Source organism: Microbacterium wangyouchuni, from assembly GCF_051546305.1.
Lineage (GTDB): Bacteria > Actinomycetota > Actinomycetes > Actinomycetales > Microbacteriaceae > Microbacterium.
This window is the reverse complement of sequence record NZ_JBPTMA010000007.1, coordinates 1-86,307: the sequence shown is the minus strand read 5'-3', so window position 1 is coordinate 86,307 and position 86,307 is coordinate 1. Positions and strand designations below refer to the sequence as shown.

Here is an 86,307-nt window from a genome sequence, read left to right as displayed (position 1 = left end):
CCGCGATCCTGAATCGCCGCCCCCGCCCGACCCTCGAGCTTCAGACCCCAGCCAACCGGCTCAACCAGCTGCTCCTCGCAGCATAACTACCAACGTTGCCCAGACCATTTGACTTTGCCCGCGATTTTTGAGCCACAAATGGCCACTCGCAAGCGGCGGGGGAGGGGGAGCGGGGCGTCTCGGGGCGTAATGGGAGGGGCGGCAGCGGAGCCGCGGTCGTAGGCTGAGGGCATGTCCGACCACGCTTTCGCCACCCGAGCCATCCACGCCGGTCAATCGGCCGACCCGCGCACCGGCGCGATCATCCCGCCGATCTACCAGGCCTCCACGCATGTGCAGGACGGCATCGGCGGCTTCCGCGAAGGCTACGAGTACAACCGTGCCGGAAACCCGACGCGCTCCTCCCTCGAGACGCAGTTGGCCGCGCTCGAAGGCGGCTCGCACGCACTGTCCTTCGCCTCCGGCCTCGCCGCCGAAGACGCTCTGCTGCGCGGGATCCTCCGCCCGGGAGACCATGTACTGCTCGGCAACGACGTCTACGGCGGAACCTACCGGCTGCTGACCAAGGTGCTCGCGCCCTGGGGCATCGAGACCACGACGGTCGAACTCGGCGATGCTGCAGCGATTCAGCAGGCGCTGCGACCCGAGACGAAGATCGTCTGGCTCGAGACGCCGAGTAACCCGCTGCTGAAGATCGTCGACATCGCGGCGATTGCAGAAATCGCGCACGCAGCCGGTGCCCTGGTGGTCGTCGACAACACCTTCGCATCGCCTGCCCTGCAGCAGCCGCTCGCGCTCGGCGCAGACCTCGTCGTGCACTCGACCACCAAATACCTCGGCGGACACTCCGATGTGCTCGGCGGCGCGGTCGTCTTTGCCGATGATCGTTTCTACGAGCAGATCAAGTTCCAGCAGTTCGCCGTCGGGGCGGTCTCCGCTCCGCTGGACGGATGGCTCACCACGCGCGGCATCAAGACGCTCGCCGTGCGGATGCGTCAGCACACCGCCAACGCGCAGGCGATTGCCGAATGGGCCGAGGCCCGCCCTGAGTTCGAGACGGTCTTCTACCCGGGACTTGCCTCGCATCCCGGCCACGAGATCGCGGCGCGGCAGATGAGCGGGTTCGGGGGGATGCTGTCACTCGCGCTGACTGCAGGACCCGCCGCCGCACGGGCATTCGCTGAGTCGACCGAGCTGTTCCAGCTGGCAGAGTCTCTCGGCGGTGTGGAATCACTGATCGGCTACCCGCCCGAGATGACCCACGCCTCCGTACGCGGCACCGAGCTCGCCGTGCCGGAAAACGTCGTACGACTGTCCGTGGGCATCGAAGACATCGCCGACCTCATCGCCGACCTCGAGCAGGGGCTCGCGCGCATCTCGGTCTGAGTTCCGTCGCGGGTCAGATCGCGCGCGTAGGATTGGGGAATCTTGAACGATTCAACACCCTCCCCGTCATCCACTCCTGATCCTCAGCGAACTCCGACCGGCAGCATCCGGGCCATCACCGGAACAATCCGCACCAGCACGCCCACGAGCGCCATTCGCACTCTCGGGGCGGATCCGGCGACCGCGCCGATCATGCTGCACCCGGGAGATGCGATCTCCAACGCGCGCCGGGTGCTATACATCATCGTGCTCGGGGCACTCACGGCGCTGGGCCCGTTCACGATCGATCTGTACCTGCCGGCATTCCCCGTGCTCGAGCAGGACTTCAACACCACATCGGCTGCGATCCAGCTGACACTCACCGGCACGATGATCGGCTTCGCCGTCGGTCAGCTGGTCGTGGGGCCGCTGTCCGACAAGGTCGGTCGGCGTATCCCGCTGATCGTCGTGACAGCATTGCACGTGCTGGCAAGCATCGCCGCAGCCGTCGCCCCGGATCTGCTGCTGTTGGGCGGCACGCGCGTGCTGATGGGTGTCGGTGCTGCTGCCGGTGGTGTTGTCGCGATGGCGATCGTCCGCGACCTGTTCGGCGGGCGCCGACTCGTCGTGATGCTCTCGCGGCTGGCGCTGGTGTCCGGTGTCGCGCCGGTCGTTGCACCCCTGATCGGCTCATGGCTGCTGGGAATCATGCCGTGGCGCGGTATCTTCGTCGTGCTCGCCGGTTACGGCGCGGTCATGCTGCTGTGCGCGATGCTGTTCATTCCGGAGACCCTGCCGAAGGAGCGCCGCAATGACCGCGGCAGCACCACGATCTGGCAGCGCTACCGCAGCGTCTTCAGCGACCGTGTGTTCGTCGGTGTGCTCATCATCGGCGCGATGACCTTCTCTGGACTGTTCTCCTACCTCTCCGCATCCCCGTTCCTGTTCCAGGAAACCCACGGTCTGAACGCGCAGGAGTACGGCTGGCTGTTCGCGGCCAACTCGGTCGGAGTCGTCGTCGGCGTGCAGGTCGCATCACGGCTGGCGGCCCGGTTCGGACCGCAGTGGGTGCTCGCATTCTCGACCGCCGTACTGTTGGTCAGCGGAGCCGCGATCGTGCTCGACGACCAGCTCGGCCTCGGATTCTGGGGAACGGTCATCCCGCTGTTCGTGTTCATGACGGCCTGCGGGTTCTCGTTCCCATGCGTGCAGGTGTTGGCGCTGGACCGCCACGGCAAGGCAGCGGGCACCGCTGCGTCAGTGCTCGGCGCGAGCAACAACGGCGTCGCCGCGATCATCTCTCCGGTTGTGGGGCTCATCTCGGCCGGCGCAGGAATCACCGCGACGACGATGGCCTCGGTGATGGTCGGATGCGCGGTCATCGGCATCCTCGCTCTCTGGCTGATCGTGCGTCCGCGTACGGTCGGAATGCTGAATCCGTAGCCTTTGCGCACGGTTCTGCGACAGAATGGGCGGATGACTCGTCCGGCACTGCTCTGGTGGGGCGTCGGCGCGATTCTTGCCGCGATCGCCCTGGGGTCCTCGCTCACTGCGGCAGGACCGGATGCTCCGATCGCGATCGACACTGGCTGGAACGCGGTGATGGTCAGCATCCGGTCCGAGTTTCTCGTTGGCCTTGCCGATGTGTTCAACCATGTCGGTGGCGGGTGGATCGCAACCTATCTGATCCCGTTGCTCATCGTCGCGGCGCTGCTGCTGGTGAAGCGCTGGCAGGCGGCGGTCTTTGTCGCTGTGACGCTGCTGGTCAGTGTCGGTGCGGTTCAGCTGCTTAAGAGTCTCTTCGGTCGTGCGCGGCCGGTGGACATGCTCGTCGCGAGCGATTTCGGTTCATTCCCCTCGGGGCATACAGCGAATGCGGCGACACTCGCGATGCTGGCGGTGCTGCTTTTTCCGCGGTTGTGGGTGGTGCTGATCGCGGTGTTCTGGACATTGGCGATGGCACTGTCGCGCACCGCGCTGTCGGTGCACTGGCTGACCGACACGATCGGGGGGATGCTCGTGGGCGCCGGGGTGACGCTGATCGTCGGCAGCATCATGGTGGTGTGGGCACAGGGTTCCCCGCCTCTGTCCGAGACGGAAGCGCCCCGGTGACGATCCGCCGGTATCGCGCGAGCGACCGCCCGGCGCTGTTCGAGATCTGCGTGAGGACAGCGGATGCCGGTGCTGATGCAACGGGGATCTTGAGCGACGACGAGCTCTGGGGGCTGCTGTTCGCGGTGCCCTATGCCGAACGGCATCCGGATCTTGCCTGGGTTGTCGAATCCGATGACGCGCGGACGATCGGATACATCGTCGCGACTGACGACACGGATGCTTTTGAGCAGTGGTTTCGCGATGAGTGGTGGCGGCAGTTTGCCGCGCGTTTTCCTCGTCCGGTCGAGGCGGTGACGCGCGAGGAGAAGCTGATCACCTACGGCTATCAGCGCGGACCCGGGCGCGAGCGGAATGCGGCGGCGTACCCCGCGCACCTGCACATCGATCTGTTGGCCGAGACCCAGGGGCTGGGGCTCGGACGGCAGCTCATCGAGACCCTGTTCGCAGAGTTGCGCCGCCGCGGCGTGGCCGGGTTGCACCTGGGAATGGACCCGGCGAACGCCGGTGCTGCCGCGTTCTATGAGCGGCTCGGCCTGGAGTCGCTGCCTGCCGAACCCGGCGGCCAGGCCTACGGCATCCGCTTCTGACCCGTCGCGTCCGTGCCCCCGTCCGCGTCCCGCGCCGCGTCCGTCACGTGTGCCGTGCGTGCAGTACGACTCATGCTCCGGTCGCAATTGCTGCTGCTATTCCGGTGTTTTAGCAGCACGAACTGCGACGGGAGTGGGTAGTAGTTGCGACCGAGGGGCGCGTACGAACGTACGGCGGAAACGAAAAAGTGGGCCTCGCGATGCGAGGCCCACTGATTTCTGGCGGTGACGGAGGGATTCGAACCCTCGGTTGCTTGCACAACACACGCTTTCCAAGCGTGCTCCTTCGGCCGCTCGGACACGTCACCAGGGAACAACCTGAACAGTCTATCCGATCCTTTGTGGTCTCCGTGCCAGCTCACAACACGGCGTCGTTATGCTGTGCGGATGGGACGACAGCCACAGCGATCGACGATCGCCCAGCACGGGCAGCAGCACACGCCGTCGGCAGGCGGGCAGTTGCTGAAGATGGTCGGGGTCGCGCTGGCGACGGTGCTCGTCGCCGCCGTCGGCATCACCGGCTGGGTCGTCGGCGACCTCGGTGCGACCTACACGGCCGACGCTGTCGACCTCGGCGGCGACCCGCCACCCGGATTCTCCGAACTCACCACCGGTGCGAACATCCTCGTCGCGGGCACGGACAATTGCGAGCCCGAATACGCTGATCTTTTCGGCGACCGTTGCGCGAATCCGGAAGATGGTGTGCGCAGTGATGTGCTCATGCTGGTGAACATCTCCGACGAACCGCGCCGGGTCACCGTGGTCAGCTTCCCCCGGGACCTGCTCGTCGACATCCCCTCGTGCGACACCGACGGCGGCGAGAGCGCGCCGCAGTACCGTCAGATGATCAACTCCGCGTTCAGCATCGGCGGGCTCGCCTGCTCCGCCCGGACGATCGAGGATCTCACCGGCGTCGATGTGCAGTATGCGGCATCCATCAACTGGGGTGGCGTGATCGAGGTGACCAACGCGGTCGGCGGCGTCGATATCTGCGTGGCGACCGCGATGAAGGATGCCGACTCCGGCATTGATCTGCAGCCGGGCACGCACAACCTCGTCGGGCAGGATGCGCTTGCGTTCCTGCGCGCGCGGTACTCGACCGAGGACGGCAGCGATCTGAACCGCATCGGCAACCAGCAGCTGTACATGTCGAGTCTGGTGCGAAAGATCACCAGCGAACAGGTGCTCACTAATCCCGGGCTGCTGCTTAAACTGGCACGCACGACGCTGTCGGCGATCGACCCGAGCACCACGCTGACCAATCCGGTGACGCTCGTGGAGATGGGGCTGGCTCTGAAGGACATCCCCGTCTCGGATTACGCCTTCGTCCGGTATCCGGTAGCCGACGCTCCGGATGACCCGAACCGGCTCATTCCGATCAGGGATGCTGCGGACCAGCTGTTCGAAGCGCTCGAGCGCAACGAGCCGCTGCTGCTCGCCGACGCCGCGGGGCAAGCGCCGGAGGCCCCGGTCGAGCCTGAGGCTCCCGTCGATGTCGAGGTCCCGGTCGAGGGGGAGGCTCCCTCACCGGCGCCGGGTGAGACCGCCGTCGCGCTGCCGCCGAGCATCACCGGCACCACCGGTGAGACCGAGGGCTGCGTCTCCGGTCGAGTGGTGCGCTGAGTCCGCACAGGCGACCCGCGTAAAATCGGCACCGTGGCAACTCCCAAGATCGTTCTCTTCTACGCCTTCACCCCGCTCGCCGACCCGGATGCTATCCGGTTGTGGCAGCGTGACTTCGGTGAGGCGCTGGGTCTGCGCGGACGCCTGATCATCTCGAAGGACGGCGTCAACGGCACCCTCGGCGGAGACCTCGCGGCGCTGAAGAAGTGGGCGCGCTCGTTCCGCTCCTTCCCGGCCTTCCGCGACGCTGACATCAAATGGAGTGAGGGCACGGGACTGGATGCCGACGGCCGCAGCCTCGACTTCCCCAAGCTCAGCGTCAAGGTGCGAGATGAGATTGTCTCGTTCGGCGCCCCCGGGGAACTCCAAGTCGATGAGGCTGGAGTCGTCGGCGGCGGCACCAGGCTGAGCCCGGACGACCTGCACGCGCTACTCGCTGAGCGCGACGACGTCGTCTTCTTCGATGGGCGCAACTCGCTGGAGGCGGAGATCGGGCGATTCAAGGATGCTGTCGTGCCCGATACCGAAACCACCCGTGACTTCGTCGAGCTGCTTGATTCCGGAGCTTATGACGATCTGAAGGGCAAGCCCGTCGTCACCTATTGCACGGGCGGAATCCGTTGCGAAGTTCTCTCCAGCCTGATGGCCGCTCGCGGTTTCGGCGAGGTCTACCAGCTCGACGGCGGCATCGTCCGCTACGGCGAGAAGTTCGGTGACGATGGCCTGTGGGAGGGGTCGCTCTACGTCTTTGACAAGCGCGGCTCGATCGACTTCAGCGATCACGCCGCCGTGATCGGCACCTGCGTCGGCTGCGGCACTGCCAGCAAACGCACCGCCAACTGCCCGGATGCTTCGTGCCGCCGCCAGTTCGTCGTCTGCGAGTCGTGCGTGACCGTGCCCTGCGAGGAGCACGCCGCAGTCAGCTGACCCGCAGCCGGCACAGACGCGTCAGCGGGCCCCAGAGATCGCCGTGCCAGCCGCCGTCCGCGAGACGAACAGCGACCGGGGTACCAGCGCTGCAGCCGCCCGTGCGCGGAAATCGACGCTGCGTCGCAGTTCACCGGTGATCTGTGCGACGGCGGGGGAGAGGTCTCCGGCATCGCCGGCCGTGCGGGCGAAGCTCGCGCGCTCGACAGCATCCACCAGCACCCGCACCATCGCCGGATCCGCACCGCTCTTCACCAACGCGGCCCCCCGCACGCGCGGGCTGTCGGCCTCGGAGGCAGGCAACCGCAGATCGATCAGCGTGTCCTGCACCTCCCGCCAGGCTGTCATCGCATCGCCGTCACGAGCGCGACCGCGCCGCACGAGGTAAAGCACGAACCGGACCAGCGCGGGCAGCAACAGCACGAGAACTGCGCCCAGCACGCCCAGCATCACCGGTGTCGGATTCAGCTGGCGCAGCGGCTGTCCGTCAGCGGTTGAGGTCCCGCCCTGATCCCGATCGATCTCCGGACCGTTCGTGGGAGCGGCCGATGGTGCGGCGCTCGGCGCGGGTGCAGCCGGACCGGTAGCTGAGCCGCCACCGGTCGAGGCAGCCTGGAAGCTCGTCGGCACACCCAGCGACGCCGTCGGCTCGAACGACACCCAGCCGATCCCCTCGAAGTGCACTTCCGGCCAGGCGTGCAGCTGCTCGCTGCTGACGGCGTAGATCGATTCGGTGCCGCGCTTCTCATCGGTCATTCGGCCCGGCAGGTAACCGACCACGATGCGCACCTGCATATCCATCGACTGCGCCATCAGCGCGAAGGCGCCGGCGAAGTGGATGCAGTAGCCCGAGCGGGCTTCGAGGAACTCTGCGACCGCCTCCGCTCCTGTCCCATCAAAACCTCCGTCGACCGGGGCGTCCAATGAGTAGCTGAACTGCGACCGGAACCAGTTCTGCAGCGCGATGAGCTTGTCATAGGCGGTGCCAGCATCCGCCGTCACCTCGCGAGCCATCTCGCCGATCACAGCCGGCAACTCCTCGACGGGCTCGGCCGACGCGCTCGTGACGGGCGCTGCCTGAATCTGCTCTTTCGTCGGCAGCACGTTCTCGGTTGTGACGGTGTAATCCTCGCCCTCGGCATCCCGTGTCGACGAGATGACCGTGCGATTGTCCGGCATCACCTGCCAGCCTGAGGAGACCCCGACGATCTTCGTCGCGGGGAACGGCACCGGCAGCATCGAACTCGCGATACCACTGACCCGGATCGAGGTGCGCTGCTCGATCGACTCCAGGTCTTCGGCCCAGTCCGGGGCCCCGAATCCCGCACGAAGCGGTTGCCGGTCGGTTTCGTCCGGAGTCCACGTCTCACCGTCGAACTGCGACAGGCTCGCAATGCGCAGATACGGGGCGGAGGTGGACTTCGTCGCCAACGTCATCACGGTGAACGGCGTGGGGCGGCGCAGATCGTCGCCCAGTCGCAGCGAGGGGTTCAGCTGCACGCTGGTGCCGGCACCGATCCACGTGGCCGACACCGGCAGCACCGGTGTGATGACGAGGGCGGCGACGATCACGGCAGCCCCGACGCTGACCATGACACCGACCGACGCCTGCCGCGGCGCGGTGCGGTCATGCCGGGTGCTGTGCCGGAACAGGAACAGCGCTACAAGCGCCAGCCCGACGAACCACACCACATCGGCGTCGCCGCGGGTGATGATCGTCGGCATCGCCCCAGCAGTCGCCACCAGGATGACCGCCAGCAGAGCGAGGCGGGCGGCGATCAGCTGATCGAGCAGGATCGCGATGACGCAGAACCCGATCACGAGCATGGCGTTCAAACCGCGGGTGCTCTCCAGCGGTGCCGTGCCGAACCGCACCTGCTGGAACGCCTCGGATGCCAGCACCCCGACCGAGCGCAGCGTCACCTCGGTGGGGACGACACCGAAGAACGCACCGAACGGTTCGATCATCGCGGTGAGGGCCAACACTGACACGAGCAACTGCGCACCCAGCGTCGACCACGGCCGATCAGCGTGCCCGGAGCGCACCTGCCGCACGATGAACCCGGTCACAGCGATCAGCATGATCACGGCGATGCACATCAGTGACCAGACACCCGCCGCGATCACCGAGGTATAGGGCCAAAGGACGAGGAAGCTCGAAATCGACGTCAGAACCGCAACGGCAAATGTGCGTTCGGTCTGCCGGGTGCTTTCGCGTCGCTCTGCACGAACGGGCACCACCGGCGGATTCTCAGCGCGGAACATGGCCGCTTCCCGTGGTCACGCGCGCCGGCAGTGCGTCTTCCCAGGCGGATGCCACGTCGTCGCCCAGCGTTGCGGACGACCAGCCCAAGGCGGCTGCGGCATCGAGCGTGCCGGGCAGCGGATCGGACGCCAGCAGAATCGGCGCCGATGCTCCGCCATGGCGTAGGAGCGCGGCGTCCTCTTCGTCGATTCGCCCGGTGATCATCACTACCGGCCCCGGCGGTGCACCGTCGTAGAGGGAGATGAGGTCGCGCCCTTCGCCGCGAGGGGTGACCATCGCCAGGGCGACGAGCAGCGAGTCTCGATCATCCTCATGTCCGCGCAGAGATCCGAGCACAGCTCCCGCGGAATCGAGCACGTCGACGCTGTAGCCTTCGTGCACCAGATGCAGCGCGACGGATGCTGCAGCAGAAACGGCCGCCTCGAACGCCGGGTCGGAACCGGTACCAGCGCGTTCCCAGCGCCGGGCGGTGCGATCGAGAACGACGAGGGCATCAGGGCTTGCTTCCTCTTCCTCCTGACGCACCATCAGGTCCCCGCGGTGCGCGGTGGCCCGCCAGTGGATGCGCCGCATGGAGTCGCCCGAGACGTAGTGCCGGGGCGAGAGGTTGTCGCTGCCCTGACCGAGCCTGGTCGATGCGGTGTGCGCGGTGCCGCCGCTGGCGCCGACATTGCTGTTGATCGGGGCCAGCGGCACGATCTCCGGCACGATGGTGACGGTGCGGGTATCGCCGAACTCCTGCTCACGCTGGGAGAATCCGAACGGATCGATGGTGCGCAGCAGCAGTGGTCCGACCGGCCAGACGCCCCGGTGCACCCCCGTGATCGCGTAGCGGATATTGGTGCCGTTGTCGGTGGGGAATTCGCCTGCAGCGTCGCCGACGACAGCCGAGGGAAGCGCATCGCGCCAGGTACCGTTCGGCACCCGCAGGGCGCGGAGGTCGAAGCGCACGGCGACCTGGGACTGCTCTCCCACGGTGAGCAGATCCGTGGAGATGCGTCGGGAGACCCCGCCGCTGCGCCGCGGCACGTGGACGACGAAGACCGCGATGATCACCAGCAGGAACAGCAGCATCGCGATGTACAGCAGAATCGGCGCGGCCAGCAGATTCGCTGCGATCATGCACAGGAGCCCGGCAATGATCGCGGCGACACCGCGGCGGGTGAGAGGGCGACGGCGACGCATGATCGGATCAGACTCGAGCGGCGAGGGGGACGCGCACGCGCTCCACGATCTGGCCGAGGGCCGCTTCGATCGGCTGCGCGCCGGCCCGGTGAACGCCGCGTGCGGGTAGCAAGCGGTGCGCGAAAACCGGCACGATGAGGGTCGTCAGATCATCCGGGATCACGAAGTCTCGACCGTCCAGCGCTGCCCACACCTTCGACGCGCGCACGAGCTGCAGCGTCGCCCGCGGGCTCGCACCCAGATGCAGACTGGGGTCGTTGCGTGTGGCCTGCGCCAGTGCGACCGCGTACTCCTCTACGGCGGGGGAGACGTGCACGGCCCGAGACCAGCCGATCATCTGCTTGATCGCCGCGGCCTCGGCGACGGGCGTGATCGTCGACAGCGGATTCGCGCTGTCACGCTGACGGAGCATGAGGGCTTCGGCCGCGGCATCCGGATATCCCATCGACACGCGCATCATAAAACGGTCGCGCTGTGCCTCGGGCAGAGCATAGGTGCCCTCCATCTCGAGCGGATTCTGCGTGGCCACCACGAGGAACGGATCGGGAAGCGGGTGCGTTTGCCCATCGACGGTGACCTGCCCCTCCTCCATCGCCTCCAGCAGCGCGGACTGGGTCTTCGGCGAGGAGCGGTTGATCTCGTCGGCGATCACGATCTGGGCGAAAACCGCGCCGTGTTTGAACTCGAACTCCCGATCGACCGGGTTGTACACCGAGACGCCGGTGACATCTCCGGGCAGCAGGTCGGGGGTGAACTGGATGCGACGGACCGTGGCATCCACGCTCGCCGCCAGCGCACGCGCCAGCATCGTCTTGCCGACGCCGGGGACGTCCTCGATGAGCAGGTGCCCCTCGGCCAGCAGGCAGACCAGCGCGCTGCGCACCGCATCCGCTTTGCCATCGATCACCCGCGAGACGGATGCCAGGATCGCCGAAGTCTGCGCCTCGAACTGCTCGGCGGTGATCGAGTTCTGAGTGCCGTGCATGTGGTCCCTCTCGTGCGGCGCTGCGATGTCATTGATCGTACGTGGTCGGGGCACGCTTCGACAGGCTCAGCGAGCGGATGGGGCGGCTCAGCGAGCGGGCAGTGCACCATGGCGCACCGCACTCTGCGCAGCAGGTAGACTTATTGGCGGCTCTCCGCGTGGCAGCATCCAGGCCAATTCCCCCAGGACGGAAACGTAGCAAGGGTAACCGGGCTCTGCTGGGTGCGCGGAGGGTCTTTTCTTTGCCCGGAATCCTGTCCCGATGATCCGGGCGTCGCCCAGCTGGGCCTGCGAGGATTATCACGTGAGCACAACTCCCGCCGCCGAGAAACCGAACGCCGTCGCGCGCTTCGCTTCGCCCGTGGCGCTGCTCGCATTGATGTGGCTGATCCAGATTGCGGATGCCGTGCTCCCTGGCTCTTTCACGGGCTTCGGGTTGCGTTCTTGGGACTTCGCGAGCCTCCCCGGCATCGTGCTGGGACCGCTGCTGCATTCGGGCTGGCCGCATCTGATCGCGAACACGTTCCCGTTCCTCGTGCTCGGGTGTCTGGTCGCGATCGAGGGCGCTCGCCGATTCTGGTTCGTCACACTGATCGTTGTTCTCATCGGCGGCGCCGGCACTTGGCTGGTGAACGCGCCCGGCGCGCTGACGGTCGGTGCGTCCGGTCTCGTTTTCGGCTACTTCGCGTACGTCGTCGTGCGGGTGCTGTCACCTCGTCCGATCGCACACCGCATCGCCTACGCGCTCATCGCCCTGATCGTCATCGTGCTCTACGGTGGGTCGATGATCGCCGGCATCGTGGGCGTTGGGCCGGGAATCTCCTGGCAGGCGCACCTGTTCGGCGGCATCGGCGGAGGGATCGCCGCGCTCGCGGGAGCACAGCGCCGATGACGAAAGCGCCGCCGAAGAAAGCGCCGACGAAGAAAGCGCCGACGAAGAAAGCGCCGACGAAGAAGGCCAGAAAGAAGCCGTCATCTCGGCGGCGGCGCTCCCGGCGCCCCGGCCTCGTCGTCGGTGCTGCATTGACGCTGTCCGCTCTGCTCATCGTGCTCATCCCGGTAGCGACCGCCCATGATCCGGTCGTGCTGTGCGCTGAGGATCCGGCGAGCTTTCCCGAGTCCGGCATCGCCGGGTGGAACGGGGAGCAGCTGGAGAATGCGGCGGTGATCATCCGCACAGCCTCCGGGCACGGGTTCCCCCGCGACGGACAGATCCTTGGCGTGATGACAGCGATGGGCGAGAGCAGTCTGCGCAACATCGACTACGGCGACTGGGAGACATCCGGGGTCACCAACCCGGATGGCCAGCGCACCAGCAGCATCGGACTGTTCCAGCAGCAGGAGTGGTGGGGGAGCGTGGAGACACGAATGGACCCGGCTGGAGCCGCATCCCTCTTCTACACGCGCCTTGCGCGCCTGCCCGACTGGCAGAGCATGGAGCCGACGCTGGCCATCCACCGTGTGCAGATCAACACCGACCCGCAGCACTACGCACGCTTCCAGACGGATGCCACCGCCATCGTCGAAGCGCTTTCCGGTCCGTGCCAGGCGTAGGCTTACCGCGTGGCTCGTAGCATTTACATCACCTCGGCCGAAGGCCATTCCGGAAAATCGACCGTTGCGCTGGGAGTTCTTGATGCGCTCATGCGGGTGACCCCGCGGGTGGGCGTTTTTCGTCCGATCGCGCGCTCGTCGGCGGAGCGCGACTACGTGCTCGAGCTCATGCTCGCTCACGACGGCGTGCATCTTGAATACGACGACTGCGTCGGCGTCAGCTACGACGAGGTGCGCGACAACCCGGACCGTGCGCTTGCCACGATCGTCTCGCGGTTCAAAGCCGTCGAGGCGCAGTGCGACAGCGTCGTGATCATCGGCAGCGACTACACCGATGTCGCCAGCCCCGCCGAACTCGGCTACAACGCCCGCATCGCCGCCAACCTCGGCGCCCCGGTGCTGCTTGTTCTCGGCGGTCGCGATCAGCAGGCCCATGCCGAGCAGCTCGGCACCTCGACCGCGCGCACCGCCGCCGCCGTCGGACAGATCGCCTCGCTTGCGCTGTCGGAACTCGAGGAGGAACGCGCCGAACTCTTCGCCGTGATCGTCAACCGGGCCGACCCTGATGCCATGCAGCCGGCCATCGATGCGGTTCGCGCAGCACACGCTCCGACCACCCCGGTCTGGGCGATCCCGGAGGACCGGACGCTGGTTGCTCCATCCATCCGCGGCATCCTCGCCGCCGTTGACGGACGCCTGGTCAAGGGCGACCCCGATCTGCTCACGCGCGAAGCGCTGAGTGTGGTGGTCGCCGGCATGTCGATGGTCAATGTGCTTCCGCGCCTGACCGAGGACGCCGTCGTCGTCATTCCCGCCGACCGCACCGAGGTGCTGCTGGCGATTCTCCTGGCGGATGCCGCGGGCACATTCCCCTCGATCGCCGGTGTGATCTTGAACGGGCCGTTCCCCCTGCCGGCGCCGATCGAGCAACTGCTGGACGGGCTCGCCTCGTCGGTGCCGATCATCGCTACCGACCACGGCACCTACGACACGGCGGTACGGGTGATGGGTGCGCGCGGGCGTCTCGCCGCGGACTCGCGGCATCGGTACGACCGGGCGCTCGGGCTGTTCCAGACCCATGTCGACATCACGGAACTCACCACGCAGTTGGGCCTGGCCGAATCGCGCGTGGTCACACCGCTCATGTTCGAGTACGGGCTCATCGAGCGTGCTCGCGCTGACCGCAAGCGCATCGTGCTGCCCGAGGGTGAGGACGACCGCATCCTGCGCGCAGCGGCGACGCTGATCGCTCGCGATGTCGCAGACCTGACGATCCTCGGCGATGCGGCCAGCATTCACGTCCGCGCCACCGAGCTGGGCATCGACATCTCCGCTGCCCAGATCCTCAGCCCGACCGATCCGGAGTATGTCGCGCGCTTCGCGGAGGAGTACGCGCGACTGCGCGCGCACAAGGGCATCACACTCCAGCAGGCCGCAGACACCGTCACCGACGTCTCCTACTTTGGGACGCTGATGGTGCACCTCGGACTCGCCGACGGCATGGTCTCCGGTGCCACGCACACCACGGCGCACACGATCCGGCCCTCGTTCGAGATCATCAAGACCCGCCCCGGTGTGGACGTCGTCTCCAGCGTGTTCCTGATGGCGCTCGCCGACCGAGTCCTGGTCTACGGCGACTGCGCAGTGATTCCCGACCCCACGAGCACCCAGCTCGCCGACATCGCGATCTCATCGGCCGCAACCGCACAGCAGTTCGGAATCGACCCGCGCGTGGCGATGCTGTCGTATTCGACGGGTGAATCAGGATCCGGCGCCGAGGTCGACAAAGTTCGCGAGGCGACCGCCCTCGTACGCGAGCGGTCACCCAAGCTTCCGGTCGAGGGGCCGATCCAATACGACGCCGCAGCCGACGCTGCGGTCGCCAAAGCAAAGCTGCCCGATTCGGCTGTCGCCGGCCGAGCAACGGTGTTCGTCTTCCCCGACCTCAACACCGGCAACAACACGTACAAAGCCGTGCAGCGTTCGGCCGGAGCCGTCGCGATCGGCCCGGTGCTGCAGGGCTTGAACAAACCCATCAACGATCTGTCACGCGGAGCGCTTGTCGACGACATCGTCAACACCGTCGCGATCACTGCGATTCAGGCGCAGACAGGAGCAGTATGAGCGTCGTCCTCGTCATCAACAGCGGTTCGTCCTCGCTGAAGTACAGCCTCATGGACATGGAGCGCGAGGTGCCGCTCGGCGAGGGGCTCATCGAGCGGATCGGCCAGGAGTCCGGTGAGATCACGCACACCGTGCGGCGCATCACGAGCCCCGGCGAACCTGCCCCGACGCTGCTGGACATCGATCACCGCAGCGAGCGCCGCATCGCCGATCATGACGAGGCGATGTCGGTGATGCTCGAGCAGTTCGCCGAGCACGGCCCGCAGCTTTCCGAGCATCCGCCCGTCGCTGTCGGCCACCGCGTCGTCCACGGCGGAGCGCGCTTCTTCGCGCCCACGGTTATCGACGACCTCATCGAGATCAACATCGAAGACCTCTCGGTGCTCGCGCCGCTGCACAACCCGGGCGCCGTCGCCGGCATCCGCGCCGGGCGCCGCAGTTTTGCCGACGTGCCCCACGTCGCGATCTTCGATACGGCATTCCATCAGACGCTGCCACCGGCCGCTTACACCTATGCGATCGACACCAGGGTCGCCGCCCGGCACCGGGTGCGCCGCTACGGCTTTCACGGCACGAGCCACAAGTATGTCTCTGAGCAGGCGGCGGCTTTCGTGGGCCGCCCGCTCGCAGAGCTCAAGCAGATCGTCTTCCACCTCGGCAATGGTGCTTCGGTCACTGCTGTCGACGGTGGCCTGTCGGTGGAGACGTCGATGGGAATGACACCGCTGGAGGGGCTGGTGATGGGCACCCGCTCGGGCGACATCGACCCGGCGGTGGTGCTGCACCTCAGCAGGGTCGCGCAGATGAGCACCCGAGAGATCGATGAGTTGCTCAACAAGAAGAGCGGCCTGCTGGGGCTTGCCGGTCGCGCCGACATGCGCGACATCCTCGCGGGCGTCGAAGCGGGGGAGCAAGCTGCTTCGCTCGCCTTCGACGTCTACATTCACCGGCTGCGCGCCTACGCCGGCGCATACATCGCCCAGCTCGGCGGGGTGGATGTCATCTCCTTCACCGCCGGTGTCGGCGAAAACGCCGCCCGCGTTCGCGCAGAGGCCCTCGCTACGCTCGGCTTCCTCGGCGTCGAGATCGATGCTGAGCGCAACGCCACGCGCGCGCCAGGCATCCGCCGCATCTCGACGGATGCTTCGACGGTCGATGTTCTCGTTGTGCCGACGGATGAAGAGCTCGAGATCGCTCGCCAGGCGCTGAGCGCAGCATGAGGATCATCATCTTCGGCGCCACCGGCGGCGTCGGTCAGCACGCCGTGCGGCGCGCGCTCGCGGCAGGTCACGACGTCACCGCCTTCGTGCGAACCCCCGAAAAACTCGAACAGCAGGACGGCGTCACTATCCGGCAGGGTGACGCTTTCGATGCGGCCGCGGTCATTGATGCCGTCTCGGGGCACGATGCCGTGATCTCGGCGCTGTCATCGTCGCAGGCTCTGAAGAGATCCAACGAACTCGAGCGGATGACGCAGAACATCATCCGCGGGATGCAACAGGCGGGTGTGAGCCGCATCGCGTACTGCGCCTCGGCCGGTGTCGATGGCGAGCTGACCGGTGTGATCGGAAAGGGCATCGCCTGGGTGCTGCGCAACGCGCTCGCCGATCACCGCGCTGCGCTCGATCACATCAATGCGGCCGGACTCAACGTCACCGTTGCCCGGCCCACCTCACTGAACGATGCCGCGTTCATCGCGGATTATGTCGAGACATTCGAGGGGATGCCACCGATGTCCCGCCCGATCCCGCGCGCCTCAGTGGCAGATTTTTTGGTGAAGTCGCTCGAGCAGCCCGACATCTACAGCAACACATCCGTGGGGCTGAGTCTGTAAGAGGCGTGTGCGTTCGGCGCTGGTCTTCTCCCGGACCCCGGGGCCCCGATACGCTGGCCTGATGGCACCGAGGTGCCGGACCATTCTTTCTCGCTGTTTGGAGGACTGCGTGCCCGAAACCGTGCCCGACCTGCGCCGCGCCGAAGGCGTGCTGTTCGATCTTGATGGAGTGCTCACTCCCACCGCCGAGGTGCACATGCGCGCCTGGACAGCGGTCTTCGCGGAGGTGTTCGAGCTCTGGGGGGTCGCGCCGGCCTACACCGATGCCGACTATTACGCGTACGTCGACGGCAAGCGCCGCTACGACGGCGTCGCGAGTCTGCTGCGCAGCCGAAATGTGGAGATTCCCTGGGGAGATCCCGGTGATGGGCCCGATATGCAGACCATCTGCGGCATCGGCAACCGTAAGAACGCCGCGTTCGCTGCCGCGCTGCGCGCTGGTGGTGTCGCACCGTTCCCCGGCTCGCTCGCACTGCTCGAGGTGTTGGCCGCAGCAGGCGTGCCGATGGGGGTCGTGTCCAGCTCGTCGAACGCCGAGGAGGTTCTGGAGACCGCCGGCATCCGCGATTTCTTCACCGTCGTCATCGACGGCAAAGTCGCCGCACGCGACGGGCTCGCGTCTAAGCCCGCGCCGGACATGTTCCGCGCCGGAGCCGTCTCGCTGGGTGTGAACCCGGGCGCGAGCGTGGCCGTGGAGGATGCTGTGGCCGGCGTCGCTTCGGCTGCCGCTGCCGGTTACGCGACTGTCATCGGCGTCGATCGAGGTGCCGGTGCCGTCGTGCTCCGGGAAGTCGGCGCCACCACTGTCATCGACGACCTTGCCCGACTGCTCCCGCCCGACACCGATGCCCCGGAGACCGCATGATCGATCGCGACCGCTTTCCCGTCGACCCGTGGCGTCTCACCGAGACGCGGTACACCGAGGACGGCGTCTCCGAGACGATCTTTGCGGTGGCCAATGGCTATCTCGGCCTGCGCGGAAACCACATCGAAGGCCGCGGAGCGCATGAGCATGGCACCTTCGTCAATGGACTGCACGAGACCTGGCCGATCCGCCACGCTGAGCAGGCATACGGCTTCGCCGAGGTCGGACAGACCATCGTCAACGCTCCGGATGCCAAGGTCATGCGCGTCTACGTCGATGACGAGCCGCTCTCCTTCGACGAGGCCGATGTGCGCGAGTATTCGCGCACGCTGGATATGCGCACCGGAGTTCTGGAGCGGATCACCGTGTGGGAAACCCCCAGTGGCAAGCGGATCCGCATGCGCGATGAGCGTCTGGTCAGCTTCGAAGAGCGCCACCTCGCGATCCTGCGTCTGGACATCACGGTGGAGAACTCGGATGCCCCAGTCACGATCAGCTGCCAGCTGCTGAACCGTCAGGACGGCGGCAACGTCTACACCGGTGATCCGATGGGGAAGAAGCAGCAGGCCGGCTTCGACCCGCGCAAGAGCGAGCGGATCACGGAGCGAGTGCTGGAGCCGGGCGAGTACTGGCAGGACGGCTTGCGCTCTGCGCTGTCGTACCGGGTCGCCGATTCCGGTATGACGGTCGCCGTCGTCGCCGATCACGTGATCGAAACCGACAACGACTACAGCGCACGTCAGTACATCGAACCCGACATCGCGAAGAATGTGATCCGGGTGCAGGCCAAGGCCGGCATCCCGATTCGGATCACCAAACTCGTCAGCTATCACACCTCTCGCGGAGTCCCACCGCGTGAGCTCATCGACCGATGCCGCCGCTCGCTCGATCGAGCCGCCATCGAGGGTGTCGACGAGCAATACCGCAAGCAGACTGAGTGGCTTACCGGCTTCTGGGATCGCTCCGATGTGCGGATCGAAGGGCGCGACGACCTGCAGCAGGCCACCCGCTGGTGCCTGTTCCAGCTCGCACAGGCCTCTGCGCGCGCTGACGGGACCGGCGTGCCGGCCAAGGGCCTCACCGGGTCTGGCTACAGCGGCCACTACTTCTGGGACACCGAGATCTACGTGCTGCCGTTCTTGACCTATACGACACCGCAGTGGGCACGCAACGCGCTGCGCGCCCGGGTGCTCATGCTGCCGGCCGCCCGGCGCCGGGCATCCCAGCTGAACGAAGCGGGCGCCCTGTTTCCCTGGCGGACCATCAACGGTGAAGAGGCATCGGCGTACTATGCCGCCGGTACCGCGCAGTACCACATCAACGCCGACATCAACTTCGCACTCGGAAAATACGTACGGGCGACCGGCGACGACGACTTCCTTCATCGCGAGGGCGCAGATGTTGCCGTTGAGACGGCCCGGCTGTGGGCGACGCTCGGGTTCTGGCGCACGTCGAACGGTGCGTCGACTGGCGTCGGTCGCCATCCAGAGACCGACACCTTCCACATCCACGGTGTCACCGGGCCCGACGAGTACACCACCGTCGTCAACGACAACCTGTTCACCAACGTGATGGCCAGGCACAACCTGCGTTATGCCGCCCGTGTTGTGCGTGAGATCGCCGAGGATGACCCGGCCGCGTACGAGGCGCTCGTCGAGCGCGTGGGGCTGGGAGAAGGCGAACCGGATGCCTGGGATCAGGCCGCCGAGGCGATCAACATCCCGTACAGCGAGCGACTGGGCATCCACCCGCAGGACGCCATGTTCCTCGAACGCGAGATCTGGGATCTCGAGCACACGCCTAAAGAGCAGCATCCGCTATTGCTGCACTTCCACCCGCTGGTGATCTACCGCTTCCAGGTGCTCAAGCAGGCGGATGTCGTGCTCGCACTCTTCCTGCAGGGGAACCATTTCACCGCCGAGGAGAAGCTCGCAGATTTCCAGTACTACGACCCGCTGACCACCGGGGATTCGACGCTGTCGGCCGTGGTGCAGGCGATTCTTGCCGCCGAGGTCGGGTATCAGGATCTCGCGCTGGAGTACTTTCAGCAGTCGCTGTTCGTCGATCTCGGCGACCTGCACCACAACTCGTCAGACGGTGTGCATGTCGCATCGGCCGGTGGCGTCTGGACGGCGCTCGTGTGCGGATTCGGTGGCATGCGCGACCACGCCGGGGAGTTGAGCTTCGACCCGCGGCTGCCCGCGGAGTGGCCGTCGCTGTCGTATCCGCTGCAGTGGCAGGGTACGACACTGGATGTGACGCTGACGCGGGAAGAACTGAGGGTGGCTGTGCGAGACGGTGACCCCGTGTCGTTCACTGTTCGCGGGGAGGAATGCACCGTGACTGCAGAGCAGGATGTCGTGGTCGCGCTGGCAGATCAGGGGCCGGTCATTCCCGGACGCCCGACCCTGCGCGCGTTCCAGGACGCCCGACGTGAGGACGGCACACGGCTGTCGGCATCCGTTCCGGTCATGACGAACGCCCTCCCGATCATCAGCGTGTTCGAAGACTGATCGGTGAGCCCCGTCCTTCTCCTCATCACCATCGTGATCATCGTCGTGCCTGTGCTGATTCTGCTTGCACTCGCCATCGTGGCTCGGGTGCAGTCGCATCGGCTGCCGAAATCTCCTGGGCCGCGCTTCGCGCCGGAAACTGAGGGGACGGTCATCCGCGACGCACTGCTGCTGAATCAGGACCGCAGAGCGATGGCCGCGGCTCTGGTCGACCTTGCAATCAGGCGGAAAGTGCGCCTGTTGCGCCCGGCCGCAGAAGACGGCAAGCGCGCTGCGATCTCGGTGGAGACGGTTGAAGGTGCGTCCTTCACAGCATCCGAAGTCGCGGTGCTGGAGGCGCTGTTCGGCAGGGAGAGCGCGTCAGAGCGAGTGCGCCGGTTCAGCTCGGACTCCCGGTTGCTCGGCCGTCGGGTGCGTGCGGTGTTGGATACCGAAGAGCACCGCGGCGTCAGCGCCGGGCTGATCGCGCAAGGCCGATGCACCTGGCCGGTTGTGCTGCTGCGGATCTTCGCTGCGGCAGGGGTGCTGTGCTCCCTTATCTGGATGCTCGGAACGATGTCTTCGGACACCGGGACGGACTGGCTCGCATTCAGCGCTGCGCTGGTGGGCTTTCTGGTGGTCCTCGCCGTGTTCTTCGTCATCCCCCGACCATGGCGACGGTTCACTCGCGAGGCTGAGCCGCTGCGTGCGCACCTGGCCGGGATGCGGGAGTACATCGATCTCGCGGAGAAAGAGCCGCTGCGGTTTCTGCAGTCGGTGCAGGGCGCTCTGCCGAGTGCGGATGTGTCAGCCGCAGCGCGGCATGAAGGTCTGGAACGGTTTCTGCTGAACGAACGGATGCTGCCCTACGCGGTGCTGTTCGGCATGGAGAAGTCGTGGCTGGCTGCGCTGGGGGAGCACGCCGGCGAGTTGCGCTCGACCGGCGATCTCGGAGACATCGGCGACATCGCCGAGGCAGCATTCGAGGTTCTCGCCGTGATCGAACTCGTGGGCGGAGTGCTCCAGCTGGTGCGCTCGGTGGGGGAGTTGGCGGATGCCGCAGGCTCTGCGGCCGAGTTCGTCGGCGGCGTTTTCGACGCACTGCCCTGATCGAGATGGCAGTTAACCCACGACGAATGCGCCTGCGGGGCTGCGCAGTGCTTCTTGCTGCGTTGCTGGGTCTCACTGCCTGTGCTCCGCCGTTTCCGGAGCCACCGAACACGATCGGCGCAGATTATCCCGGCGCGATCCCAGTGTCTGTCGCCTGGCCATCGGATTGGCTGGAAGGAGTCCCCGGCGAATCCCACGCGGCCGGCTGGCCCATCGTGGGGCTGCAGCTGGAGTATGTCAACAGGCGATGGATGTGGCGCGTGCGCAACCCCGACCCCGGTCGCGATATTTTCGGCGAATCGATTGCAGAACCCGATCGGGCGAGAGAAGCTCTCATCGATGCCAGCACATTGACGCTGGTCGACGAGCGCCACGTCGTGCTGACAGAGGCAGAACTCGCCGGCGTCGAGATGAGTGCCTACGAGGCCGCACAGCTTTCTGGTGAGGTCTATCCGGGTCCGCGGTTGATCGGGCTGACGCAGAAGAGCGAAGGCGGGCGTACGGTCTGGGAGATCACCACCTACGACACGGAGACCGGCGTGGTGTCGGTAACCACAGCGGGCTGACTGCACAGGACAGATCCGGATGTCAGCGGTACGCCGTAGGCTGTTGAGGTGACCACAGCCCTGTACCGCCGATACCGGCCTGAGAACTTCGGCGAGATGATCGGGCAGTCCCAGGTGACTGACCCGCTGATGACGGCGCTACGTAGCGACCGGGTCGGGCACGCGTATCTTTTCTCCGGTCCCCGCGGATGCGGAAAGACCACGTCAGCTCGAATTCTCGCGCGCTGTCTGAACTGTGCAGAGGGCCCCACGGACACCCCGTGCGGCACCTGCCCGAGCTGTGTCGAACTGTCCCGTGCTGGCGGCGGATCGCTGGACGTCGTCGAGATTGACGCGGCCAGCCATAACGGTGTCGATGATGCGCGCGACCTTCGGGAGCGGGCGACTTTCGCCCCCAGCCGCGATCGGTTCAAGATCTTCATCCTCGATGAGGCGCACATGGTGACCCCACAGGGGTTCAACGCGCTGCTGAAGCTCGTCGAGGAGCCGCCGGCGCACGTGAAGTTCATCTTCGCGACGACCGAACCCGACAAGGTTCTCGGCACCATCCGCTCACGCACGCACCACTACCCGTTCCGTCTGGTTCCACCGGCCGCAATGCTCGACTACGTCGAAAAGCTTTGCGTCGAAGAGGGCGTGCAGGTCGCGCAGGGCGTACTGCCGCTGGTCGTGCGCGCCGGCGGCGGCTCGCCTCGTGACACGCTGTCGCTGCTTGACCAGCTGATCGCCGGTTCTGACGGCGACTCGGTCGCCTATGAACGCGCGGTCTCGCTGCTGGGCTACACGCATGGTGCGCTTCTCGATGAGATCGTCGACGCGCTCGCATCGGGAGATGCCGCCGGAGCCTTCACCGGTATCGACCGGGTCGTGCAGACCGGACAGGATCCGCGCCGGTTCGTCGATGACCTGCTCGAGCGGCTGCGAGATCTGATCGTGATCGCCGCGGTCGGCGACGGCGCCTCGGCAGTGCTGCGCGGGCTCGCCGAAGACGAGCTGGCGCGCATGCGCGCGCAGGCTGCGGCCTATGGCACTGCGCGGCTTTCCCGGACGGCCGATGTCGTCAGTGCGGCACTGGATGACATGGCCGGCGCCACGTCTCCCCGCCTGCACCTGGAGCTTATGATCGCCCGCGTGCTCAGCGCCGTCGGTACAGGTTCGGCGGTGGATGCTGCGCCCGCTGTGGCTGCGGCTGTGCCCGCTGCCGCCGCTGCTCCGGTCGCGGCTGTGCCTGCGGCTGTGCCTGCGGCTGCTCCGGTCGCGCCCGCCATTCCGAAAGCTGCACCCGAACAGCCGACCCCGGACGCTGCGCCCGCCATTCCGAAAGCTGCACCCGCGCCGGTAACCCCGGACGCCGCATCGCCGACTCCGAAAGCTGCGCCCGCACCCGCACCTTCGCGCCCGGACGCTGCCCCTGCGCCCACGCCAGCTGAACCAGCCGCTGCTCCGGTCGCACAGTCGGCCCCGGAGTCCGCGCCCGCGGCATCCGGCCCGGTCGACTTCGCTCGTATCCGCGCGGCGTGGCCAGCCATCCTCACCCGACTCGAGGGCCTCAGCCGGATGTCGTGGCTGCTGGTCACGACGGTACAGCCGCTCGATTTTGATTCCGACTCCGATGTGCTGACGGTCGGCTTTGTCAACCAGCAGGACGTCGCCCAGTTCAAGGGCACGAAACCCGGTGACGGGGCATCCGATCACCTGCGCACGGCGATCGAACAGGAGCTCGGCGTGCGGGTGAAGTACCGCCCCGCGCCGCTGCCTCCGACGACGTCGGCGCACGCGGCTGCGCCCGCACCTGTGCATACGGCTCCAAAGCAGGCGCAGCAGTCCGCACCGCAGAAGGCAGCGCCATCGACGCCCGTGACTGAGTGGGCGGTTGCCGCGATCCCCAGTGCGGACCCCGTGGCGGTACCGCAGCAGTTCCCGGTCGATGAAGAGCCCGCTGAGGTGGAAGCATCCGCGCCGCTGCCTCCGCGTGATGGTGTGCCGGATCGTGACGAGCCGCCGCTGCCCGGCGACGATGACGCTCCGTACCCCGATGACGAGCCACCGTACGAGCCGCCGAGTTCGTATCAGGCTTCCGCTGCGAAACCTGCCGCACCCGCCCCGCAGGCCGCGGCACCGGACGCCGCACCCGCCCCGCAGCGCGCCGCGCCCACCATCACGACCCGCACGCCGGGCAACGGGGGAGTGCAACGCTACGGCGAGGCCGTCATTCGACAGGTCCTCGACGCCACTTTTGTGCGCGAAGAGCCCTATGAGCCCCCGACGAGGTTCGCCTGATGTACGACGGCATCGTTCAGGAACTGATCGACGAGTTCGGTCGGCTGCCCGGCATCGGTCCGAAATCCGCGCAGCGCATCACCTTCCATATTCTGCAGACGCCGTCATTCGACGTGGCGCGGCTGTCTGAGCTGCTCTCCGAGGTACGTGCGCGCGTGCGCTTCTGCGAGGTCTGCGGAAACGTCTCCGAGCAGGATCGCTGCACGATCTGCCGTGATCCGCGCCGCAACCCCGCGTTGATCTGCGTTGTCGAAGACGCCAAGGATGTGTCGGCGATCGAACGCACCCGTGAGTTCCGCGGGCTGTACCACGTACTGGGCGGTGCGATCAGTCCGATCGCGGGCGTCGGCCCCGACGACCTGCGCATCACACAGTTGATGACGCGCCTCGCCGATGGCACCGTGCAAGAGGTCATCCTCGCCACGAACCCCAACCTCGAGGGCGAAGCAACCGCCAGCTACCTCAGCCGATTGCTCACCACGATGCAGATCACGGTCTCGCGTCTGGCATCCGGTCTGCCTGTCGGCGGTGACCTCGAATACGCAGACGAGGTCACTCTCGGCCGCGCGTTCGAAGGACGTCGCACGTTGTGAACAGCAGTCAGCGCGGCAGCCTTCGGACGATGCGATGAACGCTCACGGCGGCTTCACCCGAAAGGGCTGGCTGCTGTTCGGCGCCATGGGATTCCTGTGGGGCATCCCCTACCTATTCATCAGCATCGCCGTCGAGTCTTACTCTCCGCCGGCGATCGTCGCCGGCCGCGCGATCATCGGCGCTCTCGTGCTGCTGCCGTTCGCTCTGCGCAGCGGTGCGTTGAAGCCGGCGCTGCGTAAATGGCCGTGGGTGCTGGCCTTCGCCGCCGTCGAGATCGCCGGGCCCTTCGTGCTGCTCGGCCATGCGGAGATGAGCCTGCCGTCCGGTCTCACCGGACTCCTGGTCGCCACCGTTCCGCTGTTCGCCGCACTCATCGCACTCGGCGGAGGCGATCGCGGCGTACTCCGCCCCGCGCGCGCGATCGGTCTCATCATCGGATTCGCCGGCGTCACAGTCGTGGTCGCGGGCCCCGCACTCGCGCACGGCAATCTGCTCGCCGCTGGTGAGGTGCTGCTGGTGGCGGTGCTGTATGCAATCGCCCCATTCATCGTGGCGAAGAAGCTGGGAGATGTGCCATCGATCGGCGTCATTACGCTGGCACTGATCGCCAACGGCATCTTCTACCTGCCGATCGCGCTGGCTACGCAGCATCAGGTGCCCACCATCGCCGCCACGGCATCGCTGGTGATCCTGGCAATCGTGTGCACGGCGGTGGCATTCCTGGTGTTCTTCGCACTCATCCGCGAAGTCGGCCCGGTGCGCGCACCGCTGTTCACCTACGTCAACCCGGTCGTCGCGATCATCCTGGGAGCGATCGTTCTCTCCGAACCGCTGACCCCGGGGCTGCTGATCGGCTTCCCGCTCATCATCATCGGATGCTGGTTCGCTGGAACAGGTGGGCGCCTGCGTCCCCGCGAGCGCGTACTCGCGCCGCCGCAGACGCCCTGAACCCGATCCTCAGAGCTGCGATTCGACGGGCGCGCCTTCGCGCGCACCCGTTTCGCGGGCTGGTGGCTGGGCATGCTCAGCATCCTCTGGCTCGGGATGCTGTTCGTCTCAGCCGAATTCGTCTGGCCTGCCTTCCCGCTTCTGCTGCTGGCGGGGCACCTGCTTCACACCTGGGCATCGGTCAGATTCGCTGGGTCTGCTCTGAAGCGGCGTCACATGCATTTGGCAGCATACGCAGCGAAAGTACAATGGCCCGTGGGCGGAACTGCCCGAAATCCCTGGGAGTGAACGTGGCCCTCATTGTGCAGAAGTATGGCGGCTCGTCCGTCGCGAATGCCGAAAGCATCAAACGCGTAGCCAAGCGCATCGTCGACACCAGACGCGCCGGGCACGACGTCGTCGTGGCGGTAAGCGCCATGGGCGACACCACCGACGAACTGCTCGAACTCGCCGACCAGGTGGCGCCGATCCCCGCGCCGCGTGAACTCGACATGTTGCTTTCCAGCGGCGAGCGGATCTCGATGGCGCTGCTGGCCATGGCGATCCACTCGATGGGCTTCGAGGCTCGATCATTCACCGGCAGCCAGGCCGGCATGATCACCGACGACCACCACGGTTCGGCGCGCATCGTCGATGTCACCCCGGTGCGCCTGCGTGAAGCGCTCGATGAGGGCGCGATCGTGATCGTCGCCGGATTCCAGGGCTTCAACCGCGACACCCGCGACATCACCACGCTCGGGCGCGGGGGATCGGACACGACCGCCGTCGCACTGGCCGCGGCACTGAATGCCGACGTCTGCGAGATCTACAGCGACGTCGACGGCATCTACACCGCTGACCCGCGCGTCATCCCGCAGGCGCAGAAGCTCGACCACGTCTCGAGCGAGGAGATGCTGGAGCTGGCAGCCAACGGCGCGAAGGTGCTCTACATCCGCGCTGTCGAGTTCGCACGCCGCCACGGTGTGCTCATCCACGCCCGCTCGACGTTCTCGTCGAGCGAAGGCACATACGTTCTGGGCGAGGGTATGAAGAACCCCCGCGAAGCTGAGGGAGAAGTCATGGAAGAACCGATCGTCGCAGGTGTGGCCACCGACATGGGGCAGGCGAAGATCACCGTCGTCGGCGTCCCGGATGTTCCCGGAAAAGCCGCCGAGATCTTCAAGATCGTCGCGAAGTCTGGTGCAAACGTCGACATGATCGTGCAGAACGTGTCGGCGGCGGCGACCGGCCGCGCCGACATCTCGTTCACCCTGCCGAAGGGTGACGCCTCGACCGCACTGAAGGCGCTGGCCGCTGAGCAGTCCGAAGTCGGTTTCGACAGCCTCATCCACGACGACCAGATCGGCAAGCTCTCGGTCGTCGGGGCCGGAATGCGCGTGCACTCCGGTGTATCGGCGACTCTGTTCGAAGCCCTGTCGGTCGCCGGCATCAACATCGAGATGATCTCGACCTCCGAGATTCGCATCTCGGTCGTGCTGCGTGACACCGATCTGGCGGACGCGGCTCGCATCGTGCACACCGCCTACGGTCTCGACGGCCAGGTGGAAGCCGTCGTTCATGCTGGCACCGGCCGCTGACGCTGTCGGTCCCTGAGCCTGTTGGTCCCTGAGCCTGTCGACCCCTGAGCCTGTCGAAGGGTAGACTCGCGAGAACCCTGACATCGGCGCCAGGCGCGGCATCCGCATCCCGACGCCGTGCCTTGCGTCTCGTTCGCTGTATTGCATGACGCCAAGGAAACTCTCATGACCCGCATCTCTGACTCAGGACACTCCGTTGCCATCGTCGGCGCCACCGGCCAGGTGGGCACCGTGATTCGCGAGATTCTCAGCGAGCGGGCGTTCCCAATTCGGGAGTTGCGGCTGTTCTCCTCGGTTCGCTCGGCGGGCAAGACCATTGCGTACGCCGGCGTCGACGTTGTCGTCGAGGACGTCGAGACAGCGGATGCTTCGGGCATCGACATCGCGCTCTTCTCGGCAGGAGCCACGGCCAGCCGTGCCTACGCCGACCGATTCGCAGCGGCAGGAGCGGTCGTCATCGACAACTCCAGCGCGTGGCGCAATGACCCCGAGGTTCCGCTCGTGGTCAGCGAGGTCAACCCGCACGCGATCGATGAGCGTCCGCGCGGCATCATCGCCAACCCGAACTGCACCACCATGGCGATCATGCCGGTGCTGAAGCCGCTGGCAGAAGCAGCAGGCCTCGAGCGCCTCATCGTCTCCACTTACCAGGCCGTTTCCGGCTCTGGCCTTGCTGGTGCGCAGGAGCTGCTCGGACAGGTCGAGAGCGTCCTTGCGCAGGGTGACACCCTGCGCCTCGTGCACGACGGATCGGCCGTCGAGTTCCCGGCGCCGAACAACTACGTGGCTCCCATCGCTTTCGACGTCATCCCGCTGGCCGGATCTGTCGTCGAAGACGGACTGAACGAAACCGACGAAGAGAAGAAACTGCGCAACGAGAGCCGCAAGATCCTCGGGCTGCCGGGACTGCGGGTCGCTGGCACCTGTGTGCGTGTTCCTGTCTTCACCGGACACTCGCTGTCGATCCACGCGGAGTTCGCCGACGACATCACGCCCGAGCGTGCACGCGAGGTCCTTGCCGAGGCTCCGGGTGTCGCGCTGGAAGAGGTTCCGACACCGCTGCATGCGGCAGGCAAGGACCCGAGCTTCGTCGGTCGCATCCGCGCCGACCAGTCCGCGCCGGAGAACAAGGGCCTCGTGCTGTTCGTGAGTAACGACAACCTCCGCAAGGGCGCAGCCCTCAACGCTGTGCAGATCGCCGAGATCGTCGCAGCTCGCCTCACCGTCGCCGCGTAACGCGCGCTGCTTGCGCTGCGCGGGCGGCTGACGCTGTTGCGCGGGGTACACCTGTCGGTCGGTATCCACAGATGTCGGCCGTTCCAACGTGTCTCGGCTGACATCCGTACTTTTCGGCTGACATCTGTGCCGCCGGGAGGTCGGATGCCGGAGGCCGGATGCCGGATGCCGGACGCTCGTCGGTGGTTCTGGGTGTACGGCCGGCGAACTAGGATGGACGGGTGACTGAATCCGTCGACGTTGTACTCATCGGTGGTGGCATCATGAGCGCCACCCTGGGCGCCCTGCTGCACGAACTGCAGCCGGACTGGAAGATCGTCGCCTACGAGCGACTGTCGGATGTGGCCCAGGAAAGCTCCAACCCGTGGAACAACGCGGGCACCGGCCATGCCGCCCTGTGTGAGTTGAACTACATGCCCCGAACCGATGGTCCGCTCGACCCGGCCAAGGCTGTCTCGATCAACGAGCAGTTCCAGCAGAGCAGGCAGTTCTGGTCGTCGCTGGTCAAGCGCGGTGTGCTCGACGAGCCCTCGACCTTCATCAACGCCACCCCGCACATGACATTCGTGCAGGGTGAGAAGGACGTCGCCTACCTCAGGGACCGCTACGAGGTGCTCAAGAAGCAACCGCTGTTCGATGGCATCGAGTACAGCGAAGACTCTCGTGTGATCAACAAGTGGGCGCCGCTGCTGATGCAGCAGCGCCGCAAGGGCGAACCCTTTGCCGCTACGCGTGTGCCCGCCGGCACTGACGTTGATTTCGGCGCACTCACCCACCAGCTTTTCGGCCATCTCAAGGCCAACGGCGTGGAACTGCGCACCAACCACGAGGTCCAAAAGCTTAAGAAGCAGAAGGACGGGACCTGGAACGTCAAGTTCCGCAACAGCCTCGGCCGCACCCCCGGGCAGGTGAACGCGAAGTTCGTGTTCGTCGGCGCTGGCGGTTGGGCGCTCAAGATGCTGCAGCGCTCCGGCATCCCCGAGATCAAGGGCTACGGCGTCTTCCCGATCGGTGGACAGTTCCTCAAGACCTCGAATCCGGATATCGTCGCGAAGCACAAGGCGAAGGTGTACTCGCAGGCATCCGTCGGCGCGCCGCCGATGTCGGTGCCGCACCTGGACACCCGTGTCGTCGACGGCGAAGCGTCGCTGCTGTTCGGTCCGTTCGCGACGTTCAGCCCGAAGTTCCTCAAGAACGGCTCGATGCTCGACATCGTCACCCAGGTGCGCACGCACAACCTGTGGCCGATGCTCCGTGTTGCGTTCGCGAATCCCGATCTGATCACGTACCTCCTCGGCGAACTGACCAAGACGCACCGCAAGAAGGTCGACAGCCTGCGTGTCTTCATGCCCACGGCGAAAGACGAGGACTGGACTCTCATCGAGGCCGGTCAGCGTGCGCAGGTCATGAAGAAGGATGCCAAGAAGGGCGGCGTGCTGCAGTTCGGCACCGAAGTCGTTTCGGCCGCGGACGGCTCGATCGCAGGACTCCTTGGTGCATCGCCCGGAGCATCCACAGCCGTGCCGATCATGCTCCAGCTGTTGCAGAACTGCTTCCCCGAGCAGTACACCGGGTGGGAGCCTGCGCTGCGCGAGCTCATTCCGACGTACGGCCAGAAGCTGAACGACGACGCCGCTGCGGCGGAAGAATCCGTCGCCTCGACCGCCGCCACGCTCAACATCTGGAAGTAGCACCGCGCCGTGGCGAAGCTCTACTTCCGCTACGGGGCGATGAACTCCGGCAAGTCGACCTCGCTGCTGCAGGCCGCGTACAACTATGAGGAACGCGGTCAGCACGTGCTGCTCGCCAAGCCCGAGATCGACACCAAGGGTGCGAATCAGGTCGAGAGCCGACTGGGCATGACCCGCGAGGTCGACTTTCTGATTCCGTCGGACGGTGACGCTCGCGCGCTGTTCCACGCAGAACGAGAGCGGATGCAGCAGCGAAATGCCGAGGGGCTGATCCCTGCCGACCCGATCGATGTGGCCTGCCTGCTGGTGGACGAGGCGCAGTTCCTCAGTGCGGCGCAGGTGGATGACCTGTTCCGCATCGCCGTGGATGACGGCATCCCCGTCATCGCCTACGGCATCCGCAACGATTTTCTGACCCACGCTTTTCCTGGCTCCGCGCGACTGCTCGCGATCGCGCACTCGCTGGAAGAGTTGAAGACGATCTGCCGTTGCGGTCGCAAGGCCGTGTTCAACGGACGAGTGGTCAGCGGAAGCTTCGTGTTCGACGGGGACCAGGTGGCGATCGATGAGGGCACCGGTGGGGGAGCACCCGCCGATGTCGTCACCTACGAATCACTGTGCGGAAACTGCTACCTCGAAGAGTCCGGCGGACGCCTGGGCTGAGCTCCGCCCCGCTCCCGCTCCCGCTCCGACCCGACCACTGTCGACCGTTTTCACCTGCTCCGGTCGCACTTGGTGTCGCTAAACGCGCGTCATAGCGACACCAAGTGCGACCGGAGCGGGGATTGAGGATGCGGCGGCCGGATGCGGCGGCCGGATGCGGCGGCCGGATGCGGCGACCGGAAGCAACGACCGGGACGAAGCGACTGGATGCGGCACCGTGCGAACCGGGGGCGCTTTGCGTGGTCAGACCACACGCGCTAACCTGTGGTCAGACCACACTTCAGCGCACACTTCAGCGCGCACGAGCGCACTCGACGCACTAGGGAGCACCATGGCAGCGCCAACCACGCAACGCGCCTGGCGCATCGTGCTCGAGCACATCGAGCGCGACCTCCTCGAGGGGCGTCTCGGACCCGGCGATCGACTGCCGTCTGAACGCGATCTGTCCGCCGACCTCGGCGTCGGCCGCTCGAGTGTCCGTGAAGCACTGCGCGTCCTCGAAGTTATGGGGCTGATCCGCACCGCGACCGGCTCCGGGCCCCAGTCCGGCGCGATCGTCATCGCCACACCCGGTGGGGGCATGTCGGCGCTGCTGCGCCTTCAGGTGGCCGCACAGGGCTTCGCACTGGCCGATGTCGTGAAGACACGTCTGGTTCTCGAGGATGCGGTCACAGCATCCCTCGCCGCCGACTCCGAGCGTGACCTCGCCGACGCGCATCACCTGCTCGACGTGATGGATGCCGACGGCCTCAGCCCAGCCGAGTTCCTCGCCCTCGATGGGCAGCTGCATTTGGCTCTGGCCGAAGCATCCGGAAACACCGTGATCGCCGCCATGATGGCGGGACTTCGCACCTCCATCGAATCGTACGTGCAGGCCGGGGCCGAGGGCATCCGTGACTGGGAAGCGATGGTTCAACGCCTGCGTGACGAGCATCGCGCGATCGTCGCGGCGATCGATTCTGGTGAATCGGATGCTGCGCGCACCCTGATCCACGACCACATCACCGGCTATTACACGACCGCGGGGCTCAGCCGCGCGACGTCGACCGACATCCACTGAAAGGACCAGCATGGTCAAGCGCCAGTTCCCGAACCCGGTCGAGATCCTCGATCTGATGAAGTTCAAAAAGCCCGAGCTCGACGGTAAGAAGCGTCGGTTGGACGCAGCGCTCACGATCAACGATCTGCGCACGATCGCCAAGCGTCGCACGCCCAAGGCTGCATTCGACTACACCGATGGCTCGGCCGAGGGCGAGATCTCGCTGACGCGCGCACGGCAGGCGTTTGAGGATGTGGAATTCCACCCCGGAGTCCTGAAGCCCGCGCCCGACGTCGACACCTCCGTCGAGATTCTCGGCGGACCGAGCGCGCTACCGTTCGGCATCGCGCCGACCGGATTCACGCGCCTCATGCAGACCGAGGGAGAGATCGCGGGTGCCGGCGCTGCTGCGGCCGCGGGCATCCCGTTCACCCTGTCCACGCTGGGTACGACCTCGATCGAAGGCGTGAAGGCGGCGACCCTCGCAGAGCCTCAGGGGCCGGTTCCCGGGCGTAACTGGTTCCAGCTGTACGTAATGCGCGATCGCGAGATCTCATACGAGCTCACCCGCCGCGCGGCTGCCGCCGGCTTCGATACTCTGCAGTTCACGGTGGACACACCGGTGGCTGGCGCCCGGCTCCGCGACAAGCGCAATGGTTTCAGCATCCCCCCGCAGCTCACGCTCGGCACGATCATCAATGCGATTCCGCGTCCGTGGTGGTGGTTCGATTTCCTCACGACCCCGAAGCTCGAGTTCGCGTCGCTCAGCACCACCGGCGGCACCGTCGGCGAGCTGCTGGATGCGGCAATGGACCCGACGATCAGCTATGACGACCTTGAGGTCATCCGTGGGCTGTGGCCCGGCAAGATCGTCATCAAGGGCGTGCAGAACGTGGAGGATGCCGTCAAGCTGCGTGACAGCGGCGTCGACGGTGTGGTGCTGTCGAACCACGGCGGACGCCAGCTGGACCGCGCTCCTATCCCGTTCCACCTGCTGCCGAAGGTGCGAAAGGCCGTCGGTGACGACTTCACGGTGATGATCGACACCGGAATCATGAACGGGGCGGACGTCGTGGCAGCCGTCGCGCTCGGCGCCGACTTCACGCTGATCGGGCGGGCATACCTGTACGGGCTGATGGCGGGCGGGCGCCAGGGTGTCGACCGCACGATCACGATCCTGCGCACGGAGATCGAGCGCACGATGCGTCTGCTCGGAGTCTCGTCGCTGGCAGAACTCGAGCCCGGTCACGTCACGCAGTTGCAGCGCCTGATCCCGGTCGCGAAGTAGCTCCGGTCATCATTCGTGTCACAGAAGTGGCGGGTGTCGGGCTACCGCACCCGCCTCTTTTGTGACACGCGCCGCGGTCGTGTCTCAGAAGCCGAGGGTCGGATGCTGTCAAACCCGCAGGTTCTGTGACATACCCATCCCGGCTACAGCGAAGGAAGCAGCTCGTCGAGTTTGTCGGCGGTGTCCTGCCAGCCTTCGACCGCGATCGAGCGCACGCCGAGTGCGAGCACCGGGTAGTCGTTGCCGCCCTCATCCAGGCGGTCGCCGTAGAACAGCATGTCGCTGAGCGCGATGGCGGTGTGCTCGGTCAGCGCGGTCATGCCGTAGGCCTTGTCGATGCCCGAGCGGGTGATGTCGATCGAGGTTGAACCGCCGGCACGGACTTCCAACTCGGGCACGCGGGCGGCGACAGCATCTCGCAGTGCGAGGCGCTTCTCGCCGGTCGGATCCCACGCGTGCTTCGCGTCTCCGGGGGCTTTCTGCCCCAGCGCCGAGAAGGTGATCTGCGAACCGCGATCCTCGAGGATATCTCCCCACGGGTTCTCTTCCCACAGCCCCAGTCGCTCGGCCTCTTCACGCAGCGCGAGCAGGGCAGCGCTCTTCTCCTCATCGGAGAGATCGTGGGCGTAGACGGTTGCGAACTCGGTGCCGTTGTGGCGCAGGTAGCGCGTGCCGCAGGTGGGCAGCAGGTGCAGGCGGCTGAGTGCCGCAGCATCCGTTTCTCCGAGCTGGTTGATCACCTGCGTGCGGAACTGCTCCTCGTTGCCGCCAGAGATAATGGCCACCTCGACGCGGCTGAGCAATGAGCGCAACTGCGCAGCGATGCGCGGGTCGATCGGGCTCTTGGAAGCGGCAAGCGTGTCATCGAGATCGAAGGCGACGAGACGAGGCGTGGTCATAACTCTCCAGATGATATGGGGAAGGCCGCCCGGAGGGCGGCCTTCCTGCAACTGGTCGGGGTGACAGGATTTGAACCTGCGGCCTCTTCGTCCCGAACGAAGCGCGCTACCAAGCTGCGCCACACCCCGTTGCAACCGTTTGAGTCTACAGGGAAAACCGCTGCACACCGAATCCGGGGCGGCATCCCGGTTACGCGGGCGTGTCCATCGCCGTGAGCGTGAGCAGCGTCGCCTCAGGTCGGCACGCGAAGCGAACCGGCGCATAGATCGAGTGCCCGCATCCGGCGCTGACGTTTAGCGGGATGGTGCGTCCGCCATGGTTCCACGTGCTCAGACCCTTGGCCTGCTTCAGCGGGATGTCACAGTTGGCTACGAGCGTTCCGAAACCGGGAAGACAGACCTGTCCGCCGTGGGTGTGCCCGCCGAAGATGGCGTCAGCGCCGACGTCGGTGAAGCGGTTGAGCACACGCTGGTAGGGGGCGTGTGTGACGCCGAGCAGGGGGATGCTGGCATCCCGGGCGCCGAGCGATTCTATGGTGGCCGGCACCGAATCGAGGTCATCCCAGTCCCGGTGTGCGTCGTTGACGCCGAACAGGTCGATGGTGAGGCCTGCAACGTCCAGGCGGGCGGCCGCATTGTTCAGCGTGGACCAGCCGATTTCCTCGATGAGGTAGGAATCCAGTGCGGCGGTATCGAGCATCTCGGGGTCAAGGTGGCGCTCGGACGGTCCCAAGAAATAGCGCAGCGGGTTGCGGGGGGTGGGCCCGAGTACGTCGTTGGAGCCGTGTACGAATACTCCCGGAACGCCAGCGAAGGCATCGAAGGCGCGACGGATGCCCTGCAGTCCGTCGCGGTGTCCGAGATTGTCGCCGGTGTTGATCACCAGATCGGGTTCGAGCTCTGCCAGAGAGGCGAGCCAATCCTGCTTGCGGCGCTGCCACGGGGCCATGTGCGCATCGGAGATGTGCAGAATGCGCAACGGCCGCGATCCGGCAGGCAAGGCCTGAGCGGATGCCTCGCGCACCGTGAACAGGTACCGTTCGATGCCGATGCCCCACACCGCGCACGCGGCGCCCACTGCCCCCACCGCGCCGAGCGCGATGAGGGCAGGATGGGCGGAGCGCGAGGCTGCGGTCAGCAACGGACCGTCACGGTTGTCGACTTGGTCGCAGCGCTGCCGGCCGCCGGGTTCGTGCTCTGCACTTCAGCGTCTTCCTTCGAGCAGGAGCCGTGCGGTGCGACGTTGCCGAAGCCAGCGGCGTTCAACGTGTTGATCGCGTCGCCGAGCTCCTGGCCGGTGACGTCGGGTACCGTCGATCCTTGACCGTTGCTCGGGGAGATCGTCACCGTCGCGCCACCGGGAGCCTTGCCGGCACCCGGATCCTGCGCGGCCACGAGGCCCTCGGCGATGTCGCTGTCGATGGGGGCGCCATCCTGCACGGTGAAGCCTGCCTGCTGCAGAGTGCGTCGGGCGTCTTCCATCGTCAGACCGACGACACTGGGCAGGTCGGTGAGGACGACGCGGCTCAGGTTACGGTCCGGCGCCGGGAACCGGTCTCCGCCGCCAAGCAGCTGGTTGGCGGCGTACTGCATGTCGCGAGCGATGTAGTAGCGGGCGTCCGTCATCGCGCCCTTCTGGGACAGCCACCGGATGCTCGCGAAGATGCCCTTTGTCGGATCATCCGGATCAGGAACAGTGTTCCACCGGCCGACCCAGACTGCCGTGGTGGCCTTGGTGCTGGACTCGATCATCATCGTCGAATAGTCCTGGTGCGTACCGGTCTTGCCGATCAACGGGGTGCCATCGCCGGGATTGCCCCTCGCGCCGGTTCCGCCGTTCATCACACTGGCGAGTGCGTAGGCTGCGGTGGCGGCAACTTCAGGCGTGATGACCTGCTTGCAGGAGGAAGCGGGCACCTCCATCTCGGTGCCGTCCTGGCGGACGACACGGTCGATCGCGCGCGGCTCGCAATACACGCCCTTGTTGGCGACAGTGGCATAGGCGCCGGCCATGTCTAGCGGTGAGATGAACTTCGACCCGAGTACGTCGTAGGCCAAGTTTTCTTTCGTGGTCTTGTCTCCGTTGGCGAGTTGGACGCCCATCCGATCGGCCACGGCATTGATATCGCAGATGTCGAGTTTGGATGCCATCGCGAAGAAGCCTGAGTTCAGCGAGTTCCGGGTAAACGTCATCGGCGTGCCGGTGTAGCCGGCCTGGCCGTTGAAGTTTCCGATCTCCTTGGTATTGAAAGGGGCCAAGCCTGGGCCGCATGAGGCGGTCATCTGCATCACGCGGTTGTTGCCGTTGAGGGACTCGTTGACCGAGTGCCCCTTCTCGAGCCAGTCGAGCAGCGTGAAGAGTTTGTAGGTCGAGCCGACGGGGAAGCCGCGGGATCCACCGTGATCCTCGTCTGAAGCGAAGACCAGAGAAGTGTACGCCTGGTCGCCGTCGTCGGTCTCGCGGAAGAGCGTGTTCTGCGTCATGGCAAGAACGCGGCCGGTGCCTGGTTCTACGGTCACTCCGGCAGCACCCAGATACTGGTTGTCAAGATTGGCACCCACGTAGGTGCGCATCGAGTCGATCGCCGGCTGCTGCACGCGCATGTCGAGCGAGGTGTAGATCTCCAGGCCGTCGCGGAACAGTGCCTTCCTGCGAGCCTGCTGGGCTTTTGCAGGGTCCTCATCGTCGCCGAACATCGGGTTCTCGAGCACCATTGTCTTCGCGTACTGGCAGAAGTAGGCGTTGTCCTGCGCAGCCGCACAGCCCTGAATCGGATCAGAGGGCACCGGAGTGATCGGAGAAGCGTCAGCCTCATCGAACTGGGCCTGGGTGATCTTGCCGAGTTCGAGCATGCGTCCGAGCACATAGTTGCGGCGATCCAACGCGGTCGCGTAGCCATCGGCCGCGGAGTTATGCGCGACGCCGTCATTGTCGGTCCACGAGCCCTCAGGCTTATCGATGCGGTAGGTGTTCGGATTCTGCACGATGCCAGCCAGAGTCGCCGCCTGTGCGAGTGTGAGGTTGGCGGCCGTGGTGCTGAAGTAGCGGTTCGCGGCGGCTTCGATGCCGTAGACGGTTCCGCCGAAGCTGGAGATGTTCAGGTAGCCGAGCAGGATGTCGTTCTTCGAGTAGTCCTTCTCGATCTGGATCGCATAGCGCATCTCCTGCAGCTTGCGCTCGATCCCGTCGCTGCCGACCGCGTTCGCGGCATCCCACCAGCACTGCTCGATCGCTTCGGCGTATTTCTGCTGGGCTTCCTCGCCGTCTCCGGGGAGAACACCCTGCTCGCACTGTTGGATGAGCACGTTCTTGACGTACTGCTGGCTGATCGTCGACGCACCGCGCGACGAGGTGCCGTTGAGGTTGTCGATGAGCGCCTTCGCCGTGGCGCCGATGTTGACGCCGCCGTGCGTGTAGAAGTCTTTGTCCTCGCTGGAGAGGATCGCGTCGTACATGACCGGGGCGACCTGATCGAATTCGACCTGGGTGCGGTTCTGGTCGTAGAAGGTGGCCATTACGAACGGCTGCCCGTCCAGGCCGGTGCCGTACAGCTTGCCCGGCTCCATCGGAGCATCGGGCTTCAGGTACGACGGCAGCTTGTCGAACAGGTCGAGTGCTTGCGATCCGGCGGCACCCGCGACGGCCAGAGCAGGGGTGACTGTCGCGGTCACGAGAACTCCGGCGACAGCCGCGAGCCCGACCAGGCCGAGAAGGCCGCCGAGCACGCCTTTCGCCGTACGATTCTTCTGAGGCATACGCTAGATCGTAGGGGATTTCCCTGAATACAACCTTTGACGCGCGGTTCTGCCGAGCGTCTCTGACGTGCAGGAGTGCCATGACCACGTGGGAGTATCTGACCACCCCGCTGCTGATTCACAACACCGCGGCGATCCTCAACAACTGGGGCAAGCAAGGCTGGGAGCTCGTGCAGGTCATCACCGGACCGGAAGGCGGCCTCGTCGCCTACCTCAAGCGCCCGGTCGCCGGTGACGACTCGAACACCGCCGGTCTCGCCGCCGCAGAGCAGGCCGCTCGCCGCTTCGAGGGTGACGGCGCATGAGCGTCGCTGCGCGTCTGAGCGAGCTCGGCATCGAGTTGCCCGAGGTGGCAACGCCCGTTGCAGCCTACGTGCCCGCAGTGGTGCACGCGGGCCTCGTCTACACGTCCGGACAGTTGCCGTTCGCTTCGGGAACGCTGCCGGCATCCGGCAAGGTCGGCGCAGATGTGACGGCTGAGGATGCCCAGGGCTACGCCCGCACGTGCGCCCTCAACGCGTTGGCGGCCGCTGCCGCAGCTGTTGGCGGAGTGGACAAGATCGGCGGAGTTCTGCGCGTGGGCGGTTTCGTCGCATCCGATCCGTCCTTCACCGACCAACCGGCGGTGATCAACGGCGCCAGCGAGGTGCTCGGCGAGATCTTCGGCGATGCCGGGATGCACGCCCGCGCCGCCGTCGGCGTCTCGGTGCTGCCGCTGGACAGCCCGGTCGAGGTCGAGGTCATCTTCATCCTCGCCTGACCTGTGGCGCGCAAAGCAGCCTCCCCATCACCTGATGGGGAGGCTGTTCGCGTTTCCGCCTACTGGGGGTCAGCGGCAACTCTCCGCCGCAGCAGCGGGGCACCGAGGAATGCGGCGAGACCCACGATGAGGAGTCCGGCTCCCGTGAGCAGCGTTGCGGTCGGCTCGACGCCGGTCGCCGCAAGCGAACCCTGCTGTTGTGGATGTGAGGTGGAGTTCTGCTGGACGGTGACACTTGAGATCAGCGTGACCCCGGCATCGGCAACATCCAGGATGAGGTGGTGGTCGCCATCTTGTACCGCGGCCAGATCGAAGTTGCCGGTCACCGTGCCGCTATCCCAGTGCACAGTGCCCAGAGCGATCGGCGTCGAGCGCATGTTGCCGATGATGCTCGAGCGCGCTTCGTTCATCTTTTTGACGAAGTTTGTCATCAAGTCGAACTCTTCGTTGCGCTTGCCGGTGAGCGCCTGCAACCTCAGCATGTCCATTTGCTGGCTGTTCGCCGTCGCATCGATCATGGTGCGCAGCGACTGGAGCAGCGATGCTGCGTCCGACGCGCGGTCCTCAGCGGAAGCGGAGAGGAAAGGATGATCGACGCCGGCGGCCTTCACTTCGTCAACGGATGCGGCGTAAGTCGTGTCGGAAGGTGAGGCGAGGTACACGGACACGGCGGATACCGCGGCGTTCAACATTGCAATCTGAGTGTTGCGCGCCTGGACCCCGGTGAGTTGCGCCGCCAGATCGGCATCGAGTGCGGAGGCGCGGGATGACTGGACGGCCATTAGTGCGGCCTCGAGACTCATTGCTGCCACCGGCGTCTGAATCAAGGCGATACCAGGGGCGGTCACCAGCGTGGCTGAACTCATGGCAGACAGCCCCGGCTGCAATGCAGGTGCAGGCGTCCACGCCAGGCCGAGCAACTGGCCTGCTGCATTGGTGACTGGGACGGGCTGGTCGCTGCGAGCGGCCGATAGGAGTTGGCTTAACTGGGCGTTGGTGATGCCGCCGATGGCTGCTCCGAGGTCCGTGGTGTTGCCCAGCGTTATCGGGGGGACGGGCGTCGGTGCGGGCGGGGTGATCGGGGACGGTGTCGGTGTCGGAGTGGAAGTGGGCAGGGGAGTCGGTTCCGCGGTGGGCTCGGGGGTCGGCTCGGTCGTGGGTTGCGGTGTCGGTTCCGTGGTGGGTTGCGGGGTCGGTTCCGTGGTGGGTTGCGGGGTCGGTTCCGTGGTGGGTTGCGGGGTCGGTTCCGTGGTGGGTTCCGGTGTCGGCTCGGTCGTGGGTTGCGGGGTCGGTTCCGTGGTGGGTTCCGGTGTCGGCTCGGTCGTGGGTTCCGGTGTCGGCTCGGTCGTGGGTTCCGGTGTCGGTTCCGTGGTGGGTTCCGGCTCCGGTGTCGGCACTGTACCGTTCGAGACGATCGCGAACCTGCGCTCAATCGTTAGCACTGCCGGGCTCCTCTCAGCGGACGGAAGCGCGAACGGCTCGTTCGCAGTGGTCTGCGTGGGGTCGAGGTCGTACCCGGTCGGCGGTAGGAATCGCACGCTGTAGTCCGGGGAATCGCTCGTGGGTAGTGCGCCGGATGCGAACGAGCCGTCGGCGGCGATCGGCACCTGCTGTACGAGCGTGCCGGCGCTCGCGATGAGGATGCTGGCTCCACTGAGGTCGGCTACGGGCTCACCATCCGCTGTCGCGACGACGGATCCGGAAACAGCACCAAATGTGCCCCACAGCATGACCTCGACGGGAGCATCTCTGCTCATCGGGAACTCGGTGCGCGTCGAGGTCGTCTCGAGGTCGCCGATGGCGCCCGGCCACTCGGCATCCACTACATAGCTCGACTCGGCGCCGGTCACCTCGAGTTGGAGGGTGCCACCGGCTCCCGTGGTTCCGGAGGCGATCACCGTATCGTCGCCGTAGGGGCTGCGGATCGCGATCTCGACGCCGGCGAGGGATGCGGCATCCATCCCATCGGTGATATTCGTGGTGACGTCAACGGTGTGTGTCGACGACTCCTCGGCGTGAGCGACCAGCGGCACGGACATCAGCGTCAGACCGATCACAGTGGCGATTGCGCCGCTGGTTCGGGTGAGCGTGAAGGCCCTCGTGGGGACGGGGCGATTATGAATCGGGCGACGCATGGGGTGCCTTTCAGCCGTGGCTATCTCGACAAGTATGGACTAAGTCCAAACTTACACACAAGCCAAACCTTGACTGAGTATTGTGGTGAGAGACGTTGCGGAGGAGCGAACATGGCTGAGGGGCTTCGCGAGCGCAAAATGCGTGCCGCCCGGCGTTCGATGGAGCGCGCGGCGGTGGATCTCGCGTATGAAGAAGGGGTGCAGGCGGTCACTGTCGACCGCGTGTGCGAAGCCGCGATGGTCTCTCGCAGTACGTTCTTCAACTATTTTTCCTCGCTTGACCAGGCGATCTTCGGCTCGGCGTTGGAGTACGATCCTGCGCTCACCGATCGCATCCTCACGCAGCACGCACATGATCTTGTGGTCGCGGCCAGCCTGATCGTGATGGCGTCGGTGCGGGGGCAGGCTGGCGATGACCTCACGCGCCGCCGGTTCGCGCTGTTCGTGCGTGAACCGGGCGTTACCAGCACGGTCTCCTGGGGGAGCGGGGTGAGCCGCGACCGACTTGTTGATGTGCTCGCCGCGTGGCTCGATGCGCATCCGGAGTATGCGCGTCTGGACGACGCCAATCATGTCGCCGAAGCAAGGGTGACGGTCGGCCTGGCGATCGCGCTCGGAGACGAAGTGCAGCGTCACGCGCGCGAGGTGGACGGGGAATTCCCGATCGATCTCGAGCTGATTCAGGTCGTACGCGCTCAGATGGCTGCGATAAGCATCCAGGCAGGGTGACCGGGCTACTTCACCTGCGCCGAGATAATGCTCATCACCGCGGTGTCGGCGAGCGTCGTCGTATCGCCGACCTCACGGCCTTCGGCGACATCGCGCAGCAGGCGCCGCATGATCTTGCCCGAGCGGGTCTTGGGCAGCTCTCCCACGATGTACACATCACGAGGACGGGCGATCGCTCCGATCTGTTCGCCGACCCACTGACGCAGTTGCGTGGCGAGGCCCGCGGGGTCATGCGCCGACAGGTAGCTCTCTTTGAGGATCACGAAGGCGACGACCGCCTGCCCGGTGGTCTCATCGGATGCCCCGACCACAGCAGCCTCGGCCGTTGCCTCGTGTGCCACCAGGGACGACTCGATCTCGGCAGTGGAGAGCCGGTGCCCGGAGACGTTCATCACGTCGTCCACTCGGCCGAGTAGCCACAGATCCCCGTCTTCATCGAGGCGGGCGCCGTCGCCGGCGAAGTAGTACCCCTGCTTTTCGAACTTGTCCCAGTACGTCTCCTTGTAGCGCTCCGGGTCGCCCCAGATGCCGCGCAGCATCGCCGGCCACGGCTCGGTGATCACGAGGAGCCCGCCGTTGCCGGTGTCGGCTGCTTCTCCCGACTCATCCACGACACCGAGCGAGATGCCCGGGACAGGAACCTGCGCAGAGCCCGGCTTCGCCGCGGTGATGCCGGGCAGGGGCGAAACCATGATCGCGCCGGTCTCGGTCTGCCACCAGGTGTCGACGATCGGAGCGCGGTTCGCGCCGATGACTTCGCGGTACCACATCCAGGCCTCGGGGTTGATCGGTTCGCCCACCGACCCGAGCAGTCGGATCGATGACAGATCGAACTTCTCCGGGATGCTGCGTCCGGTCTTCATGAACGAGCGGATCGCCGTGGGGGCGGTGTAGAAGATCGAGACCTTGTACTTTTCGATCAGCTCCCACCAGCGGCCAGGATGCGGGGCATCCGGGGTTCCCTCATAAAGCACCTGGGTCGCACCGTTGGCGAGCGGACCGTAGGTGACGTAGCTGTGGCCCGTGACCCAACCGATGTCAGCCGTGCACCAGAAAACGTCGGTCTCGGGCTTCAGGTCGAAGACGTTCCTGTGCGTGTACGCCGCCTGGGTCAAATATCCCCCCGAGGTGTGCAGGATGCCCTTGGGGTTTCCGGTCGTGCCCGAGGTGTACAGGATGAACAGCGGGTTCTCGGCGGGGAACGGCTGGGCTTCGTGCTCGCCGGAGGCGACGGGGACTTCCTCGTGCCACCAGTGGTCGCGCCCCTCGATCCAATCGACGTCGTTATTGCCGCGCTTGACGACCAGCACATGCTCGACGGTCTGCTGCTCACCGTCGCCGCGGTCGCTGAGCGCCTGATCGACGGCGGGCTTGAGTGCGGAGACACGGCCCTTGCGATAGCCGCCGTCAGCGGTGATGACGACCTTCGCGCCGGCATCGTCGATGCGCGAGCGCAGGCTGTCGGCGCTGAATCCGCCGAAGACGACCGAGTGGATCGCGCCGAGGCGCGCGACAGCGAGCATGGATGCGACGGCTTCGGGAATCATCGGCAGGTAGATGGCGACACGGTCCCCGGCACCCACGCCATAGCCGGCGAGCACGTTGGCGACACGCTTGACCTCATCGGTGAGGTCGGCGTAGGTGATGCGGCAGGAGTCGCCCGGCTCGCCCTCCCACAGGAGCGCGACACGGTCGCCGTTGCCTTCTTCGACGTGACGGTCGAGGCAGTTATATGCGACGTTGAGTTCGCCGTCGTCGAACCACTTCGCGAACGGCGGGTTGGACCAGTCCAGAACGCGGGTGAAGGGCTTGTGCCAGTGCAGCAGCTCGCGGGCCTGATCTCCCCAGAAGGCCTCACGGTCGCCGGCTGCTCGTTCGTAGATCTCCGGCTGTGCGACGGCAGCGGCGGCGAATTCGTCCGAGGGCGGAAATTGCCGGGTCTCGTCGAGGAGATGGTCGATCTGGCTGCTCATGGCACGCGCTCCTTTGCGGCGGGACAGGTCGCGCGAAACGCACGACCGGGACAGGGTGAATCTAGTCTGCGCCTGATTCTGCCAATACTGCCGAAAGTTGGTAGTGCTCAGGCTTTTGCGACCACAGCCTGGTTGCGTACACTCGACGACAGCCGAATTCTGATTCTGGCCTTGGCGTGCCCGCTTCCCCCAAGCATCGGTGCGCCAGTGGGCGGCACCTCATTCCCCCCGTGAGGTGCCGCCCTCCTCTGTTTACGCCTGCCAGCACACGTGCGATTGCAGTCGTTGTGCACAATCGACGGATGCTGCGAGTTGCTCACAGGGATGGGGTTCTGGCCCTCCGTGCAGATGCTGCGCGGCATAGTTTCGGGGCATGCCACAGCCGTTCATCATTCAGCCGCGCACCGGGGTGCGGACCGCTGGCGCCGCAGCGGTCATTCCGGCCGATCTGGATGCCGCCTTCGGCCCGCTCGCCGAGCACTGCGCTGATCCGCGCGTCACCGACATCTTCGTCAACGGTGGCGACGGGCTTTTCGTCGATCGCGGCGGCGGCGCCGAGCGCGTCGGAGCGTGGGCAGCATCCGAGCGCGAGGTCCGGGATCTTGCGGTCGCGCTGATCGGCGCGGGTGGGCGTCATCTGGACGATCAGTCCCCGTGCGTCGATGTGCGACTGGCCTCCGGCATCCGTGTGCACGCTGTGCTGGCGCCGGTTTCAACCTCGGGCACGGCGCTGTCGGTGCGCATCCCACGGGTCAGGGCGGCAGATCTCGATGCGCTGGCCGAGCTCGGCGCGTTCGATTCCCGTCAGCGTGTCTGGCTGGAGCAGCTCGTGATCGAGCGGGCGAACATTCTGCTCACCGGAGGCACCGGCACCGGCAAGACGACGCTGCTGGCTGCACTTCTGCACGCGGTTCCCGCATCGGAGCGGATCGTGACGATCGAGGATGTCGCTGAGCTTCGGCCGCAGCATCCGCATCACGTCGCGCTGGAAGCGCGGCAGGCGAACCTGGAGGGCGCCGGATCCATCACCCTTGCTCGTCTGGTGCGCGAGTCGCTGCGGATGCGGCCCGATCGGCTCGTCGTCGGCGAGTGCCGCGGCGAGGAGGTGCGCGAGCTGCTGTCGGCCTTGAACACCGGTCACGACGGCGGTGCCGGAACTCTGCATGCCAGCGGCCTCGTCGATGTTCCCGCCCGGCTCGAGGCGCTGGGCGCGCTTGCCGGGCTCGATGCGACGGCGCTTGCTCGGCAGGCGGTGAGCGCTTTCACCGTGGTGATCCATCTGGCTCGTGGCGCGGACGGTGTGCGAAGGATCGCCCAGGCGGGGCGGATGATGCTGCGCGCTGATCGGCTGGACATCGAGGAGGTGCAGCCATGGTGAAGCTGCTGTCGCGCCCGAGCGCACCGACCGATGACAGCGCCGAGGCGGCCGCCGTCTCGGTGCGCACGCTCGCGGTGCTGCTGCAGGCGGGGGCTGTGCCCTTAACCGCTTGGCGGCACCTGTCGGACGCCGGTGATGCGCATGCCGAACGCGTGGTCGAACGCTGCGATGACGGCATGCCGCTGGTCGCGGCGATCGAGGCCGATGGCGGCGCGTGGAGTGATGTCGCGGCCGCATGGGATATCGCCACGACAGTCGGGGCGCCGCTCGCCGACGTGCTCAGGTCGCTCGCTGAGACGATGCAGGATGCTGCGTCCGCCGCTGACGACGTGCGCATCGCCCTCGCAGAACCTGCCGGAACCGCCCGGCTGCTGCTGTGGATGCCGCTTGCAGGGCTTCTGCTGGGAGTCGCACTGGGATTCGACACTGTGGGTGTCGTCATCGGCAACCCGATCGGAACGGCGTGTCTGGTTGCCGGGCTCGTGCTCGTGCTCTGCGCACGAATGTGGACGCGGCGTCTGCTTCGCCGTGCGCAACCGGACCCGGGGACTCCGGGGATGCACGCAGAGCTCGTCGCTGTCGCCCTGTCGGGTGGAACCTCCATCGAGCGTTCGCTGCGCCTGGTCGAAGACAGCCCCGCGCGGGATCGCTTCAGCGCCGCTCGTACCGGGGGAGTGCTGGAGCTGTCGCGGGCAGCCGGTGTCCCCGCCGGTGAACTGCTGCGCGCGGCCGCCGCGCAGGAGCGTCACGATGCGCGCATCCGCGGCCGCGTCCGTGCGGCCAAACTCTCCTCGCAGCTGCTCATCCCTCTGGGCGTGTGCACGCTGCCGGCCTTTCTGCTGCTGGGCGTCGCGCCGCTCATGCTCGCCGTACTCACCTCAACCCCGCTGCCGATCTGACAGCGCCACTGAAGAAAGAAGGAAAAAATGAACACCATTCCCACTCTCACCAGACAGCGCGCCGCCGCGCTGTTCACCGACGAAAGCGGTGCGGCAACGGCAGAGTATGCCGTGACCACGATGGCGGCGGTCGCGTTCGCCGGGCTGCTGGTGGTCATCATGCGCTCGGATGAGGTGCGCGGCATCCTCACCGATCTCGTGCGCCGGGCGCTGACCGTGTCGTAGGCCGATGCATACGAACACCGGCAGCGACGATCGCGGATCCGTCGCCGCAGAGCTCGCCCTGGCCCTGCCTGCAGTGGTGCTTGCACTTCTGCTCGGGGCGGGCGCGCTGGGCGCGGCGGCGCAGCAGGTCATACTGCAGGATTCCGTTGCTGATGCGGCGCGGTTGCTCGGTCGCGGCGAGAGCGCCGAGGCCGCGCACGCCGTCGTGGCAGCCGCCGTCAGCGGAGCGCAGGTGACGAGCGGGCCGCAGGGCGATCTGTCCTGTGTCAGCGCACGCATCGACGTGTCGATCGGCTCGGTCATCAGCATTCCGCTGACAGCATTGAGTTGTGCGCTCAGCGGAGGTCTGTGATGGCAGGATCCGCACTGGCTGCCGGAGTGCTGGCCGTCGCGGCGTCCCTTTCTCTCGGGCTCGCGGCGGTCGGCGGCGCCGCGGTGATCGCACAGCGCGCGGCCGGGGCAGCCGACGCCGCAGCCCTGGCTGCAGCGGACAGCGTATCCGGGGCGATCATCACCGATGAGGACCCCTGTGCGCTCGCCGCACGGGTAGCCGCGGCATCCGGAGCGACCCTCACCTCATGTGCGATCTCCGGCCCGGTGGCAACAGTTGAGGTTCAAGCGGCGTACGCTGGTCTAGCTGCCGTCTCCCGGGCCCGCGCTGGGCCACCCGAGGGATTCTGACGGCAATGATTCAGGACTCCGATCACGGCTCTGCTGTGAACGCGCCACGAAAGCGGTGTGTATGGTGTGCTTCGAAGAAAGGACGCACCCTTGGCTGAAGGCAAAAAGCTCGTCATCGTCGAGTCTCCGACGAAGATGCGGTCGATTCAGGGGTATCTCGGCGACGATTACGAGGTACTCAGCTCTGTCGGCCATATTCGCGACCTCGCTGATAAGAAAGACATCCCCGCCGCCGACAAGGCCGCCTACGGGAAGTACTCGATCGACATCGACAACGGTTTCGATCCTTACTATGTGGTCTCCGATCGGAAGACCAAGACGGTCGCCGAACTCAAGCGCGCGCTGAAGCATGCCGACGAAGTCCTGCTCGCAACTGATGAGGACCGCGAGGGCGAGGCCATCGCGTGGCACCTGCTGGAGACGCTGAAGCCGAAGGTCCCCGTCAAACGCATGGTGTTCCACGAGATCACCAAGGATGCGATCCAGGCAGCTGTCGGCAACACCCGTGAACTCGACCTCGCGCTCGTCGACGCTCAGGAGACCCGTCGCATCCTTGACCGCCTGTACGGCTGGGATGTCTCGCCTGTGCTCTGGTACAAGGTGAAGACCGGTCTGTCGGCAGGACGAGTGCAGTCCGCCGCCACCCGCATGATCGTCGAGCGGGAACGCGAGCGCATGGCGTTCGTCTCGGCCGAATACTGGGACGTCGACGCCTCCGCCTCCGCCACCGGTACCGCCTTCAAGGTGCGCCTGGTGCGTGTCGACGGCGGCCAGCTCGCCCGCGGCACCGACTTCGATGACGCCGGAAAGCTGAAGAAGGCGGTCGTCGTCCTCGACGAAACCCGCGCCACCGCCCTCGCGCATGCCGTTGACGCCGCAGGCGCCGGCACCGTGACCAAGGTTGAGGCCAAGCCGGGAACGCGCAGCCCATACGCACCGTTCACCACCTCCACGCTGCAGCAGGAAGCCGGCCGCAAGCTCTCGATGAGCGCAAAGCAGGCGATGAGCGTCGCACAACGTCTGTACGAAAAGGGTTTTATCACCTATATGCGTACCGACTCCGTCGCGCTGAGCACCCAGGCGGTGCAGGCGGCACGGAGCCAGGCTGTCTCGCTTTACGGTGACAAGGCCGTGCCGCTGAAGCCGCGGATGTACAAGTCCAAGAGCAAGAACGCGCAGGAGGCGCACGAGGCGATCCGTCCCTCGGGCGAAACCTTCCGCACTCCGGCATCCGTTTCCGGTGAGCTCGATCGCGAAGAGCAACGCGTCTACGACCTGATCTGGAAGCGCACCGTCGCCAGCCAGATGGCCGATGCGAAGTACGAGACCACTACGGTCACGCTGTCCGTCGATGCAGCAGGTCAGAAGGCCGAGTTCACGGCTTCCGGAACCGTGTACACGTTCAAGGGCTTCCTTGAGGCGTACGAAGAGGGGCGCGACGAGAAGCGCAGCGACTCCGACGCCGCCACCAACCAGTCCCTGCCTGCCGTCGCCGTCGGTGACGAGCTGGCCGTATCGGATGCTGAGGCGAAGGGCCACAAGACCAACCCGAAGCCCCGCTTCACTGAGGCATCGTTGGTGAAGGCGCTCGAAGAGTATGGCATCGGTCGCCCGTCGACGTTCGCCAGCATCATCGGCACCGTCATCGACCGCGGCTACGCCACCAAGCGCGGCCAGGCACTCGTGCCGACCTGGATGGCGTTCAGCGTCGTGCGTCTGCTGGAGGAGCACTTCGCAGACCTCATCGACTACGACTTCACCGCGTCGCTCGAAGATGACCTGGATGCGATTGCCCGCGGCGAGCAGAAGCGCGTTGAATGGCTGAAGTCGTTTTACTTCGGATCCGATGCGCACGTGGGCCTTCGCCACGTTGTCGACAACCTCGGAGAGATCGACGCACGCGCGCTGAACTCGACCAAGATCACTGACACCGCAACACTCCGCTTCGGCAAGTACGGGCCCTACCTGGAGGTCATCGACCCGGCCAAGCCCGACGAGCGCGGCCGTATCGTCAACGTTCCCGAAGAGCTCGCTCCGGATGAGCTGACCGCGGCCAAGGCGCAGGAGCTCATCGACGCGCCTGTGGCCGGAGACCGCGTTCTCGGCGAGAACCCGGAGAACGGGCGGATCATCGTCGTCAAGGATGGCCGTTACGGCCCCTACGTGCAGGAGAACCTGCCCGAGGAAGACGTCGCCGTCGACGAAACGACCGGTGAAGTCGTGGATGCTCCGAAGAAGAAGAAGACCGCGAAGAAGGATGCGCCCAAGCCGCGCACCGGATCGCTGTTCCGATCGATGTCGGTGGACACCGTCGACCTCGACACCGCGCTGCAGTTGCTGAGCCTGCCGCGCATCGTCGGCACGGACCCGGAATCGGGCGACGAGATCACCGCCCAGAACGGCCGTTACGGTCCGTACCTGAAGAAGGGCACCGACTCGCGCTCTCTCGAGGGCGAGCAGCAGATCTTCGACGTCACTCTGGAGCAGGCACTCGCGATCTACGCCCAGCCGAAGTATGGGGCGGGGTCCCGCCGGGCATCCAGCGCGCTCGCCGAGTTCGAGGCTGACCCGGTCAGTGGCAAGCCGATCCGCATCCGGGATGGTCGCTTCGGCGCCTATGTCACCGATGGTGAGACGAATGTGACGATTCCGCGCGGTCAGAAGCCGGAAGACATCACCTTCGAGATCGCCGTGCAGATGCTCGCCGACAAGCGTGCCAAGGGTCCGGTCGCCAAGCGCGGTGCGAAGAAGGCGCCGGCGAAGAAGGCCGCTGCCAAGAAGCCGGCCGCGAAGAAGGCTCCAGCAAAGAAGGCTCCTGCGAAGACGGACGAGGAGAAGGCGGCAGCACGCTCGGCGGCAGCCAAGAAGGCCGCGGCAACGCGCGCGGCGAACGCCGCGGCGAAGGCTGCGAAGCAGAAGGCGGACTCGTGACCCCACGACGGGGAACCTGGATCACCTTGGAGGGTGGCGACGGCTCGGGAAAGACAACCCAGGCTCAGCTGCTTGAGGCCGCGCTGACGGATGCCGGGCACACCGTGCTGCGCACGCGCGAGCCTGGTGGCAGCGAGGTCGGTGAGCTCATCCGCAATATCGTGCTGCACCACCGTGGCGACATCGCCCCGCGGGCGGAGGCGCTGCTGTACGCGGCCGACCGCGCCCACCACATCGCGACGGTCGTGAAGCCGGCGCTGGAGCGCGGCGAGATCGTGCTTCAGGATCGCTACCTCGACTCCTCCGTCGCCTATCAGGGCGCTGGTCGCGTGCTCGACGCCGATCAGGTGCGTGAACTTTCCCTGTGGGCTGCAGAGGGAGCGCTGCCGGATCTGACCGTCCTGCTGGATCTTGATCCGGCGATCGCGCGGGAGCGGCTGAACTCGGACGAAAAGCCCTTCGACCGGCTCGAAGCGGAGAAGACCGAATTCCACACCCGTGTGCGTGCCGGATTCCTCGCGCTGGCGGAAGTGGAACCGGAGAGATTCCTCGTACTGGATGCCGCGACACCCGCAGACTCGCTCGCCGCGCACATCGCCGAACGCGTCAACGCACTGATCTGATCGCGACTGGCGCTGTCGTGACGGCAGGTTCTGATCTGACCGGCAGGCTGCTGTCGCAGGCTCAAGTTAGGCTGAGAATATGACCGCGACCCTTGCCCCGTTCCCCTGGACGGACGTCTCGGGGCAAGATGACGCGGTCGAGACTCTGCGGGCCGCGGCATCCGATCCTGGCGCGCTCTCGCACGCCTGGTTGATCACCGGCCCGCCTGGATCAGGCCGCTCCACGCTGGCCTATGCCTTCGCGGCTGCCCTCATCGCCAGCGGGCCAGGCGATGAGCACACCATGCGTCAGGTGCTCGCCGGTACGCATCCCGATGTCACGGCGCTGCGTACAGACAAAGTCATCATCACGATCAAAGAGGCCCGCGCGCTCGTGGAGCGTTCGTACTTCGCGCCGTCGGCGGGCCGCTACCGGGTCATCGTCGTCGAGGATGCCGACCGGATGGTCGAGCGCACCTCCAACGTGCTGCTGAAAGCGCTGGAAGAGCCCCCGGAGCGGACCGTGTGGATCCTGTGCGCGCCGAGCGAGGCCGATCTGCTGCCGACGATTCGCTCGCGGGTGCGTCCACTGCGTCTGCGGGAGCTCGATGTCAGCGACGTCGCGAGCCTGATTGTGCAGCGCACGGGTGCCGATGAAGCCACGGCGGAGCAGGCAGCTCGGCACGCGCAACGACACATCGGCATGGCGCAGCGGCTGGCGACGGATGATGCAGCCCGTCGCCGCCGCGATCTGACGCTGCGCTCGGTGCTGGCCGTGCGCGGCGTGGGAAGCGCTGTTGAGACTGCCGGTGAGATCATCCAGGCGGCAACAGATGACGCCAAATCACTCACGGTAGAGCGTGATTCTGCCGAACGCACCTCACTGCTGCGCACAGTCGGAATCGCCGAGGGGCAGGCGGTCCCTCCAGCGCTGCGTGCGCAGATCTCGGCGCTCGAAGACGATCAGAAGAAGCGGGCCACCCGGAGCCTTCGCGATGGAATCGATCGCGTGCTCACAGATCTGCAGTCGATGTTCCGCGATGTGGTGATGCTGCAGTTTGGGCGTGCTGACGACCTCATAAACCGTGAGTTACATGATGATCTGAGCGCTTTGGCTACCGCTTGGCCGGTCGAACGTACGCTGGTCGTTCTCGACCATCTCGCCGAGACGCGGGAATCGCTGGAGCGTAACGTCGCGCCGACTCTCGCACTGGAAAGTTTGCTCGTGACTGTCGCGAGCGGAAGGAAACCGTGAGCACTCGACAGACAACCTCTCGTCTACGCCGTTTCTCCGTGATGACGGCCGGGCTCGTCGCCGCTTCTGTGGCGCTGAGCGGATGCCTGTACGCGGTGATCCCCGAGGGTGTCGCACCGCGACCATCCCAGACGAAGAGCCCCGATACCGCCGGCGTGGCGGCGGAATTGTTGCCGTTCTACGAACAGGAACCCCAGTGGGAACCGTGCGATGACGGCGGCCCCGGATTCGACTGCACCGTGATCGATGCGCCGCTCGACTGGGAGAACCCCGATGCGGGCGAGATCGAATTGTCGATCGTGCGCCACCAGGCCGTCAATTCTCCGATGGGGTCACTTCTCACGAACCCGGGCGGCCCCGGCGGCAGCGGGCGGTCCTTCATCCTGAACAGCCTGGACTACGCGGTCGGCAGCGAGCTGATCGAGAACTACGACGTGATCGGTTTCGACCCGCGCGGCGTGGGCGAGTCCACCGCAGTAACCTGCTTCGACGCCGCAGCGATGGACGCCTACCTCTACGACATCCCGGAGGCCGATCGCGGCAGCGACGAGTGGGAGGCAGAACTCACCGAACGCGACAAGGAGTTCGCTGCTGCGTGCGAGGCCAATAGCGACGGCATCCTGCCGTTCATCACGACGATCAACTCCGCCCGTGACATGGACCTGATCCGTGCAGTGCTCGGGGATGAGCAGCTGAACTACATCGGTTTCTCGTATGGGACGTTCCTCGGTGCGACCTACGCGAACCTGTACCCCGACAAGGCCGGCCGTCTCGTGCTCGATGGCGCGGTTGATCCCTCTGTCTCCGGGCTCGAGGTGGGTACCACCCAGGCCCTCGGATTCGAATCGGCGCTGCGCGCGTACATGCAGGACTGCCTTGATTCGGGTTCCTGTCCGTTCAACGGCACGGTCGATGAGGCGATGGATGATCTCGGTGCGCTTTTGGCCAGCGTCGACCGCCGACCGCTGCGCAATGGCGATGGGCGCATGCTCGGTGCCGATTCGCTCATGACGGCGATCATCGTCACGCTGTACTCGGAGGAGAACTGGGTGGTGCTCACCCAGGCGCTGGACGGTGTCCTGCAAGGCGATGCCTACGTCGCGTTCTACCTCGCCGACCAGTACAACGGGCGTCAAGACGGCGTCTACATCGACAACTCCTCCGAGGCGTTCATCGCCTACAACTGCATGGACTATCCGCTCGAGGACGACCAGGCCGCTGAAGACGCCGCGATGAAGAAGATCGAAGCACAGGCGCCGACTGTCGCGCCGTACTGGAGCGGCCCGGACACCTGCGCCGTGTGGCCCCATGACCCCACCGGTACGCGGAATGAAATCCATGCCGCAGGTGCAGGGCCGATCGTCGTGATCGGCACGACGAACGATCCGGCGACGCCGTACGAGTGGTCGGTTTCGTTGGCTGATCAGCTGGAAGAGGGCGTGCTGGTCACTCGCGTGGGTGAAGGCCACACCGGCTACAACAAGGGCAACATCTGCGTTGATCAGGCCGTGGTGGGCTTCTTCCTCGACGATGTTGTGCCCGAGGACGGGCTGGAGTGCGATTGATTCGCGGTGATGGCATGAACAGGGTAATATCGTTCATCGTGCCGCTTTCGTAGCGCACGCCGCCTTAGCTCAGTCGGTAGAGCATCTCACTCGTAATGAGAAGGTCGTCAGTTCGATTCTGACAGGCGGCTCCACGGGCCCCGTGATGCGAACAGCATCACGGGGCCGTTTCGTTCCGGAACCGCGTACGCTCGAATCATGACCAGGGCACTTCTCATCGTCGACGTGCAGAACGACTTCACCGAGGGCGGCGCGCTCGCCGTCGCCGGAGGGGATGCCGTGGCATCCGGTGTCGCCGCTTTTCTGACCAGTAGGGCGGGGGACTACGACGTGATCGTGGCGTCACGCGACTGGCACGATGCCACCGGTGACAACGGCGGGCACTTCGCCGAGAATCCGGACTTCATCGACACCTGGCCGGTGCACTGCGTCGCCGGCACCGTCGGCGCTGAATACGATCCGCTGCTCGTCACCGATGCGGTTACGCACCACGTCCGCAAGGGGCAGGGTGTGCCTGCGTACTCGATGTTTGAGGGCGTCGCCGATGACGGCAGTGCCGTTGCTGCTGTGCTGGCCGAGCGCGGTGTGCTCAGCGCCGACATCGTCGGTATCGCTACGGATCACTGCGTGCGGGCATCCGCCCTTGACGCCATCGCGCACGGTGTGCACGTTCGTGTGCTGACCGATCTAGTCGCCGGAGTGGGTGCTGACAGCAGCGCGGCGGCGCTGGCAGAGCTCGCCCACGCAGGAGCCGAACTGCTGCCGAGTTCCGACGCGTGAGCGGGAGCGTGCTGCTGCTGCGGGCGGTGAATGTCAGCGGCCGAAATCTCATCCCGATGGCGCGGCTGCGTGAGGTGCTGGCATCCGAAACAGACCTCACGGGAGTGTCCACCTACATCGCCAGCGGCAATATCATCTGTGACGAACCAGTGGATGCTGCGGCCGCATGCGCGCTCGTTCGCGAAGTCATCACCAGGGAGTTCGACGTCGACACCGCGGTCATCACCCGCACGCATGCAGCGCTGACCGCGTCGCTTGCCGCGCACCCGTTCGCGGAGCGTGAGCAGAAATTCGTGCACGCGATGTTCCTGGAGGCGGCCCCGGCCGCGGGCGCTGTGACGGCGTTGGAGGAACGGCTGGTGCCCGGCGAGGAGATCGCGCTCGTCGGATCCGACCTGTGGATCGCGTACTCTCCGGGCGGCGTGGCAGCGACGAAGCTGACCACGGCGGTGTTCGATCGTGCGTTGGGCGTGGCGGGGACGGCGCGGAACCTGCGCACCGTCCGTAAGCTCGCCGAGCTGACGGCATGACCGCGTATCCGGCTACGATCGCGGCGACCGTTGAACATGAGCTGGTGATCAAGAAGTCCCGGTTCATTACTCATGTCGCTCCCGTCGCGTCGCCGGAGGAGGCGGATGCTGTCATCGCCGCGGTGAAGAAGCGCGCGTGGGATGCTCGGCACAACTGTGCAGCACAGGTGACCGGCGTGCTCGGCGACAGAGCCCGGTCGTCGGATGATGGTGAGCCGTCGGGGACGGCGGGCGTGCCGATGCTCGAGGTGCTCAGGCGGCGCGAGCTGACGGATATCGTCGCGGTGGTGACGCGCTACTTCGGCGGCATCAAGCTGGGCGCCGGCGGGCTGGTGCGCGCGTACTCGTCGGCCGTATCCGAAGCGTTGGATCTGGCGACGATTGTGGACCGGCACGTGCTGGCCGCGGTGACCGTCGCTGTTGAGCATGCGGATGCCGGGCGCTTCGACAACCTCTTGCGTGAGTGGGTCCAGGCGCACGGTGCCGTGCTCGGCGATCCGGTCTATGCAGCAGAGGCGACGTTCGAGGTATGGGCGCCGCCGGCCGAGCTGGCGCTGCTGGCGGCGCACGTTGCGGAAGCCTCCGGTGGAGCTGTCGCCGCCGAGCGAACTGGAATCGAGCGTCTGGTGGGGGTGCCGCGAATACGCGGATGATTGCGTCCGGGCGAGCGATCAGGCGGTCTGGGCTTGGTCCATGCGCATGCGCGCCAGCGCCGGTGATCGCTTCCGGGACGTTTGGACTCGCTCAGAGGATGGATGCCGAGAAGGGGCGGCCGGGCACAGTGAGGCGTGCTAGCCACACGCGATTCAGTCAGCGGTCGGGGCGCCGGATGCGGATGCTGCCATCGCTGCGGACCGCCAGTTGCTCCCCATCCGCTCGTACGTCACGATCGCGTGGCAATTCCGACACCGGACATCGCACAGGTCGATTTCGTTACGAACTATACGAAGGCTGAAGCCATCGCGGGCCAGCTTCATCACTCCGTCGCGCTTGTTGGTGCCCGGACGATGGTCAAAATCGAGGACTCGCAAGTCGGAAGCGCCGCAGTCGACGCATGGGTGGGACATGAGGTAGTCAGTGACGAGCGCGATATTCGTGGCGCGTTGAGCATTGTTGCGCGCACGGATCACAGCAATGTGGTGCTCGCGATTGCGCTGATAGTACTGGCGAGAGGACGCTCGGTTGCAGTCCCGACAGACTTCCTGACGTCCGTCGGCGCGTGAGGCTTTTCGATTGAAGTCGGTCAACGGTTTGACCTTCTGACAGGTGCCGCAGTTCTTCATAGCGGCACTTTAACGCCGAGGCCAGACGTTATATGCGGTGGGCCCCACGGGGCTCGAACCCGTGACCCGCGGATTAACATACCACTTCGACTTTCGCCGCCGCCCACTGGGCGTTCGTGGTCTGGACTGTCCCTTCACCTTAGCTTTCGCTTTAGGTGCCACCCGTCCAGTCTCTACACCTTCCGAACTTGCGTCCGGCTTGGCTCGGGATTGCCAACTGATTTCTCAGGAAGGGTTCCCCGACTTTGAGTGGTGTCATCCCCGGAGTTTCCCCCGAGGCGCTCCTATTTTGTTGAAGTCCGATGCTCTGCCAACTGAGCTAGAGGCCCGCGTATCTCAGTCTAGCGGCACTTCTCGCCTGTCCGTTTCACGGGAGCTCGGAAGGTTCAGCCTTGGGTACGCTGAACATGCCTGCGGCGACGTACGACGCATATGTGCGGGCGTCGATGTCTGGTGCACCGGCGCCCGCACTGCGTCCAAATGCCGAGAACCCCACTCGGCACGTTCCGGACTATTCGGCCGGAGGCATCAGAACCGAGTCGATCAGATACACGGTCGCGTTGGCGGTCTGGACGCCGCCGCAGATCACGTTTGCATCGTTGACCATCCACGCATCTCCGCTGCCGGTGACCTCGACGTCCGCACCCTGCACGGTGGTGTGCATACCCGCGATATCGGCCGGCTCGATCTGGCCGGGAACCACGTGGTAGGTCAGGATCGATGACAGTGTGGCCGAGTCAGTCTTCAAGCCCTCGATGGTGGCGGGGTCGATCATCGCGAACGCGTCATCCACCGGGGCAAACACGGTGAACTCATCGCCATTGAGCGTGTCGACGAGGTTGACATCGGGGTTGAGCTGACCGCTTACGGCTGCGACCAGCGTCGTCAGCATCGGGTTGTTGGATGCGGCGACCGCAACCGGGTCCTGCGACATTCCCTGGATCGAACCGTCGCCGTCGGGCACAGCCTCGGCGTACGCCTCACAGCCGGGACCGACGAGGTTCGCCGCCGGATCCATGCTCTCGTCGGGCATCGCCTCGGGTGTCTCAGCCGTCGTCTCAGACGTTTCAGGTGCGGTGGACTCGGCCGAATCATCAGTCGTGTCTGAACTCATCGAACAACCCGACAGCACGAGAACGCTGGCGAAGCCGAGCGACAGAGCTGCGGTGATCTTCTTCTTGGTGCTGAACATGTCTACCTCCGGGAATCGGAGCCACGGACTTCCCGTGGCGTTGATGATTCTTCGGAGCCCCTTCCGCATTGGATGGGAACTTTCTTGAAAAACTTCTGAGCCAATCCGTTCGGCCGCTCAATCCGAAGTACCCGCAACGGAAGGCGAGGAAATGGACCTCATCATCATCGGGCTGCTCGGCGGCCTCATCACGGGGATCTCGCCGTGCATCCTGCCGGTGCTGCCGGTCATCTTCCTCACGGGAGGCGCGCAGTCGGCACGCTTCGACGGTGAGACAACACCGGCACGACGCAGTCGTCCTTACCTGGTCATTGCCGGACTCGTTCTGAGCTTCAGCCTGGTCACTCTGGTCGGATCCCTCATCCTCGGCCTTCTCAACCTCCCGCAGGACATCATCCGATGGGTGGGGATCGTCGTCCTCGCGCTGCTCGGCGTCGGGCTTCTGGTGCCGAAGTTCGAGCGGCTGCTGGAAAAGCCCTTCCAACGTCTTCAGTCTCGAAAGGAAGTGAAGAACCAGGGGAGCGGCTTTGGCGTCGGGCTTGCGCTCGGCGCGGTCTTCGTTCCCTGCGCTGGTCCGGTGCTCGCGGCGATCATCGTGGCAGGCGCCACCGGTCAGATCGGCATCGGCACCGTGGCGCTCACACTCTCCTTCTCCATCGGTGTGGCCATTCCGCTCCTCGTTTTCGCGCTCGCCGGGCGTGGCGTGGTCGAGCGCATCCGCGCCTTCCGCACGAGAGAGCGCGGACTGCGCATCGCCGCCGGTATCGCGATGATCGCGCTCGCTGTCGGGCTCGTCTTCAACGTGCCGCAGATGCTGCAGCGGCTGGTTCCGGACTACACGGCCGGGATCCAAAAAGACCTGGCGGACAAGCAGGCCGATGCGCTCGACCTCGGCGGCCTCGTCACCGACGAAAACCGCGAACTCGACAACTGCACCAACGGAGCCGAAGAGCTCGAGTCCTGCGGGACGGCACCATCGATTCGCGGCATCGAGGAGTGGCTGAACACCCCCGGCGGTGAAGGGATCGACCTGGATGATCTGCGCGGGCAGGTCGTGCTGATCGATTTCTGGGCGTACTCGTGCATTAACTGCCAGCGCTCCCTCCCACACGTCGTTGCCTGGAACAAAGCATATGAAGACGCCGGTTTGCAGGTCATCGGCATCCATTCCCCCGAGTACGCGTTCGAGAAGGATGCGGCCAATGTGGCTGCCGGTATCGAGGAGCACGGCATCGACTATCCCGTGGCGCTCGACAACAACCTGTCCACCTGGACGAACTATCGCAACCGCTACTGGCCCGCGCACTACCTCATCGACGCCGAAGGCGTCGTCCGGCACATTTCGTTCGGCGAGGGCAACTACGCCGCCACCGAGAGCATGATCCGCGAGCTGCTCGAAAACGCCGATCCCGACGTCCAACTGCCGGTGCCGACCGAGATCGCGGACGAGACCCCCGAGCTCGGATCAACAACACCCGAGACCTTCCTCGGCTCGTCCAAGGACGTCAACTACGGCGGTGGCGACGCGTACCGTGCGGGAACCTCCACCTTCGCCTTCCCGGACGAACAGCCCGATGATTCCTTCGCGCTCAACGGTAAATGGGAGATCGCGACGCAGTACGCGACACCGACCGCTGAGGGAGCAAGCATGCGCCTGATGTATCGAGCATCCGAGATCAGGATCGTACTGGCGGGCGAGGGAGACGTGGTCGTGACCGCGCAGGACGGGAAGTCGCGCACGATCACTGTCGACGGCACACCGAAGTCGTATGAGCTGCTGAAGGTCGACGCGGGGGAGATGGGAGAGCTGACCGTCGAGATCCCGATCGGCGTCCAAGCCTATTCGTTCACCTTCGGTTAAGTCCTGACGAGATGCGGCCCTGATCGGCGCGTGGTTCGTAGGAGAGGAGGAGATGCGGCATGCTTATCGAAATGGTTATCGACGGCGTGGAGATGCCGGAGGACGGCACAGCGGGAGACCCCGTTGCCGAACTCCTCCTCCGCGTAGCCGACGGGGACCAGCGGGCGTTTGCCGAACTCTATGATCTGCTTTCGTCGCGAGTTTTCGGGCTCATCCTGCGCGTGCTCGTCAATCGCTCACAGAGCGAAGAAGTGCTTCAGGAGGTCTTCCTGGAGATCTGGCAATCCGCGGGGCGGTTCGCTCCGAACAAAGGACAGGGACGAACCTGGGTCCTCACGATCGCTCACCGTCGCGCTGTGGATCGCGTCCGTTCGTCGCAATCGAGCACCGACCGAGACATCCGGGTCGGGATCCGCGACGTGGTTGTGGCTCACGACAGTGTTGCCGAGCAGGTCGAACTGAGCATCGATGGTGACCGCGTGGTGGCAGCGCTGGGAACGCTGCCGGAACCCCAGCGTGAAGCGCTCGTGCTGTCGTATTTCGGCGGTTACAGTCAAAGCGAGATCGCGGTCCTGACGCAGGCGCCGCTGGGAACGATCAAGACGAGGATGAGAGACGGACTCTCACGTCTGCGAAGTGTGATGGGGGTGACCGCATGAACGAGAGGGAATTCGCCGAGCTCGCTGCAGGCCACGCCCTTGATGCGCTGTCCGATGCCGACCAGCGGCGTTTCATCGATGCGCTCGAGTCTCATCCGGAGTGGGCTGCGATCGCCGCGGACGATGCCGAGACGGCAAATCTGATGGCGGATGCTGTGTCCGCTGTCGAACCGCCTGCCAGTATTCGCGAGGCCCTGCTCGCCCAAATCGCGAAGGGGCAGACGCAGGGGCCGGTGCCCGGCCCGACCCTGGCATCTGGCCCCGCCCCGGCAACCGATGCCGAACCCGCGCATGCGCGCGCGCCTCGACGCTGGAGCCGTGGGCTGTTCGCGCTCGCCGCCTCGGTGGTGCTGATCGTCGGTCTCGGAGTCGGCGCGGCCGTTCTGATTCCGCAACTGATGCGCCCAGCATCCGTCATCGCATTGGAGCAGATCGAAGCGGCGCCGGATGCCCAACAGGCCAGCGTCGAGCTGGACTCCGGGCTGCAGGCGACCGCGCACTGGGCCGAGTCAGAAGGAAACGCGGTTCTCGTCGCTGAGGGCTTGGACGCACTCGATGATGAACAGACGTACCAGTTGTGGTTCGTGCGCGGCGAGCAGCCGGTGCCTGCCGGACTGTTCGAGACGGATGGCGGAAACGCGACAGCACTGCTCGATGGGCCGATGCGTGCCGGTGATGTGATCGCCGTCACCGTGGAGCCAGCGGGGGGTTCTCCCACGGGGCTTCCGACAACGGATCCCATCATCGTGATCCCCACCGCCTGAGCGCGAGTAGCCTGGAGGGATGCCTGAGCAGTTTCACCGTCCTATCCGGCGACCCTCCACGGCGTTCGACAATCTTGTCGGATCGTCGGGGTCGGTCGAGGCTCGACGAGTCGCTCATGCCACGGCATCCGCACTCGTGCAGCGCGCCCGCGACGACGAGAGCGGAGAAAGCGCCCGGCGCCTGATCGAGTTCACCAGCGAGTTCGGTATTGACGACATCGCGGAACTCTGGGCGGACGCACCGGCCGTGTCGCTGCCCGGCGCACTCTGGCGGCTGTATCTGCTGCAACTCTCGATTCACAACGATTCGCAGACCGCCGCGCTGCTGTATGAGCGCGGTCGCGTTGAGTTGCGATCGGTGGATGCTGTTATTGCCGGCGCTCCGGCACCCGCGAGCCCGGAGGAGCTTGTCACGCTGATCGACACGATTCTGCGGGGCGTGTTCCAGGGGGACTTCGCGGTCGCGCTCGAACGGGCCGCGGCGTTCTGCCGTGTGCAGGTCTCCGGGGCGACGCACGTCGCCGACGACTACGAGGCGACGGAAGCCGAGCGGGCCACACAGTTGACTGCCAGGGCGCGGCGGCTGCACACCTTCGCGAACGATCTGAGCGCCGCGGCAGGCCTGTGGCGTGTCGGTTCACTGAACTGACAGGGTCGGGCCCTGGGATCTGAACCGGTGCGGAGCCTGAACCGGTGCGGAGCCTGAACCGGTGCGGAGCCGAACTGACGCTGGGAATGAGAAGACCGGGCCGCAAAAACGCCTCTCGGCGGAAGGCCGCTCGTAGCGGCAGAATTTGGAGCCCGGGGTTATGCGGCCCGGCCATTCAATTGTAACGCCCCGGAACCGAAGGTATTCCCGCTGGGGCCTCTGCCGTAGAGTCGGGTCATGGCACAGCGCTTCGCCCTGATCATCGATCCTGTGGACGCCTCCGAGGAGCGTGCCGACTACGCGGACACATTCACGATCGTCGATGCCGCAGCCCCGGCCCTGAGTGTCGGAGAGCTGAGTACGCAGCGCGGTGACGGCGTTTTCGAGTCGATCGGAGTCATCGACGGGCACGCGCAAGAGGTGCTGCCGCATCTGGAGCGACTGGCCAACTCCGCGCGGATCTGCGACCTCCCCGTGCCCCATGCAGAGCAGTGGCGCCAAGCAGTGGCGGTGGCTGCTGCCCAGTGCCCGCCGGGCGAGGCCGTGATCAAACTGATCCTCAGTCGCGGGGTCGAGCATGGGCCCACACCGACGGCGTGGGTGACGGCTGCACCGGCAACCGATTTCGCGGCCGTGCGCGAAGCGGGAGTGCGCGTGGTGACGCTGGAGCGTGGCTACGACCTCGATGTGGCAGAGCGCGCACCCTGGCTGTTGCTGGGGGCAAAGACGCTGTCATACGCGGTCAATATGGCAGCGTTGCGCGAAGCGCGCAGACGCGGGGCGGATGATGCGGTGTTCGTGTCGACGGACGGTTTCGTGCTCGAAGCTCCCACCGCATCGCTGATCCTGCGCTTCGGCGACCGCTTCGTGACGCCGGCGCCGGCGGGTGGCATCCTGCACGGCACCACACAGCTGAGCGTTTACGAATTCTTCGTCCGACGCGGCTTCGAAACGGGGTACGACCGGATTCCGGCATCCGATCTCGCACAGGCGGATGCCGCGTGGCTGGTGTCGAGTGTGAGGCTGGCCGTACCGATCACGGCCATCGACGGCACCGCGCTGTCCGTCGACACCGAATTCACCGCTGAGATGAACCGATATTTGCTGTCTGCTCGAGACTGACAGCGGCCCGCGTTCGAGGCAGGATGGAGATATGTCTGCCAGTACTTACGAATCACGACCATGGCTTGCGGCATACGCGGATGGCGTTCCCGCTGAGATAGGCGTGCCCGCACAGACGCTTCCGGAGATGATCGATGCGAGCGTCAAGGCGTTCGGGCGGCGGCCTGCGCTCGAGTTCTTCGGTGCCGTCACGAGCTACCGGGATCTGGGGGAGCAGATCCAACGAGCTGCAGAAGGCCTGCGGCGCCTGGGCGTGAAGCCGGGGGACCGCGTCGCGTTGGTTCTGCCGAACTGTCCGCAGCACGTCGTCGCCTTCTATGCGGCGCTCCGGCTGGGCGCAATCGTCATCGAACACAACCCGCTCTACACCGCCCGTGAACTGCGTCACCAGTTCGAGGACCACGGCGCCCGCGTCGCGATCGTCTGGGACAAGAGCGTCGACACGCTCGCCGACTTTCCCGCCGATCTCAAGCTCGAGCGCATCATCAGCGTCGACATCACCACTGCACTCCCGTTCGCAAAGCGGCTGGCTCTGCGTCTGCCGTTGAGGAAAGCTCGCGAATCGCGGAACAAGCTGACCGGAACGCCCCAGGCGAGGGGGACGCTCACCTGGAAGAAACTGCTCGACAATCGTCGGATCTCGCGGCGCACTGCCGGTCCCCGGCTTGAGGACGTCGCCCTGCTCCAGTACACGAGTGGCACGACCGGTGACCCGAAGGGCGCGATCCTCACGCACTCGAATCTGCGCGCGAATGCCATGCAGGGCCGCGCCTGGGTGCCAGGACTCGTCGACGGTGAGGAGACGTTCTATGGCGTACTGCCGCTGTTCCACGCGTACGGGATGACGTTGTGTCTCACCTTCGCTATGAGCATCGGCGCGAAGCTCGTGCTGTTCCCCACCTTTGATCTCGACCTGGTGACGGATGCTGCGCGCACGAGTCCGCCGACCTTCCTGCCTGCGGTGCCACCGATCTACGACCAGCTCGCCCGTGCTGCATCCCGCGGCTCCATCGACCTCTCGACGGTGCGATTCGCGATCTCCGGCGCCATGAGCCTGCCCGTCGAGACGGTCCGGCGCTGGGAGGAAGCCACCGGAGGTCTTCTCGTCGAGGGGTATGGCATGACGGAGGCCTCACCGGTGGCGCTCGGCAACCCGATGGGTCCCACTCGACGGCCCGGCACCGTGGGCGTGCCCTTCCCCAGCACGGAGATTCGTGTCGTCGATCCGAGTGATCCCGCTGTTGATCTGGCGTTCGGAGAACGAGGCGAACTCCTCATCCGCGGGCCGCAGGTGTTCCAAGGTTATTGGCGGCGCCCTGGCGACACGGCAGCCGTGCTGCTCGCTGACGGATGGCTGCGAACGGGCGACATCGCTGAGGTCTCTGCAGACGGTTTCGTGACGATCGTCGATCGGCTCAAGGAGCTCATCATCACCGGCGGCTTCAACGTATCGCCCACCGAAGTCGAGCAGGCTCTTGAGGCGCATCCAGACGTCGTCTCCGCAGCCGTCGTTGGAGTCCCGCGATCGAACGGCAGTGAAGACGTCGTGGCGGCCGTCGTGCTTCGTGAGGGAGCGGTCCTCGATGCAGGGGCGCTGCGGGACTTCTGCCGCACCCGACTCGCGTCCTACAAGGTGCCCCGGCGAATCGCCGCTGTCGATGATCTGCCTCGGTCACTCATCGGCAAGGTGCTGCGGCGTCAGGTTCGAGACCGGATGCTCTCGGCATAGCCCGACCCGGGCCGACGGTCTCGCCGCACGGCCGATCCGCGGGTGCCGAATCCCAGACGCCTCCGGTCGGCCTCGGCGTGTCGGCGGGGGACCGGCGCCTGACACGCTGCGTGTGCAACGGCGCGTCTGGGATTCGGCGCACCGGATGCCGATCATCCTCGGAGATGAGCGCCCGCCTGCACCTTCGCGATGATCGCCGCAGCCACCGTCGGCCAGTCATGCACGATCAAGGCGTAGTCGAACCGCAGGGTCTCATAGCCGAGCGCAGCAGCCTTCGCGTCGCGCACAAGGTCTTTATGACGACGCGAGGTTCGCGCGGCCGTGGCCGATGGATCATCGTCGTGGTTCTCCTTTCCGTCTGCCTCCACGATCAGTCGATCGCCGATGACGAAATCCACTTCGCCGACGCCTTCGATGGACACCTGCGTGCGCACCGATATCCCGAGAAGATGCAGGCGGAGCCTGATCAGAGACTCGAGACCGCTGTCGGCATCTGCGCGCGCGAAGCCGAGCATCCAACGCAGCTCACTCGGAAGGCGCGCACTCAGCCAGGTCATACCGCTCGGCGGGATCAGCGACTTGCGCAGAGCAGACTCCAGCGCGGCGAAGAAAGTCTCGTCGTCTGCGCACACCGCGATCTGCAGAAGCACATTCGCAACAGGAGGAAGATCCCCAGGCACGGCATCGCCGTCGTCCCAGTGCCAGATGAGTGATTCATCACACCTATCGCCAAAGCATGGATGACGTTGCCCCGCGTGACCGATCCACACGTGGCGCGGCGACGAGACGGCAGCGCACGGCTCTCGCTCGTCGAGGATCCACAAACCGTGCATCCGTCCGGCGACCAGGCAGGACGGTGTACCGCCGTGCCATGCGGCATGCAGAAGCTCCTCCGAGGTGTCATGAGCCGCATACAGTCCTTGCCGGATGCGAATGATCTCGCCGGCGGCACGAGCCCGAGAGATCTCCCGTTTCGTCACGCCGTGAGCACGCAGTTCGTGTGTGCGGACGATCGGGCCGTAGACAGCGAGGACAGCGGATGCAAGGACGAAGGACATCGTCCGAGCATCCGCTCGTCAGGTCACAGCCGAACCCTCAGAACCCACGATCCGTGGAGAACTCGGCCGTTCCGAAAGATGTGCAGAACGTGTCGGCGGTGCCGAATCGCAGACGGTTGCGTGCTTGTACGGCGTGTCGCGGGCCCGACGGGGCGCGGCACGCCGAGGCGAACCCGAGGCCTCTGGGATTCGGGACAGGGGCGGGAACCGACCGACGAACCGACCGACGAACCGACCGGGAACCGAGCGACTACCCGAACCGGCCGGAGACGTAGTCCTCAGTGGCCTGCACGGTCGGGGTGGTGAAGATCGAGGTGGTGTCGCCGTACTCGATGAGCTTGCCGGGCTTGCCGGTACCGGCGATGTTGAAGAACGCGGTCTTGTCCGAGACGCGGGACGCCTGCTGCATGTTGTGCGTGACGATGACGACGGTGTACTGGTTCTTCAGCTCGCCGATCAGTTCCTCGATCGCATAGGTCGAGATCGGGTCCAGAGCCGAGCACGGCTCGTCCATGAGGATGACCTCGGGCTCAACCGCGATCGCACGGGCGATGCACAGACGCTGCTGCTGGCCGCCGGACAGGCCGGAACCCGGGCGGTCGAGCCGGTCCTTGACCTCATTCCAGAGGTTCGCGCCGGTCAGCGCACTTTCGACCAGTGCGTCCTGATCGCTCTTCGACATCCGGGTGTTGTTCAGCTTCACGCCGGCCAGCACGTTCTCCTTGATCGACATCGTCGGGAACGGGTTCGGGCGCTGGAACACCATGCCCACCTGGCGGCGTACGAGCACCGGGTCGACGCCAGGACCATACAGGTCCTTGCCATCGAGCAGCACTTCACCCTGCACGCGAGCGCCCGGGATGACTTCGTGCATGCGGTTCAGGGTGCGCAGGAACGTGGACTTGCCGCAACCGGACGGCCCGATGAACGCTGTGACACTGCGCGGCTGGATCTCGAGAGAGACGCCCTCCACGGCGAGGAAGTCGCCGTAGTAGACGTTGAGGTCATTGACTTCGATGCTCTTGGACACGTGTGGTTTCCTTACGAACGGATCGGGTGCGGCTCAGCGGCCGGATGTCTTCGGGGCGAACCACTTCGCGATCAGGCGTGCGAGCAGGTTCAGGACCATGACGATCAGGATCAGGGTGAGAGCAGAAGCCCATGCTCGGTCGAGAGCAGCATCCGGGTTCGTGCCCTGGTTCATGTACTGGTTGTAGGCGAACACAGGCAGAGTCATCATCTGCCCGTTGAAGATGTTCGTATTCATGCTCATCGTGAATCCGGCGGTCAGCAGCAGCGGTGCGGTCTCACCGATCACGCGAGCGATGGCGAGGGTGATCGAGGTCATGATGCCCGCGATCGAGGTGGGCAGCACCACCTTGAGGATCGTCAGCCACTTCGGCACACCGAGCGCGTAGGCGGCCTCGCGCAGCTCGTTCGGAACGATCTTCAGCAGTTCTTCGCTACCTCGAACGACCACCGGGGTCATGAGAACTGCCAGCGACAGTGCACCCATGATGCCCATCGAGATGCCGGGCCGGAAGATCAATGAGAAGACCGCGTAGATAAACAGACCGGCGACGATCGAGGGGATTCCGGTCATCACATCGACGAAGAACGTGATGCCCTTCGCGAGCTTTCCGCGGCCGTACTCGACCAGGTAGATCGACGTCATCAGCCCGATGGGCACCGAGATCACGGCGGCGGTGAGCGTGATCAGCAGCGTGCCCCAGATAGCGTGCACGATGCCGCCGCCGTCACCGACGACATTGCGCATCGAGAAGGAGAAGAACTCGGCGTCGAAGCGGTTGAGGCCGTTGGAGACCACGGTCCACAGTAGTGAGACCAGGGGCATCAGGGCGATCAGGAATGCTGTTGCCACGAGTGCCGTCATCAGCCGGTCGACCGCCTTGCGGCGGCTTTCCACGATCATCGACAGCACCGTGATCAGCACCATGTAGATCAGGATGCCGATGATCGATGCGCCCACGATGTTGAAGTCGGCGAGATCCTCGCCGATGCTCGTAACGCCGAACACAGCGAACGAGATGACCCACGACAGCAGCAGCAGTGCCCAGGGTGCCCACTTCGGGAGCCTGCCCGATGTGAGCGAGACGTTGGTGGCGCTGGCGGGTGAGACGTCGGGCTCGACGGTGGTGGTCATATCAGTTCGCTCCCGAGAACTCGGCGCGGCGGGCGACGATCCAGCGTGCCAGCGCATTGACCGCGAAGGTCACGACGAAGAGGATAAGGCCGGTTGCGACCAGTGTGTTGACGCCGGTGCCGTGCGCTTCCGGAAAGGCGAGGGCGATGTTCGCGGGGATCGGCGTCGGGTTGGTGGCGGTGATCACCAGGAAGCTGATGACGGCGGACGGTGAGAGCACCATCGTCACGGCCATCGTCTCGCCGAGTGCGCGGCCGAGAGCGAGCATCGCGGCCGAGACCATGCCGCCGCGAGCGAATGGCAGCACAGCCATCCGCACCATCTCCCAGCGCGTTGCGCCGAGCGCGAGCGCCGCCTCTTCGTGGAGGGTGGGCGTCTGCAGGAAGACTTCACGGCAGATCGCGGTCATGATCGGGATGCACATCACGGCGAGCACGAGAGCTGCCGTCAGGATGGTCTTTCCGGTCGAGGAGACCTGGCCTTGGAAGAACGGGATCCAGCTCGCGTTCTCGCTCAGCCACGCATAGATCGGCTGGAGCATCGGGGCGAGCACGAGGCCGCCCCACAGGCCGAAGACGACCGAGGGGACCGCGGCGAGCAGATCGATGATGTAGCCCAGCAGCGAGGCGAGCTTGCGGGGTGCGTAGTGGGAGATGAACAGCGCGATGCCGATGGAGATCGGAGCTGCGATGACCAGCGCCATGAACGCGGCCCAGAGCGTGCCGAAGACCAGCGGCCAGACGTATGTCCAGAACGACTCACCCTTGAGGATGTGGTTATCGCTGGTGTCGGCCTGAAACGCGGGGATGCTCTGGATGATGAGGAACGTCGCAACAGCGGCCAGGACGATGAGGATGATGACCCCGGCGCCCAGCGCGGTTCCGGAGAATACCCGGTCGCCGAGGCGCTGCTTGGCTTTGATCGTGGCCGGCGGATCGGTGCGCGCGGTCTTTACCTGCTCGGTCGTGCTCATGGTCTCCCTGTTTCGGGCGGAGGAGTCGGAGTGAATCGTAGCGTGCTCGTCGATGCCCCCGCACCCTAGTCTGGGTGCGAGGGCATCGACGTCAGCTGTATGCCATCAGGGCGTTATCAGCCGACCTGGATGAGGTCGATCGCAGCAAGGACCTTGTCGCGCAGGCCGTCCGAGATGGGGGCGTTGCCGGCGTTGTCTGCGGCGGCATCCTGGCCCTCGGGGCTGGCGATGTAGGTGAAGTACGACTTGACGAGCTCAGCGACGTTCGCGTCCTCGTACTGCTCGCAGCCGATCAGGTAGCTGACCAGGGCGATCGGGTAAGCGCCGTCTGCTGCAGCAGCAGGGTCAACAGCGAACGCAAGGTCGCCGGCCCCGCGGCCCTCTTCGAGCTCTGCGCCCTCGACGAGCTGCGATGCGGCCTCCGCCGAGTACGCGATGTACTCGCCGTTGACGCCGACGTGTACCTGGCCGAGGTCGCCGACCTGGGAAGCGTCAGCAAAGCCGATCGCACCGTTGCCGGCCGTGATGGCCTGAACGACGCCGGAGGTGCCCTGTGCGGCCTCGCCACCCTCGATCGGCCACTCGTCGGAAACCTCGTAGGTCCAGATGTCGGGAGCGGTCGCCGCGAGGTAGTTGGTGAAGGTCTCCTGCGTGCCCGAAGGGTCGGAGCGGTGAACCGGCGAGATGGCCAGGTCGGGGAGCGTGGCGTCGGGGTTGAGCGTCGCGATCGCGGAGTCGTTCCAGTTGGTGATGGTGCCGCCGAAGATGCTCGCGATGGTGGCGGCGTCCAGGTTCAGCGTGTCGACGCCCTCGAGGTTGAACGCGACGGCGACCGGCGAGATGTAGACGGGGATTTCGACGATGTCGTCCGTGGTGCAGGCGCCGAAGCCGCCGGCGGCGATCTCCTCGGCGTTGAACGCACGGTCGGAGCCGATGAAGCTGCTGCCACCCTCGAGGAAGTTCTCGCGGCCGGTGCCCGAGCCAGTGGGCTCGTAGTTGACGGTGACCTCAACGTTGGCGGTCTGGAACGCGGCGACCCAGGCCTCCTGGGCTGCTGCCTGCGAGGAGGCGCCGGTGGCGTCGATGGTGCCGGAGAGTGCGGTTGCGCCGGTCTCGGCGGGTGCATCGGATGATTCGCCTGCAGGTGCTTCGTTCGCGGCGCAGCCGGCGAGAGCGAGAGCGGCCACGGCGCCGACGGCGCCGATTCGTGCGATTCGGGAGATCTTCACTGTGGATCCTTCGATCGTGGATGGTTGGGCCCGGTGCAGGGCACACAGTGACGCTAAGTGCGACAGTTAACGAGACTCTCCCGCGGAGGTAAACAGAAGGTGAACGACTGGCGAAGCGTCAGACTTTCGGGACGTGCGTCTCGATCGAGATGATCCCCGAGCCGGGGTTGGTCGCCGACAGATGTGCGACCGAGAAAGCCGCCACTTCGAGCGCGGAAGCGCTGCCCAGATACGACCCCGGCATGGTGCCGGTGGCCAGGGCGAGTTCGCTGAAGATGTCGGGGAGTACCGGGCCGTGACTGCACAGCACCGCGGGTTTGCCGGCGCGTACGCGTTTGCCGATCACCAGCCGTGCGTCCGAACGCCCCTCTTCCCAGGCATCCTGGCTGATGAGCTCGGTCTGCACGGGCTTGCGATCGAGTGCCTTCGCCAGCGGCGTGATCGTCTGCACGCACCGGACGGCGTCACTGGTGATGATCTTGCGGACCCCGAAAGCGAGGAGCGGTGCGACGATGGCGGCGGCCTGCTTCTTGCCGCGCTCGGTCAGCACCCGCGAAGCATCCGACATCTCCCAATCGGAGCGTCCGACAGCTTTCGCGTGACGCAGCGCGATGATCGGAAAGGTGCGCAGGATGCCGTCATCGACGAGTTTTTCGAACCCATCCAGGATTTCCAGATCCACGGGGTAGCTCAGGCACTTTCGGGCCTTCTTCACACTGACCCATTCCAGACCCGAGATCTCGTGGTTCGGGACGAAGGCCGAGTTGCGGATGGCCTCCTCGGTGGCCTCAGCAGCCCAGTAGTGCACGACTTTCTGCCGCTTGGGACGCATGAAGTACCTGCTCACCCCGACGGGGACGCCGAGGGCGACGCGGATGCCGGTCTCCTCGAAGACCTCGCGCACCGCCGTCTGGGCGAGCATCTCGCCGGGATCGACCTTCCCCTTGGGAAGGGTCACATCCCGATACTTCGTGCGGTGGATGAGCAGCACGCGGAGTTTGCCGTCCACGAGCCGCCAGACCACGGCGCCTGCCGCGTACACAGCCTTGTCGTCTTGCACGATCTCGGTCGCTCCCTCAGCCGATCGCAACGTCATCGAACCGAACGCGGACGCCGACGGCGTCGAACCTGGTTCATGGTCTTGTCCTGCAGGTCGACCAGCGGGTTGCCCTCGGCGTCGACGGCGTGCCGCTCCCACGTGCCCTCGGCTCCGAGATGCCACGAACTGGTGCCGTCATCCATTGCCAGATCGAAGAAGGTGAGCAGTTCCTTGATATGGGCGGGATCGGTCACGCGCACCAGCGCCTCAACTCGTCGATCGAGGTTGCGGTGCATCATGTCGGCGCTGCCGATGTGCACCTGCGGGTCGCCACCGTTCTCGAACGCGAAGATTCGCGAGTGCTCGAGATATCTGCCCAGGATGCTGCGCACGGTGATGTTGTCACTGGTTCCGGGCAGGTCGACCTTGATGCTGCAGATGCCGCGCACCCAGATGTCGACTTTCACCCCGGCCTGGCTGGCGCGGTAGAGCGCGTCGATGATCTCTTCGTCGACGAGCGAGTTCACCTTGATGCGGATGTGCGCCGGGCGACCCTCGAGGGCATTCGTGCGCTCGTTGTTGATTTGGCGCAGCAGTCCCTTGCGCAGGTGCAGCGGGGCGACGAGCAGGCGCTTGAACTTCTTCTCGATCGCGTAGCCGCTGAGCTCATTGAACAGTCTGGTGAGATCCTTGCCGACCTGTGCGTCAGCGGTGAACAGGCCGAAGTCCTCATAGACGCGGCTGGTCTTCGGATTGTAGTTTCCGGTGCCGACGTGCGAGTAGTGGCGCAGTTTGCCCTCTTCCTCACGGATGACGAGGGCGAGCTTGCAGTGCGTCTTCAGCCCCACCAGGCCGTAGACGACGTGGACGCCGGCCTTTTCGAGCTTGCGGGCCCAGACGATGTTGTTGGCCTCATCGAAGCGAGCCTTCACCTCGACGAGGGCGAGCACAGACTTTCCCGCCTCAGCCGCATCGATGAGCGCCTGCACAACAGGGCTGTCACCGGAGGTGCGGTACAGAGTCTGCTTGATGGCGAGGACATGCGGGTCGCGAGCTGCTTGCTCGAGGAACGCCTGCACACTGGTGGCGAAGGACTCGTAGGGGTGATGCACGAGCACATCCGCCTTGCCGATCGCGGCGAAGATATCGGCGCGGGTGGCGGAACCAGCCGGCTGGAACGCCACCGCCGTCGTCGGCAGATGTGGCGGGTACCGCAGATCAGGGCGGTCGACCCTGGACAGTGAGAACAGTCCGCGGAGGTCAAGCGGGCCGGGAAGTCGGTAGACCTCCTGCTCGGTGATGTCGAGCTCTTTGATGAGCAGATCCAGGGTGAGATCATCCATGTCATCGTTGATCTCGAGACGGATCGGCGGCCCGAAGCGGCGACGCAGCAGCTCAGCTTCGAGCGCCTGGATGAGGTTCTCGCTCTCATCCTCCTCGATCTCGACATCCTCGTTCCGGGTGAGTCGGAACGCGTGATGATCGAGTACTTCCATGCCGGGGAACAGATCGCCCAGGTGATTGGCGATCAGCTCTTCCAGACGCAGGAACCGCTTGATCTCGCCCGTGCCCGGAACCTCGACGAACCGCGGCAGCATCGGCGGTACCTTCAGACGCGCGAATTCCTGCCGGCCGGTGCGGGCATTGCGAATGCGAATGGCGAGGTTCAACGACAGTCCCGAAATGTACGGGAAGGGGTGCGCCGGATCCACGGCGAGCGGCATGAGAACGGGAAAGACCTGCAGCTGGAAGTACTCGGTCAGAGCTTCGCGCTCCGAGTCGACGAGTTCGTCCCACTCGGTGATCTCGATTCCGGCATCCGCGAGCGCCGGGCGCACCAGATCGATCCACGCGGCGGCATGGCGTAGCTGCAGCGCATGGGCATCGCGGGAAATGTCTGAGAGAACGTCAGAGGGGGAGCGGCCGACATTGGAGGGCACCGCGAGGCCCGTGACGATACGGCGTTTGAGCCCGGCGACGCGCACCATGAAGAACTCGTCGAGGTTGCTCGCGAAGATCGCCAGGAAGTTCGATCGTTCCAGCTCGGGAAGGCTCGTATCCTCCGCCAGTTCGAGCACGCGCTGGTTGAACGCGAGCCAGCTGATCTCCCGGTCATGGAAGCGGTGGTCGGGTAACTGGGAGTCCGGAGATTCGATGGCGTCGAAGTCATCGTCCTCGGCGTCACCCAGGCCGGCGTCTGCGAGAGCTGGATCGATCATGCTGTATATCTTGGCATCGAGACGTGGCTTAGGTGTGAACGAATCCGGTGTCTTACCGTGACGTGGCGGTCAGTTGGTCTTCGTCGTACACATTGAAGCGGTAGCCGACGTTGCGCACAGTGCCGATGATCTGCTCCTGGTCGCCGAGTTTGGCGCGCAGGCGCCGGACGTGCACGTCGACCGTGCGGGTACCGCCGAAGTAGTCGTATCCCCATACCTCGCTGAGTAGCTGCTCACGAGTGAAGACCCGTGCGGGGTGGGTGGCCAGGAAATGCAGCAGCTGAAACTCCTTGTATGTCAGATCCAGCGGTTTGCCGCGGAGCTTCGCCGCGTACGACTGCTCGTCGATCGTGATACCGGATGCCTGCACCCGACTTGATTCAGCCGTCACCGTGCTGCGGGCCAGAGCGAGCCTGATGCGCGCATCGATCTCGGCGGGACCGGCACCGGTGAGCAGGACGTCATCAATGCCCCAGTCCCCGGAGACGGCGCTCAGCCCACCCTCGGTGACCACGAGCAGCAGCGGCGCATCCTGGCCCGTTGTGCGCAGGAGCTTGCACAGCGATTTCGCTCCCACCAGGTCATTGCGGGCATCCACGATCACGACGTCACTGTCCGGAGCGGTCACCAGCTGCGCGGGTTCTGCCGGGATCTGGCGCACCTGATGGCCGAGCAGCTCCAGGGCGGGCAGAGCGTGCTCCGCAGGAGGAGCCGACGACAGAATCAGGATCAGGGCCACGCACTTTCCTCTCGGACGACGTGTGCGACGCCCAGTACGGCAGTCAATACCGTGCGCCAATAATACCGACCGCGCTTGCGCCTTCGCACGCAGAGAAGAGCAATGCGCGTCGAATGCGTAACAATGGACTCATGTCGGAACCCGCTCTCGCGCCACGCAGCCCGCTCAGCGGTGTGCTCATCGTCTGGGCTATCGCGCTTGCCGCTGCCATCGCCATCGGCATCTTCGTGCCGGAGATCTGGCAGGTGCAATGGTTGCTCGTCGCCTTCGGCGGCTCGATTCTGCTGTCATTCGCCGTGCAGCTCTGGTACGGCCAGGCGAAGGGCTTCATCTTCCGGCTCGCGGTGAGTGTGACCGGCGCGCTGCTGCTTCTGGGTGTGGTGTCGGCAGGCTTCGCGCTCGCCGCCCTCGTGCCTGCGTAACACAGCTTCGTCTTCATCCGTGGCAGCGGGGGTAGAGTGGGGCTATGGATCTCGTCGCTCTTGAACTCTTCTTCATCGGTCTGCTGGGCCTTGCGAGTCTCGCGATCGTCTTCGTCGCAGGCGTCGTGCTACGCAACCTCTTCCGCGGCCAGCGCTGACCGAGGATTCCGTGCTCGAGCTTCCCGCTGATCTTCCGGCAGACCTCGCCCCGCTGAGCTGGCTCATCGGGGTCTGGGAGGGCACCGGAGTCATCGAGTACACCGCGGGCGACCACCGATTCCAGGGCGAGTTCACCCATCGGGTGAGTTTCAGCCATGACGGAGTCGGGTACCTGAACTATGCGGCCACCGCTTCGATGAACACCGACGGCGCTGAAGCCGCGGTCCCACTCGTCGCTGAGAGCGGATTCTGGCGTCTGGCGCGTCCGGCGACCGCGGCGGATGCCGGTCCCGCACTGCTGCCACCGAGCGCCGCCGGAGCCGCGCGCACGGTTCACGACGTCGAGGAGCTGCGTCTGGAATCCGGCGGATTCCCGTTGGAAGTGTCGATCGCGCACTCCGATGGCACTCTCGAGCTCTATCTCGGCGAGGCCAACGGCCCGCGCATCGACATTGGCACCGATGCGGTCATCCGTGGTGCCGGTGGCAAGGCCTATAACGCCGCCAGCCGTATGTACGGCCTGGTCGAGGGGCATCTGCTCTGGGCCTGGGACATCGCGGCGCTCGGCGCTGAGATGAGTTCGCACGCTTCGGCACGTCTGGCGCGGGTATGAGCGCCGCTGCGTTGACCACGGCGTTTGCCGGGCTTGCTGGTGCGGTCGAATCCGGCGGCGTCATCATGCACTTCGGCGACCCGATGCGCGAGCAGCGCCGGCTGGTCAGCGGTTCGGCCGTCGCACCGCTCGGCGATCGCACCGTGATCGAGGTCGCGGGTGAGGACCGGCTCAGCTGGTTGGATTCCATCACCTCACAGTCGGTTGCGCGCCTTGCACCCGGTGACAGCACGGAGCTGCTGGTGCTCGACCCGCAGGGCCGAGTCGAGCACGCCGCCGGCGTTCTCGAGGATGGCACGTCCGTGTGGCTGATCGCGGATGCTGCGGATGCTGAGCCGCTGGCGGCCTGGCTGGGACGCATGGTGTTCCGCTCGCGCGTGACCGTGACGCTGCGTCCGGAACTCGGTCTGCTGGGCTTCTTCGGCGGCGGCGGCGGCGAGAGCGCATTGCGTGAGATCGCCCTGGCGCCGAACGGCCTATCGCTGCTGTGGAGCGACCCGTGGACGGCGGTGCAGGCTGGCGGTCACCAGTATGCGAACGTGACGTCGCACCCGGCCGCCGAGTACAACTGGCACGTCGCGATCGTTGATGGGGATGCTGCGGCATCCGTCGCGCAGCGCGCAGCAGACATCGGCGTCGCAGGGATCTTGGCCGCCGAGGCCCTGCGCATCGCCGCATGGCGCCCGCGCTGGGTGAGCGAGGTCGATGAGCGCTCACTCCCGCACGAATCGGATTGGATCCGCAGCGCCGTGCACATGAACAAGGGCTGCTACCGCGGGCAGGAGACGGTCGCGAAGGTGCACAACCTCGGGCATCCGCCGCGTCGCCTCGCAGCGCTGCAGTTGGATGGCAGCGATGACGTGCTGCCCGAGCCCGGGGCATCCGTTCTCGCAGACGGCAAGGAGGTCGGCCAGATCACCTCGGCCGCCCGCCATTACGAGGACGGCCCGATCGCGCTGGCGATCCTGTCGCGTCGTGCGCCGGCCGGAGATCTCGTCGTGCACTCCGATGGCACCGACATCGCTGCCGCGCAGCAGGTCATCGTTCCCGCAGACGCCGGAGCGACCGCTGATGTGCCGCGATTGACGCGACTGTCCCGCCGCGCTGAGGGCCAGGACCCGCGTAAGGCATAGTCCCCGCCGCGATAGCGTTGTCGGATGCTCGATGATGTTAAGACCCGGACGAGATGGGAAGACCTCCCCGCAGGCCTGCGAGCCGAGAGCGAGCGCATCCTCGGCGCACCGATCAGCTCGGCGACCAGCCAGGCGGGCGGATTCTCTCCGGGGAGCGCTGATCGTCTGGTCGCGGCGAACGGACGCCGAGCGTTCGTCAAGGCGATCCAGCGCGACCACAACCCCGGCGCATTCGAACTGCACGCGCGCGAGCTCGTCGTGATGGCGGCTCTTCCGGCAACCGTCGACGCACCACGCCTGCTGGGATCCTGGCGTGATGATGACACGATCGGCCTCATCATCGAAGACATCGACGGACGTCATCCGGGTGAGCCCGCTGACGGGCGCGACCTCGTCGCCATCCTTGACGCCTTTGCCACGCTGCCGGTCGTCACCGGCACTGCACTGGAAGCCCTCCCTCGAGCCGCGGACGAGTTCGTCTCGGAGCGCGACAGCTGGAAGGCTCTGGCGGCAGACAGCACGGGTGCTGATCTGCCGGACTGGGTCGTCGCATCGTTCGACAGGCTGGCTGACGCGGCATCCGGAGTGTGCGAGGCGGTCGATGGCGAGCATCTGCTGCATCTCGACGTGCGCGCCGACAACGTGATCATCGATCCGAGTGGACGGGCGTGGCTCATTGACTGGCCGTGGGCTGCTGTGGGCGCCCGCTGGGTGGACGGCGTCCCCTATCTGCTCGACGCGCGTCTGCGCGGTGAGCCGATCGATGCCGAGGAACTGCTGCGCACGCATCCGCTCTTCGCCGAGACCACCGACGCCCAGGTTGATGCGATGCTCGCCGGCATCGTCGGCCGCTGGTTCGATCAGGCCCGTCTGCCTGCGCCGCCGAGCATGCCGACGCTGCGTGCATTCCAGCGCAGCGAGGCACTCGCCGGTGTTGCCTGGCTCACCGAGCGCTGGGGCTGACAGGCGGTAAGTTCTCGCGGGTGGCCGGGCATCTCGGCCGGCTCAATGAGCGGCGGGTGCCACGGCACTCCACGGCACGGTGAGCTCGCCCAGGCGCCAACGGGTACGGTCGCCCAGTACCGGCCAGCCCTGATCCTTCAGAGCCTTCACCACGGCCAGGAAACGCTGGGTCGAACCGAACGTCGACAGCGCGGCCGCCCGTTCCCACTCGCGATCCAGATCGACCAGCAGGTCATGGATGCGCTCACCGGGGATGTTGCGATGAATCAGCGCTTTCGGGAGCCGCTCCGCGACGATTCCGGGATGCTCCAGCTCAGCCAGCCGCAGTGAGATCGTGAATCGTACCGGGGTGCCCGTGGGTGAGACATCGGCCCAGCTGGAGATCCGGCCGATCTCATCGCAGGTGCCCTCGAACAGCATCCCGTCGGGGGCCAGACGTGCGGTCATCGAACGCCACGCTTGTGCGACGTCCGACTCGTCGTACTGGCGCAGCACGTTCATCGCCCTGATCGCCGCGGGGCGGCGTCCGGCGGCAAGCGGCACCTCGAAGCCGCCGCGCGCGAACGAGACACGCAGATCGGGGGCGAACGAGGTCCGTCCGGCGCGGACGTCCTCGAGCTGGCGGCGCGCGGTGGCCACCCGCTCGGGATCGAGTTCGAAACCGATGACCTCGGCGTCGGATCGCACCTTCGCCAGTCGGGTGGCCAGTTCGAACGCGGTCACGCCGCTGGCGCCGTAGCCCAGGTCGATGACGAGCGGGTCGCTGGCCCGTCGGAAAGCGTCGGATGCCGCGATCCAGCGGTCGTTGCGGCGGAGTCGGTTGGTCCCCGTCGTTCCCCTGGTGGGGTGTCCGAGAGGAGATGACGCCATACGACCATTCTGGCATCGGCAGCGAGGGGGCTCGATAGACTGGAGGCATGACTGCGACGCGCACCCTCATCCTGCTCCGCCACGGCCAGAGCGAGTGGAACGAACTGAACCTCTTCACCGGCTGGGTGGACGTCCGCCTCACCGAAAAGGGAAAGAACGAGGCGCGCCGCGGCGGTGAGCTCCTCGCCGAATCCGGCCTGCTGCCCGATGTGCTGCACACCTCGCTGCTCAGCCGCGCCATCCAGACGGCGAACATCGCGCTGGACGCCGCTGACCGGCTGTGGATCCCGCTGACCCGCTCCTGGCGCCTCAACGAGCGTCACTACGGTGCGCTGCAGGGCAAGGACAAGGCACAGACGCTGGAGGAGTTCGGCCCGGAGCAGTTCCAGCTGTGGCGTCGCTCCTTCGATGTGCCGCCGCCCCTGCTCGACGACGCCAGCGAGTTCAGTCAGGTGAACGACCCGCGCTACGCCGACATCGACGGCGAGGTGCCCCGCACCGAGTCGCTCAAGATCGTCATCGACCGGATGCTGCCCTACTGGGAGAGCTCGATCGTTCCTGACCTCGAGGCGGGCAAGACTGTGCTCGTCGTGGCGCACGGCAACTCGCTGCGCGGGCTTGTCAAGCACCTCGATGGCATCAGTGACGAGGACATCGCCGAGCTGAACATCCCCACCGGCATCCCGCTGGTCTACGAACTCGACGAGAACAACGTCCCCACCGGTCCTGGCCGTTACCTCGACCCCGAAGCCGCCGCTGCCGGTGCCGCTGCTGTGGCTTCGCAGGGTAAGAAGTAACCCACCATTCTACGCCGAAACCCCGGATTCCTTCGTGAGGAACCCGGGGTTTCGGCTATCGTGCGGGGAAGATCAGGCGAGGCCACTGCTTCCGGTGTCCTCGGATGCGATCTCGGCCGCGGCGAGGGCGATGTCTTCCTCGTCGACGGCCCAGTCGCCGGTGGCAAGGTAAACGACCTTCTTCGCGATGGCGACGGCGTGGTCGGCGAAGCGCTCGTGGTAACGGCTGGCGAGGGTGGCGTCGACTGTTGCGCCGGCCTCACCCTTCCAATTGTCGCTGAGCACCTTTTCGAACACTCGAGCGTGGAGCTCATCGACCTCATCATCGGCATTGCGGATGTCGTCGGCCAGACGCAGATCCTGCGTACGCAGCAGCTCTGACAGGGTGCGCGCGACCTCGACGTCCTTCTCGCCCATCTTCGTGAAGGTGCTCTTGAGCCCCTTGGGGATGGCACGCTCAGGGAAGCGCAGGCGGGCGAGCTGGGCGATGTGCTCAGACATATCGCCCATGCGCTCCAGGGAGGCGCTGACGCGCAGCGCGAACACGACGATGCGCAGGTCGCGGGCGACCGGCTGCTGGCGGGCGAGGATCTCGATCGCCAACTCATCGAGCTTGACTGCGAGCTCATCGATCATCGGGTCGTCGGCGATCACCTCTTCTGCGAGCGAGACATCGCTGGTGGCAAAGGCGCGGGTGGCCTTATCGATGGAGACCGTGACGAGGTCGGCGATCTCCACGAGACGGGACTGCAGATCCTCAAGGGACTGGTGGAAGACTTCGCGCATGTGCGGCGCAACCTTTCATTCGGAACTCGGGCGGGTCCGGCGGCCGTGGAAAGACGTGCAACGGCCCTCAGTGATTGTCTTCGTTGAAGGTTAACGAATGGTGCCCGATAGGTGAATACTAGTTCTCCGTTCGTTGATCTGCCGCGGAAACCCGCCGAAGCGGAGGTGAATGACGCCTACGCTGTAAGTATGACCACCCCGCAGATTGCGCTGCTCGCACTCGCTGTGGGCCTCGCCATCGGTGTGGGCCTGTCGGTGCTGATCGTGTGGGCGTATCGCGTCCGCGCCAGAGTGGCTCAGGAAGCCTCAGGGGATGTTCCCCATGGTGCAGCCGAGGTGCTGGAGAGTATGGATGATGCCGCCTGCATCATCGACGCTTCCGGACTCGTCCTCGGCAGCTCTCAGGCCGCCGCACGGTTCGGCATCGACGTCGGAGCGACCCTCGACAACCTGGAGCTGCGACAGTTGGTGCGCACGGTGCGCACCACCGGTGCAACCGATACCGAGACGATGCGCATCACGCGGCCTGGTGTCAGCCTGGATCCGCGCCTGGTGTCTGCACGGGCGAGCGCTCTCGGGTCACGCTTGACCCTCCTCATCATCCGGGACGTCACCGAGCAGGAGCGACTGGATCAGGTGCGCCGCGACTTCGTTGCCAACACCAGTCATGAGCTGAAGACTCCGGTGGGTGCGGTGAGTCTGCTCGCCGAGGCCATCGAATCGGCAGCCGATGATCCCGCGCAGGTGCGCATTTTCGCCTCGCGTATCTCAGCCGAAGCGGCCCGTCTCGGCCAGCTCACCGGGCGCATCATGAGCCTGTCGCGATTGCAGGCAGCTGATGGGATCACCGACTTCAGCCCGGTTGCCCTCGATGAGGTCATCACCTCCTCGATCGAGGCGCACATCGTCCAGGCAGATTCGGCCGGGGTAGAACTTCTGCGCGGCGGTGACCGCGGCGCGTACGTCCGCGGTGACGCGCAGATCCTCATCGAGGCGGTGAGTAATCTCATAGCGAACGCCATCGTGTACTCGCCCAAGGAATCACGCGTGGGCATCGGTGTGCGCATCGAGGGCGACGTGGTCGAGATCGCCGTCTCGGACCAGGGAATCGGAATCACCGAGTCCGACCGGGAGCGCATCTTCGAGCGGTTCTACCGCGCGGATGAAGCCCGCTCGCGCCGGACCGGCGGAACGGGGCTCGGCCTGTCGATCGTGAAGCACGCCACCCAGCGACACGGCGGTGAAGTGCGGCTGTGGTCCCGCCCCGGTCGCGGTTCTACGTTCACCATGGCGCTGCCGCGCGTCGAAGCCCCGGCGCTGGGGGACACCGACGACCGCAATACCAAGAAGAAGCGCGTGCGCAAGGCGGCCAAGCAGGCCGTACCCGTGCGCGTCCGAAACGGAGAGACTGCATGACCCGCATCCTGATCGTCGAGGACGAACCCGATCTCGCCGACCCGCTCGCCTACCTGTTGCGCCGAGAGGGATACGAGGTGGACATCGCCGAAGACGGACCCGGAGCACTTGCCGCGTTCGGTGAGCGAGGCGCCGACGTAGTCCTGCTCGACCTCATGCTTCCCGGGATGCCCGGCACCGAAGTGTGCCGTCAGATCCGGTCCACATCTGCGGTGCCGATCATCATGCTCACCGCGAAGGATTCCGAAGTGGATATCGTCGTCGGGCTGGAGCTCGGAGCCGATGACTACATCACCAAGCCGTACTCCTCGCGGGAGCTACTTGCGCGCATGCGTGCAGTGCTGCGCCGGGCGGTGCAGGCGGACAGCGACGTCGACGAACGGGTTCTCGAGGGCGGCCGTGTCGCTTTGGACATCGACCGGCACACGGTCACCGTCGCAGGCGAGGAGATCAATATGCCGCTGAAGGAGTTCGAGCTGCTCGAGCTCCTCATGCGCAACTCCGGACGTGTGCTCACGCGCGGTCAGCTGATCGATCGGGTGTGGGGCAGCGACTACTTCGGCGACACGAAGACGCTTGACGTGCACATCAAGCGCATCCGCTCGCGCATCGAAGAGAGTCCGAGTGAGCCGGTCATGCTCGTGACCGTTCGCGGACTGGGCTACCGCTTCGAAGGCTGAGCTGAACGCAGAAGAGGCCGGCACCCATCGGGTGTCGGCCTCTTCTGCGTTCAGCAGGAGCGGATCAGTCCTCCTGCGGAACCAAGTCTGCGTAGTAGGGCGTGGTGCCGTCGAGGACGGGAACCTCAGCGGTAGCGCCGGTGGCGTCACCGGACTGGAAGTACATCTCGACCGTGGCGCCGGGCTTCGTGTCGAGGCCGTCGATGCGCAGCGGGTCGGCGTTCGCGCCCAGGCTCACAGTGTCGCCGGCTTCGACGCGGACCGACAGCGGCTCGAGGCCTTCGATCTCGACCGTGAGGGTCGCGTTGTCTTCGGTGTCGTTGACGATCGCTGCGATGAGGTTTCCGGTGGATCCGTCGTCGGTGGCGATGACCATCGCGTTGCGAATCTGCAGCGGACCATCGGAGTCAGGAACGCCGACACCGTCAGACACGTTGTACGGATCGATAGATGTCGCCTGCGGCGTGATGAAGGTGCATCCCGTCGCGCCGAGAAGAACAAGGGCGCTGAGGGCGGCTGACACTACAAGGCGCGTTTTCACGAGTCCTCCTGAAGACTTTGGGATATCCGTATCCATTGTATGGGTATCGGAGAGGTAGCTCGGGAACCGTGCGGGGGCAAACCTTAGCGCATGTCGCCTGTGGTATTCTGGAGGTTGCCGAAAGGACACGATTTTATGCTTTTTGAGGTTGGCGAAACTGTCGTCTATCCGCACCATGGGGCTGCGACGATCATCGAGGTCAAGGATCGCGTCATTAAGGGCGAGACGAAGAAGTATTTGAAGCTCAACGTCACCCAGGGTGACTTGATCATCGAGGTGCCCGCCGAGAACGTCGATTTGGTCGGCGTTCGCGATGTCATCGGCCAGGAGGGGCTCGACCAGGTGTTCGAGGTACTTCGTGCGCCGTTCACGGAAGAGCCGACCAACTGGTCTCGCCGATACAAGGCGAACCTTGAGAAGCTCGCCTCTGGCGATGTGATCAAGGTCAGCGAGGTCGTCCGCGACCTGTGGCGCCGCGATCAGGACCGCGGCCTGTCCGCTGGTGAGAAGCGCATGCTTGCGAAGGCGCGTCAGATTCTTATCTCCGAGCTTGCGCTCGCTGAGAAGTGCGACGAAGACAAGGCCGGCGTCATTCTTGACGAGGTTCTTGCCTCCTAAGTAGCAGCGTCGCGAGAAACATCCTGCGGCATGAGAAACATCGTTCTTCGACGTTTCTCATGCCGCAGTTCCTTTCTCGGGCGGCTCTCGGGCGGCGGTAGCCTGGGATGGTGACTCTCCTTCCTGTGCCAACGACCGCGATCATCGTGGTCGCAGCTGGTTCTGGTTCGCGGCTGGGTGCCGGCGCGCCCAAAGCGTTCGTCGGCATCGATGAGCGATCCGTTCTGCGCCACGCGCTCGACGGCGTGTTTGCCGCGGGCCCCGCGCAGGTGATCGTCGTCGCGCCCGCCGAGCGCGCCGGTGATGCCGAGACCGTACTGATCGAGGCCGCCGGCGACCGGCGAGACCTCGGCCGGGTCGTTGTCGGCGGCGAGACCCGCCAGCAATCGGTCGCTGCTGGTCTCCGCGCGCTGTGGGGCGACATCACCACCGTGCTCGTGCACGATGCGGCACGGGCGCTGACCCCGTCATCGCAGATCGACGCTGTCGCGCAAGCGGTCACAGACACCTCGGGTGTCATCCCGGTACTTGCCGTGATCGACACCATCAAACGAGTGGATGCTGAGAGCATCGTGGCTGCGGTGGACCGCTCTGAGCTCGCCGCGGCGCAGACCCCGCAGGGTTTTCCGCGCGAGCTGCTGGCCGGCGCATACGCTGCTGCGCTCGCATCCGGTGCCGAGTACACCGACGATGCGGCGCTGTTCGCTGCTGCCGGGCACCCGGTGCGGCACGTCCCCGGGTCGCCGCTGGCATTCAAGATCACCACGCCGGACGATCTGGACCGCGCGCGGCACCTGCTTGGCGGCACACCCGATTCCTTCAGCGCGGTGCCGACGATTCCCCGCGTGGGCATCGGCACCGACGTGCATGCCTTCGGCGGCGAAGGCGATCTGTGGCTAGCCGGCCTTCAGTGGCCGGGGGAGCAGGCGCTGTCCGGGCACTCCGACGGTGACGCCGTCGCTCACGCGATCGTTGACGCCCTGCTCGGAGCTGCCGGGCTCGGCGACATCGGACAGCACTTCGGCACCGCGCATCCGGAGTACGCCGGAGCACACGGTGACGTGTTCCTCGCGCGCACCCGCGAGATCCTTGCTGAAGAGGGATATGCGATCGGCAACGTTTCCGTGCAGTTCCAGGCGAATCGGCCGCGGTTCAGCGCTCGGCGGGCAGAAGCCGAGGCCGTGCTGTCTGCCGCGCTGGGGGGCGTGCCGGTTTCCGTTTCGGCGACGACGACCGACGGACTCGGGTTCACCGGTCGCGGCGAAGGCATTGCGGCAACAGCAATCGCCTCGGTGCATCCGATCCGATAGGTAATTGCTCAGCGGCGCCCCGGTACGCTAGAGCAGTGACTTTCCGCCTTTACGACACCCGCGCTCAGCAGCTGCGCGACTTCGTGCCTCTCGACCCCGAGAACATCACGATGTACGTCTGCGGACCCACGGTGCAGTCGGGGCCACACATCGGGCATGTCCGCGCAGCACTGAGTTTTGACATTCTTCGTCGCTGGCTCGTGCGCAAGTACGGCCGGGTCACCTTCGTTCGCAACGTCACCGACATCGACGACAAAGTGCTCGTCAATGCAACGGATGCTGAACCGTGGTGGGCGCTGGCGTACCGGATGGAGCAGGAGTTCACGGCGGCCTATGCCGGTATCGGCATTCTTGCGCCGACGTACGAGCCTCGGGCAACAGCATCCATTCCGCAGATGCAGGAACTCATCACGACGCTCATTGAGCGGGGCCACGCTTACCCGGCGCCGGATGGCTCCGGTGACGTCTACTTCGATGTGCGCTCATGGAGTGCCTACGGTGCACTGACGCATCAAACGATCGATGCCATGGAAGCCGCCGAAGACGCGGACCCGCGCGGCAAGCGCAACCCGCAGGACTTTGCCCTGTGGAAGGGCTCGAAGCCCGGCGAGCCTACTGATGCGACCTGGCAGTCGCCCTGGGGAGCCGGCCGCCCGGGCTGGCACATCGAGTGCTCGGCCATGGCGAAGCGCTACCTCGGATCCGCCTTCGACATCCACGGCGGCGGTCTCGACCTGCGCTTCCCGCATCACGAGAACGAACTGGCGCAGTCGACTGCCGCCGGCGAAGAATTCGCGAGCTACTGGCTGCACAATGGGCTGGTCACCGTCGGCGGTCAGAAGATGTCGAAGTCGCTGGGGAACTTCACCCTCGCGGCTGACGTGCTCGCTGAGCATGACCCGCTCGTGATCCGGTACGCCCTCGCCGCCGCGCATTACCGGTCGAGCCTTGATCTGACGGCTTCGTCGTACGCCGAGGCAGAAGCTGCCCTCGGACGCATCCAGATGTTCCGTCAGCGTGTGCTTCGGGCAGCGGATGCCGATCCTGCCGTGTTGGTTCCAGGGACGCTTCCGGAGGCTTTCGCCATGGCGATGGACGATGATCTCGGCGTGCCGCAGGCGCTTGCCGCCGTGCATGAGGCGGTACGGGCCGGAAATTCGGCGCTGGACGCCGGTGACACCGCTGCAGCCGTTCAGGCAGCTGCAGCGCTCGCCGCAATGCTCGAGGTGCTCGGATTCGACGGCGCAATTGAAGCCGCCGCAGGAGGAGCCGAGGCATCCGCTCTCGACGCCCTCGTGCAGGCGATGATCACACAACGGGCTCAGGCACGAGCCGACAAAGACTGGGCGGCGGCGGATCGCATTCGAGACGCGATCGCGGCCGCAGGAATCACGCTGGAGGACACTCCGGCCGGAACTCATTGGAGTATTGATGGCTAAGCCACCTCGCCCCGGAGCGGGCAACAGCAAGAAGAAGGGTGCTCCCAAGGGCACCGGCGGACTCGGGCGCAAGTCGCTTGAGGGACGTGGACCGACGCCGAAGGCCGAGGACCGCGCCTGGCACGTCGCCGGCAAGCGCAAGGCGGCCAATGAGCGTTTTGCAGCGGCCGGCGGCAAGGCTCGTCCCGCAGCGGGTGCTGCACGGGGCGGACGCCCGGCATCGGGAAGTAACCCGAACCGCTCATCCAAGGCGAAGTCCGGCGATGACACCGAGAATGTGACCGGTCGTAACTCCGTCCTCGAGGCTCTGCGGGCGAAGATCCCGGCGACGGCGTTCTACATCGCCCAGCGCGTCGAGATGGATGACCGTGTCAAGGAGATGCTGTCGATCGCCACGAACCGCGGTATCCCCGTGATGGAGGTCACCCGTCAGGAGCTTGACCGGATGGCCGGCTTCGACGGCGTGCACCAGGGTGTCGCCATCAAGGTGCCGCCGTACGAATACGCGCACCCGCAGGATCTGCTCGAGAAGGTCATCGACCGGGGGGAGCTCCCGCTGTTCGTCGCGCTGGATGGCATCACCGACCCGCGCAACCTCGGAGCGATCATCCGCTCCACGGCTGCCTTCGGCGGCCATGGCATCATCCTGCCGCAGCGCCGCTCCGCCGGAGTGAACTCGGCGGCATGGAAGACGAGTGCAGGGGCTGCAGCACGCCTCCCCGTCGCCATGGCGACGAATCTCACCACGCAGCTGAAGGAATTCAAGAAACAGGGCGTTTTCGTCATCGGACTGGACGGTGGCGGCGACGTCTCGTTGCCGGCGCTCCAGCTTGCTGATCGCCCGGTGGTCATCGTCGTCGGCTCAGAGGGCAAGGGACTGTCGCGGCTCGTCACCGAGAACTGCGATCAGATCATCTCCATCCCGATCTCGGCTGCCACCGAGTCGCTGAACGCCGGTATCGCCGCATCGGTGGCGCTGTACCAGGTCGCCACTGCGCGAGCGCAGCAGGCCGCGGAATAAACCTTCGACGGCGGATGCTGTCCATGAAGCATCCGCTCAGAAGGAGAACACATGGCCCGCATCGCTGTCATCGGAGGAACCGGCTACGCCGGATCGAACATCGTCGCTGAGGCGGTGTCGCGCGGTCATTCGGTCGTCTCGGTGGCGCGTTCGGCCCCGGCTGAGCGCGTGGAGGGCGCGACATATCTCGAGGGCACGATCCTTGATGTTCCGACGCTCATGACGCAGATCGGTGAGGTCGATGTGGTCGTCCAAGCGCTTTCGCCGCGCGGGGACATGGTCGGTAAAGTTCGTCAGGCAACCGCTGAGCTGTTCGCGGCGCTGCCGGACAGCGTACGGCTCGGTGTGGTCGGCGGAGCGGGCGGAAGCCTGGTGGCGCCCGGTGGTGCACGCGTCATCGACTCGGGCTTCCCCGAAGAATTCCAGGCGGAGGCCTTCGAGGCGATTGGCGTGCTCGAGGATCTTCAAGCGGATGCCAGCGGCAAGGACTGGTTCTTCGTGCACCCCGCCGGCGGCTTCGGCGTCTGGAATCCGGGGGAGCGCACCGGGAGTTACCGCGACGGCGGCCCGGTGCTCGTGACCGATGAGGCGGGGGAGTCCTTCATCTCTGGCCGCGACCTCGGGGTGGCATTCGTCGACGAGATCGAAAACCCGAAGCACCACCGCGAGAACTTCGCCGTCGGGTACTGAAAACCGCGTTCGAGTGGGTAATTGTGGCTCGATTTTCTGCGGCGAAGTCATATGGTGGCAGCAACGTTCTTCTTGAAGGAGCGTTTCATGGTCAAGTTGTTCCCGCCGAATACTCGTACGCAGTTCGTCGATCTCGTGTGTGCGGGGGTGCCCGTTC

Annotated in this window: 78 protein-coding genes, 3 tRNA genes and 1 other RNA gene; 60 read left to right on the top strand and 22 right to left on the bottom strand. The window is 65.7% G+C overall.

The window, feature by feature from the left end; translation table 11 throughout:
* The first annotated feature begins 231 nt into the window (after positions 1-231).
* The 4 genes from ACSS7Z_RS14245 (at position 232) to ACSS7Z_RS14230 (ending at position 4,067) form a co-directional block, all read left to right on the top strand.
* Complete coding sequence (locus tag ACSS7Z_RS14245) at positions 232-1,386, top strand: cystathionine gamma-synthase (RefSeq protein ID WP_438255528.1); 1,155 nt, start codon at positions 232-234, stop codon at positions 1,384-1,386.
* Positions 1,387-1,578: 192 nt separating this feature from the next.
* Positions 1,579-2,808, top strand: a complete 1,230-nt coding sequence (locus ACSS7Z_RS14240; RefSeq protein ID WP_438255532.1) for a multidrug effflux MFS transporter — start codon at positions 1,579-1,581, stop codon at positions 2,806-2,808.
* A 33-nt stretch (positions 2,809-2,841) separates the two neighbouring features.
* Positions 2,842-3,477: a phosphatase PAP2 family protein gene (locus ACSS7Z_RS14235; RefSeq protein ID WP_438255527.1), complete on the top strand. Its 636-nt coding sequence runs from the start codon at positions 2,842-2,844 to the stop codon at positions 3,475-3,477.
* Complete coding sequence (locus ACSS7Z_RS14230) at positions 3,474-4,067, top strand: GNAT family N-acetyltransferase (RefSeq protein ID WP_438255526.1); 594 nt, start codon at positions 3,474-3,476, stop codon at positions 4,065-4,067. Before ACSS7Z_RS14235 ends, ACSS7Z_RS14230 begins: the two co-directional genes overlap by 4 nt.
* A 220-nt stretch (positions 4,068-4,287) precedes the next feature.
* On the opposite strand, the gene ACSS7Z_RS14225 is transcribed toward ACSS7Z_RS14230, so the two are convergent.
* Positions 4,288-4,375 (bottom strand) — tRNA-Ser (locus ACSS7Z_RS14225).
* A 79-nt stretch (positions 4,376-4,454) separates the two neighbouring features.
* On the opposite strand from ACSS7Z_RS14225, the gene ACSS7Z_RS14220 reads away from it, so the two are divergent.
* Together ACSS7Z_RS14220 and trhO are read left to right on the top strand one after the other, a co-directional pair.
* The gene (locus ACSS7Z_RS14220) at positions 4,455-5,690 is read left to right on the top strand and encodes an LCP family protein (protein ID WP_438255525.1); all 1,236 of its coding nucleotides are present in this window, start codon (positions 4,455-4,457) and stop codon (positions 5,688-5,690) included.
* Between the two features lie 33 nt (positions 5,691-5,723).
* A complete protein-coding gene (gene trhO / locus ACSS7Z_RS14215; RefSeq protein ID WP_438255524.1) occupies positions 5,724-6,617 on the top strand; it encodes an oxygen-dependent tRNA uridine(34) hydroxylase TrhO in 894 nt (297 codons plus the stop codon).
* A gap of 21 nt (positions 6,618-6,638) precedes the next feature.
* Here trhO and ACSS7Z_RS14210 read toward each other — a convergent pair whose 3' ends face one another.
* Genes ACSS7Z_RS14210 through ACSS7Z_RS14200 form a run of 3 tightly spaced genes read right to left on the bottom strand, consistent with a single transcriptional unit; the run spans position 6,639 to position 11,053 of the window.
* Entirely contained in the window at positions 6,639-8,882 is a 2,244-nt protein-coding gene (locus ACSS7Z_RS14210) for a transglutaminase TgpA family protein (protein WP_438255523.1), read from the bottom strand.
* Positions 8,869-10,068 (bottom strand): DUF58 domain-containing protein, encoded by a 1,200-nt coding sequence (locus ACSS7Z_RS14205; protein WP_438255522.1) that lies wholly within the window; start codon positions 10,066-10,068, stop codon positions 8,869-8,871. Before ACSS7Z_RS14205 ends, ACSS7Z_RS14210 begins: the two co-directional genes overlap by 14 nt.
* Positions 10,069-10,075: 7 nt before the next feature.
* Positions 10,076-11,053 carry an AAA family ATPase gene (locus ACSS7Z_RS14200; RefSeq protein ID WP_438255531.1) on the bottom strand — a complete coding sequence of 326 codons (978 nt, stop codon included), beginning with the start codon at positions 11,051-11,053 and terminating at the stop codon, positions 10,076-10,078.
* A gap of 145 nt (positions 11,054-11,198) precedes the next feature.
* On the opposite strand from ACSS7Z_RS14200, the gene ffs reads away from it, so the two are divergent.
* From ffs to ACSS7Z_RS14105, 19 genes are all read left to right on the top strand, one after another.
* Positions 11,199-11,295: signal recognition particle sRNA small type (ffs, locus tag ACSS7Z_RS14195), an RNA gene on the top strand.
* A 62-nt stretch (positions 11,296-11,357) separates the two neighbouring features.
* Positions 11,358-11,945 carry a rhomboid family intramembrane serine protease gene (locus ACSS7Z_RS14190; protein ID WP_438255521.1) on the top strand — a complete coding sequence of 196 codons (588 nt, stop codon included), beginning with the start codon at positions 11,358-11,360 and terminating at the stop codon, positions 11,943-11,945.
* Positions 11,942-12,607 (top strand): hypothetical protein, encoded by a 666-nt coding sequence (locus ACSS7Z_RS14185; protein WP_438255520.1) that lies wholly within the window; start codon positions 11,942-11,944, stop codon positions 12,605-12,607. The genes ACSS7Z_RS14190 and ACSS7Z_RS14185 overlap by 4 nt, the downstream gene beginning before the upstream one ends.
* 9 nt (positions 12,608-12,616) lie before the next feature.
* Positions 12,617-14,731: a phosphate acetyltransferase gene (gene pta, locus ACSS7Z_RS14180; protein ID WP_438255519.1), complete on the top strand. Its 2,115-nt coding sequence runs from the start codon at positions 12,617-12,619 to the stop codon at positions 14,729-14,731.
* Positions 14,728-15,951 (top strand): acetate/propionate family kinase, encoded by a 1,224-nt coding sequence (locus tag ACSS7Z_RS14175; protein ID WP_438255518.1) that lies wholly within the window; start codon positions 14,728-14,730, stop codon positions 15,949-15,951. Before pta ends, ACSS7Z_RS14175 begins: the two co-directional genes overlap by 4 nt.
* A complete protein-coding gene (locus ACSS7Z_RS14170) occupies positions 15,948-16,565 on the top strand; it encodes an NAD(P)-dependent oxidoreductase (RefSeq protein ID WP_438255517.1) in 618 nt (205 codons plus the stop codon). The genes ACSS7Z_RS14175 and ACSS7Z_RS14170 overlap by 4 nt, the downstream gene beginning before the upstream one ends.
* A gap of 109 nt (positions 16,566-16,674) precedes the next feature.
* The gene (locus tag ACSS7Z_RS14165) at positions 16,675-17,430 is read left to right on the top strand and encodes an HAD-IA family hydrolase (RefSeq protein ID WP_438255516.1); all 756 of its coding nucleotides are present in this window, start codon (positions 16,675-16,677) and stop codon (positions 17,428-17,430) included.
* Complete coding sequence (locus ACSS7Z_RS14160) at positions 17,427-19,943, top strand: glycoside hydrolase family 65 protein (protein ID WP_438255515.1); 2,517 nt, start codon at positions 17,427-17,429, stop codon at positions 19,941-19,943. Before ACSS7Z_RS14165 ends, ACSS7Z_RS14160 begins: the two co-directional genes overlap by 4 nt.
* Before the next feature lie 3 nt (positions 19,944-19,946).
* Positions 19,947-21,032: a DUF2207 family protein gene (locus tag ACSS7Z_RS14155; RefSeq protein ID WP_438255514.1), complete on the top strand. Its 1,086-nt coding sequence runs from the start codon at positions 19,947-19,949 to the stop codon at positions 21,030-21,032.
* A gap of 47 nt (positions 21,033-21,079) precedes the next feature.
* Positions 21,080-21,598 carry a hypothetical protein gene (locus tag ACSS7Z_RS14150; protein WP_438255513.1) on the top strand — a complete coding sequence of 173 codons (519 nt, stop codon included), beginning with the start codon at positions 21,080-21,082 and terminating at the stop codon, positions 21,596-21,598.
* A 48-nt stretch (positions 21,599-21,646) separates the two neighbouring features.
* A complete protein-coding gene (locus ACSS7Z_RS14145) occupies positions 21,647-23,878 on the top strand; it encodes a DNA polymerase III subunit gamma and tau (protein WP_438255512.1) in 2,232 nt (743 codons plus the stop codon).
* Complete coding sequence (gene recR / locus ACSS7Z_RS14140) at positions 23,878-24,471, top strand: recombination mediator RecR (protein ID WP_438255511.1); 594 nt, start codon at positions 23,878-23,880, stop codon at positions 24,469-24,471. Before ACSS7Z_RS14145 ends, recR begins: the two co-directional genes overlap by 1 nt.
* A 34-nt stretch (positions 24,472-24,505) precedes the next feature.
* The gene (locus ACSS7Z_RS14135; protein ID WP_438255510.1) at positions 24,506-25,420 is read left to right on the top strand and encodes a DMT family transporter; all 915 of its coding nucleotides are present in this window, start codon (positions 24,506-24,508) and stop codon (positions 25,418-25,420) included.
* Positions 25,421-25,710: 290 nt separating this feature from the next.
* Positions 25,711-26,997 carry an aspartate kinase gene (locus ACSS7Z_RS14130; RefSeq protein WP_438255509.1) on the top strand — a complete coding sequence of 429 codons (1,287 nt, stop codon included), beginning with the start codon at positions 25,711-25,713 and terminating at the stop codon, positions 26,995-26,997.
* Between the two features lie 165 nt (positions 26,998-27,162).
* A complete protein-coding gene (locus ACSS7Z_RS14125; RefSeq protein ID WP_438255508.1) occupies positions 27,163-28,233 on the top strand; it encodes an aspartate-semialdehyde dehydrogenase in 1,071 nt (356 codons plus the stop codon).
* Between the two features lie 221 nt (positions 28,234-28,454).
* Positions 28,455-29,924: a malate:quinone oxidoreductase gene (locus tag ACSS7Z_RS14120; protein WP_438255507.1), complete on the top strand. Its 1,470-nt coding sequence runs from the start codon at positions 28,455-28,457 to the stop codon at positions 29,922-29,924.
* A 9-nt stretch (positions 29,925-29,933) separates the two neighbouring features.
* Positions 29,934-30,587 carry a thymidine kinase gene (locus ACSS7Z_RS14115; protein ID WP_438255506.1) on the top strand — a complete coding sequence of 218 codons (654 nt, stop codon included), beginning with the start codon at positions 29,934-29,936 and terminating at the stop codon, positions 30,585-30,587.
* 331 nt (positions 30,588-30,918) lie between these two features.
* Complete coding sequence (locus ACSS7Z_RS14110; RefSeq protein ID WP_438255505.1) at positions 30,919-31,647, top strand: FadR/GntR family transcriptional regulator; 729 nt, start codon at positions 30,919-30,921, stop codon at positions 31,645-31,647.
* A gap of 10 nt (positions 31,648-31,657) precedes the next feature.
* Positions 31,658-32,914, top strand: a complete 1,257-nt coding sequence (locus ACSS7Z_RS14105) for an alpha-hydroxy acid oxidase (protein WP_438255504.1) — start codon at positions 31,658-31,660, stop codon at positions 32,912-32,914.
* Positions 32,915-33,057: 143 nt separating this feature from the next.
* Here ACSS7Z_RS14105 and ACSS7Z_RS14100 read toward each other — a convergent pair whose 3' ends face one another.
* The 4 genes from ACSS7Z_RS14100 to ACSS7Z_RS14085 all read right to left on the bottom strand — a co-directional run bounded on the left by ACSS7Z_RS14100 (position 33,058) and on the right by ACSS7Z_RS14085 (position 37,569).
* Positions 33,058-33,813: an HAD-IIB family hydrolase gene (locus ACSS7Z_RS14100; RefSeq protein WP_438255503.1), complete on the bottom strand. Its 756-nt coding sequence runs from the start codon at positions 33,811-33,813 to the stop codon at positions 33,058-33,060.
* A gap of 52 nt (positions 33,814-33,865) precedes the next feature.
* A tRNA-Pro gene (locus ACSS7Z_RS14095) sits at positions 33,866-33,942 on the bottom strand.
* Between the two features lie 61 nt (positions 33,943-34,003).
* Positions 34,004-34,951 (bottom strand): metallophosphoesterase, encoded by a 948-nt coding sequence (locus ACSS7Z_RS14090; RefSeq protein WP_438255530.1) that lies wholly within the window; start codon positions 34,949-34,951, stop codon positions 34,004-34,006.
* The gene (locus ACSS7Z_RS14085) at positions 34,948-37,569 is read right to left on the bottom strand and encodes a transglycosylase domain-containing protein (RefSeq protein ID WP_438255502.1); all 2,622 of its coding nucleotides are present in this window, start codon (positions 37,567-37,569) and stop codon (positions 34,948-34,950) included. Before ACSS7Z_RS14085 ends, ACSS7Z_RS14090 begins: the two co-directional genes overlap by 4 nt.
* 80 nt (positions 37,570-37,649) lie before the next feature.
* Between ACSS7Z_RS14085 and sp36 the strand changes: the two genes are divergently transcribed.
* Together sp36 and ACSS7Z_RS14075 are read left to right on the top strand one after the other, a co-directional pair.
* The gene (sp36, locus tag ACSS7Z_RS14080) at positions 37,650-37,874 is read left to right on the top strand and encodes a Sp36 family protein (protein WP_438255501.1); all 225 of its coding nucleotides are present in this window, start codon (positions 37,650-37,652) and stop codon (positions 37,872-37,874) included.
* The gene (locus tag ACSS7Z_RS14075; protein ID WP_438255500.1) at positions 37,871-38,329 is read left to right on the top strand and encodes a RidA family protein; all 459 of its coding nucleotides are present in this window, start codon (positions 37,871-37,873) and stop codon (positions 38,327-38,329) included. The genes sp36 and ACSS7Z_RS14075 overlap by 4 nt, the downstream gene beginning before the upstream one ends.
* 59 nt (positions 38,330-38,388) lie before the next feature.
* Here ACSS7Z_RS14075 and ACSS7Z_RS14070 read toward each other — a convergent pair whose 3' ends face one another.
* Entirely contained in the window at positions 38,389-40,464 is a 2,076-nt protein-coding gene (locus tag ACSS7Z_RS14070; RefSeq protein ID WP_438255499.1) for a hypothetical protein, read from the bottom strand.
* Between the two features lie 111 nt (positions 40,465-40,575).
* On the opposite strand from ACSS7Z_RS14070, the gene ACSS7Z_RS14065 reads away from it, so the two are divergent.
* Positions 40,576-41,193, top strand: coding sequence for a TetR/AcrR family transcriptional regulator (locus ACSS7Z_RS14065; protein ID WP_438255498.1), 618 nt, complete (start codon positions 40,576-40,578; stop codon positions 41,191-41,193).
* Between the two features lie 5 nt (positions 41,194-41,198).
* Here ACSS7Z_RS14065 and acs read toward each other — a convergent pair whose 3' ends face one another.
* The gene (gene acs / locus ACSS7Z_RS14060) at positions 41,199-43,166 is read right to left on the bottom strand and encodes an acetate--CoA ligase (RefSeq protein WP_438255497.1); all 1,968 of its coding nucleotides are present in this window, start codon (positions 43,164-43,166) and stop codon (positions 41,199-41,201) included.
* A gap of 373 nt (positions 43,167-43,539) precedes the next feature.
* Here acs and ACSS7Z_RS14055 point away from each other — a divergent pair, with 373 nt between their 5' ends.
* From ACSS7Z_RS14055 to ACSS7Z_RS13990, 14 genes are all read left to right on the top strand, one after another.
* Positions 43,540-44,544 carry a TadA family conjugal transfer-associated ATPase gene (locus tag ACSS7Z_RS14055; protein WP_438255496.1) on the top strand — a complete coding sequence of 335 codons (1,005 nt, stop codon included), beginning with the start codon at positions 43,540-43,542 and terminating at the stop codon, positions 44,542-44,544.
* The gene (locus tag ACSS7Z_RS14050; RefSeq protein ID WP_438255495.1) at positions 44,538-45,443 is read left to right on the top strand and encodes a type II secretion system F family protein; all 906 of its coding nucleotides are present in this window, start codon (positions 44,538-44,540) and stop codon (positions 45,441-45,443) included. Before ACSS7Z_RS14055 ends, ACSS7Z_RS14050 begins: the two co-directional genes overlap by 7 nt.
* 27 nt (positions 45,444-45,470) lie before the next feature.
* A complete protein-coding gene (locus tag ACSS7Z_RS14045) occupies positions 45,471-45,668 on the top strand; it encodes a DUF4244 domain-containing protein (protein ID WP_438255494.1) in 198 nt (65 codons plus the stop codon).
* Between the two features lie 4 nt (positions 45,669-45,672).
* Positions 45,673-46,020, top strand: a complete 348-nt coding sequence (locus ACSS7Z_RS14040) for a TadE family type IV pilus minor pilin (protein ID WP_438255493.1) — start codon at positions 45,673-45,675, stop codon at positions 46,018-46,020.
* On the top strand, positions 46,020-46,349 hold the full coding sequence (locus ACSS7Z_RS14035) for an Rv3654c family TadE-like protein (RefSeq protein ID WP_438255492.1): 330 nt from the start codon (positions 46,020-46,022) through the stop codon (positions 46,347-46,349). Before ACSS7Z_RS14040 ends, ACSS7Z_RS14035 begins: the two co-directional genes overlap by 1 nt.
* A 90-nt stretch (positions 46,350-46,439) precedes the next feature.
* Positions 46,440-49,280 (top strand): type I DNA topoisomerase, encoded by a 2,841-nt coding sequence (topA, locus tag ACSS7Z_RS14030; protein ID WP_438255491.1) that lies wholly within the window; start codon positions 46,440-46,442, stop codon positions 49,278-49,280.
* On the top strand, positions 49,277-49,903 hold the full coding sequence (gene tmk / locus ACSS7Z_RS14025; RefSeq protein WP_438255490.1) for a dTMP kinase: 627 nt from the start codon (positions 49,277-49,279) through the stop codon (positions 49,901-49,903). Before topA ends, tmk begins: the two co-directional genes overlap by 4 nt.
* Positions 49,904-49,982: 79 nt before the next feature.
* The gene (locus ACSS7Z_RS14020; protein WP_438255489.1) at positions 49,983-51,137 is read left to right on the top strand and encodes a DNA polymerase III subunit delta'; all 1,155 of its coding nucleotides are present in this window, start codon (positions 49,983-49,985) and stop codon (positions 51,135-51,137) included.
* A 41-nt stretch (positions 51,138-51,178) separates the two neighbouring features.
* Entirely contained in the window at positions 51,179-52,702 is a 1,524-nt protein-coding gene (locus ACSS7Z_RS14015; RefSeq protein WP_438255529.1) for an alpha/beta hydrolase, read from the top strand.
* A gap of 58 nt (positions 52,703-52,760) precedes the next feature.
* A tRNA-Thr gene (locus ACSS7Z_RS14010) sits at positions 52,761-52,836 on the top strand.
* A 64-nt stretch (positions 52,837-52,900) separates the two neighbouring features.
* Entirely contained in the window at positions 52,901-53,482 is a 582-nt protein-coding gene (locus ACSS7Z_RS14005; RefSeq protein WP_438255488.1) for an isochorismatase family protein, read from the top strand.
* Positions 53,479-54,012: a DUF1697 domain-containing protein gene (locus tag ACSS7Z_RS14000; RefSeq protein ID WP_438255487.1), complete on the top strand. Its 534-nt coding sequence runs from the start codon at positions 53,479-53,481 to the stop codon at positions 54,010-54,012. Before ACSS7Z_RS14005 ends, ACSS7Z_RS14000 begins: the two co-directional genes overlap by 4 nt.
* Positions 54,009-54,665 (top strand): IMPACT family protein, encoded by a 657-nt coding sequence (locus ACSS7Z_RS13995; RefSeq protein WP_438255486.1) that lies wholly within the window; start codon positions 54,009-54,011, stop codon positions 54,663-54,665. Before ACSS7Z_RS14000 ends, ACSS7Z_RS13995 begins: the two co-directional genes overlap by 4 nt.
* Positions 54,666-54,905: 240 nt before the next feature.
* Positions 54,906-55,235: a hypothetical protein gene (locus tag ACSS7Z_RS13990; RefSeq protein WP_438255485.1), complete on the top strand. Its 330-nt coding sequence runs from the start codon at positions 54,906-54,908 to the stop codon at positions 55,233-55,235.
* Between the two features lie 571 nt (positions 55,236-55,806).
* Here the strand turns inward: ACSS7Z_RS13990 and ACSS7Z_RS13985 are convergent.
* Positions 55,807-56,487, bottom strand: coding sequence for a fasciclin domain-containing protein (locus ACSS7Z_RS13985; protein WP_438255484.1), 681 nt, complete (start codon positions 56,485-56,487; stop codon positions 55,807-55,809).
* A gap of 151 nt (positions 56,488-56,638) precedes the next feature.
* Here ACSS7Z_RS13985 and ACSS7Z_RS13980 point away from each other — a divergent pair, with 151 nt between their 5' ends.
* The 6 genes from ACSS7Z_RS13980 to ACSS7Z_RS13955 all read left to right on the top strand — a co-directional run bounded on the left by ACSS7Z_RS13980 (position 56,639) and on the right by ACSS7Z_RS13955 (position 63,271).
* On the top strand, positions 56,639-58,348 hold the full coding sequence (locus tag ACSS7Z_RS13980; RefSeq protein ID WP_438255483.1) for a cytochrome c biogenesis protein DipZ: 1,710 nt from the start codon (positions 56,639-56,641) through the stop codon (positions 58,346-58,348).
* A 59-nt stretch (positions 58,349-58,407) separates the two neighbouring features.
* Positions 58,408-59,007: an ECF RNA polymerase sigma factor SigK gene (gene sigK, locus ACSS7Z_RS13975; RefSeq protein WP_438255482.1), complete on the top strand. Its 600-nt coding sequence runs from the start codon at positions 58,408-58,410 to the stop codon at positions 59,005-59,007.
* Complete coding sequence (locus ACSS7Z_RS13970) at positions 59,004-59,771, top strand: anti-sigma factor (RefSeq protein ID WP_438255481.1); 768 nt, start codon at positions 59,004-59,006, stop codon at positions 59,769-59,771. The genes sigK and ACSS7Z_RS13970 overlap by 4 nt, the downstream gene beginning before the upstream one ends.
* A gap of 19 nt (positions 59,772-59,790) precedes the next feature.
* Positions 59,791-60,420 (top strand): DNA-directed RNA polymerase subunit beta, encoded by a 630-nt coding sequence (locus ACSS7Z_RS13965; RefSeq protein ID WP_438255480.1) that lies wholly within the window; start codon positions 59,791-59,793, stop codon positions 60,418-60,420.
* 237 nt (positions 60,421-60,657) lie between these two features.
* A complete protein-coding gene (locus ACSS7Z_RS13960) occupies positions 60,658-61,542 on the top strand; it encodes an aminodeoxychorismate lyase (protein WP_438255479.1) in 885 nt (294 codons plus the stop codon).
* Between the two features lie 31 nt (positions 61,543-61,573).
* Entirely contained in the window at positions 61,574-63,271 is a 1,698-nt protein-coding gene (locus tag ACSS7Z_RS13955) for a long-chain-fatty-acid--CoA ligase (RefSeq protein ID WP_438255478.1), read from the top strand.
* 152 nt (positions 63,272-63,423) lie between these two features.
* Here the strand turns inward: ACSS7Z_RS13955 and ACSS7Z_RS13950 are convergent, their stop codons facing one another.
* From ACSS7Z_RS13950 to ACSS7Z_RS13915, 8 genes are all read right to left on the bottom strand, one after another.
* Complete coding sequence (locus ACSS7Z_RS13950; protein WP_438255477.1) at positions 63,424-64,329, bottom strand: type IV toxin-antitoxin system AbiEi family antitoxin domain-containing protein; 906 nt, start codon at positions 64,327-64,329, stop codon at positions 63,424-63,426.
* A gap of 250 nt (positions 64,330-64,579) precedes the next feature.
* A complete protein-coding gene (pstB, locus tag ACSS7Z_RS13945) occupies positions 64,580-65,359 on the bottom strand; it encodes a phosphate ABC transporter ATP-binding protein PstB (protein WP_438255476.1) in 780 nt (259 codons plus the stop codon).
* Between the two features lie 33 nt (positions 65,360-65,392).
* The gene (pstA, locus tag ACSS7Z_RS13940; RefSeq protein ID WP_438255475.1) at positions 65,393-66,493 is read right to left on the bottom strand and encodes a phosphate ABC transporter permease PstA; all 1,101 of its coding nucleotides are present in this window, start codon (positions 66,491-66,493) and stop codon (positions 65,393-65,395) included.
* A 1-nt stretch (position 66,494) separates the two neighbouring features.
* Positions 66,495-67,466 carry a phosphate ABC transporter permease subunit PstC gene (gene pstC / locus ACSS7Z_RS13935; RefSeq protein WP_438255474.1) on the bottom strand — a complete coding sequence of 324 codons (972 nt, stop codon included), beginning with the start codon at positions 67,464-67,466 and terminating at the stop codon, positions 66,495-66,497.
* A 116-nt stretch (positions 67,467-67,582) separates the two neighbouring features.
* On the bottom strand, positions 67,583-68,695 hold the full coding sequence (locus ACSS7Z_RS13930) for a phosphate ABC transporter substrate-binding protein PstS (RefSeq protein ID WP_438255473.1): 1,113 nt from the start codon (positions 68,693-68,695) through the stop codon (positions 67,583-67,585).
* A 118-nt stretch (positions 68,696-68,813) separates the two neighbouring features.
* Entirely contained in the window at positions 68,814-69,791 is a 978-nt protein-coding gene (locus ACSS7Z_RS13925) for an NUDIX hydrolase (RefSeq protein WP_438255472.1), read from the bottom strand.
* Positions 69,788-71,953 (bottom strand): RNA degradosome polyphosphate kinase, encoded by a 2,166-nt coding sequence (locus ACSS7Z_RS13920; RefSeq protein WP_438255471.1) that lies wholly within the window; start codon positions 71,951-71,953, stop codon positions 69,788-69,790. The genes ACSS7Z_RS13925 and ACSS7Z_RS13920 overlap by 4 nt, the downstream gene beginning before the upstream one ends.
* A gap of 52 nt (positions 71,954-72,005) precedes the next feature.
* On the bottom strand, positions 72,006-72,692 hold the full coding sequence (locus ACSS7Z_RS13915) for a winged helix-turn-helix transcriptional regulator (protein WP_438255470.1): 687 nt from the start codon (positions 72,690-72,692) through the stop codon (positions 72,006-72,008).
* 131 nt (positions 72,693-72,823) lie between these two features.
* On the opposite strand from ACSS7Z_RS13915, the gene ACSS7Z_RS13910 reads away from it, so the two are divergent.
* From ACSS7Z_RS13910 to ACSS7Z_RS13895, 4 genes are all read left to right on the top strand, one after another.
* Positions 72,824-73,114, top strand: coding sequence for a hypothetical protein (locus tag ACSS7Z_RS13910; protein ID WP_438255469.1), 291 nt, complete (start codon positions 72,824-72,826; stop codon positions 73,112-73,114).
* Positions 73,115-73,283: 169 nt separating this feature from the next.
* Positions 73,284-73,886, top strand: a complete 603-nt coding sequence (locus ACSS7Z_RS13905; protein ID WP_438255468.1) for a nitrobindin family protein — start codon at positions 73,284-73,286, stop codon at positions 73,884-73,886.
* A complete protein-coding gene (gene ygfZ / locus ACSS7Z_RS13900; protein ID WP_438255467.1) occupies positions 73,883-75,019 on the top strand; it encodes a CAF17-like 4Fe-4S cluster assembly/insertion protein YgfZ in 1,137 nt (378 codons plus the stop codon). Before ACSS7Z_RS13905 ends, ygfZ begins: the two co-directional genes overlap by 4 nt.
* Positions 75,020-75,043: 24 nt before the next feature.
* On the top strand, positions 75,044-75,982 hold the full coding sequence (locus ACSS7Z_RS13895; RefSeq protein ID WP_438255466.1) for a phosphotransferase family protein: 939 nt from the start codon (positions 75,044-75,046) through the stop codon (positions 75,980-75,982).
* A gap of 42 nt (positions 75,983-76,024) precedes the next feature.
* Here ACSS7Z_RS13895 and ACSS7Z_RS13890 read toward each other — a convergent pair whose 3' ends face one another.
* On the bottom strand, positions 76,025-76,852 hold the full coding sequence (locus ACSS7Z_RS13890; protein ID WP_438255465.1) for a class I SAM-dependent methyltransferase: 828 nt from the start codon (positions 76,850-76,852) through the stop codon (positions 76,025-76,027).
* Positions 76,853-76,899: 47 nt separating this feature from the next.
* Here ACSS7Z_RS13890 and ACSS7Z_RS13885 point away from each other — a divergent pair, with 47 nt between their 5' ends.
* Positions 76,900-77,649: a phosphoglyceromutase gene (locus tag ACSS7Z_RS13885; RefSeq protein ID WP_438255464.1), complete on the top strand. Its 750-nt coding sequence runs from the start codon at positions 76,900-76,902 to the stop codon at positions 77,647-77,649.
* A gap of 72 nt (positions 77,650-77,721) precedes the next feature.
* On the opposite strand, the gene phoU is transcribed toward ACSS7Z_RS13885, so the two are convergent.
* A complete protein-coding gene (phoU, locus tag ACSS7Z_RS13880) occupies positions 77,722-78,435 on the bottom strand; it encodes a phosphate signaling complex protein PhoU (RefSeq protein ID WP_438255463.1) in 714 nt (237 codons plus the stop codon).
* A 189-nt stretch (positions 78,436-78,624) separates the two neighbouring features.
* On the opposite strand from phoU, the gene ACSS7Z_RS13875 reads away from it, so the two are divergent.
* Entirely contained in the window at positions 78,625-79,851 is a 1,227-nt protein-coding gene (locus ACSS7Z_RS13875; protein WP_438255462.1) for a sensor histidine kinase, read from the top strand.
* Entirely contained in the window at positions 79,848-80,531 is a 684-nt protein-coding gene (locus ACSS7Z_RS13870; protein ID WP_438255461.1) for a response regulator, read from the top strand. The genes ACSS7Z_RS13875 and ACSS7Z_RS13870 overlap by 4 nt, the downstream gene beginning before the upstream one ends.
* 64 nt (positions 80,532-80,595) lie before the next feature.
* On the opposite strand, the gene ACSS7Z_RS13865 is transcribed toward ACSS7Z_RS13870, so the two are convergent.
* Entirely contained in the window at positions 80,596-81,072 is a 477-nt protein-coding gene (locus ACSS7Z_RS13865) for a DNA modification methylase (protein WP_438255460.1), read from the bottom strand.
* Between the two features lie 135 nt (positions 81,073-81,207).
* On the opposite strand from ACSS7Z_RS13865, the gene ACSS7Z_RS13860 reads away from it, so the two are divergent.
* From ACSS7Z_RS13860 to ACSS7Z_RS13840, 5 genes are all read left to right on the top strand, one after another.
* A complete protein-coding gene (locus ACSS7Z_RS13860) occupies positions 81,208-81,690 on the top strand; it encodes a CarD family transcriptional regulator (protein WP_438255459.1) in 483 nt (160 codons plus the stop codon).
* Between the two features lie 110 nt (positions 81,691-81,800).
* Positions 81,801-83,000, top strand: a complete 1,200-nt coding sequence (gene ispD, locus ACSS7Z_RS13855) for a 2-C-methyl-D-erythritol 4-phosphate cytidylyltransferase (RefSeq protein ID WP_438255458.1) — start codon at positions 81,801-81,803, stop codon at positions 82,998-83,000.
* 35 nt (positions 83,001-83,035) lie between these two features.
* Entirely contained in the window at positions 83,036-84,439 is a 1,404-nt protein-coding gene (cysS, locus tag ACSS7Z_RS13850) for a cysteine--tRNA ligase (protein ID WP_438255457.1), read from the top strand.
* Positions 84,432-85,460: a 23S rRNA (guanosine(2251)-2'-O)-methyltransferase RlmB gene (gene rlmB / locus ACSS7Z_RS13845; RefSeq protein WP_438255456.1), complete on the top strand. Its 1,029-nt coding sequence runs from the start codon at positions 84,432-84,434 to the stop codon at positions 85,458-85,460. The genes cysS and rlmB overlap by 8 nt, the downstream gene beginning before the upstream one ends.
* Before the next feature lie 51 nt (positions 85,461-85,511).
* Positions 85,512-86,150 carry an NAD(P)-dependent oxidoreductase gene (locus ACSS7Z_RS13840; RefSeq protein WP_438255455.1) on the top strand — a complete coding sequence of 213 codons (639 nt, stop codon included), beginning with the start codon at positions 85,512-85,514 and terminating at the stop codon, positions 86,148-86,150.
* The last annotated feature ends 157 nt before the right edge of the window (positions 86,151-86,307 follow it).

Coding starts and splice junctions, on each gene's coding strand:
- ACSS7Z_RS14245 (WP_438255528.1), top strand. CDS start 232: ATGTCCGACCACGCTTTCGCCACCCGAGCCATCCACGCCGGTCAATCG.
- ACSS7Z_RS14240 (WP_438255532.1), top strand. CDS start 1,579: ATGCTGCACCCGGGAGATGCGATCTCCAACGCGCGCCGGGTGCTATAC.
- ACSS7Z_RS14235 (WP_438255527.1), top strand. CDS start 2,842: ATGACTCGTCCGGCACTGCTCTGGTGGGGCGTCGGCGCGATTCTTGCC.
- ACSS7Z_RS14220 (WP_438255525.1), top strand. CDS start 4,455: ATGGGACGACAGCCACAGCGATCGACGATCGCCCAGCACGGGCAGCAG.
- ACSS7Z_RS14210 (WP_438255523.1), bottom strand. CDS start 8,882: ATGTTCCGCGCTGAGAATCCGCCGGTGGTGCCCGTTCGTGCAGAGCGA.
- ACSS7Z_RS14205 (WP_438255522.1), bottom strand. CDS start 10,068: ATGCGTCGCCGTCGCCCTCTCACCCGCCGCGGTGTCGCCGCGATCATT.
- ACSS7Z_RS14200 (WP_438255531.1), bottom strand. CDS start 11,053: ATGCACGGCACTCAGAACTCGATCACCGCCGAGCAGTTCGAGGCGCAG.
- ACSS7Z_RS14185 (WP_438255520.1), top strand. CDS start 11,942: ATGACGAAAGCGCCGCCGAAGAAAGCGCCGACGAAGAAAGCGCCGACG.
- ACSS7Z_RS14175 (WP_438255518.1), top strand. CDS start 14,728: ATGAGCGTCGTCCTCGTCATCAACAGCGGTTCGTCCTCGCTGAAGTAC.
- ACSS7Z_RS14170 (WP_438255517.1), top strand. CDS start 15,948: ATGAGGATCATCATCTTCGGCGCCACCGGCGGCGTCGGTCAGCACGCC.
- ACSS7Z_RS14160 (WP_438255515.1), top strand. CDS start 17,427: ATGATCGATCGCGACCGCTTTCCCGTCGACCCGTGGCGTCTCACCGAG.
- recR (WP_438255511.1), top strand. CDS start 23,878: ATGTACGACGGCATCGTTCAGGAACTGATCGACGAGTTCGGTCGGCTG.
- ACSS7Z_RS14135 (WP_438255510.1), top strand. CDS start 24,506: ATGAACGCTCACGGCGGCTTCACCCGAAAGGGCTGGCTGCTGTTCGGC.
- ACSS7Z_RS14125 (WP_438255508.1), top strand. CDS start 27,163: ATGACCCGCATCTCTGACTCAGGACACTCCGTTGCCATCGTCGGCGCC.
- ACSS7Z_RS14110 (WP_438255505.1), top strand. CDS start 30,919: ATGGCAGCGCCAACCACGCAACGCGCCTGGCGCATCGTGCTCGAGCAC.
- ACSS7Z_RS14105 (WP_438255504.1), top strand. CDS start 31,658: ATGGTCAAGCGCCAGTTCCCGAACCCGGTCGAGATCCTCGATCTGATG.
- ACSS7Z_RS14100 (WP_438255503.1), bottom strand. CDS start 33,813: ATGACCACGCCTCGTCTCGTCGCCTTCGATCTCGATGACACGCTTGCC.
- ACSS7Z_RS14085 (WP_438255502.1), bottom strand. CDS start 37,569: ATGCCTCAGAAGAATCGTACGGCGAAAGGCGTGCTCGGCGGCCTTCTC.
- sp36 (WP_438255501.1), top strand. CDS start 37,650: ATGACCACGTGGGAGTATCTGACCACCCCGCTGCTGATTCACAACACC.
- ACSS7Z_RS14075 (WP_438255500.1), top strand. CDS start 37,871: ATGAGCGTCGCTGCGCGTCTGAGCGAGCTCGGCATCGAGTTGCCCGAG.
- ACSS7Z_RS14070 (WP_438255499.1), bottom strand. CDS start 40,464: ATGCGTCGCCCGATTCATAATCGCCCCGTCCCCACGAGGGCCTTCACG.
- ACSS7Z_RS14065 (WP_438255498.1), top strand. CDS start 40,576: ATGGCTGAGGGGCTTCGCGAGCGCAAAATGCGTGCCGCCCGGCGTTCG.
- acs (WP_438255497.1), bottom strand. CDS start 43,166: ATGAGCAGCCAGATCGACCATCTCCTCGACGAGACCCGGCAATTTCCG.
- ACSS7Z_RS14055 (WP_438255496.1), top strand. CDS start 43,540: ATGCCACAGCCGTTCATCATTCAGCCGCGCACCGGGGTGCGGACCGCT.
- ACSS7Z_RS14050 (WP_438255495.1), top strand. CDS start 44,538: ATGGTGAAGCTGCTGTCGCGCCCGAGCGCACCGACCGATGACAGCGCC.
- ACSS7Z_RS14045 (WP_438255494.1), top strand. CDS start 45,471: ATGAACACCATTCCCACTCTCACCAGACAGCGCGCCGCCGCGCTGTTC.
- ACSS7Z_RS14040 (WP_438255493.1), top strand. CDS start 45,673: ATGCATACGAACACCGGCAGCGACGATCGCGGATCCGTCGCCGCAGAG.
- ACSS7Z_RS14035 (WP_438255492.1), top strand. CDS start 46,020: ATGGCAGGATCCGCACTGGCTGCCGGAGTGCTGGCCGTCGCGGCGTCC.
- ACSS7Z_RS14020 (WP_438255489.1), top strand. CDS start 49,983: ATGACCGCGACCCTTGCCCCGTTCCCCTGGACGGACGTCTCGGGGCAA.
- ACSS7Z_RS14015 (WP_438255529.1), top strand. CDS start 51,179: ATGACGGCCGGGCTCGTCGCCGCTTCTGTGGCGCTGAGCGGATGCCTG.
- ACSS7Z_RS14005 (WP_438255488.1), top strand. CDS start 52,901: ATGACCAGGGCACTTCTCATCGTCGACGTGCAGAACGACTTCACCGAG.
- ACSS7Z_RS13995 (WP_438255486.1), top strand. CDS start 54,009: ATGACCGCGTATCCGGCTACGATCGCGGCGACCGTTGAACATGAGCTG.
- ACSS7Z_RS13985 (WP_438255484.1), bottom strand. CDS start 56,487: ATGTTCAGCACCAAGAAGAAGATCACCGCAGCTCTGTCGCTCGGCTTC.
- ACSS7Z_RS13980 (WP_438255483.1), top strand. CDS start 56,639: ATGGACCTCATCATCATCGGGCTGCTCGGCGGCCTCATCACGGGGATC.
- sigK (WP_438255482.1), top strand. CDS start 58,408: ATGCTTATCGAAATGGTTATCGACGGCGTGGAGATGCCGGAGGACGGC.
- ACSS7Z_RS13970 (WP_438255481.1), top strand. CDS start 59,004: ATGAACGAGAGGGAATTCGCCGAGCTCGCTGCAGGCCACGCCCTTGAT.
- ACSS7Z_RS13965 (WP_438255480.1), top strand. CDS start 59,791: ATGCCTGAGCAGTTTCACCGTCCTATCCGGCGACCCTCCACGGCGTTC.
- ACSS7Z_RS13960 (WP_438255479.1), top strand. CDS start 60,658: ATGGCACAGCGCTTCGCCCTGATCATCGATCCTGTGGACGCCTCCGAG.
- ACSS7Z_RS13955 (WP_438255478.1), top strand. CDS start 61,574: ATGTCTGCCAGTACTTACGAATCACGACCATGGCTTGCGGCATACGCG.
- ACSS7Z_RS13950 (WP_438255477.1), bottom strand. CDS start 64,329: ATGTCCTTCGTCCTTGCATCCGCTGTCCTCGCTGTCTACGGCCCGATC.
- pstA (WP_438255475.1), bottom strand. CDS start 66,493: ATGACCACCACCGTCGAGCCCGACGTCTCACCCGCCAGCGCCACCAAC.
- pstC (WP_438255474.1), bottom strand. CDS start 67,466: ATGAGCACGACCGAGCAGGTAAAGACCGCGCGCACCGATCCGCCGGCC.
- ACSS7Z_RS13925 (WP_438255472.1), bottom strand. CDS start 69,791: ATGACGTTGCGATCGGCTGAGGGAGCGACCGAGATCGTGCAAGACGAC.
- ACSS7Z_RS13920 (WP_438255471.1), bottom strand. CDS start 71,953: ATGATCGATCCAGCTCTCGCAGACGCCGGCCTGGGTGACGCCGAGGAC.
- ACSS7Z_RS13910 (WP_438255469.1), top strand. CDS start 72,824: ATGTCGGAACCCGCTCTCGCGCCACGCAGCCCGCTCAGCGGTGTGCTC.
- ygfZ (WP_438255467.1), top strand. CDS start 73,883: ATGAGCGCCGCTGCGTTGACCACGGCGTTTGCCGGGCTTGCTGGTGCG.
- ACSS7Z_RS13895 (WP_438255466.1), top strand. CDS start 75,044: ATGCTCGATGATGTTAAGACCCGGACGAGATGGGAAGACCTCCCCGCA.
- ACSS7Z_RS13890 (WP_438255465.1), bottom strand. CDS start 76,852: ATGGCGTCATCTCCTCTCGGACACCCCACCAGGGGAACGACGGGGACC.
- ACSS7Z_RS13885 (WP_438255464.1), top strand. CDS start 76,900: ATGACTGCGACGCGCACCCTCATCCTGCTCCGCCACGGCCAGAGCGAG.
- phoU (WP_438255463.1), bottom strand. CDS start 78,435: ATGCGCGAAGTCTTCCACCAGTCCCTTGAGGATCTGCAGTCCCGTCTC.
- ACSS7Z_RS13875 (WP_438255462.1), top strand. CDS start 78,625: ATGACCACCCCGCAGATTGCGCTGCTCGCACTCGCTGTGGGCCTCGCC.
- ACSS7Z_RS13870 (WP_438255461.1), top strand. CDS start 79,848: ATGACCCGCATCCTGATCGTCGAGGACGAACCCGATCTCGCCGACCCG.
- ACSS7Z_RS13860 (WP_438255459.1), top strand. CDS start 81,208: ATGCTTTTTGAGGTTGGCGAAACTGTCGTCTATCCGCACCATGGGGCT.
- rlmB (WP_438255456.1), top strand. CDS start 84,432: ATGGCTAAGCCACCTCGCCCCGGAGCGGGCAACAGCAAGAAGAAGGGT.
- ACSS7Z_RS13840 (WP_438255455.1), top strand. CDS start 85,512: ATGGCCCGCATCGCTGTCATCGGAGGAACCGGCTACGCCGGATCGAAC.